We start from the raw sequence: 115343 nt of genomic DNA on the forward strand, positions 1-115343 counted from the left end.
TGAGTTTTTCCGCCGTTTTTGTGGTCAGACCCTGTCTGGCGTCGAGCTGCTCTACAAGGCGGTGCATACGACGGCCGATGGCCGTCAGTTCCTGGTGTGTCACGGAGATCAGTTTGATCAGGTGGTACGCTGCAGTCCCCTTCTGTTGCTGGTGGGAGACCGGGCCCACGGGGTTCTGCTCCGGCTGAACCGTTGGTTTAACGCGCTGCGCCGGTTGCAGGGGAAACCATACTGGTCGCTGGCGGCCTGGATCAAGAGTCGGATTGGCAAGGCCCGCACTTTTATACGCCGTTTCGAACTGGCCGCCCTGACGGCGGCAGAGAAGGGGCGTTACGATGGGTTTATCTGCGGCCATATCCACTCGGCGGGTTTTCTGCGCAGTGAAGACGGCTTGTACTGCAACGACGGCGACTGGGTGGAACATTGCACGGCGTTGGTTGAAAGGGATGATGGGCGCCTGGAGCTGTTGCACTGGTCCGAAGAGCCGGTCACGCTGAGTCGCGAGCCGGACGCCCCAAACCCGGAACTGGCCGGAGATGCGCGCCCGGTGATCGATGCCTTGCCGGCAGCGTTTCTGGAGCAGCTCAATGGGCCGGCCGGCTGAGCCTTAGTTTTCGGCCCGGTACCGTTCCAGAACGGCGCTCATGTCTTGCCCGAGCTGCTCGAGCTCGGTCGCGGACAAGTTTCGCTCAGCCATGGAGCGCAGGCCCATCAGCTGTCCCTGCAGCAGCCGGGCGAGCCGCCGGCAGTCGGTTCTGGGAGTGAGCTCCCCCTGACGTTGTGCTTTTTCCAGTAACGCGGTGAAAGCATCCTCAATGGCGCTCAGAACACTGTTGGCCTGAGCATACAACGCACCGTGGGTGTTATTGGCTTCGAGCAGGGTTTTGACAATCATGCAAGCCCGGGCTGGTGCTTGCTCTGAGGCCGAGCAGTCCCGGGCAATTTTCTGAAGAAAGGACTGCAGGCCCTCAATGACGCTGGCGTAGCCGGCCATATGACTGGCCAGATCCTCTCCCGCTTCCTTCGTGTATCGTGCAAGTGCCTCTGAAAACAGTTCGTCCTTGCTGCCAAACGCAGCATAGATGCTGCCTGGTCGCATATCCAGAGCCTGCTCGACCTGTTTCATGGAGCTGCCATGGTACCCCTTGTGCCAGAACAGCCCGACCGCTTTTTCGAGGGCTGTTTCCCGGTCATAACTTGGAGGTCTGGACATTTTGTGATCACCTGAGCCGTCGTGAAGCGACACCTGATTGTAGCTTCTGGCGTTGTCGGAACATAGGTCTTCACCATTGGCATATTTCCAGGGTTTTGATTCGGCAAGCTTTTTCCGGGCGCGGTGCAACGGTAGTCGCAGGGGCCTTCAGACAGTCATTGAGAGTGCCACCTTCCATCACGACGTCGGCGAAAGTCGGGAACCTGCCTCCCGGGGGCTGGTCTACTCGGTATAGTGTGTCGAATCCGGCCGGAGTTTCTTTTTATGGCGGCCACTCAAAAAAAACAAAGCGGGATAACAATCGCCAAGTGGTCGTATCTTGAATACACAGCGTATTGATGGATGACCCGGGCAGGCGCGGATATGAACCACAATAAGCTTTTTCTTGTTCTTTTCATTGCAGCCCTTGTTGGCGTTTTTCTGGGGTTCGACGGGCATCAGTTGTTGACGCTGGAAAACCTTCAGGCTCACCAAGAGAGTCTGAGGCAATGGATTGATCAGAACCGGGTGCTGGCGGTTGCCGGTTATGCCGGAATTTACGTTGCTGTGACTGCGCTCTCACTCCCCGGAGCCGCCATCATGACGTTGGCTGGCGGGGCTTTTTTCGGCAATCTTTATGGGTTGGTGACGGTCTCGATTGCATCGACGGCAGGGGCGTCGCTGGCGTTTCTTGTGGCGCGTTTTCTGATGCGGGACACGCTGCGGGAGCGGTATGCCGACACGGTGGCCAGAATGGATCGTGGTATCGGGAAGGATGGAGCCTACTATCTGGCGACGCTGCGACTGGTGCCGGTCTTTCCCTTTTTCCTGATTAACCTGGCAATGGGACTGACGTCGATGAAGCTGCGGACCTACGTGCTGGTGAGCTGGCTCGCCATGCTGCCCGGCACGTTTGTGTACGTGAATGCCGGCACCCAGCTTGGTCAGATTCAGTCCACCAGTGACATTGTTTCCGCTGACTTGTTGCTGTCCTTTGCCCTGTTGGGGGCGTTTCCTCTGCTGGCGAAATTCCTGGTGGGTTTTATTCGGCGCCGAAAGGTGTACGCGGGCTGGCGCAAGCCCGTGCATTTTGATTACAACCTGTTGGTGATTGGCGGGGGGGCTGCGGGCCTGGTGTCCGCATACATTGGTGCTGCTGTAAAAGCCCGGGTGGCACTGATTGAGAAGGACCGGATGGGGGGCGACTGCCTCAATACCGGTTGCGTCCCCTCCAAAGCCCTGATCCGAAGTGCCAGGGCGGCCGATACGTTGCGTCATGCCCATCGGTACGGACTGGAGTCGGTGCCGGTAGCCGGTTCGTTCAGATCGGTCATGCGCCGGGTTAAAGCTGTTATTGCCAGGGTTGAGCCCCACGATTCTCCGGAGCGTTACCGGAAACTTGGTGTGGAGTGTATTAGCGCAGAGGCGAGCTTTGTCTCGCCGTGGACGGTGGCGATCCGGCATAACGATGGTCGCACTGAGCACCTGACGGCCCGGAGCATCATTGTGGCCACCGGAGGAAAACCGTTACTGCCAGCCATTCCTGGCCTGGTGGAGATGCAGCCGCTGACTTCTGACAATCTGTGGAAACTGGAGGAGCAGCCGCAACGGCTATTGATTCTGGGTGGTGGCCCGATTGGGTCGGAGCTGGCTCAGGCATTTGCCCGGCTGGGAAGCCAGGTTACCCAGGTGGAAAAAGGAGACCGCCTGCTTCCCAGAGAGGATGTTGAGGTTTCGGAGCTGATCCTGAATCAGTTCCGGGCGGACGGCGTCGATGTCCGGTTGGGACATTCTGCGGTGTCGTTCTGTAGGGAAAACGGAGAAAAGGTTGCCTGGTGCGAGTACGAGGGAGTGCGAGTACGCATACCTTTCGACGAGGTGCTGGTGGCGGTGGGTCGCCGGGCCAATACGCAGGGGCTGAACCTTGAAGGTATGGGTATTGAGCCTCTGGCCAATGGGGCGGTGCCCGTTGAGGAAGACATGAGTTTGCGCTATCCCAACGTGTTTGCCTGTGGTGATGTCGCCGGGCCCTACCAGTTTACTCATGCGGCGGCCCATCAGGCCTGGTATGCCGCGGTGAATGGACTGTTCGGGCAGTTTAGGCGCTTCCGGGTGGATTATCGGGTGATGCCCTGGGTGACCTTTACCTCGCCGGAAGTGGCACGTGTGGGGCTGAGTGAAGCGGAGGCCCGGGCCCGCGGGGTCGCCTACGAGGTGACGCGTTATGGCCTGGATGATCTGGACCGGGCCATTGCGGATAGTGATGCTTTCGGTTTCATCAAGGTGCTGACACCGCCGGGCAAAGACCGGATTCTTGGGGTGGTGGTGGTGGGTGCGCGCGCCGGAGAGATTCTGGCCGAGTTCACTCTGGCTATGAAGCATGGCCTCGGACTGAACAAGATCCTGGGCACCATTCACCCCTACCCAACCTGGAACGAGTCTGCCAAGTACGTGGCTGGTGAATGGAAAAGGGCCCATGCGCCCGATGGTGTTCTGGCGTTGCTGGAGAAGTTTCACCGGTGGCGTCTGGGCAAAAACAAAAACAGCGTAAGGAGCAAGAATTCTCATGCCCCTGACCAAGGCCCGAAGTAACAGAATTCCGGTGGTTGAAGTGATTGAACCCCGGGCTGTTGATAGCTGGACTCACACCCGTAGCGGAGCGCCGAGGGGGTACATCGACGCAGACAAGCTTAAAGAACTGTGGGTTCATACTGGCACCGCCTGCAACCTGGCCTGTCCATTCTGTCTGGAGGGTTCGCACCCGGGCGACGGCCGGATTCCCGGAATGATGCTCAGTGACGTGAAGCCCTATTTTCACGAAGCTCTGGATATGGGCGTGGAGCAGTTCTCGTTTACCGGCGGCGAACCGTTTGTCATCCGGGATTTTGTCAACATTCTGGATTATGCCAGCCGGCACCGGCCTTGTTTTGTGCTGACCAATGCGACGGAGCCGCTATGGAAGCGGCGCCATCAGGTGATGCCGCTCAAGAACAACCCCTACCCGGTCCATTTCCGGATCAGTCTGGATTTTCCCGATCGTGCCCGGCACGACCGGGACCGGGGGGAAGGCAGTTTCGACAGGGCCCTTGAGGGGATTCGATGGCTGATCGGGCAAGGGTTCAGGGTGTCGATTGCCCGGCAGACAGACCTGAATGAGGTGCCGGGGGATGTGGAAGCGCGGTTCCGGGTTCTGTTTCGCGAGAAGGCTATTCCGGAGAACCTGGCGTTTACAGCGTTCCCGGATCTTGGGACGCCGGGTTCGGAAGACGGTAGCCCCGAGATTACGGAAGACTGCATGGCAAAGTATCCGACTCCGGCGTCCAGGGCGCACTTCATGTGCACGCATACTCGTATGCTGGTGAAGAAGGGGGAGCGGGTGCGCGTGTACGCCTGCACGCTGGTTGATGACGATCCTCAATACGACCTCGGAGGCACCCTGGCTGAAAGCATGAAAGAGCGGATTATGCTGAGGCATCACCGGTGTTTCGCCTGCTACCGGTTCGGGGCCAGTTGTTCGGCGCCGGGAGATTGATCAATGCATCTTTAAGGGTGTCGGGGCCCTACAGGCGGTTTCAACAGAGTAAGGTGGTCCAATATTTGGAGGCCTAAACAATAACGAATGGTGAGTAACCCGTAATTCGTTTCCGGCGGTCGTTTTGTGGGGCTGGCCTTTAGTGCTGCAAACAGTTTTGGTGCGTTTTGGGGCTTTCGGTTTTTTGCCCGAAGTGCGCTTAGACCTTGTGAGAAGAGAGCGATTCCTTCTCCTGAGCGATGCTTCTTTGGCTCTTTTCAGAGTTAACCTCTCCTTTTTCCTTCCGGAATTTAATCAGCTTGTCACTGTCAGGTGCTTCAATCCGAGATATTCTCTGTGGGTGCCCGTTGGTCCGCTGGAGGTTTGGCGCTCAGGGGCAACTTGAAATATATTTTGTGGTCTATATAATTCAGCACTAACTTTTGGAACCGAATTGATCACGTTATGACATCAGAAGGATCGACTACCACCGCCATCGCCCTGCGTAAACCCACAAAGGATGATGGCTTCAGGCTTCACCAGCTGGTTGCGGAATGTCCGCCGCTGGACCCCAACTCGATTTACTGCAATCTGTTGCAGTGCAGTCACTTTGCTGAGACCGGCGTGGCTGCGGAGAAGGACGGCGATCTGGTCGGCTTTATCTCCGGATATATCCCCCCCCAACAGCCCGAAACAGTGTTTGTCTGGCAGGTGGCCGTTCACGAGAAAGGTCGTGGGCAAGGCCTTGCGAAGCGGATGCTCAAAGACATTGTCAGCCGGGACGCGTGCCGGAATGTCACGCACCTGGAAACCACCATTACCGAAGACAACGAAGCCTCCTGGGCGCTGTTCCGTTCTTTTGCCCGCGATCTGGGCGCCGAGCTCAGCTATCACGAGCATTTCGAACAAGAGACCCATTTTGGCGGCCAGCACGATTCGGAGTTTCTGCTGCGCATCGGGCCTTTCACCAAGCCTGCCTGAAAGTCCGGAGCCTGCGCCTGAAGGGGGCGAGCCACCGACGAATTTGTAGTAGCCGGCGGCCACCCGGGGTGGGTCTGCGGCTTAAATCAACGCTCGGCGGGCCTGTTGCGACCGACACGTTTTACCGACAGGCCCCCGCGCATTTACCTCGAACCTGACATGCTAAGAGGCAAGACAATGGAAATTTTTAAATCGACTGAATCTGAAGTTCGCGTGTATTCCCGTGCTTTTCCGGTGATTTTCAACCGCGCCAAGAATGCGCATCTTTACACCGAAGACGGCAAGGAATACCTGGACTTTCTGGCTGGCGCGGGCTCTCTGAACTACGGCCACAACAACGATATCCTGAAGAAGGCTCTGCTTGAGTACATTGAAGCGGATGGGGTAAGCCAGGGGCTTGACCTGTTCACCAAGGCCAAGCACGACTTCATGGAGTCGTACAAGAAATACATCCTGGATCCCCGGGGGCTGGATTACAAAATGCAGTTCACCGGCCCGACCGGCACCAACTGTGTGGAAGCGGCCATGAAACTGGCCCGTAAGGTCAAAGGCCGTACCAACATCATTTCCTTCACCAACGGGTTTCATGGTGTGACCACCGGTGCCGTGGCGGCGACCGGAAATGAGCATCACCGTGGTGGTGTCGGCATCCCTCTGGGCCACGTCGATTTCATGTTCTACGACGGATACCTGGGTGAGGACGTTGATACCCTGAAAATCATGGATAAAGTGCTGTCAGACAGCTCTTCCGGCGTTGAACTGCCGGCGGCTGTGATTGTTGAGGCGGTTCAGGGTGAAGGAGGGTTGAATGCTGCCCGTGCTGAGTGGCTGAAGGGGCTGTCTGAGCTGTGTGCGAAGCACGACATTCTGCTGATTGTCGACGATATTCAGGCGGGCAACGGCCGTACTGGTGAGTTTTTCAGCTTTGAGTTTGCCGGAATCAAGCCGGACATTGTAACGGTCTCCAAATCCCTCAGTGGCTATGGCCTGCCGATGGCTCTGGTGTTGTTCAAGCCGGAACTGGACGTGTGGGCATCCGGTGAACACAACGGGACGTTCCGGGGCAATAACATGGCCTTTGTCACCGCCCGGGCTGCCATCGAAACCTACTGGAAGGACGATGCTTTTGCCAACGAAGTAAAAGCCAAGACCAAAGTGCTGGGGGATGCGCTGCAAGCCATCTGTGACCAGTATCCGGGTGAGTTCCGGATGAAAGGCCGGGGCCTGATGCGGGGCATTGAAGCCAAACACGCCGACCGGACCGGGCCAATTACCAAGCGGGCCTTTGAGAAGGGCCTGATCATTGAGACCAGCGGTCCGAACGATGAAGTGATTAAATGTCTGATGCCGCTGACCACCAGTGAAGATGATCTGCGCCTGGGCGTGAAAATCCTGTCTGAAAGTGTTGATGAAATCATGCAGGTAGGTGTCAGCGAGGCGTCGTAAGGCGCCTTTGACCCGACAACACACACTGCAGGATACAAAGGCAACGACATGACAACGGCACAACATACCGTCGAGAAAGTTGGCGGTACTTCCATGAGTAATTACGAGGCCGTGCGCGACAATATCATTATTGGCAAGCGCAAGAAGAGCGACCTCTACCAGCGGATTTTCGTGGTGTCTGCCTACGGCGGCGTGACCAACGAGTTGCTGGAACACAAGAAAACCGGTGAGCCGGGAGTTTATGCCCTGTTTGCGGATGCTGAATCTGACTGGGCCTGGGGGGACGATCTCACCAAACTGATCCAGTTGCTGACCGATATCAACGGTGAACTGTTCACCGATCCGATGCTAAAACAGCAGGCGGATCAGTTCATCACGGATCGAATTGAAGGGGTTCGTGGGTGCCTGATTGACCTTCAGCGCCTGTGTTCCTATGGCCAGTTCCAGCTGGAGGAGCACCTGTTGACCGTCCGCGAAATGCTGGCGGGTATCGGTGAGGCTCACAGTGCGTTCAACACCGCACTGAAACTTCAGCAGGAAGGCATCAATGCACGGTTCGTGGACCTGACCGGATGGCGAGACAGCGAGCTGCTGCCGCTGGATGAGAAGCTCCGACAGGCGTTTGATGCCATTGACCTGAGTCGTGAACTCCCCATTGTGACCGGGTATGCCCAATGCAAGGAAGGCCTGATGCGGACCTTCGACCGGGGCTACAGCGAGATGACCTTCAGCCGGGTTGCGGTGATCACTAACGCCCGCGAAGCCATCATTCACAAGGAATACCATTTGAGCTCCGCCGACCCTAAGGTGGTCGGCGAGGACAAGGTGGTTCCTCTGGGGCGCACCAACTACGATGTCGCCGATCAGCTGGCCAATCTCGGGATGGAAGCCATCCACCCGCGTGCGGGCAAAGGGCTTCGGCAGAATGAGATTCCGCTGCGGGTCATGAATACCTTTGAGCCGGAACACACCGGGACTCTCATTACCGGGGATTACATCAGCGAAAAGCCTCAGGTGGAGATCATTGCCGGTGCCAAAGGCGTTTTTGCCATTGAGGTATTTGATCAGGATATGCAGGGGGAGCCGGGCTCAGACCGGAAAATCCTGGACGTGATGACCCGTTTCAAAGTGCGTTTCATGTCCAAGGACACCAACGCCAATACCATCACTCACTATGTGGACACTACGCTCAAGCACGTGAAGCGGGTGGTGAAGGCGCTGGAAGAAGTGTTTCCCAATGCCGAGGTCAGTACCCGTAAAGTAGCCCTGGTGTCGGCCTGCGGCAGCGATATGAAGGTGCCAGGCATCCTGGCCCGGTCTGTGAAGGCGCTGGCGGACAAAGACATCAGTGTTCTGGCGATTCATCAGTGTATGCGACAGGTGGATATCCAGTTCGTGATTGATGAGGATCATTACGATCAGGCGATCGTGGGATTGCATGGGGCGTTGATTGAACCTCATAACCACGAGTATGCCATTGTGGCGGCCTCAACCAGCGCCTGCTAGGCGTTAGCCACAGGCGGGATTGGTCGCTTGCCAGCCGACTTACGTCTGTGAGTCAGCTGGCGGTCGTATCTGCCTCTCCCTCCCTGCCCCTTCAGCCCTTGTTCGCGAACTGTCTGCACGGAGCCTGAGTCAGGCTCCGTGCAGCAGGAAGAACCAGCCGGCCACCGTGAGCTGGCAGGCGACGACGACGGTGGTCAAACAGAGCCTCAGTTTCAGATACCAGCCAGGCCAGTAGGCTCTCATCCAGCGGACATCGACCAGATAAAGCAACAGGAAGGCGAGACTGTACAGGAGAATCTTGTGCGGCGTTTGCAGCAGGAGCCCAAGGCCGGCGGCCACAAAGAACAGCTGGCTCAGTAGCATGGTTACCAGTGGTGACTGGGGGTACGTACGATGCTCCAGCTGCATGGCAATCGGCCAGTAAATACCCGCCATAAACGCCAGAATGCCAGCGCTGTACAGATAGAACCAGGCCAGAATGGACACACTGCTGGCGGGCATCAGAAACAGCCCTGCGGCTCCGAGCACAAACGGAACCAGACCGGCCAGGCCAACAAACACCGCCAGGCGAGCCACGGAGATCACGAGCGCCGCCTCTGTATCTGTATGCGCAGGGGCTCCACATCGGTCTCGGTCATGCCGATCATTTCATGATAAGCCGAAGGATGAACGACCTCGGTTTGCAAGACCGTAAAGGCCGAGAGCAACGCCTGAACCTGCGCGGTACTGCGAAACAGGCAGGCCTGGCCGTGACGATCCGACAAGACTTTCAGCCCTTCAGGGCCATGCAGTCGGGCGATGTACTGTTGGCCTTCCAGGGAGAGAATCTCCAGCCGGTCAATCACCAGGCTGTGCTGTTCGTTGAGTTGATCGAGGGTAATACGCACCGTAAAACTCCCAAAGTCGCGTGTCTGGGAGTTTTACGCGAGACTGGACCGGTAGGATCAGTTGGCCAGGTGCCGGCACTCTGCGTGGGCCTGGCAGGACACCAGGTGGTCGTTGACCATGCCGGTTGCCTGCATGAAGGCGTAGACGATGGTTGGGCCGACAAAATTGAACCCGGCTTTTTTCAGCGCCCGGGACATAGCATCGGACTCTGGTGTGGTGACGGGCACTTGGGATAGCGTTTGCCAATGGTTCTGAATGGGTTGGCCATCCACGAATTGCCACAGAAAGCCCGAAAACGACTGCCCGGCCTCCCGCAGCGCCAGGTAACTTCGGGCATTGCGAATCATGGAGTGCACTTTGAGGCGGTTCCGGATAATGCCCGGGTCTTGCAGCAGCCGTTCGATGTCCTGATCGGTGAAGCGGGCAATACGCTCCGGGTCGAATCCGGCGTAGGCCTGGCGGTAGCTTTCCTGTTTACGAAGAATGGTAATCCAGCTTAAACCGGCCTGCTGGCCATCCAGGCATAATTTTTCAAACAGGGCCTGGTCGTCGTACTCAGGGCGCCCCCAGACGGTATCGTGATAGTGCACGTAGAGTGGATCGGTACCACACCAGGGGCAGCGACCGGTGTTTTTTGTCATGCGGGCCTCGTGGTTACCTGGCTCGGATCAGCCGATGAAACAGGGGCTCCCAGTGGGCGTTCAGACTTGGAGCTGGTCTCAGAGTGTAGTCATCCGGCGGTGGTTCGAGCAAGGTGATTTTCGGCAGCGGGGTGCCGGTTTCTGACTCGGAGGACTGCGGATAAACCAGCGTGACGATAAACCCCTCTGCGTACAGGCAGGTTGCTTGCCAGTGCCGGTCGGGCTGGTCTCCGTACAGTTCGAAGCCCTTGCGCACTTCCAGAGTTTGCAGGTTTCCGGCAATGCCTCTTCCGGTGGCTTTTAGCCAGGCCTCTTTGAGCGTCCAGGTTTTCAGAAAACTGAAGGGATCATCTGCCGGCAGCAACCATGCTTGCTCGACCGGTGTGAACCAGCGTTTCGTTACCCGGACCCAGTCCGGGGTGCGCTGACTGGGTTCCAGGTCTATCCCCAGGGCACTGTTCCCGGTCGCGCAGGCTGCCAGCCCCTGGCTGTGACTTAGCGACAGGGCCCAGCCCGAGGGATTGGCCGAGGCGGTCGGTCGGCCGGGTATCGGCCGGCAGGCGTTGGGGGCTTCCCCGCTGACTCTGGCCAACGCCTGACGAATGAGCCAGCGACTGGTTACGTATTCCTGACGTCGGGTTCCTTCCAGGCGGTCGAACGTGCGGCTTTCGTCCTCCGTCATCCAGTCGGGGGCCTCCGGCGGGGTCCGGCTGATCTGGTGGCAGAGCCAGATCGCGGGTGATTCAGGGTTGGAGTCGCTGGACATTCCAGGCTTCGCCTTCGCGCACGTACTCGAATCGATCGTGAAGCCGGCTGGGCCGGCCCTGCCAGAATTCAATCCGTTCCGGAACCACGCGATATCCCCCCCAGAAACCAGGCAGGGGGATCTCACCGGAACTGAACTTGCGTTTCATCTCGGCGACTTTCTGTTCCAGTAGCCCGCGGGAGGTAATCACTTTGCTCTGTTCCGACACCCAGGCGCCAATCTGGCTGCCCCGTGGCCGGGACGAAAAATACCTTAGGGATTCGGCCTTGCTGACCTTCTCTACCGGACCCTGAATCCGCACCTGCCGATTCAGACCAATCCAGGGAAACAGCAGGGCTGCCCTGGGGTTTTCCTCAAGCTCCTGAGCCTTACGGCTGCCATAGTTGGTGTAGAAGACAAACCCCTGATGATCGAAGTATTTCAGGAGCACGGTCCTGAGGTCTGGCATGCCATCGGCGCCGGTGGTCGCCAGCGACATGGCATTGGGCTCCAGAATGCCGGCCGTTCGGGCATCCTCAAACCAGGTCTGGAACTGTGTCACCGGGTTGTCGCTCAGATGTTCCCGGTCCAGCCCTTCGCTTTCGAAATCCCGACGCATATCGCCGATATCCATGGTGCTTGTCTCCGTTGATTGCTACAGGGAGTCATACGTCAGCCGAGCATATCGGGTTCGATGGCCGCTGTCAGGTCTGGCTGACAAACACGGCGCGTGGGCGGTATGCTTGCGCTATAGAGTCGGGTACAGCCCAGTGGTCATAAGGGGAATGATTTGTGGCGAAGAAAAAGGCAGTGAGTCACCGGATGAGGAACCTGCTCATCGGGTTAGGGGGGCTACTCGGGCTTTATACGCTCGCCGGGTTCCTTGTGCTGCCCTGGTGGCTGGCACGCACACTGCCCGATCAGCTGGAGCAGCGGATGGGCTGGCACGCGGAGGTTGAGAGCATTCGCTTCAACCCTTTCGCCTTCAGCCTGGAAGCCGATACCTTCGCCGCCCGGGATGCCGACGGCGAGCCGGTGACGTCGTTTGATCATTTGCGGGTGAATCTCAGTTTTCTGCATCTGTTTCGCGGCATTATCGGGTTTGAGGAAATCCGTCTGGTGGAGCCAGATGTGCGTGTGGACCTACTGAACGACGGCGGGATTAACTATGTGCGGGACTGGCGTGCTGCCAACCCTGAGAGCGAAGATGCGGCGGCGGAGGATGCCAGTGAGCCGGGGGATCCGCTCAAACTGTATTTTCAGCAGGTAAGCCTTGAGGGGGGCGAGCTGTTGTTCCGGGATTTCTCTCAGGAGCAGGCCGCCGAGTTCCGGGTTGCCCCACTGGATCTGACTCTCAATGATCTGGCCACCTGGCCACGGGAAGGCAGCGATAGCCAGTACTCCGTCATGGCGGCATTGGGAGACCAGGTCATTGAATGGGAGGGGGATTTAAGCATCACGCCTCTGTACTCTGCTGGCCGGCTGAAGCTGTCCGGGCTCCGCTATGACACGGCCGCCCATTTTCTTGGGCCCTACCTGCCCTGGCAGCTGCGAGAGGGCACCGTCACTCTTGAATCGCGTTACGAACTGGCCGGGGGCGACTCGTTCGAGCTGATTACCTCTGAGGGTCAGCTCACCGTTCAGCAACTGGCCCTGGCGTTGTCGGCACAGGATCAGGAACCGGCATTGAGCATTGATTCGGTTTCGGTTGAAGGGATTGGGTTTGATCTGACAGGTCGTGAAGCTTCCATTGGTATGGTTGCGATTGAGCAACCCTCGGTGACGGCAGTCCGCAAGGCCAACGGTGAGATTGACTGGCAAGCCTCCCTGGGCAATCGCGATGCTGTCAGTGATGAGTCGGCGCCTGAACCACAAGCCTCGGCCCCGTTCCGTTGGTCTGTTCAAGGCGTTGAGCTGACGGGTGGCCAGGTTCGCTGGCGCGACCAGGTGCCAGATACCGAGGCTGACATAGCCCTCAATAATCTCACGGTGACGCTGGGTGGCCTGTCACACCATCTGGAGGAACCCATTTCCTACCGGGTGTCTTCCGGGTTGGCGGCGGGCGGCCGATTCTCCATGGCCGGCCAGCTGACCCCGACGCCGTTCACCTTCGAGGGTGGGTTGTCGGGCAGCGATATCCCGTTGTCTCTGGTGCAACCTTATGTTCGTGAGCAGGCCAATCTGGAACTGGTGAGCGGTCGGTTGGCACTGGATGGGAATCTGGACCTGGACGGCCAGGACGATCCACTGACCGGGACATTCAGTGGCAGTGCTGAGATTACTGGTCTGGATACCCGGCTGTCTGGTGGTGGCGGAGAGCTGGTGTCCTGGGAACTGCTGAGACTGGCCCCTGTAGAGTTCAATCTGAACCCCGCCAGGCTGGAAATCGGCACGGTCACCCTGAACAGCCCGGTGGTGAACGTCATCCGCGCGGCTGATGGCCTTCACAACCTGCAACAGATCGTCAACGCCAGTGGCTCATCGGTGGAATCGGAGCAAAACGCTGAACCGCCTGAGGGGGCAGACCCTGGCTTTATCTTCCGGATTGGTGAGCTGGTACTGGAGAAGGGGTCCATGGCCTATGCTGACCGGACACTGGAACCGCCGTTCAGCACGGCGTTCAATAATCTGGCCGGGACGGTGACCGGCATCAGTAATGTCCCGCCGCAGCAGGGGCAGGTGGCCATTGCCGGCCAGCTTGCGGGCGTGGCTCCGGTGCGCTTTGACGGCACCCTCGGGGCTCTTGGCACTGAGGAACCCAGCAACCTTCACCTGACAATGGAGGATCTGGCGTTGCCCGTATTGTCGCCTTACTTTGGTCGCTACCTGGGGTATTCGGTCGATAGCGGGAAGCTGGGGCTGGCCCTTGAGTATGAGATAACCGGCACCCGACTCAAAGCGTCCAATGAAGTGATTCTGGACCGCATGGAACTGGGGGCAGCCGTCGCCAGTGATCAGGCCATCAACGCGCCTGTCAAACTGGGCCTGGCTCTGCTGACGGACCGCAATGGTGTCATCGATGTGAATTTGCCGATTCAGGGCGACCTGTCTGATCCCCAGTTCAGTGTCGGCCAGATTGTCATGCGGGCGTTTGTAAACCTGCTGATGAAGGCCGCAGCGTCCCCGTTCAGCATGCTGGGGTCGCTGGCGGAATTTGCCGGCTTTAGCAGTGAAGAGCTGGGGTATGTCAGCTTTGTGCCAGGTACGGTGCAGCTGGGGCAGGACGAAGTTGAAAAACTGTCGGCACTGGCAGCAGCGCTCCGGGACCGGCCGGAACTGTTGCTGAACATTCGCGGTGGTGTTGCTTCTGAGGCGGACGCCCTGGCTTTACTGAAAAAGCAGATGGAAGCGCGAGGCGAGGACGTGACAGGAGACGCCTGGGCGCAGGCGCAGCAGGCCTGGCGCGACGGCGAGCGGAGTCTGCCCCCTGAAGCCCTTGGCCGATTGGCCTCGGATCGTGGTGTCGCGATCCGCCGGCTGCTGGAAGAAACCCATGATGTATCTGACAAACAGCTCTTTCTGCTGGACCCTGCCCGCGATGCGCCGGTGGATGACCAGGGGAACGTGACGGTTCAGTTCACGCTGGATGTTCGCTGAACCGTGTAAAAAGAGGCCTTGCCTGAATGACTGAGACGCCACGCCGAAAAGCGAGCCATTTTTTTGCCTATGTGTCCCGGCTTCGCTGGATCAAGCGCTGGGGACTGATGCGCAATGCAATTGAAGAGAATGTGGCGACCCACTCGTGGGAAGTGGCCACCGTGGCTCATGCCCTGGCTTTGATCCGTAACCGGCACTTTTCCGGGCAGGTCAACGCCGACCGGATTGCGGCAGCGGCCCTGTACCACGATGCCACGGAGGTGATCACCGGGGATATGCCCACCCCGGTAAAATACCACTCTCAGGTGATGCGTGAAGCCTTCGGTGATATCGAGCATAAGGCGGAAGCCGAACTTCTCGCGCTGCTTCCGGAGGATCTGAGGGATGACTTTTCGGGGTATGTGCAGGCATCCCGTCTGGCCCCGGAAGAAAAGGCGCTGATCAAGGCCGCCGACCGATTGTCCGCCTGGTTCAAGTGTCGGGCGGAGCTGCGTGCGGGTAACCCGGAGTTTGGCCCGGCGGAGCAGCAGATTCGTGAACAGCTGGAGGCCGGGGCTTTGCCTGAAGTCCGTTATTTTCTGGAGGTTTTTGCCCCAGGGTACGATCAGCCTCTGGACAACCTGCTGGGCTGAGGACCGAACTGGCTCTGGTGCCGGGCGGCCCAGGGGTCCAGTGCCATAGGTTTGCCTTGGGTGGGATTCTAAAGTAGCGGTGATCAAACGTGCTGCTTAACGGAAAACCACAACAAGAGGTTCTCGCCATGAAAGATCTCAAGAACAAGGTGGCTGTGGTCACGGGTGCTGGCTCTGGCATCGGTCGGGCCCTGGCCAACTCCCTGGCGGCCCGGGGGTGTCGACTGGCCCTGTCTGATGTGAATGACACCGCCCTTGCAGAAACCGCTGCGGGCCTGCCTGAGGTGGATGTCAGAACCTATAGCCTGGATGTTTCGGATCGCGAGGCGATCTACGCCCATGCGGCGCAGGTTCGCAAGGATTTCGGCCAGGTGAATCTGGTTATCAACAATGCCGGTGTGGCCCTGTCGGCCTCGGTTCGAGAGATGACCGACGAGGACTTTCAGTGGGTGATGGATATTGACTTCTGGGGCGTTGCCCATGGAACTAGAGCCTTTTTGCCACACCTGATTGAATCCGGAGACGGTCATGTTGTGAATGTCTCGAGCGTTTTTGGCCTGATCGGTGTGCCGAAGCAAAGTGCCTACAACGCCGCAAAGTTTGCGGTCAGAGGGTTTACCGAATCCCTGCGCCAGGAAATGAAACTGGAAAACCTGCCTGTTCAGGTGAGTTGTGTGCACCCGGGGGGGATTCGTACCAACATCGCCAACGCGGCCCGGATGGGCAAGTCAGAGAATGGCGAGGCCCAGCGTAAGGGCTTTGACAAGCTGGCTATGACCACGCCAGACAAAGCGGCGGACATTATTGTGAAGGGCATTTTAAAAAACGAATCCCGGATTCTCGTGGGCCCGGACGCCTGGGGCATCGACGCCATCAACCGGCTGCTGGGGTCTGCCTATCAGCCGCTGGTTGAACGTTTTTCCCGGAAGAACCTCTACGTCTGAGGACTCTGCCCGTGTGAGGTTTCGCTGGCTGGTTATTTTATCGCCAGCGAAGACCGACTATACTCTGCGGCCGATCCAGGGAAGAGTCCGCATGAATACGTCCAAACACCCGGATCTGGGCGCGACGCTGGAGCAGAGTCGCTCAGGTCTCCGGGACAATCACCGCCGTTCACTGACCAGACTGATGTTTCTCGTGTCTGGCTGCTCACTGGCAGTCTTTGCCCTTCTTCAGGTCTTTAACGGCTACCCCTGGCTCGCGTTGCTGGAATTGTGCGCCAGTGCCCTGCTGTTCTACGGTGTGGTCACACTGAAAACCACCCGGCATCTTCAGCAGTGGATTTACACCTATCTGGTGGCCATGTTTTCGTTTTTTATCGTCATCATGCTGTTGCCTGAGGCTTCCATTTCCGCCTTTGTCTGGGTGCTGATGATGCCTGTGCTGGCCTACCTGCTTCTGGGAAAACGTGAAGGGATGATCCTCAGCGTGCCTTTCATGCTGGTGGGTGGGGCGGTTTACTATGTCTTTCTTGGCCACGTTGGCTCTGCGCACGTCATGATTGATCTGCTGAATATGACGCTGTGTGGGGCGTTAATGCAGGTTTTCATGCACATGTACGAAATGCGCCGGGAGGAAGCCGAACAGCGGCTGGTGGACGTGGCCCAGACCGATGCCCTGACCGGGCTGGCCAATCGCGCCAGTTTTCAGGCCACCATGGCAAGGACCATCGCTGAGTGTGAGCGCAGCGGTGCGGGGTTTGCCCTGGTGCTGATGGACATTGACCATTTCAAACTGGTGAACGATACCCTGGGGCACGATGCCGGTGACCATGTGCTGAGGAACATCGGGCTCTGCCTGACCGAGCGTCTGCGTACCACGGATTTCGTCGGGCGCCTCGGCGGGGAGGAATTCGGGCTCATACTGCGTGATGTCAAACCAGCGGATGCCTTCGAGCTGATGGAGGAACTGCGGGAACGGATTGCCCGCCGGGAACTGCAGTACGGTGAAGCCGGGATCCGCGTGACAGCATCATTTGGTATTGCCCACTGGCCCGAGCATGGGCGTGAGGCAGAAATCCTGTATCGTGTAGCGGATCGCTGTCTGTACAGTGGCAAACGCGCGGGCCGGAACCGGGTTGCTCCTGCCGCCATGGTGAATGGCGGGGAAAGCGCCGGATCTGTTGCTGGCAGTCTCGGGTGATTGCGGTATCCTGACGGAAGACACCGGAACCCTGGCTGAGGATCCTGCCAACCATGTGTGAATTGCTGGCCATGAGTGCCAACACCCCGACCGACCTGTGCTTCAGTTTTACCGGCCTCACGCGACGAGGCGGGGACACCGGGCCGCACAAAGATGGCTGGGGGGTCGCCTTTTATGAAGGTAAAGGGGTGCGCTGTTTTCACGACGCCGATGCCAGCGCCTCATCCCGCATTGCTGAAGTGGTGCAGACCCACCCCATCAAGAGTGAAGTGGCCCTCTGCCATATCCGGCAGGCCAACGTCGGTGACATCTGCCTCGCGAATACCCATCCTTTCATTAGAGAACTCTGGGGGCGCTACTGGGTGTTTGCTCACAACGGCCAGCTCTCAGACTTTGAGGCTCCTCCGGGGTTCTACGAGGCGGTAGGCAGTACCGACAGCGAAGCGCTGTTCTGTGACATCCTTAATCACTTGCGCTGCCATTGCGACCGGGACACGCCCGAAGAAGAGGTGATTAAACGGCTGGTTGCTCTGGCCAACGCCTATGCCGGTCAGGGGGTGTTCAATCTGTTGCTCAGCAATGGCGACTGGCTGTTCACCTACTGCACGACCAAGATGGCCTGCATCACCCGTCGGGCCCCGTTTGGCCCTGCCCGTCTGAGAGACGCGGATGTGACGATCGACTTCGAACCGGAAACCACGCCAAACGATATTGTCAGTGTCATTGTGACTGAACCACTGACCAGTGACGAAACCTGGGATATCTACCAGCCTGGTGAGTGGCGCCTCTGGCGCAAAGGGGAAGTAGTCATGAGGGGCTGCCGCTGACGCGCAGCCCCGGCGGGGATCAGGCAGAGACGTAGTAGAGCCTGGTCACGTCTTCCTCTTCGAGCGCCAGCACCTCGGTTTCCAGCCTCTCAAGGTGAGCCAGGATGATCGTTGAGGTGTGCTCCAGCTCCTTGAACAGGCTTCGTGCCGTGTTCAGATCGGCTTCCTGGTTTTTCTTTCGCCCCAGTAGCTTGGCGAAAAAACCGGCCTTCGCATCATCCTCATTCTTGAACAGCAGTTTGAAGATCTGCATGTAGGTGTCGTGTAAATCCAGGTGAGGTTGTTCGATCTTCTGATAGGACGGCAGTGATTTCAGCCCTTGTCCCGGGCCGTAGTACCATTTCCCGAATTTACAGTCGGTACCCAGTACCGGGACATGCTCCTTGAGCATGTCCATGCCTTCGATCAGGGCGCTGGCGTACCGCACCCAACGAACGTGGCCCTGTTTGGCGGAGCGTAGCTCCTGAACGATTACCGCTTTTTGAGTCATCTTGTTATTCCGGATCATTTCCTTTGAAGCCCCGTGAGGCACATAAGCAGACGCTGGTCCTTAAAGCTCTCAGCATCAGGACGATAGCCAGAGAAAGAGCGAGGCTCAAGAGGACGTTACGTTTGCTTACGAATTGACCGGATGGAATGACATCGTTCCGGGCACAACGCGTCCTGAACCAGAAAACAGGTCGGTTGGTGCCCGGGCCCGGAAACCTTACTGCAGGGTGCGGCGATTTCCGTTCTTATATTGGGGCGCGATGTAATCCTGGATCTGTTCCTTGAAGCGGCCGATCAGTTCGCTGTTGTCTTTATCCCAGGGATGGAAGCCCGGTTTGAAATACTCGAACCAGGTTGGAATCAGGCTGGAAAAGGCACCGTTCTTCCCCCAGAAATACCAAAGCCCCCTGGCGCTTTCCCTGAGGGAGAAATGGCGGCGGTCTTTCAGCGCCATGCGGCCGGTGTACCAGGTGCTGACAATACCCAGTACCGCAGTGCTCAAGACCTGATAAACGGCGCGTTCTGTGTAGGTGCCGCCGGCCTGAAGGAAGACGTCGTAGGCAACGGCTTTGTGTTCCGTTTCCTCAATGGCGTGCCAGACCCAGAGTGGACGCATGCTTTCATGCATGTCATCCCGGACGTCGTCCCGCTCCAACAACATGTCAGCCATCATCGCGGTGATGTGTTCCAGAGCGCAGGTGATGGCCAGTTGGTGGCGCTTGGGCAGTTTGCGGGCGACATCCAGAAGGACTTTCAGGTCCCGCTCCATTTCCTCGACCGGCATACCCTGATCCCGCACGTGCTGGTTCATGGCAATGTGTTCCAGCGAGTGCATGGCTTCCTGACCGATGAAACCACGGACTTCGTCTTTCAGCTTCTTGTCCTGAATCTGGTCGCGGAAGGCCCGGACCGAGTCCACGAAAAACTGTTCGCCCTCCGGGAACAGTACCGACAGAGCGTTCATGGTATGGCTGACCAGGTAGTTGTTATTGAGCCAGTATCTGGGGACCTGTTCTCCAAACTCGAAGCCCATACGCTGTGGCTTGATGGAGACATTGTCCGGGGTGTGGGAGGCCTTGGACGATTTGTTGGGTTGTGTGTTCGTCAGCATGCTAATACTCCTCTGCGATGGAACGCTTTGGCTGATGTCATGGAGCTAGTGTGAGGAAGTCAAACCGAACCCGGAAGGCGCGAACGGGACGGCCATCGTCCACAATGGGCCAGAGGATTGGCCGGGGCGACAGTCGGGCCAGGGTGAGCAGTCCCACTGTTGCTGGGGCTGGCTTCTGATAGAGTCAGAGAGTCGATAAATCTCAAACAGGGACACTCTATGGTTGCAACCGGCGGCACAGGCAATGAGCGGCAGATGCTGGGCCTGTTTCTTGTACCCGGTGTGTACATGCGGGTGCTGGCTGAAACCGTGCGGCAGCTGGGGCACAACGACCGGCTGCTTTATCAGGGGCTGGACTTCTCACCGGACGACCTCAAGGCCAATGACAGCCGGATTTTCGTGACCGATGCCATTGTCATGGCTCAGCGGGCTCTGGAGTTGGCAGGCAAAGACGGCCTTAGCTTTCTGCTGGCCCGGGAGCTAAGGCTTACCATCCATGGCACGCTGGGGTTTGCCGCGCTCACCAGTCCTACATTTGAAGGCGCACTGGATTCTGTCCGTCGGTACATGCAGCTTCGGGCACCGTTCCTGAGTATGAAGCAGTCCCTCGCGGGAGACCGGGTTCTGGTCCAGCTGTGTACCGAATTCGATGTGCCCCGGCTATACGAGTTTCTTGCAGAGACGGTGAGTGCCACGTTGATTTTACTGACCGAGCAGTTGCTGGACCGGGCTGATGCGGAGCAAAACGGCTTTGCGCTTGAGGGCGGTAAGCTCCCCGGAGTGTCGGTGTGTCTTCGAGGCCCTGAACCTTCATACTATCGCCGATTCGCGGCCCAGTTGCCGGTGCGCTTTGAGTACGGCCAGGCGGAGGAGATGCTGATCTTTCCCCGCAAGCTGCTGGATGTCCGCATGCGTCTGGCGGATGCCGAGGCCTCCCGGATGGCCCGGGATCAGTGTGAGTTTGAGTTGCAGAAAGCGCTCAGGGAGCAGGGTGATATTGCGCTGGCGATTCGTAACATGCTGAGGATGATGCCGGGTCCTCTACCCTCTCTGGAAGTGATGGCCGAGCGCTTCTGTGTTTCCTCCCGGACACTCAAACGTCGGCTGGCAGACCGGGGCACCAGTTATCGTGAGATCGTTGAGGCGGTCCTGAAGGACCGTGCAATTCAGTTGCTGCGCTATACCAATCAGTCGGTCAGCGAGATTGCCTATGAACTGGGTTACGCAGACCTGTCCAATTTCAGCCGGGCGTTCCGCAAGTGGACAGGAAAGTCAGCCAGTGAGTTTCGTGAGGGTGGCCCAGATCCGGCACCTGAGGTGGGGCCCTGACTGCCCGGATTGTGATTTTCAGCAGCGCCCCCATAGTGTCCCTATCAAAGGCGCGTCCCGGAGTGGGCTGCCCGGAACATCTCCATTGTCTAACCTGACGGGAATCGCTATGACGCAAAGACCTGACACCCACAGTAAACTGCTTGGTTATCTGCTCTGGATCTTCGGGTTTCTTGGCTCCCATCGTTTTTATTACGGCAAACCCGTCACCGGCACCCTCTGGTTTTTCACGCTGGGTCTGTTGTTCGTGGGCTGGATTATTGATCTGTTCCTGATTCCGGCCATGGACAGGGAAGCCGACTACCGGTTTCAGGATGGCGTTGTCAGCTATAACGTAAGCTGGATCCTGCTGACGTTCCTTGGTGTTTTTGGGGTCCACCGGATGTATATGGGCAAGTGGATAACGGGTATTTTGTATCTGTTTACCGGCGGTTTGTTTCTGATTGGGTTGCTGTACGATTTCTGGACACTGAACAGCCAGATCTCGGAGCGAAACCATGCCAGCCAACTGGGCTGATCAAAGGCCCGCGTCGCTCTCCAGGTCTTCCAGCCCCTGCTCCAGATAATCCAGCATCCGCTGAAGACTGGGCAGGGTCCGGCGGCAGCCGATCAGCCCGAATTCCACCTGATCGTTGTAGCTGGTCAGGGTCACATTCAGGGCCAGCCGGTCCATGGCGATGGAGGCCGGATACATGCCTTCCAACCGGGCCCCATTCCAGTACAGAGGTTTTGATGGCCCGGGAACATTGGAAATCACTACATTGAAGGTCTGCCATTTCGGTGCCAGCCCGGTCAACAGGTGGAAGGCTGCCGGCGCGAGGGTCAGGGCAGTGTAGTTAACGATTTCTTCCGGGCTCATATGACGGTAACGCGCCTTGGCTGCTTCCATGCTGTGGTGAATGTTTAACAGTCGTTCTCCGCCCTGATGTACATCGGTGTGAAGGTTGGCCAGGATGACGCCAACCTGGTTGCCTCCTGAGCTTTCGTCCTGGCGTAACGAAACCGGTACAAAAGCTACGAGAGGCTTATCTGGCAAGGCATCCTGGTTCATAAGGTAGGTGCGCAGAGCGGCCGCGCACATGGCGGTCACCACATCGTTGACCGTAGTCCCATAGGCCTCACACACGGCCCGGATCCGTTTCAGGCACCAGGACTGGGCGGCGAAGCGACGAGAACCGGTGATTTTCTGGTTCAGAACGCAGCGTGGGGCATGGAAGATGGAGTCGTAGGTTGGGTCCCTCCTGGCCTGATGGATGGTTTTCAGCAGTTCCTTTGCCACACTTGGAATGGTGCCGAGCTGGCGGCCAGACAGGTCCAGCACATGGGCGACACTGCGCCAGAGTGAAAGCCCGCCGGGCTCTCGGTCGTCCCTGGGGCGACACGGCAGATCCCAGATTGGCGGCATACCCTGCTCGTTCGGGTTATCGCTCAGCATGCGGGTGGCCATGCGCATGGCAGAGACTCCGTCTACCAGCGAATGATGGATCTTGGTGTAGAGCGCAAACTGGCGGTCTTCCAGCCCTTCAATCAGATGCACCTCCCACATGGGGCGTTCTCGATCCATCGGGTGTGAATGCTCGGCAGACACGAACGACAAGAGTTCACGAATACGCCCGGGGGTGGGCAGTGCCTCGAAACGGAAGTGATGTTCCAGGTCCAGGTGCCCGTCGTCTACCCAGACTGGCTGCCCCAGTCGGTGGCTCAGGCGCTGGTTGAATGGGTGGGTTACCTCACATTGCCGGCGGAGTTGTTCGGCCAGTTGTGACACGTAGTTGTCTGGTGCACCGTCCGGAAATGAAAAGAGCTGAAGGCCGCCAACATGCATGGGCTGCTGGCGCTTTTCCAGCCACAGGAACAGCTGATCGGTGGGAGTCAGGGGCGTCACGGGGCGATCCTTGTTCTTGGTTTATACCCCGATACTACCCCACTCTGCCGAAGGGTAAATTGGCTTTGGCAACACCCGAGGCGATCAGCTTGGTGAACGGTTTACTGGTGTTCGCCGCGCAGAGCCTTGACCTTCTGTTCCAGACGCTCAGCCTTGGCTTCCTGAGGGTCCACCGGGAGCCCGGCCAGAAGGTGAATCCGCGACCAGAAACGCCGGGGCCAATGGCTGAGTGCTGGCCCGCCACAATGGCTGAAGAAGCTGCCCCAAAGCCCCTGAAGCGCCATGGGCACAACCGGTACCGGGCGCCGGGCCAGGATCATGTCGACACCGGGTTTAAAGGTATCCACCTCGCCGTCTTTGGTGAGTTTGCCTTCCGGAAAAATACACACCACGTGGCCCGCCGCCAGTTCCTCGTCGATGCGATTGAAGGCGGATTCATAGATCTCCGGTACTTTTGATTTCGGGCCGATGGGAATGGCTTTGGCAAGGCGGAAGAAGCTTCCCATCACGGGCGTGGCGAAGATGTTGTGATCCATCACAAACCTCACGGGGCGGCGCACCGCACCGGCGATCACCAGAGCGTCCATGTAGGAAACGTGGTTACACACCAGCAGCACCGGGCCTTCCTCGGGGATTCTGTCCAGATTGTGGTGGGTAACCCGGTAGATGGTGTGGGAGAGTACCCAGATCACGAAACGCAGGGCAAAGTCCGGCACTTGCTGGTACACATAAGCAGCCACGATCAGGTTCATGATCGACAGTACCAGAAAGAATTCGGGAATTGAGAGCCCGAACAGTCCCAGCATGAGCATGCCCAGCAGAGCGCTGACGACCATAAACAGGGCGTTGAAGACATTCAGTGCGGCGATGACACGGGCTCGGGTCTCGGGCGGGGTTTCCCTCTGGACATAAGCATACAGGGGAACGATGAATAGCCCGCCAAAGATACCGATGGCCAGAAGGTCGATGGCGACCTGACGGTAATGGGCATCGGTGAGAATCATCCACCAATCTGACGGAATCGGTTGCTCGGGCATGTTGAAGAACAGATCAATGCCAAAAAAGCTCAGGCCGATGGAGCCAATAGGGACGATGCCCAGTTCAATCTTATGCCCTGACAGGCGTTCACAGGCAATGGAACCCGCCGCGATACCAATGGTGAAAATGGCCAGCAGGATGGTGACCACGGTTTCGTCGCCCATCAGGTTGGTCTTGGCAAAGTTGGGGAACTGGGTCAGGTAGGCGGCCCCCAGGAACCAGAACCAGGAAATGGCCATGATGCTGAGGAACACGTTGTGATTGTCCCGGGCAATGGCCATCAGCTTCCAGGTTTCCTGCAATGGCCGGAACCGGATACGGAGGTCTGGTGCGGCGGCTTCCGCCTTCGGAATCCGGAACGCAGCCACCAGCCCAAGGCCTGCCAGTATGGCGACCGCCACAGCAATGACCGGGCCGGGAACGGGTGTTTTCATCATCACGCCTGCCATGAGTGTTCCCACCAGAATGGCGACAAAGGTGCCCATCTCTACCAAGGCGTTGCCACCCACCAGTTCTGACTCTTTCAGGGCTTGCGGCAGAATGGCGTACTTCACCGGGCCGAAGAATGCGGATTGAACCCCGGTCAGGAACAGCAGCAGGAACAGGACCTCGTACCAGCCGAACCAGAGGCCAACGGCAGCGATGCCCATGATGACCACCTCCGCAAACTTGATCCAGCGGATAACGGCCGATTTCTCATACCGGTCTGCAACCTGCCCGGCGATGGCGGAAAACAGAAAAAATGGCAGGATGAAGAGCATGGCCGCCAGGTTGACCACCACATCTGCTGACAGGCCGAACAAACTGCCGGCGCTGTAGGTGACCAGCAACAGCAAGGCATTCTTGAACAGGTTGTCGTTAAACGCGCCGGCAAACTGGGTAACAAAGAATGGCAGAAACCGTCGCTGCGACAGCAGACGAAACTGACTGTGATCGTCCATAACCTGAGGTTCTCCCTTTGGGGTTGGCCGCAGACTAACCGGCGCCCGGGAGATGGTCAAGCCTGGCACTTGCGTTCAGAGCACGTGCCAATGCCTTCTTTCTCCAACAAAAAAGCCGGGGCAACATGCTCTCTTCAGAGCGTCGGTGCCCCGGCATTAATGCCAACAACAATGATCTGATGGTCCGGCCTGATTCCCTGGCCGGTAGCGTCGTCCCTAAGGTTCCATAAGCGAGTTCTGTGCCAGCCTGATCATGCGTTTAAAACAATGAGTTGAGGGAAAACGTTCTGGCATGGCGCCGGGCTGGTGTGATTATTGCGCCTCGGTGGTGCGAGGCGCACAAAAATGGTTCAGGCTGTATTGGCGCACCGAAGAAGGTGCAATGGCACCCGGTAGCGCAGAATCTGGCCGTGGCTATGAACGGCAACCGTGCAGGTTTTCCGGTTCACTCGGATGATCTGTCCACGCTTTTCGTGCTTGCTCTCGCCGAAAAGAACCAGGTCGCCGGCCTGCCAGGGGCTGCACTCCTCGCCCGGATGAGGGAATCTGAAGGGCGCGGACGGAAGAAGAAGGCCAAGCGCGAGGGCACCGTCTTTCAGAAAGGTTCGGGTGGCGTCTGCGGCCCCTGTTCTGTGCAGTTTGTCCAGGCACACGTAGAAATGCTGGTTGTGGACAGAACCGTAGCGCCGTTGGCCTGCGCTGTGCTGCAGCAGGTGGGCAAACTCATGGCAGCAGGTATGAGCGAGCAGATTCACCACGCTCACCTCGCCCCCGAAATAGTCCCGCCTCTGGATTTCCCGGGTGGACAGCCACCCCTGGGCCGTTTCTGGCTGATGTTTGGCCGCAATCATCTTCGCGCCATAGGTAATCAGGTGGTGTTTCCGGTGTGGATCAAAGCGGTGGTAGGTGGCCTGTCCGGCACCTGTTCGTAAGGCCAGTGCGACACCGGGATTCTGTTTGAGCACGGCGCCCCTGGCGGATGCCCAGAGAATTTCACGGGTGGCTTCACACATGAGCGCACCGAGTTGTTTGATGGCGTCTGGTTGCGGTGATGTCACAGCGTTTACCGGTGCAGATGAGCGGGCGTGGGTTCGCTGTATTGTCCGGTAAAAAGAAGGGGAAAACAAAAACGGCCGACCCGAAGGTCAGCCGTTTTTTTAGGATCGAACCTGAGGGATCAGGCTTCGACCGGGGAACGCCAGTCGTCAGCACCAGAGGTACCGGCAACCGCGTGCTCCCAGGTGACCTTGCGGTAGGCCAGGGATACTTCTACCAGTTGGGTGAACTCGGCCTTGGCCGGGTCCTGGCAGTGGGGCATGTTGCAATCGATGTTGATGATGGTGGCGTCTTCCAGGATGGTGGAGAAGAAGTGCTCCTGCTTGCCTTCTACGGAAGTGCGGTACCACTTCAGCTCTACCTTCGGCAGCATTTCGCCGGAAGCCAGGGCATTGTACATCAGCGGGGTGGCTTTGTTCAGGGCTGCCGTGAACTTGAACGGCTTGTGAACGCGCTGACCGGAAGGCTGACCGGACTGGGGATCGGTCGGAACGGTAACAACGTGGCTGAATTCCTGAACCAGCACTTCGTCTTCGTGACCTTCAACGTAGATGTTGCCTACGGAATCGGAAGTGAACGCGCCAGCGGTGATGTTACCCTGGGTTTGGCCTTCGATGCTGATATAACAAGGAGTTGGCATAGTCTGCTCCATGACAATGTTGTGAATGAGTGTCCCAAGGATGTTCCCTGGACGGGCTACACATATACAAGTGCCGCGCCAGAATTAAAAAAACAAATAAAATCAACTGGTTAGTGTTTTTTTGAGGCTGGGCAGGTTGTGTTCAGGCAAGGCTTTGCTTGGTTGGTAGGCGAGGTTCTGCTTGCCGGGCAAAAAATTGCTCGGGCGTATTCTGATCATCAACGCAGGTTAAACCTGACAGGCAGTGCGTATGTAAAGGAGGCCCCGTGCATGGCGTCGGGCACCGCTGGTAGCGGTGCGGCCTGTTCAAGCATCTCCTGCGCTGCGTTGTCCAGCAGGGTGTGTCCTGAGGAATCCCTCAAGGAATGGCTGATCAGGGTGCCGTCGCGCCGGAACTCAAAGACGATCACCGGAGTGCCTTCCTGTCCCAGACGACGTGCCCGGCGAGGATACTCGTAGTAGCGGGCAAGATGACGGCTGAGTTGGCTCAGGTAGCTGTCGACTTCAGCCGATTGCCCGGCGTTCTGTAGTGGCACGGCATTCTGGCTGGCGTCGCTGTCAGCTTCCTCTCCCAAGGCCTGTTCTGCCGCCGCCGGAGCCTGTTGAGTATCGGTCTCTGAGTTGGACGCAGGCTCAGGTTCGGGTTCGGGTTTGGGCTCAGGCTCAGGCTCAGGTTCAGGTTCGGGTTCAGGTTCGGGTTCAGGTTCGGGTTCGGGTTCGGGTTCGGGTTCGGGTTCGGGTTCCGGGGTTGGTTCTGGCTTTGCCTCAGGCTCTGGTTGAGGTGTGGACTGGGCTTGCGGCTTTGGTTCCGCAGCCTTTTCGCCGGCCAGGCTGATTCGGATGGCCGGAGCTGTGTTCACCGCGCTGTCGCCCAGAACAGGCATTTCCAATGGTTTGTCTGGTGTTGCCAGAACGGCTGCGGCGGCCGTGGCCACAATCGCGATGGCCAGAAACAGTGTTTTAGGGAAGCGTCCTGCCGGTGTCATGCCTGTGGCTCCGTTAAAAGCAGAACGTCGGAGTACCCGCCGCGTTCAAGGACTCGAAGCAGTTCTTCGAGGTCTGCCATGGTCAGGCTTTGGTCTGCTGCGATTTTCAGAGGTTGGGTGGCGTCCGGTGCTGGCAAGACGGAGAGCAGGCGATCCCGGTTCTGAGGGCTGCCCTCTACCAGCCACTGACCGTCTGCACGGACCATCAGGTCTGCTTCCGGTGATTGCTGTTCCCGGGTTGTTTCTGTCCCCGGCAGCTCTGGCAAGGGTTCATTGGTGAGCTGTCCTGCCACAATAAAGAACATCAGCAACAGAAACACCAGGTTGATCAGGGGCAGCAGAGCGTCTTCGACGCGTTCCAGCAGGCCCTTGCCAGAAGTTGATGGGGGGGGAACCAGGTCTGTCATGAGTCGGGGGCGTCTGTTCGCTTCCAGTGCGGTTCAATGCCGGCATTATCCAGCGCGCTGAGTGTCCGTGTGAAATGAGCCAGGCTGGTTTCGGGAGTGGTCGCCAGGTTCACTTTGGTCAGGCCCTGGGCCTTCAGGGTTGGCAGGAGTTCTGATAACCCGTAGTCATTGTCTTGCCAGCGAATGGTGCCGTTCGCAGCTACCCGGAGCTCCGGAAGAGGGTCGCCCTCGGTGCTGCTCCGTTGGCTGGTTTCGTTTGCCAGCTCCAGGTAGTCGAGAGGCAACAGCCGGGTGGTCAGCATGAAAAACACCAGCAGAATGAACACCACGTCGATCAGTGGTGTTATCCGGATGGGGATTGGACGGCTTGGCCGGGGGTCAACCAGTTGCATGGGCCAACCGTGGGTTACCGCCAACAGAGTAGGCCGGTTCAGGTTCGTTCTGATTTTCGCGGCTGGGTTCCGAGGGCGCTGTGACCGGATCGGCCTGCTCGGTGGCGGGCAGTACGTTAAAAACGCTGACCAGAGTGCTGTTGATGGTCTTGTGGATGCGACGCAGTCGGAACTCAATCCAGGCCGCAAGAGCGGCGAACGGAATGGCGACCACCAGACCGGCGGCTGTGGTGGTCAGGGCTTCATAAATGCCGCCGGAAAGCTGGCTGGCATTGGCGCGGCCTTCGGTGGCAGCCATGGCACTGAAGGCTTCCATCATCCCCATCACTGTCCCCAGTAGTCCAAGCAGGGGGGCCAGGGCCGCAATAACCTCGATGATTTTCAGGGGAGCTTCAAACGGTTCCAGTGCAGCCTGAGCATCTCGAACCGCGGTTTCCCGAATGGCGCTGATGTTGGGGTTGGTCTGGCTGGCCGACATGCTGTTGACCAGCAGGTGCATCAGGGGATTGTTGCGCCCGAAAAAGCTGGCTTCAGACCGAACCTTCTCCGGTGATGCTTTTGCCGGAGAGGCCTGCCACTGATGCACCAGATCTTTGAGTTTCCGGGTGAGTCGGGGGGCGTAAAAGGCGCCAAACAGCATCAGGTAAAAGAACGTGATCACGCCAATGGCTGCAATGGCGATCAGAACGATCATCACGGGGCCGCCCATGTCGACGAGTTGGGCAAGTGGGCCGTTATCCACAAAAGGCGTGGCGGCGGTGATGGTATCCATGCAGATACTCCCGATAAACGAAAACAGAACTAAATAATAACGATTATCAGTAGATTTACAAGGGGTGTCTCAGCCCAGCCAGCCTGCGGAGCCGGCGGCTTGCCAGAGCAGACGAATGGCCAGCAAGGTCAGGACCAGGTTGAATGCCCGATGGAACCATTGGTTGTTGATGGATCTGAGCAGATGCAGCCCCAGCCAGGTGCCGGCAAACCCGCAGGCAATCATGGCCAGGATGAACGCCAGCCAGTCGGAGAACACAAAGCCCGCAACCCCGAACACCAGAGCCTTGGGGGCGTGCTGCAAGGTCATTGCGGTGCCAAAGGTAGCAACAGTGCGAAAGCGGTCGGTGTGGATCTGTTTGATAAAGGCGGCGACAAGGGGGCCTGTCGCGCCGACAAACAGGCTGATGAAGCTGGTTGTGGCGGATGCGAAAAAGATGCCCGTCGGGCCGAAAGAGGCTTTCGGGAGCCCGGGGCCCCAACACAGGTACAGGACAAACAAGGCGATGCTCAGCTGCCACAAGTGGGCTGGGAGGTCCACCAGCAACCAGGCGCCCAGACCGGCCCCTGCCAGCACCCCCGGTGCAAAGGCTGCAATCACCTTCCAGTCTATATGATGTCGGGTCAGCACGGCCCGGCCGCTGTTGGAACCCAGCTGGATCATGCCATGAACAGGAATAATGGCGGCCGGGGGCAGCCAGGAAGCCATCAGTACCAGGAGCAGCACGCCACCCCCTGCTCCCAGGGTCGCGGTAATCATTGATGTCACCATGGAGGCCATTAGCAAAAAGGCAATGACGCTGGTGCTCAGGACATCCGGAAACAGGCTCATGGAACTCACTCGGGTATTGGCGTAAGCTCCTGAGTTTCCGGTTTATAGCGGGAATGTCCAGAGGACGTTAACCAGACAATAATAAGCAGGGTTGCCAATGAAACCGTCCGAGTACCTGAGATACGATGCCACTGCCCTGGCCGATCTGATTCGTCGGCGTGAAGTCTCCGGCCGGGAAGTTATTGAAGCCGCGATTGATCGTGCCGGCCAGGTCAATCCCCATCTTAACGCCATCTGTCATGCTCAGTTTGCAGATGCCATGGATCAGGATTTCCCTGAGGACGGTCTGTTCGCGGGGGTTCCGATGCTGCTTAAGGATCTTGCGCAGGAGCAGGCCGGGCATCCATGTACCAGTGGCAGCCGGTCCCTGCGAGACAACGTGGCCACCCGCGATTCGCAGTTTGTGAGCCGGGCCAGGGAGGCCGGCCTGGTGTTTCTTGGCCGCACCGCTACGCCGGAATTCGGCTTGAAGGCGGTGACCGAATCAACTCTCTGGGGCCCCAGCCGAAATCCCTGGGATACCGAACGCACGCCGGGAGGTTCCAGTGGTGGTTCTGGTGCGGCGGTCGCCGCGGGAATTGTACCGATGGCGGGGGCCAACGATGGTGGTGGGTCTATCCGGATACCGGCCGCTTATAACGGCCTGTTCGGGTTGAAACCCTCACGGGGGCGGATTTCTGCCGGCCCCCAAGTGGGAGAAGCCTGGACCGGCGCGTCCACAGATCATGTGGTTTCCCGAACGGTCCGAGACAGTGCTGCCATGCTGGACGTTCTGTCAGGCCCCGCCAGTGGTGATCCTTTCATGATCCCCGGTCCGTCTATGCCGTGGCGCGATCTGATGCAACGGGCGCCCGGGCAGCTCCGGATTGGTGTGTTCACGTCGTCGCCCTATGAGACAGAGGTCGCCCCTGAGTGCGTGGCGGCGGTGGAAGAGACCGCAAGGCTGCTGGAGTCTCTGGGGCATCAGGTGGAATATGCTCGCCCGGACTTTGATGGTCCGGCGCTGGCCCGCTGTTATCTGGCCCTGTATTTCGGTGAGGTTTCTGCGCTGATGGATCGCGCGAAGTCGCAGTTTGGCGCCACAGACCGGGACTTTGAACTCGAAACCCGCCTGCTGGGAATGCTGGGGCAAGCCATGCCGTTGCCGGATTACGTGCGTCTCCGGCAGCAATGGAATGATTTTGCCCGGGCGCTTGGTGCTTATTTTGAGCGTTTTGATCTCTACCTGAGCCCTTCCACCGGGCAATTGCCTGCGCGAATTGGTGAAATGGAGACCCCCGCGCACCTGAAACTGGTGGCGCGGCTGATGCTGGGGCTGAAAGCGGGGAAGCTGGTGCATAAAAGCGGGCAGGTTGACCAAATGGCCCTGGAAAGCCTGGCCAGAACCCCGTTTACTCAATTGGCTAACCTGACGGGCACTCCAGCGATGTCGGTTCCTCTGCACTGGAGTCGTGACGGACTGCCCGTCGGTGTGCAGTTTGGAGCGCCTCACGGGGGGGAAGAGCGCTTGTTGCAACTGGCAGCGCAACTGGAAGAGGCCAACCCATGGTTCAGTCATTATGAACGGCTGGAACAGGCGTTCTGATAGAAAGAAAAAGAGCGCGCCCTGGGGGTTGTGATTCACCGGTACGAACACCACGTTTATCTTTGCAACCGGAACAGGCTATGCTGTTAGACAGGGACATGAGTCCCGGACGAACCTGATGGCATCGAAGAGGCGAGCATCTTATGAACCAATCGATGGCAATCGACGATCTGGTATCCGTAGCGCAGGCGGAAGCCATGGGGGAGCTGGATGCCCCGATGATGGCGATCGTCCTGTCCAGTGATCAGAGCTACGACCTTCCCATCAACTCTTTGGAGACCGATGCCGATAAGGCACGCTGGGGGCTTATTCTGAGGGCGGCCAGAGAGCATGTAGAGGCCGATGCGGTGGCGGTGCTCTACCCTGCCTGGACGACGATTCGCCGAAAGCCGGCTGAGGACGAGACCGTGTCGGAACAGAGTGCGTCGGAGGACGACGCTCAGGATGACGACAATGGCCCCATCGACACCCTGTTTGTGCAGTTGCATACCCGTGATCGTATTTACTGGCGGGGCTTCGAGCAGATCCGTGATCCACGTCATCAGCGCATCATCGGTTTCCGGAGGATCAAAGCGTTGTCGACCGATTACGACCGGGACAATGCGCCGTCGGTTGCGGCCTGGTTAAGCACACTGTTCGAACCGCTTCCGGATGAAGGTGAGGAAACTGCCGTTGACCGGGAGCTCGCCGACCTGCTGGAAGAGCCGGAAGTCAGCGCAGCACTCTACCCCCGGCAGATGCGCTCACTGCACTGAGAGCCATGCGGGTTTCCCCGCCACTAGCGATGGTGGCGGAGAAATTCTAAAAACTCGCCGGCAGGGAGCGGCTTGCAGAATAGGTAGCCCTGTATCTCGTCACAACCATTCTCTTTCAGAAACGCCAACTGAGCCTGTGTTTCCACCCCTTCAGCCACAACGGTCATGTTGAGGCTGTGCGCGAGTGTGATGATGGTGCGGACAATTGCGCCGCTCTCGGTGTCGTGCGCGATGTCGGCCACGAAGCTGCGATCTATCTTCAGCACGTCAATGGGAAAGTGTTTGAGGTAGGTCAGGCTGGAATAGCCGGTGCCGAAATCATCCAGTGCCACGCAGACACCGATGTCTCGAAGTGCCTGTAACTGGCGCACTGCCGCCTCCATGTGCGTCATGAGGGCTGTTTCCGTTACCTCCAGGGTCAGGAGCCTGGGCGGCAATTGCAGGCTCTCCAGAGCCTGAATGATCTGCTCGGACAGGCGTTGGTGACCAAACTGATGGGCCGAGATGTTGATGGCGACCCGGATGTTCTGATCTTCCTTGTCACGCCACTCGGAGATCTGCCGGGTTGCGTCCTCAATGATCCAGGCTCCGATCGGCAGGATTAATCCGGTGTCCTCTGCGATAGGAATGAAGTCTGTGGGAGAAATCATCCCGAGCTGGGGGTGGCGCCACCGAATCAGTGCTTCGGTGCTTCGGATCGTGTTGCTGCTGAGATCGAGTTTCGGCTGATACCAAAGAGACAGTTCGTGCCGGCTTATGGCGTTTCGCAAGGATTGTTCCAGATAGAGCCGCTCCCGCATCCGGTTATTCATATCGGCTGAGTAGAACTGAAAGCCGTTACGTCCCAGGTCTTTGGCCCGGTACATGGCGGTATCAGCGTTTCGGAAGAGCTCATCTCCAGACTCGCCGTCTTTGGGATAGATGGCGATACCGATGCTGGCGGACGCCACGATTTCGTGACCTTTGATGACAATCTTCCTTTCAAACTGGCGAAGCAGCTTCTGCGCCAGGGCAACAGCGGAGTGTTCGTTCCGGACGTTTGTGCTCAGGATCATGAACTCGTCGCCTCCCAGCCGCGCCACGGTGTCGCTTTCTCGTACGCACTGAATCATTCGGGCGGCGACCCGTTGAATCAGCCGGTCACCGATGGCGTGTCCCAAACCATCGTTCACCCGTTTAAACTGATCGAGATCCAGCAATAGAACGGCCAGATTGGTTTTTTCCCGGTTGGCCTGGGCGATGGCGTGGTCGAGCCTGTCCCGGAGCAGGTTGCGGTTGGGCAGGCCGGTCAGGTCGTCATGATTCGCCTGATACTCCAGGGCGGCCTCATAGCGCTTTCGATCCGTCACGTCGTTGAAGACACTGATGAAGTGGGCAACGTCACCCTGATCGTTGTGGACGGCGGCCAGAGCCACCTCGTTCCAGAACAGGCTGCCGTCCTTCCGGTAGTTTCTGAGTATCGCCCGGGCGGAGCCCCCATGGCGCATGCAGTTCCGTAGCCGGTCCAGGCCGGGTTGCTCGTGATCATTGGCCAGCAGAAAGCGAGGGCTCATGCCCAGAATTTCGTCGTGGGTGTAGCCGGTCATGAGACTGAAAGCCCGGTTGGCGTAGATCACCGGGTTGTCCCTGGTTTTATCCGCCAGGCAGATCACAATGCCGTTGCTGCTTTCTTCAATGGCTCGATCGTACAACTGAAGCTTGCGGGCCCGGCTCTCCAGCTGCAGGTACAGGCTGCGGTTTTCATAGACCCTTCCGGCCATGGCTGCGTGGGAGCTGCACAACCACTCGTCCTCTTCGGTAAATGGCTGGTCGTCCAGGCGGTTGACCAGGCAAACCCAGCCGTAGACTTCGGTCGCGGACATGATGGGTGAGATGACGCAGGCTCGGACAGGGGGGTAGCCTTCGGGCAAGCCAATCCGCAGGTTGTGTTGTCCGGCGGCGTGGAGCCTTTTGGTGGTCTTATCCCGCAGAACCACCCCGGGCAGGCCGCCGTCGAAATCCGGGCAGGCTAGCCCTTGTTTGCTGTCGGGCGAAAAACCACTCAGGAACAGGCGAATCTGCTGGCCGCCATTGTGGTTCTCGTTGACGCACAGAATGCCATAGCAGGCGCCCACCAATGCCCGGGCATCGCGACAGATGGTTTCCAGCATACGTCCGGCGTCCCGCATTCCGGATAGCTGTAGGTTGATCTCGGTCAGGGCGGCAAGGCGCCGGTTCGCCTTTTCCAGTTCGTCACTTTTACGGGACAAAGTGTCGGTGAGAATGCGTGTGTGCTCTGCCTCGAACCGGTTTTCGTCCACCGGAGGTGCGGGAGCGGTTTCTTCCGGGCGCAGTGCGCTCCCAATGGCTTCCAGGACATCTTCGGGGACACAGGGTTTGAAAATGATCCGTTTAACGCCCAACTGGTTGGCCAGGGTACGCGCCTCGTCTTCGCGATAGTTGGCCGTATAGAACATGATCTCTGTTTCTGCGATATCGGGGGTCTGACGCACCTGGCGCACAAAATCATATCCGTCCATTACAGGCATCAGAAGATCGCAGATCACCAGGTCAGGTCTGTGCTTTCGCACGACGGCCAGGGCCTGCTCTCCGTCCGGGGCTTCCAGAATGTTGTGCCCCAGATAGCCGGCCAGGGAAGCGACCAGTTCCCGGTTTGGTTCGTGATCATCAACAATGAGTATTGTTGCCATGGTGTCGCTCTCCCTGAATCGACAGGCCGGGGCTAGGGGTTATCGGATGGCAGCCATTCGCGCACCTGATCGACAAAGCGCTCGGGGTCTATTGGCTTGGAGATGTAGCCATTAAATCCCGCCTGAAGAATTTCCTGTTCGTCGCCTTCCATGGAGAACGCCGTGATTGCGACCACGGGGAGGCAGGCCAGCAGAGGATCTGCGCGCAGGGCCCGGAGCAGCTGATAGCCGTCCATCTCGGGCATCTGGATATCGCTCAGGATCAGATCCAGATGAGCACCAAGGCCAAGTGCTGTATTCAAGCCCTGAAGGCCATCCTCTGCCCGAAAGACCTGGAAACCATAATGTTCCAGAAGGTATGCCGCGAGCTCGAGGCTTGCCTGATCATCTTCGACTAGCAGGATCGCGGCATTCATCATCACGTCCCCGGTAAGCGCAATAGGAATTCAGAGCCCTCAGCGCCAGAGCTCCTGAGACTGATATCGCCGCCCAGCTGTGTTGCCAGTTTCTGGCTCAGATAAAGCCCCAGCCCCGTGCCTTCTGTGCGGCGGGACGAAAGCACCCCCCGGGAGAATGGCTGGAACAGGTTCTGTTGCGCGGCGGGATCAATTCCGGGACCGGTATCACGTACCGACACCGCAGGCTGGCCCTGATCGTCACGGACCAATGTGACTTGCACCCCGCCCTCACTGGTGAACTTCAGGCCGTTGCTGATCAGGTTCATCAGGATCTGGCTCAGCGCGCGCCGGTCGGTGTTCAGGTTGATGGGCTGGTCCGGGAGGTGCAAGGTCAGTTGCAGGCTTTTTTCCCGGGCTTGCAGGCTGAAGGTGCCGTGCAGCTCCTCCAGTAACTGGTTCAGGTTGACCGGCTCAGGATTCAGCTCCAGCTTTCCGGCATCAATCTTGGCCACGTCGAGTAAGTCATTGATGAGTGAGAGCAGGTGTTGTGCGCTGGACCGAACGGTGCCGAGCTGCTTTTCCTGATCATCGTTCAGGGGGCCGGGAAGCCGCATTAACAGGGTGCCAGTGAATCCGATGATGGCATTGAGGGGGGTGCGGAGTTCATGGCTCATGCTCGCCAGAAACTGGTCTTTGGCTTTGTTGGCCATGGCGAGTTCCTGATTTTTTTCCTGGAGCGCGCGCTCAAAGCGCTTGCGCTCTGTGATGTCCCGGATCGCACTGGAGACCAGCAGGCCCTCTTCGGTTTCCAGTGGGCTGAGGCTGATTTCGATGGGAAATTCAATCCCGCCCTGGCGGAGCCCGAAAAGCTCCAGTCCCATGCCCATCGGGCGTACACGCGGGTCGGCAAAAAAGCCGGAGCGATGGCCAACGTGGTTGCCCCGGTACCGCTGGGGCATGAGAATTTCGACGTTCTCACCAATCAGGTCATCCCGATGGTAGCCAAACAGCAATTCGGCCTGGGAGTTGACCAGTACGATCTGGCCATCCTGCTTTACGATCACAATGGCATCCGGCGCCGATTCGAGAAGTCCGCGGAATTTTTGCTCGGCCCGCCTCAGTTCGGAGACATCCCGAATGACGGTGACGGTCAAGGGGGTGCCGTGAATCAGGACCGGGCTCTGGATGAGTTCGACCGGGAAGGAAAAACCGTTGCCTGAACGGCAAAGCCCCTGGCTGGAACGGCTGTGATCCTGGTCATGGGAGTCAAGGCTGAGTGCCCGGTTGTCACTGTCGGTCAGCTCGATGAGATCTGCCAGTGACTGGCCCATGGCTTCTGCCCTGGGATATCCCAGTAAGGCTTCTGCTCCAGGATTCCAGTCCTGAACGATGCCGGCAGGTGACAGCAGGACAACGGCATCTGCTGAGGGAGGTCTGAAAGTGGTGCTCTCCGTTTTCACAACGATGCGCTCCCTGCTGTCTGAAAAGTGTACGTACTCCCCACGGAAACAAGTATGGTCAATATGCCCGGATTTGCCAGTGGAAGGCATCATAGGTGATAAGGGCAACTACCCACGGTTCCTGGCCGCGTCGGATTCGGGTTTGGCGGCCGAATAGGCTATAATCGCCGGTTTTAACGACGCATCTGCAAGGCACTGATCGTGATTGTATTTGACCAGGTAGAAAAGTCGTACCAGGTGGCGGGCCGGGCGATCCCCGCGCTTCATCCCACCAGTATGACCATCGAAACCGGTGAGGTGTTCGGCATCGTCGGCCACTCCGGTGCAGGCAAGTCCACGCTTGTCCGGCTGATCAACAGGCTGGAGCCCTCCACTGGCGGTCGCATTCTCATCGACGATGAGGATATTACCCGTTACAGCGCCGCCGAGTTGCGGGCGTTCCGGCGCAAGGTCGGCATGATTTTCCAGCACTTCAATCTGCTGGCATCCAAGACCGTGGCGGACAATATTGCATTCCCTATGAAGCTGGCGGGCATTTACTCGAAGGCTGACATTCGCAGCCGCGTTGACGAATTGCTGGCCCGGGTCAGCCTCAGTGATCATGCCAGTAAATACCCGTCTCAGTTGTCCGGGGGACAAAAGCAGCGTGTTGGTATTGCCCGGGCGCTGGCCTGTCGGCCTACAATCCTGTTGTGCGATGAGGCCACCAGCGCGCTGGACCCGCAAACCACTCAGTCGGTGTTAAAACTGCTGGCGGACCTTAACCGGGAACTGGGTTTGACCATTGTTCTGATTACCCACGAAATGGACGTGGTTCGCCGGGTCTGTGACCGGGTCGCGGTGATGGATGCCGGGCGTGTAGTGGAGATGGGGCCGGTCAGTGAGGTGTTCCTGCACCCGCAACATCCGACCACCCGGGATTTTGTGTTTGAAAGTGAGAACGTAGACCACGATGAGCTGCAGGAAGACCTGCAAAAGGCGGAAGGTCGTATTCTGCGCCTGACCTTCAAGGGTGAATCTACCTACCGGCCCCTGCTGGGCAGTGTCGCCCGGGAATCGGGGGTTGATTTCAGTATCCTGTCTGGTCGCATTGATCACATCAAGGATACGCCCTACGGTCAGCTCACCCTGTCGCTGGTTGGTGGCGATCTCGAGGTCGCCATGAAGGCCCTGGAAGCGGCTGAGGTTCATGTGGAGGTGGTGCGCTGATGGAAGCCTTGATGGAAACCCTGATGGGGAACGTGGACTGGGCCGAAATCGGCTGGGCCAGCTGGGATACTCTGGTGATGGTGGGCATGTCGCTGCTGTTCAGTGTCCTGATTGGCCTGCCGATCGGTGTGCTGCTGTTCCTCACCGGCAAGCGCCAGTTGCTGGAGCAACCTGTGGCCTATGCTGTCCTGTCCTTCATTGTGAACGTGTTGCGCTCGGTGCCTTTCATCATTCTGCTGATTGTGATGATTCCGTTCACCGTCATGCTGATTGGTACGTCTCTGGGGGTCGCGGGAGCGATACCACCGTTGGTGGCCGGTGGTGCGCCCTTCTTTGCCCGGCTTGTGGAAACCTCTCTGAGGGAGGTGGACCGGGGAATCATTGAGGCAACCCAGGCCATGGGGGCGAATGTGCGCCAGATCATCTTCGGTGCCTTGCTGCCGGAAGCGCTTCCCGGCATTATCGCGGGTATTACCGTAACGGCGATTACCCTGGTGTCCTACGCGGCTATGTCTGGTGTGATTGGCGGTGGTGGCTTGGGGGATCTGGCGATTCGTTTCGGGTATCAGCGCTTCCAGACCGACGTGATGGTAATCACGGTGGCCTTGCTGGTGATCTTTGTGCAGGTGTTGCAGATGGCAGGTGATCGCCTGGTTCTGCATTTCAGCCGAAAATAATTAACGCAGGAGATTTGTGATGAACCTGAAGAAAACCCTGGTGGCTCTGGCCGCTGTTGCAACCTTTTCCTCAGCCACCAGCGCAGAGACGCTGTCTGTTGCTGCTACACCGGTACCCCATGCGGAGCTGCTGGAATTTGTGAAGCCGGCACTGGCAGAGCAGGGTGTGGAACTGGACGTAAAGGTCTTTACAGACTACGTGCAGCCCAATATTCAGGTCGATCAGAAGCGGATGGACGCTAACTTCTTCCAGCACCAGCCATACCTCGATGAATTCAATGCCGGTCGTGGCACCAGTCTGGTGACCGTTACTGGTGTTCACATCGAGCCATTTGGTGCTTACTCCAACAAGATCAAGTCTCTGGATGAGCTGGAAGAAGGCGCTGTCGTGGCGATTCCCAACGATCCCACCAACGGTGGCCGCGCTCTGCTACTGCTTCAGAAAGCCGGGCTTATCACTCTGAAAGATGAAAGCAAGATCACCGCAACACCGCGGGACATCGCTGACAACCCCAAAGATCTGGACTTCAAGGAACTCGAAGCCGCTACCCTGCCTCGTATCCTGAATCAGGTTGATGTGGCGCTGATCAACACCAACTATGCTCTGGAAGCGGGTTTGAATCCGTCGGAAGATGCCATGGTCATTGAGGGCTCTGAGTCTCCCTACGTGAACATTCTGGTTGCCCGTCCGGACAACAAGGACAGCGCTGCCATGAAGAAACTGTCGGATGCCCTGACATCAGACGCCGTAAAAGACTTCATCAAGAAAAAGTATGAAGGTGCGGTTGTTCCGGCATTCTGAGATGCTAAGTCTTTGATCTCCAGTGTATCTGGGGAAATAAAAGGGCAGCCCACGGGCTGCCCTTTTTGCAGCTTGCCAGGGTGTTAATCGCCACTCCAGTTGGTGCGGGGGTCCGGCGTCATTCTCAGGTAAGATTTCACGGCCTTGTAGCCTTTCGGGAAGCGCTTCCGGATCTCCTCTTCGTCCTGCAGTGACGGAACAATCACCACATCGCTGCCGCTTTCCCAGTTTCCTGGTGTCGCTACACGATGCTCATCGGTCAGTTGCAGGGAATCAATGACTCGCAACACCTCGTTGAAATTGCGGCCGGTCGAGGCAGGGTAAGTAATGATCAGCCGCACTTTCTTGTTTGGATCGATGATGAAGAGTGAACGAACCGTCAGGCTGTCACTGGCGTTTGGGTGGATCATGTCGTAAAGCTCAGACACCTTGCGATCATGGTCTGCAATGATCGGGAAGTTAACCGTACAACCCTGGGTTTCGTTGATGTCTCTGATCCAGTCGTGATGCGAATCGACCGGGTCGACACTCAAGGCAATCGCTTTGACGTTGCGCCTGCTGAACTCGTCTCTCAGCTTGGCTGTCAGGCCCAGTTCGGTGGTACAGACCGGTGTAAAATCGGCCGGGTGGGAAAACAATACGCCCCAGCCATCGCCGAGCCATTCGTGGAAGCGAATCCGCCCTTCTGTGGAATCCTGTTCAAAATCCGGTGCAGTATCTCCAAGACGTAGACTCATAATAACTCTCCTTCGACATGGGGGTTGGCAAACGAGTGCCGCGCGCCAGCGTTCTCAGTCGTTGTTATCTGATCAGTGTATACGAGTATTGGTGGTGATGGATGAGCCAGTTTCAAGGGGGCCTTGATCTGGCTCATCCTGCGTCTTGCTCACCTCCTTATGAACAAGACGACGGCGGGGGGCTATTCCACGCCGAGGGTCTTCTGCTTGTCGAAATGTTCCCGGGTGAGTTTGAACACAACGGGGCTCAGCAACAGCAGTCCGATCAGGTTGGGCAGGGCCATCATCGCATTGAGCGTGTCCGCCACCAGCCATATGAAGTCCAGGCTGATAGTGGCACCGATGGGAATGGCGACGATCCACAGCACCCGGTAAGGAAGAATGGCTTTTATGCCAAACAGGAACTCGATGCAGCGTTCGCCATAGAAGGACCAGCCCAGAATGGTGGTGAAGGCAAAGATAGCCAGCGCAATGGCCACCACATAGTTGCCAAAGCCTGGCAATCCGGCTTCAAACGCCAGGGAAGTCAGGGCCGCGCCAGTTTCGCCGGAGGTCCAGACCCCGGAGGTAATGATGACCAGGCCGGTAATGGAACAGACGATGATGGTGTCAATGAAGGTGCCGAGCATGGCCACCATGCCTTGCTTGACCGGATTGCGAGTCTGGGCGGCCGCATGGGCAATGGGAGCGGAGCCCAGCCCGGCTTCGTTTGAGAAAACCCCACGGGCGACACCAAAGCGGATGGCAGCCCACACCGCTGCGCCGGCAAAGCCGCCTTCGGCCGCCGCCGGGCTGAAGGCATAGCTGAACACCATGCTGATGGCGTCGGGAATCTGATTGGCATTGATGGCCAGAACGATCAGACCAATCATGACATAAGAGACCGCCATGAACGGCACCAGGGCGCTGGCTACCTGGCCGATACGCTTGATGCCTCCGATCAGCACCATCCCCACCAGAAACATCAGAACGACGCCGGTGACCCAGTGCGGCAGGTCGAAGTTGGATTCCAGGACATCCGCTACGGAGTTCGCCTGCACGGTATTGCCAATCCCGAAGGCGGCAATGGCGGCGAAAACGGCGAACAGAACGCCCAGCCACGCCCACTTGCCGCCCAGACCGTTGCGGATGTAGTACATCGGGCCACCAACGTGGTTGCCTCGCTCGTCCACTTCCCGGAAACGGACTGCCAGAACGGCCTCCGAGTACTTGGTCGCCATGCCGACCAGCGCGGTAAGCCACATCCAGAACAGGGCGCCGGGACCGCCCAGGAACACGGCCGTTGCAACGCCGGCAATATTGCCTGTTCCGACCGTGGCCGACAGTGCTGTCATCAGGGCCTGGAAAGGTGGAATGTCGCCATCGTCGTCATCCCCTCGTGCCCGGCCACTCCACATCAGCCGGAAGCCGGCACGCAGTTTCATGATTGGCATCAATTTCAGGCCAATACTCAGAAACAGGCCAACACCCAGAATCATCACCAGCATGGGAGGACCCCATACCAGTCCATTGATTTCACTTATAAAATTGGAAATGGCTTCCATGGGTTCTCCCACTGTTTACCACGGATGAATCAGGATAAATGAGCCCTTTGGGGGCATAACCTATTGAGTTTAGTCGACAAATCCTGTGTGTAAACCGTTTTCAGACCAGTGGTTTTTCATTTTTCTTTCTTTTGCCTATGTTTAAGAGAGGGATGCAGGGTCTGACTGACTGTGAGGTAAATGTTGATGCGCTCATTGAAAATATCCGAAGTGATGTGGAACCACATTGAACCGATCCGCTGCGGTACGCCGGTTACCCGGGTGGTGAAGAGCCTTCTGGATAATCATGTTACCGGCTTGCCGGTGGTGGATGACCAGCGGCACGTGCTCGGGTTTGTCTCAGAGCAGGACTGTATTCATTCCCTGCTGGTCAGCAACTACCACCACGAGGGGGATCCCATCGTGGATGATGTGATGTTCCGGCAGCCACTGACGGTGTCGCCCGCGATGTCTGTGGTGGACCTTGCCCAGAACCTGGGAGCGGGAAAGCCCAAGGTATACCCTGTGGTGGATCATGGAAAACTGGTCGGGATTGTGACCCGGACAGCGATTCTGGCGGAGTTGGCCAAGTCAGGTTTCAGCGTGGGGAACGCCCGTTTTGCGGGCGCCGAAGAGTGACCGGACTCAGGTGCGGAAGCCCCAGAGCAGGCTAACGTCGATGGATGGCAGGATCTCGGGCTCTTCGGGGCTGCGCACGTTGTATTCCAGCATGCTGGTATCACGTTCCAGGGTTCCGTTGTATCGGTTGCCATGTGTGTCGAAAATGGCCTGGACGAAGGGGCCTCGGGCGAGTACGGCCCGGCGGGTGACTACGCCGACCTCGTTATTGACCAACCGCACCAGCATGCCCGGCGGATGATCACCCAGCACCTGTAAGAGTGCGCGGGGAATGGCGGGTCGGAACTTGCCATCGGCCAGAGTGGCAATCAGCTTGCGGGCTTCGGCAATGTTCATCCGCTTACGGTATGCCCGCCGGGTAATCATGGCCACGTAACGTTCTGACAGGGCCAGAATCTCAGCTTCGGGCAGAATGTCAGCACCGCTAAGCCCGTTGGGGTACCCGGACCCATCAGCCTGTTCATGATGCTGGGCGATGATCCGCAGCAGCAGCGGGTTGGTAATCCCTGCGGCTTTAAGCGCCTCGATGCTTCGCGTTGGGTGTCTGCGGATCACCGCCCTCTGTTCATCGGTAAGGACTTTGTTGGAGGCATTCAGTTGATCGGCAACGGGCACGAGGGCCAGGTTGGCGGTCAGCGCAGCAGCGCCCAGCACGCTGGCCCGCTTGTTGTCGAGCCCGAATTGCCTGGCAACGAGGTGGCAAAGTATGCCGTAAAACAGGATCTGCTCGTGGATCGTTGGGCTGATGGAATAAAGGTGGATCAGGGCCAGAGTGGCGTCGGGCGCTTCCTGGCAGGCATTGTCCAGCCTCTGGCTTAACTCCAGCAAGCGTTTCTGGGCAGTGGGATCTCCCGAAGTGATGGCTTCCAGGGTGGATTCCAGTGCATTAAGCAGGGCACCATAGTCGGCAAACGGGTTGCAGTTACCGGCGGCTTCGACAACCTCTTCCCCGGGTTTCGCGATGTTGCGCGGTTTGAAGCGGCCACGTTCGAATAACTGCTCAAGCTGGCTGTTGGTCTGGATGACATACCCCTGACGCAAGAGGATATTGCCATCGCCGTCAAACACATCCCAGGGTAAGGGTTTGCCAATGGTGAGCGCCCCGGGGGCAATGCGTATCAGATCCGCCAAAGTCCTGTTTCCCCGATGACTGGTTCAGACAGAAAGTCTAATCGCAAGTCGAAAACGTTACCAGTTGCTGACAGGGCCCGATTCAGGTGGCGTAGCTATCGTCGGCGTCTTTGGATGAGGGAGTTGCGGTAGCCGCCAGGAGCGCTGCGGAGTCTGTGCTGCGTTTTTGCAGAAGATGTGCGAACTCCAGAAGTAAATCGCGGTCTTCCTGAAGTAGTGAAATAAAAATCGTATTCAGGGCCACCTGTTGGGAGTCGTGGTGGCCTGTGCCGGATTCAGAGACCGAGAAGATATCGGACATTGAGAAATTGAGCGCGTGGGAGATGCGGTAAAGAAGATCCAGGCTGGGTTTGGCAATATCACGCTCAATCCTTGACAGGTTTCCCACGTAAGAATCGGTTTGTTCTGCAAGCTCAGCCAGCGTAAGACCTTTCTGCTGCCTCAGTTGCCTTAGTGCGTGACCTAAACTCATAAATGCCCTGTCCCGATAGAGGCACAATGATAGCGATGCCTTAAAACTTTAACAAAGGTGTTAAAAGCAAATACTATATTACCAATATGCCTTATATGCATTTCTCTATGGATATGTAGTATATATTGTCAGTATAGTTCCAATATTCTCATGGCGAGGCGAAAACGAAGCTTGAGAGACCTCTCCCGATGACTTTGAATGAATCTGAGAGTGGAGCCCGATTATCGTGTCGGAAGATACTGGTTTTGAGTTTTTTCCGGTCTGTGATGTTGCCACAGGCACATTGCACTGGGTCGATGTGGTGGACTCGGGGCTGTCAGGGCTGGCTGTTGCCGAGGATGCCCTGGTCCATGATTTGGGATGGCTTGAACAGATGGCGGCTGACAGCACCCTGTCGTTTGCACTTCGGGGACTGACAAAGCCGGGCAACACAGCGGACCGGCTACTGGAGTTGCTCCGGTCTCACCGTCTGGACCCGGGCCGTATTCAGCTGGAGCTGAGTTCGTCAGAGTTGCAAGGAGACCCGGCCGCCTGCGCTTCCGTGTCTGAACTGTATAGCCGGGGTTTCCGGCTGTCTGTAGGGGCTTTCCTGACCGATGACGCCGGATTCTGGACGCTCTCGAACCCTCATATCCATGCGATCAAATGCGACTGGAATCATCTCATGAGACTCGAATCGTCTGAACTCCGCCAACGTTTTCTGAAAGGCCTGATCGGGTTGTGCGAGGCCCTGCGCAAGCAATTGGTGGTTGCCGGTGTGGATTGTGACACCGTGTTACAGCAGCTGGTCGCGCTGGGCGTCAAACTGGTACAAGGCCGGGCCGTCGCTGGTCCATACAAAGACGCGGGATTTCTCACTGACTTGCCTTCTCTGGCTTGAAATTATGCTTTTAAGGCATAAATAGTGAGAGCTTAAAGTTTAGGGGCATTTTGGGTGGATACAAAACACAGGCCGGTCGAGGCTTTGTCAACGGAAGCCCGGTTGCAGGCCATTCTGCGTGCAACCAAAGCCGGTACCTGGGAATGGAATCCGGATTCCGGTGAGATTCTGGTTAATGACCAGTGGTGGCATATGCTGGGCTACTACGGGCGATCAGGGGGGGCGATTTCCTTTCACGAGTGGGAGCGGCTGTGTCATCCGGATGACCTGAAACTGGCCCACCATGAGCTGGCGGAGCATCTGGCCAGACGATCGCCGGATTACAACGTCACATTGCGTATGGAGCATGCGCAGGGCCATTGGTGCTGGATCCACAGCCGTGGCATGCGAATTCCCGAGTCTGAACTGTTGAGTAAAGATATCTGGGTGATGGGTACCCATCAGGACATCAGTCATCAGATGGGGTTGAAGCACAAGCTTGAAAAACTCGCCGATTCCGTCCCCGGAGTCGTTTACACGTTCACCTCCAGCCCGGAAAAACCCTGCCGTTTTACCTACATCAGCCCCACCTCGGAACAGTTTCTGGGTGTGGCGCCCGCAGACGCCATAGAAAACCCGGAAAATGTGGTGAAGGTGGTTCATCCGGGGGATCAGGACCGGGTCAGAAGGGCGGTTGTTGAGGGTGTACAGGCGTTGAAAAGCTGGCAATGCGATTACCGGATCTGTCTGCGGGGGCAATCTCGCTGGATGAGGGCCATGGCCTGTCCGGAGGTGGAAAACAGCGAGGCAGTGGCCTGGCACGGAATGGTTGTGGACATTGACGACCAGAAACAGCTGGAGAGGGAACTTGAACACCTGTCTGTCACGGATGAGCTGACCGGTTTGTACAATCGCCGGTATTTTATGCAGCGCCTCGATGAAGCGTTGGCTGAGAGTACCCGTTATCAGACGCCCTACGCGTTGCTGAGCCTGGACGTTGACCGTTTTAAGGTGATCAACGATACACTGGGCCACCTGGCCGGCGACGCGGCACTGCGGCTACTGGCGCAGGTGCTGGGTCGTCGGGCCCGGCGAACGGACCTGGTGGCCCGGGTCGGGGGGGAGGAGTTCGTGTTGCTGATGCCGCAGACCGGATTGCAGGACGCAGAAGCACTGGCGGAGCAGGTTCGTCAACTTGTGGAACAAACCCCGTTTGAACTTCAGGATGGGCAGCGTATCCGGCTTACCCTGAGTGGCGGCGTGGTTTCCTGGCAAGGTGCGGTGGCAGACACGTCGAAGATTCTGGGGTTGTGCGACCGTCTGTTATACCAGGCCAAAAGTCAGGGGCGGAATCAAGTCCTTGTGGCCCGGATCTGATGCCAGAGGCGTGTCCCCTTGCCTCTGGTGGCTGAACACCAGAGCGCACACCGGTTTACCGGAAACGGACCACCAGTTCATGCAGTTCGCTGGCAATCTCGCGCAGGCGCAGGTTGGCTGAGGTGGTCTGAGAGCCCGCGCTGAGGTTCTGATCGGCGAGTTGGGAGATACGGTCGACCTGGGCGCTGATTTCGTCGGACACCTGGCTTTGTTGTTCTACGGCCGCTGACATCTGGATGGAACGGTCTGCGATCTCACCAATGACATCGACAACCTGATCCAGATACGACTCGGTCTGTTGCATGTGACGCAGGCTTTCACCGGCCACGCGATCGCCCTGCTCCGCCACCAGAACAGAGGCGTCGCTCTGTTTGATCAGGTCGGTGAGGATGCCGTGGATTTCATGGGTGGATTCACTGGTTTTCGCGGCCAGCTTCCGGACTTCGTCGGCAACCACCGAGAACCCCCGTCCATGCTCCCCGGCTCTGGCCGCCTCAATGGCGGCATTGAGCGCCAGCAGATTGGTCTGCCCGGCAATCTGCTCAATGAGCTCAGCCGCCGTGGCAATCTCCCGGGTCTTGCTGGCCTGTTTTTCAACCTGGGTGTTGATGGCGGTTACGGTTTCCCGGAGGTTCTCGATAGAACCTCGGGTGCTCGACACGGTTTCTTTGCCGGCCAGGGTGGTTTGTCGTGCGGACTCCGCGCTTTGCGACGTCTCCTGCACGTTGGCAGATACCTCGGCAATGGTGGTCGACATCTCATGGGCAGCTGTCGCGACCTGAGCGCTTTCTTCCTGTTGCTCCCGGAGAGCCGTTTCACAACGCTCTGACAACGCCAGCGTATCGGAGGTTGTCTCTGAGACTTGCCGGGCGGCATCCTCAAGCCGGGTTAGCACGGCATCAAGGTGTGCCCTCTGGCTGAGGGCGGCGACTTTCAGTCGGCCCCATCGCTGAGGGTCGTCGGTGTAGGTCTGGCTGGCCAGCGCATCGGAAAAGGCGTTGCCGAGAGAGGCTTCAACTTCATGCAGCCGTTGTTTCTCCAGAACATGATCCCACCCGGCCAGGGTGAGAACACCGGCCAGGAGACTCAGGGCCGACAATGAGGGTAAGTCCAGAGCGTACAATGAAGCTGACACAACCAACAGGGCGCCCAGGCCAGCCACGCGCCAGGGAATCCGTTTCCAGAGTGAGTGCGGGGGCCGCCCCTTTCGCAGGCGATGGTAAAGAGCTGCGGCACGCTCCACATCTGCTTTCTCAGGGCAGGAGCGTACCGACTCGTAGCCGATAATCTCACCGTTGTCCGTGACCGGCGTAACGTAGGCGCTGACCCAGTAGTAATCCCCGTTTTTGCACCGGTTCTTGACCAGACCCATCCAGGGCTTGCCGGCTTTGAGGTAAGACCACATGTTGGCGTAAGCCTCTGGCGGCATATCCGGATGACGAACGATGTTGTGAGGTTGTCCGATCAGCTCTTCCCGTGAGAACCCACTTACCTCTACAAACGCCTTGTTGCAGTGGCGAATGTGTCCCTTTAGGTCGGTAGACGAGATCAGTTTGGTGTCACGAGAGAACGTGCGCTCAGTGTCGGTAACTGGCAGGTTTCTCTTCATCCTGGGTGCCACTTCTTACGAGTGTTGTTTAATGAGAATATGCGAACAATTGCAGAAGTAAAGTAAGTGCCGGGCTGTCGTCGACACAAACACGAGGCTGATGTCAGGTGGGTGTAGTTAAAAAGTGCCAAATATGCATAAAATAGACGGCTTTTTAACTAAGCGGCATCATCTGATCGGGAGGGGTGGCGCCAGCAGATTTGTAAAAAAACGTAGTGAGTCAGGGAACCTCTGACCTCATTCGTCTATTCTGAAATCGTCTTCGTTGGCCACTACTGTCAGAATCAACATGTTCTATCGCCTCAGGACGGACTTTCGTCTGTCAATCATTACCTTGCTTGGCGCAAGTGCGGTCCTTGGCATTACGCCGTTTGCGGTCATGCGATTTCTGCAGAATGATCTGCTGGCCGGGCTGGTCGATCTGTTTATCCTGCTGGGTATTGTCTCGGGCGTACTCTACGCCTGGGCAACGGGAGATACCCGTCGCAGTGGTCTGGTGCTGGCGGTCATCGCTTCAGGTGGCTCGGTTGCCGTGGGTTCGGTGGTTGGCGAGGCGGGTTTGTTCTGGCTCTATCCCTGTCTGGTCACGACCTTCTTTCTGGTACACCCCAGGGTGGCCATTGGCCTGAGTGTAGCCTCGGTACTGGCCTTAATGATGATCGAAACGGCGTTCAGCTCCCAGATACAGATGTGGTCGTTTGCGACCACCGCCGTGGTGGTCAGTGCCAGTGCCTACGTGTTTGCTCACCGGAATCACAGCCAGCGCCGGCGCCTGGAGCATCTGGCGACTATTGATCCCCTGACGGGCGTCAAGAACCGGCGTTCAATGGATGAGGAACTGGACCTGGCGGCCGCCAATGCAGAGCGTTCAGGGCTGCCCTACGCGTTGGTGTTGCTGGATATCGACCATTTCAAAAAGATCAACGACCTCTATGGCCATGGTGTCGGTGACGACGTGCTGAACGATCTGGTTGCGCTGTTAGAAAGCCATACCCGCTGGTCTGATCAGTTGTTCCGGTATGGGGGGGAAGAGTTTGTGTTGTTGTTGCCGGGCGTGGATGGCGTTAACCTGCGGGCGGTGATGAATAATCTGCAGCAGGTTCTGCGAAAGCACCTGAAGCATCCCGGGGGCCCGGTGACCGCCTCGTTTGGTGTTGCGCTTCTTGGTCATGGTGAAGGGGTGGGGCATTGGCTGGACCGGGCCGACCATGCGCTATACCGCGCCAAGGAATGTGGCCGGGACCGGATTGTCTATGCCGAGGAGGCCGATTCGCCGGAGCCCGACCTTGCCTCGTCCGACCCTAGTTGTGCACCGGGTTAAAGCGAAACAGCCGCCAACCCAGAAGCAGGCTGGCGGACGTCAGCCCTGCAGTCAGCCCCACCCAGAAGCCGGCGGCCCCCATTGCGGGCCAAAGGGTGTCGGTAAAAGTCAGGGCATAACCCAGCGGAAGACCCACGCCCCAGAATGAAAACAGCATGATGAACATGGGAATGCGGGTGTCTTTGTAGCCGCGCAACGCGCTGATACAGGTGACCTGAATGACATCCGCGATCTGGAACATGGCAGCAAACGTCAGCAGCCGAATGGTCACGGCCTGAACCTCAGGGTCGCCCGAATACAAGCGGGCAATGGCGCCGGAGAACACAAACAGCAGTGTGGCAAACAGTAACGCAACGGTGGAAGCCAGTATCAGCGAACTGCGGGAGATCAGCCGGGCGGAATCCGGTGAGCGGGCACCCACCAGAAAACTGACCCGCAGAGTCAGCGCCATGCCAATGCTGAGCGGCAGCATGAACAACAGGGAGGTTACGTTGAGGGCGATCTGGTGACCGGCGACCACGATCGGACCCAACGGAGCCAGGAACAGGGCAATAACCGAGAACATGCTGGCTTCGACGAAAATGGTGAAACCAATGGGTACACCCACCTTCAGAATGTAGAGAATCCCGGGCCAATGTGGTTTTACCCAATCGGCAATCAGGTGAAACTGCCGGAAGGTGCGGCTGCGATTCAGGTACGTCAGCATGCCGATGGCCGCGACGCCGTTCGAGATCGCGGTTGCCCATCCACACCCCACACCGCCCATGGCAGGCAACCCGAATTTGCCGTAGATGAGCACGTAGTTCAGGGGGAGGTTAATCAGCGTGCCTAGCACAGAAAAGGCCATGATAACGCGGGTGTGCCCCAGGCCGTCGGTCAGGCCCCGGAGCGCGTTGATCAACAGCAGTGCAGGGATGCCCCAGGCAAAGGCGTCCAGATAGCCCTGGGTGATGCCGGCCGTCTGAGGGTCCAGTTTCAGCAGGGCGAGCACCGGGTGAACGTTGGTGAGCAACAGGGCCATGACCACGGTGCCAGCCGCGGCGATGTAAATCCCCTGCCATGTGGCCGGCATGATCTTCCCGGGTGTGCGCGCTCCGTTGTAGCCGGAGATGATGGGCTGCAGTGCGCCGAGCATACCCATGAAAAACAGGAACAAGGGCATCCAGAGGCTGCTGCCGATACCGACGCCAGCCAGGTCTTCCGCACTGGCGTGCCCGGCCATGACGGTGTCGATCACACCATTGGCCATCTGGGCGAGTTGGGCGATCAGGATAGGGCCACCCAGAACGGCCAGGGTTTTCCACTCGGCGAGCGTGCGCTGAATCAGGGGCTGGCGGACTTCGGGGAGGGGTTGATGGGTTTCATCCATGGCGTTTTTGTAATCCTGAAAAGTCTCTTGGCTCATCCAGCGGGACTGCGCATCTTACCTCAGCAGGGCCGTTTGGGCTTATAAGGATTTCCCCCGTTTTCGGCCCGCTGAAATATCCGGCAGAAAGCAGTAAAGTATGGCGCCGATTTCTGACAGGACTGATCATGCTCACATTGATTCTGGTTACCGTGCTCTGGGCATTTTCATTCAGCCTGATTGGAGAGTTTCTGGCCGGGCAGGTCGACAGTGACTTTGCGGTGCTCAGCCGGGTCCTGCTCGCGGCGGCGTTGTTTCTCCCGTTTACCCGCTGGCGGGGTGTACCCGGGGGAATGCGGCTGGGCATTCTGGTTACCGGGATGCTCCAGTTCGGCGTTACGTATCTGTGCCTGTACCGTTCATTCAGTTACCTGACGGTGCCGGAAGTCCTGCTGTTTACCATTTTTACGCCCCTGTACATCACCCTGATTGACGATGCCCTGGCTCGTCGATTTTCACCCGTTGCCCTGTTGGCCGCTGCGATTGCCACGGTGGGGGCGGGGATTATCCGGTACGACGGCCTGAGTGATGAATTTGTGACCGGTTTTCTCCTGCTTCAGGTGGCCAACTTCACCTTTGCGGCCGGGCAGGTGGGGTATAAGCACGTGATGCAGCGTTATTCCCTCGCGCTGCCGGGGTACCGTACCTTTGGGTACTTCTTCTTTGGGGCTTTGCTGGTTGCCCTCCCCTCGTTCCTGATTTTTGGTGATCCGGATAAGTTACCGGCCACGCCACTGCAGTGGGGCATTCTTGGCTGGTTGGGGTTGGCCGCTTCTGGTGTTGGTATGTATTTCTGGAATCGCAGTGCATGCCGTGTGGATGCCGGAACCCTTGCGATCATGAACAATGCACTGGTTCCCGCTGGGCTACTGGTCAATCTGTTGATCTGGAATCGAGATGCCGATTTGCTCCGGCTGGCGGTGGGTGGCTGCGTGATCGGGTTTTCACTATGGGTGAATGCTCGCTATCACCCGCGGGCAAGACTGGCGGTCACCCGTTGAGCACATGCCTTTCTGAACGTTGTTGTATCTCCTTGGACCGGTTACATGATTACGACATGACGTAACGGACTGGCCATTTCCTTGATATGTATCTATAACTACCCTGTAGCGGCTTTTTCTCCTGGCCACGGATCCGATAGCGACTATGCGCAAGAACCTCCCTGTCACCCAGCGTGAGATACCGATCCCCGACGGTATGCGGCTGATCAGTACGACTAACCTCAAAGGTGTCATCACCTATTGTGACGATGACTTTGTCTCCATCAGCGGGTTCAACCGGGATGAACTGATTGGCCAGGCCCACAACCTGATTCGACACCCGGATATGCCGCCCGCGGTTTTTGCCGATATGTGGGCCTACCTCAAGGCCGGCAAGGCCTGGATGGGGGTAGTCAAAAACCGTGCAAAGTCGGGAGATCATTATTGGGTCAGTGCCTACGTCACTCCCATTCGTGAAGGCGACGACATCGTGGGGTATGAGTCGGTCCGTGTGGCTGCAAGCCGGGACCAGGTGGCCCGGGCCGAGCGACTGTACCGGAAGTTGTCGCAGGGGCGTCTGGCTCCTTCCTGGTGCAGCAAAGGTCTTTCGATCCTTCGTTCCGGGTGGCCGATGGCGCTGCCTCTGGCCGCCAGTCTGGTGGCACTGGCGCTCGATTCTCCCGTGCTGGCCGTATTGCTGGTTGTGATTGGTCACGCCCTGGGATTCTCGATGATTTTTCGCTCGTTCTCCCGCCGCATTGAGCGGCTTCTGGCCTTGCGCCAGGACGCCTTTCAGGATCCGCTTGTGGCGCGTACTTACAGCGATGAGCGTGGTTTGATGTCGCGGCTGGCCCTGGTGTTGTTGAGCGAGGATGCCCGCATACGGACAGCACTGGCGCGCATTGATGATCAGGCTGAGCAATTGCTGGAACAGGCCAGGGCATCTCACCGCTACATCAGCGAAGGTGCTGCCGCGATCGCCCGCCAACGTGCGGAGACCGACCAGACCGCGTCTGCCATCCACGAGATGACGGTGTCTATCCAGGAAGTGGTCGAGGCCCTCAACCATAACGCACAGGAAACCGAGCAGGCGCGTTGCCAGGCCCACGAAGGAGCCGAAAGAAGCGGCGAAGCGCTGGGTGCCATTGAACAGTTGGTGACGCAGGTGCAGGGTATTGGTGAGTCGGTGGGCAAGCTGGGGCAATCAACCCAGAGTATCGGCGAAGCCGCCGATTTGATCAGTGCCATTGCCGACCAGACGAACCTGCTGGCTCTGAACGCGGCGATTGAAGCCGCAAGAGCCGGGGAGCAGGGGCGTGGATTTGCTGTGGTGGCGGATGAAGTCCGCTCTCTGGCACAACGAACCCGGGAATCGACCCTGCGAATCAATGAGGTGGTTGAGGTGTTTCGGGCGCAGGTCGGTGAGACCGTCGAGGCCACGGAAGCCGGCGAAAAAATTGCGGTTGAAGGCCTGAGCCGGGTGCAGGGTGCCGTAGGCTCGCTGAATGCGATTGTGGGGTCCGTCGACCGGATTTCAGAGAGCTTCATTACCATGTCGGCTGCCTTTGAAGAGCAAAGCCAGGTTTCGGAAGAGATCAATCAGCAGGTGGTGAACATTGCGACGCTGGCGGATCAGAGTGATGAACAGGCCGGTTCGGCGCGTGAGAGCAGCGACATGCTGAGCCGGATGGCGCTCGGCCTGAAAGAACTTGTTGCCCGATTTGTCAATAAAACCGGTTGATTAGCGGTTTTTCCCTGGGGCATCAGCCATTGAGTGCCCCCGCCCCTTGCCCGCCAGCACTGGCATCATGCCGCCAGTGCTGGCAGAATCCCGCACCAATAGCCCGCTCCCTGAGCCGGGCAATCTGACAATCCGTAATTTCCTCAGCCAAAAGCACAGGAAGCAATCACATGACACAGTCCAACTCCGCAGCCGACAGCGGTAACGGCGCTCGCGGACTCTGGTCTTCCAAGCTCGCGTTTATTCTGGCGGCTACCGGGTCTGCCGTAGGCCTGGGTAACGTCTGGAAGTTCCCGTACGTAACCGGTGAGAACGGCGGTGGTGCCTTCGTTCTGGTTTATCTGCTCTGCATCGCCATCATTGGTATCCCGATCATGATGGCCGAAGTCTTTATCGGCCGGAACGGACGCCACAACCCGATCACCAGTTTCCGTCTGGTGGCCGAGCGCAACCTGGCGTCTCCCGCCTGGCGTATTTCTGCCATTGTCGGCATGCTGGCCGCATTTATCATTTTGTCGTTCTATTCGGTCATTGGTGGCTGGGCAGCCTCCTACATCGGCCATGCGGCGGCGGGTGATTTCACCGGTGGCACTGCAGAATCGGTGGGTGAACTGTTTGGCGGCCTTCTGGGCAGCCCGGTCCAGCTTCTGGGATGGCACACGCTGTTCATGGCTCTGGTGGTTCTGGTGGTATCCCGTGGGCTGAAAAGTGGCCTGGAACGGGCGGTTACCATTCTGATGCCGGCACTGTTCTTCCTGCTTCTTCTGGTTGTTGGTTACGCAACCACCACGGGGCATTTTGGTGAGGCGGTCAGCTTCCTGTTCAATCCCAACTTTGAGGCCCTGACGGTCAAAGGTGTCCTGGTTGCTCTGGGGCATGCGTTCTTTACCCTGAGTCTGGGGATGGCCATCATGATGGCCTATGGTTCCTATCTGGGCCGTGATATCTCCATTGGCCGCACGGCAGTCAGCGTTGCTCTTATGGATACCGTGGTTGCGCTGATGGCGGGGCTGGCGATTTTCCCGGTGGTGTTTGCCAATGGTCTTGAGGCCAGTGCCGGCCCCGGCCTGATCTTCCAGACCCTGCCGCTGGCCTTCGGTAACATGCCTATGGGCAGTTTCTTTGGCACTCTGTTTTTCGTGCTGCTGCTCTTTGCCGCGTGGACCTCTGGTATTTCGCTGCTGGAGCCGGTGGTTGAATGGGTTGAGGAGAGGTCCCGTCTGGGCCGCACCGGCAGTGCCATTCTTGTTGGCGTGCTCTGCTGGGCGCTGGGCATCGTGTCCATCCTGTCGCTGAATATCTGGTCGGATGTCACGCCGCTGGGCATGTTTGCGGCGTTTGAAGGCAAAACGATGTTTGATCTGCTGGATTATTTCACGGCGAATTTCATGCTGCCGCTGTCCGGGCTGCTGACCGCGCTGTTTGTCGGCTGGTTCGTGGCTAAGGAATCGCTGCAGGGCGATCTGGCCCTGAGTGGCGGTGCGTTTAGCCTCTGGTATAACCTGCTCCGCTTTGTGACGCCCGTTGCGGTTGTGATTGTGTTTATCTACAACCTGACGGCGTGAGGCGTTCGCCAATAAAACAAAACCCCCGTCCCGGTCTGTGACCTTGGGCGGGGGTATTTTTTTAACCTTCAGTACTCATCTTCTTCATTCTCACTGCCCTGATCCATCGTTTCCCGCAATTGCTCAAGGTAAGGCCGAACCACCTGTTTGTCGTGTTCTGAGGCATTCCTTCGGATAGACTGGGCGTTCTCAAACATGGCCGCGCTTTGCTCCGCAGCCTCTCGCATTTGGGATTTTACCGACTCAGGCAGGTTGGGGTCATTCTCCATTTCGGCAAAGGCACGCTCCATTTCCGCTCGATCCGGTGTCATATCCTCCTGCCCCTCCATTTCGAGGGCCATCCAGGTGTTGAGGATTTGGTCACCTGTCCGGGCCCAGGCTTCAGGCGTCGAGAAGCCGAAGTCTTCAACCAGATCGTCCAGGTCGTCATACATTTCATGCCCTTTCACCATCTCGACCATGGAAGCCATAATACGGTTATTGACCTGATGGTCGTCGTCCTCAGACTCTTCCAGGGAGTCAATGAACGCCTGATGTTTATCGCCCAGCGGTTGCACGGCTTTCATGCTTGCGATGAAGGAGGTCACGTCTTTTTCGGTCAGATCCTGACTGTAAGCGCCCGGCGCAAGTGCGAGGCATAACAAACACAGCGTGGCTGTCACCAGGCGGCGCTGAAGGTGGGAAAAAAGATGAGTCATGGTGCACTCCTTGCGAATGAGTTCCTGTAAGTGTCCGCAAAGAGTAATCTCAGGCCCTGAAAGTTTCCAGCCCCGTCAGACTTTTCCGCCCAGCAGAATCCGGACGGCGGTGCAGGCGTCCTCAAGTTCGTCATCCCGCGGCTCGCGGCCACCAATGATGTCGCTGTACAGGCAGGATTCAGCTATGCGCACCATAAAGTAGGACAAGCTCTGGATGTTCATGGGCGGGCTCAGGTGGCCGGCCCGCACTTCGTCTTTGAGCAAGCGGGTGTTCACCTCCACCGTACGCGCGTGCAAGGTGGAGTGGGAAGACGTGAGCATCTTCAGGGCGTATTCCGGGTCCTGATGCAGGAACTTTCTCAGGGGGGAGAAGTGCAGGATGGTGGTATTGATGTGACGGAAGACGCCTACCACATAGTCAACGCCATGGCCGGGTGTGATTTCCCGGGCCTCTTTGTAGAGAGGCTCATACAGCGACCAGAGGATTTCGCCAATCAGCAGATCCCGGTTCCCCACCCAGCGGAAGAGCGTGGCACGCCCGATGTGCAGGTCGTCCGCCAGGGCGGCGAGGCTGATTTTCTCCCCTTTGAGCCACATGCGGCGTGCACGTCTGAAGGCGTCCAGGGGGGTGGTTTTGGCGATTGGTGTGGTCACTTCGGTCCCTTTAGCTGGTTTGGAACCATTCTATCGGTTGCGGGGGCCCGGGGCTATGGCCGGGGCAGCTCAGACCCAAAGGTCGCTAACCGGTGTGTCCGGGCTGAAATGGTGCAGTATTTGCGCCTGCAACAGCTCGGCCGTGGCGATGGCATCGATCAGGGCGTTGTGGGAGGCATAGTGCGGCAGGCCATAGCGAAGCCGGCTGTCGGCCAGGCGGATGGACACCGGCTTTTTTCCCAGAAGCTGTTGCCAGCGGCTGGGGTTTCGTTTGGGGTGTAACTGGGCTTCGATCTCCATGGTATCGATCACCGGAAAGCTCAGGCGTTCGCTCACCCGGTTTTGCAGGGCCACATTGAGAAACGGGCGTTCTATGTTGCGGTAGTGCACTACCGGTATACGGCCGGTGAGGTGCTCAAACAGTGGGCCGAGCACCTCTTCCAGATCCGGGGCGTTCTCAATTTCACTGTGGGTGATGCCGTGGATGGTGATGGAGGTTTTGTGCAGGGGCAACCGGGGGCGGACTACCTGGTGCCAGCATTGCCCAAGCTGGATGCCGCTGAGTGTGAATGGCACCAGACCGATACTGACAATGGAGTGCTGGGCGGCTTCGAGGCCGGTGGTTTCAAAGTCCAGTGCAAGTAACGGAACGTCCCCTATGGGGGTTTCCGGAGCGGGGCAGCCAGCCTCGTAGAACGCGCGGATTCGCTGGTCTTCTGCCTGTTCGGCGCCTTTCTGGTACGTCTCGGGCCAGTTCTGTTTGCGTTTGCCGACTCTGAGGATGCTAGACATTCCGGGTAGCTCCGCCGGCGTTGTAACGGAAGCGCAGGAATTTCTGGGCGTTGCTGACGATCTGGAAAGCGTCTTTCAGATGACTGCGTTCAAAGGGCGACAGGTCTTCGGGACGGACGTTGTTGTCGGGTTCCCGGCCTTCTTCGATGGCCAGTGCCTGGTGGCGGATACGGACAATGGAGATGAATTCCAGTGCGTCACGCAGGTTGCCGGTGTCGTCATCGAGCATCAGTTTGGTTTTGCCAATGTCCCGGAGCCGCTCAAAGGAGTTCTGGGAGCGGGAACCGCAGGCCAGTGCATGCACCCGGATCAGATCTGAGACGGGCGCCGTGCCGCGGCGTTTGAGATTGAAGGTTTTCTGGTGCTTGCCGTCTTCTTCCAGTACGAACGTCCGGAAGAAGCCCAGCGGCGGGGTTCGGTTCAGGGCGTTTCTGGCCAGGAAGGTGAGAAAGCGCTGGCTGCTGCTGGCTTTGTCCACAATCAGGGTTTTCAGTTGCTCCGCGAAATCGGTTTCACCGTGGATGCCGTCCAGATCGAAGAAAATGTTGCTGTTGAGCAGAGCTTCCGCCTTGGGGTTTTCGATCCAGTCGGTGAAATAGTTTTTCCAGACGCACAAGGGCTGTCGCCATTTGGGGTTGGTGGCCATGATGTCGCCGGTGCAATAGGTGTAGCCACACTCGGCCAGGCCATCGGAGACAAATTTCGCCAGTGCCAGGAAATACTCGTCGTGTTCTTCAGGAATGAAACTGTCGTCCAGAACCAGAGCATTGTCCTGGTCGGTGACCACCAGTTGTTCATCCCGGGCCATGGAGCCCAGCGCCATAAAGCAATAGGGCACCGGTGGCGGCCCCAGTTTTTCTTCACCCAGTTCCAGCAGTCGCTGGCTGAAACTGCGCCCGATTCCGGCGATGGCGCTGCCAATCATGTGGGAGTTGGCATCTTCGTTCACCATGCGCACGAAGCTGTCCCGGACTTCCCGGCTGATTTTCCGGAGACCTTTGATGTCGTTCTGGTGGAAGATGTTGCTGACCAGATACAGGCTGCTCTGGCTTTCGTACTTCACAATGTCGGAGAGCGCGATTACGCCCCGCACTTCATGGCCTTCCATCACGGGCAGATGGTGGACGTTGTTGTGCAGCATGGTGAGCATGGCTTCGAAAATATAGCTGCGGGCACTGATGGTGATCAGGCCTTCCGACATGATCTCGCTGATCGGCGTTTCCGATGGCAGGGCATTGGTGACCGCCCGGGTGCGGAGGTCCCGGTCGGTGATGATGCCCTTGAGGCGGGGTGAGTCGCCGGTTTCATCCATCAGCAGCAACGCCGAGACACCGTTGTCGGTCATAATCCGGGCAGCTTCCTGCAGGCGCACGGTGGTTGGGGCAGACACGGGCGCTCTGGCAATCAGTCGGGTGACTTTCGCCGACATGAGTTCGTTGGATTTGTGCTTTCGGGAGACTGCCGTGCGTAGACGACTGTGGTCCTCGATTTCAACAAAATCGGCGAAATTCTCGTCGTTTTCCCACAACAACTGGAACGTTTCGTAGGGGATCTTGTAGATCAGACAGTCTTCGATGGCCTTGGCCGGGAAGCGGACTTTCTGGTTGCGCAACAGGCCGAACTGGCCAAAAATTTCGCCCTCACCGATACGGTTGTACAGCTCCCCGGAACGCCGGAAAATCTCAACGGCGCCGCTGCGGATGTAGTGCAGCCAGTGGTTTTGCTGGCCAAGTTCCAGCACCTGGGTGCCGGCCCGGTAGTAAACCACTTCGATGCCCGTAACAATCCGGTCGAGCAGCTCTTCTGGCATTTCGTCAAAGGGAGCGTGTTGGACGATGTGGTTGCGGATGTCGAGCAGCTCGGCCTGCATGGGGTCTCCAAGGTTGGTCACTCGTATACTGAAGTCAGTGTCTGAACCGTCAGTGTCGTCGGAGTCTGGCCAAACTATAGCAGTTGTCTGACCCCTTGGTGTACCTTGGCGGCGGAATGGGTTCCGGGGGGAGAGTGTTTTATGGTCAACAAGTTACTGGTGACCGGGGGAATCCGGTCGGGTAAGACCGGGCTGGCCGAAGCGCGGGCGGATCAAGCCAGTGCGGAGGTGGTCTGTGTGGCGACCGCGACGGCAGGGGACGACGAGATGGCCAGTCGCATTCGGCGGCACCAGCAACAGAGACCGGATCATTGGGGGCTGATTGAGGAGCCCCTTCACCTCGGCCGGGTTCTGTCGGACGCTGCCTGCCCCGGCGCAAGGGCGCCGCTGCTGTTGGTGGATTGCATGAGCCTGTGGCTCAGCAATTTATTGTTTGCGGAGCCGGGGCTGTTTCAGCCCGAACGGGCGGCGTTTCTGGAAGCCGTTGAGGCGTACCCCGGGCCTCTGGTGATCGTAACCAATGAGGTGGGGCTGGGCACCATCGGGATGGACCCTCTGACCCGCCGGTTTGCCGATGAGCTGGGCTGGCTGAATCAGGCGCTGGCCCAGCGTTGCGATGAGGTGGTCATGGCCGTAGCGGGTTTGCCGCTGACGCTTAAGGCTGGTGGCTGATCAGGCAGCGGAAGGTCCCGAATTCCGAGTGGTCCACCTGAATCCGGCTCCGGCAGGCATAAGGCACGGCAAATCCGCTGAACGACTTGTCCAGCGGGATGCCCAGCACGTGTGCCAGCACCATGCGAATGACACCACCATGACAGACGATCAGTACCCGTTTGCCGGCGAGTTGTCGCTGCCATCGTTCGTACCCGGAAACGACCCGTTGATAAAAGTCTACCACGGCTTCAGCGCCGGGAGGCTGGCCGCTCACCGGGTCCTGCCAGAACTGGCTGAGCTGTTCTCCGTATCGGGCCTGAACTTGCTCGGAGGTTAGCCCCTCCCACTCGCCAAAGCCAATTTCCCGCAATTCGTCCTCAACATGAATGGGAATCCGGAGCTGCCCGGCCAGCTCACCGGCAAAGTGCCGACACCGGGCCATGGGCGAGGTCACGATGGCATCCCACCGGTCGTTATCGGCAATGGCTCCCCGCATTTGTTGCCAGCCCAGTTCGCTGAGAGGGTCGTCTTTGCTGCCGCGGAACATCTGACCGCCTTCCGGCTCGCCATGGCGTATCAGATCAAGGGTCGTGGTTTTCATATCTGGTCTCCGGATTGGTCGCTGACGCCAGCATCGGTAAAGCTGGCCATCTGATTGTGCAGGGTGCAGGCTGCGCGCAGCAGCGGAACCGCAACGGCCGCGCCGCTGCCCTCACCCAGGCGCATGCCCAGGTCCAGAAGCGGCTCTGCCTGCATGGCATTCAGTACGGCCTGGTGGCCAGGTTCGGCGGAACGGTGGGCGAACAGAAGCCAGTCTCGTATGGCGGGTTGTTGCCGAACGGCAATCAGCGCCGCCACTGACACGATAAATCCGTCGATCAGCACCGGGATGCCCCGAGCGGCACTGCCCATGATGGCTCCCGACAAAGCGGCGATCTCAAACCCGCCCAGCGATGCCAATACAGCCAGTGGGGTCTGGTCTTCACCGTGGCGGGCCAGGGCCTTTTCCACGACCCGGGTTTTACGACGCAGACCCTCGGAGGTAAGCCCGGTGCCGGGCCCCGTCAGATTCTGCGGAGGCAGGCCCAGCAGAGCGCTGGCGATGGCCGCCGCACTGGTGGTGTTGCCAATGCCCATGTCGCCGCCAATAAACAGATGACAGCCTGCCTGGTGGGCTCTCTGGGCTGCGTTATCGCCGCTGGTCAGCGCTGCTTCAATCTGCCCGGCATCCATTGCCGGTGTTTCTGCCAGGTTGGCCGTGCTGGGTGCAATCAACTCTGCGCGCACGCCCGGCAGCTCGGGTACTTCGCCGACGGTGCCCAGGTTGACCACCTCCAGGCTGGTATTGAGCGCTTGTGCCATGACGCTGATGGCGGCCCCTCCGCTGGCAAAGTTGGCAATCATCTGGGCGGTGACTTCTTGTGGAAACGCCGAAATTCCCTCTGAACAGACGCCATGATCGCCGGCAAAAATCACCATGCGAACCGGGTCGATGGTTGGTTTTTCGCTGCCTGTCAGCCCTGCGAGAGTAATGGCCAGTTGCTCCAGCCGGCCCAGAGACCCTGGTGGCTTGGTCAAAACTTGTTGTCTCTCGGTGGCCAGTTGGATGGCTTGAGTGGAAGGGCCTGGAGGGGGCGTAAGCCAGCTGTCGGGCAAGGCCATGATGAGGTTCCTTGTGGGCGGAAAACCGAGGATGGTCTATTCGACTGTTAACGGTGTCAAGTTGTGGTGGGGGTCGGTTAGACTGGCCGGCTCGAGATTCAGGGAGCCCGGATTTGGACACGTTACTGGTTATGGCAGGGATTTGTTGGGCCGCCGTTCTGGTGGACGGACTGCTGGGCGAACCACGGCGCTGGCATCCGCTGGTTGGGTTTGGAGCGTGGGTTTCGGCTATCGAACGTAGGCTTAACCGTGCTCCGCACCATAAACCCGAGAGCCTGATGCGTGGGGCGATGGGCGTGTTGATCGCCATAGGGCCGATCCTTCTGCTGGCTTTTGTCCTCCAGCACTGGCTCAGTGGCTGGGCATGGTTTTTTGCTCAGGTGTTGGGCTTGTGGTTGAGTCTTTCACTCCGGGGCCTGACCGAACATGGCAAGGCCGTGTCCGATGCGCTGAATGCCGGGGACGGTGATGGCGCCAGGTTGGCAGTGGGGAAAATCGTCAGCCGTGATGCGAAGTCATTGTCTGATGAGGGTGTGGCCGCAGCGGCTACAGAATCGGTGCTGGAAAATGGCGCTGATGCGGTATTTTCCAGCCTGTTCTGGTATCTGGTGGGCGGCTTGCCTGGTGTGGTTTTGCATCGGTTGATCAATACGCTGGACGCCATGTGGGGTTACCGGAGTGCCCGTTTTCTTTATTTCGGGCGCACGGCGGCCCGGGCCGACGATGTTCTGAACTGGTTGCCGGCCCGTCTTACTGCTCTGACATACGCGTTGCTCGGACATACTCGTCTGGCCCTGCGCTGCTGGCAAAGGCAGGCCAAAACCTGGGACAGTCCGAATGCCGGGCCGGTGATGGCGGCGGGTGCCGGAGCGCTGGCAGTTCGGCTGGGCGGCCCGGCTCCCTACCCGGCGGGTATCCGGATGCGTCCGGTGCTGGGGTGTGGGTCTGAGGCATCGGGGCAAACCGTTAACCAGGCAATTGCACTGGTTCAGCGCGGGGTGGGCCTCTGGTTGCTGGGTGTCGGGGTATTTGTACTGGTGTTGCGCTATGGCTGGGTGGGAGCGGCAGTATGACGCGTTTTGACTTTTCCGCCACCCCAGAGCATGGGGGGCAGCTGCAGGCTGCGGTTCGGCGCTGGAACATTCCGAGGGCGCATTGGCTGGATTTATCCACAGGCATTAATCCGGTTCCCTGGCCGGTGCCTGATATCCCGCCGGAGGTGTGGCACCGGCTACCAGAACAGGATGATGGGCTTGAAGAGATCATTCGTGCCTGGGCGGGCGCTCCTGACAGCGCTTGCTGTCTACCGGTGGCGGGCAGTCAGGCTGCCATTATGGCCTTGCCCGCCGTGCGTGCCCGATTGCATGGTCGCGGGCGAGTGGCGGTGCCGGTGCCAGGCTATCGGGAACACGGGCACGCATGGAGCCGCGCTGGTTTTGAGGTTATTGGCATTCCGCAGGACGTGCTGGAGCAGGAGGACCTGTCCTGGCTGGATTCGGTTGATGTGGTGGTCTGGATACAGCCCAACAACCCGACTGGCCAGATACTTGCCCCGGCACTGTTGCGGGCGTGGCATCAGCGCTTGCAGGCCCGGGCTGGGTGGCTGATTGTGGATGAGGCCTTTATTGAAGGAGCTCCGGGTTTTGGTCTGGAGCCTTGGGCTGGTGGACGCGGATTGATTTTGTTGCGTTCACTTGGCAAGTTTTTTGGGCTTGCCGGCATACGGGCCGGAGCGGTTTTGGCGGAGGCCGGACTGGCTAATCAGTTAGCTTGTGAACTTGGAGCCTGGTCAGTCAGTGGCCCGACACGCTACTTGATGGGCAAAGCGTTGGCTGATACAGGCTGGCAGGTGGACGCGCGTGCCAGACTGCAGACCGAACGGTTGAGAATGGAAGGTTTGCTAAAATGCGCAGGTCTACCCTCGGCGGGGGGAACGCTTCTCTTCCAAACGGTTTTGCATGAGCGAGCGGTTGACATTGAGGTGGGTCTGGCCCGACGTGGAATCCTGGTTCGGAGTTTTGATCACCCCTCGGCGTTGCGTTTTGGGTTGCCTCCAGATGAACTGGGTTGGCAAAGGTTATCGGCAGCATTGTCTGAGTTACAAAGGCTTAACATATCTCATTGACCACCCCTACCCCGGTTGTTAGTCTTGCCCGCGATTTCAGGTGCTCCTGACATGACATTGTGGCTGGCGATAGCTGGGTGAATGGCAGGAGTGAAACGGGAAGCCGGTGAGAACCCGGCGCTGCCCCCGCAACGGTAATCAGGTGAATGGCAATCCAATACGCCACTGTACCAAGGGTATGGGAAGGTGATTGCCCCGGAGCTTTGCTCCACCTGTAAGCCCGGAGACCGGCCTGAAAGACGGAACCAGTGGTTCCGGACACCAGACGTTGCGGAGGGCAGCGGCGGTGGGTGAATCCGGCTCATAAGCACCGTTATGCCCTCCACCCCCCGTCCTGCCATCAGTCTTCCTCCGCAGTAAACTATATCGACCGTACGGGTGCGTGCGGTGAACTGTGAGTGAAGCCATGAGTTGTGCCAAAGCCTTACCTGCCTTGATTCTGCTACCGTTGGCGCTGCCTGCACTGGCGGTGGACCAACAGACCGAAAAGCGTCTGGATCCGATTGTTGTCACTGCGACTCTGGGGCCTTTGACTGCGGGGGAAAGCCTGTCCTCCGTTACGGTTATCGATGAAGAACGTATTAGAGAGCAAAGTCCCTCTGAGTTCACAGAGCTGCTGCGTGGACAGCCAGGGATTAACGTGACGGGTAATGGCTCTTTCGGCAAAACCACCAGTGTCTATACCCGAGGTACTGCGAACGATTCCACGTTGTTGTTGGTTGACGGAGTGCGTTTGAGGTCTGCAACGGCAGGAGGGCCGTCCTGGCAGTATTTCCCGGTTGAGCTGGTTGAGCGAGTTGAGATTGTCCGTGGCGCCCGAAGTTCTCTCTATGGTGCCGATGCGGTTGGAGGGGTTGTGCAGGCGTTTACTCTTGATCCGGAGGAAACCCCCACGGGCTGGATTGAGGCAGGTGCCGGAAACTTTAATACCCAGAAAGGGAGCGCCGGTATTGCGGCGAGTGCTGGCAACACCCGGTTTAGCCTGAGTGGACTGCACAAGGAAACTGATGGCACGGCGGTGATTACTGATGGTAAAGACCGGGGCTTCCGGAATACTGCGGGTATTGGGCGGATCGTACATGAGCTGGAATCCGGGGGAGAAGCCAGCCTTGTCGTTGTTCAAAGCGAAGGCAACACCGAGTATGAAGGTGGCGAGATTGATTTTATGATCCGTACCCTTGGTATTGGGCTGGAAACGCCAGTGAGTGAGTATTGGCGGCACTCGCTGCAGTTTTCCGAGTCAAGGGATGAAACGGACAACGTGACGCCAACTTACAGTAGTACCTTCGATACCCGATCCCGGGCCGCACGTTGGGACAATACGTTTACCTGGAATGTCCATGAGTTGGTTGTCGGGGCTGAACTCATGAGCGATGAGGTGGGCGGCACGACCGATTATGAGGAAGACAGTCGCACCAATTCCGCACTATACAGCCAGCTTCGTCTTAGCTTTGGTCCGACCGATCTGCAGTTGAGCCTGCGAGGGGATGACAACGAAGCCTACGGCAAAAACGAGACGGGTGGGATCGCCCTTGGGCATGAACTGGACAGGTCTCACCGTGTTCGTCTCAGTTACGGGACGGCTTTTCGTGCCCCCACGTTTAATGATCTGTATTTCCCCGGTGCAAACCCTGATCTGGAAGCGGAAGAATCGAGCACCGTTGAACTGGGCGCCAGCGGCCATTATCAGAGCTGGTTCTGGGACGCGGCATTGTTCCAGCTAGATGTCGATAACCTGATTGCCTGGAGCCCTACGCCCAGTGGGTTGTGGACCCCGATGAACGTGAATGAAGCCCGTATCCGTGGTGCAGAACTGAGTGCCGGGTTTGATCATGAGGGCTGGCGTGGTGATGCTTCACTGACATTGCTTGATCCTGAAGACCGGGACACGGGCAACCGCCTTCAGAGAAGAAGTGGTAAAACCCTGCGTCTGGATTTGAGTAAGCGCGTCGGCACCTGGGATTTCGGTGGCACCCTGGTGGCTGAAGGCTATCGCTATGATGATCGCGGCAACGATGATCGGCTGCCCGGCTTCGCGACACTGGATCTGCGAGCAGGGTGGCGTTTTGCTCCGGACTGGTCAACGCGTTTGACGGTGGCAAATGTGTTGGATAAAGAGTACAGCACCGCTCGCTACTCCAGTAGTGGAAACCTGGACTACATTGCTGCCGGCCGAACCGCCATGCTGACGGTACGGTACGATATCCGATAACGGTTCCCAGGACAGGCCGGGGAGGCACGCTTGATGAAGTGGATGCATTGGTTTGCAGTGGTGATGGGGGGGCTGTTGGCAGCCCCGGTGTTGGCATCGCCAGTTTGTGCAACGGATGACCTGAATCAGCGTGTTTGCCTGGAGTCTCCTGCCAGGCGCATTGCAGCCTTGTCGCCAGGAGCCACTGAATTGGCCTGGGCGGCTGGTGCCGGGGGGCAGGTTGTGGCAGTGGTGGCTTTCAGTGATTACCCTCCAGCGGCCAGAAACGTTACCTCGGTTGGCAGTCATACCCGCATGGACATGGAGCGTTTGCTGGTCCTGCAGCCGGATCTTGTGATTGGCTGGGTAACCGGAAACCCCACGGAGCAGCTGGCCACTCTCAGGGAAGTAGGGATACCGGTTTTCTCAATCGAACCGAGAAGTTTTGAAGCCGTCTCTCAGACGATTGAAAGGCTCGCTGTGCTTGCCGGCACTGAAACGGAAGGGGTCGCAGAGGCCGAGCGGTTTCGCCAGGGCATAGCTGAATTAAGAGAAACGTATAGGAACGCCGCTCCGGTGTCCGTTTTCTATCAGGTGTGGGACGAGCCTTTGATGACGGTAAACGGCGAACATCTGATTGGTGAGATGGTCGAGCTGTGCGGGGGTGAGAATGTGTTCAGTAACCTTGAGCGGCTGGTTCCGAGAATCAGTGCTGAGGCGGTTGTTGCGGCTGACCCCGAAGCGATTCTGGCTGGAGGGATGGGTGAAGAAAACCGGCACTGGCTGACCCGCTGGAGGAAATTTCCAAGCCTGACTGCGGTGGCTCGCAACAATCTGTTCTTTATCCCACCGTCTCTTGTGCAACGACCAACGCCCAGAATGCTGGAAGGAACACGCTTGTTCTGTGAAAAACTGGAGCTTGCCCGCAGCCGAAGGTCGGGCGAGGTCCGGTTGTGATCAGGCCATTGGCGCTGCCGTTGGCCACTCTGGTATTTGCCAGCGTCTGTGCAACGGTAGTGTCAATAGGAGTTGGCAGCGTCTCGATGACACCGCAAGAGGTGATGGCGGTTTTTCTTGGGCAGGGTGGCGCTTTGCAGGAGACCCTGGTGCTGGAACTTCGATTGCCTCGAACCTTGTCGGCGTTTGCTACAGGAGGACTCCTGGCGGTTGCCGGAGCGCTGATGCAGGTGCTGTTGCGTAACCCTCTCGCTGATCCTTATGTGTTGGGGTTGTCTGGTGGGGCGGCTGTCGGTGCATTGCTGGCGATGTTGGCCGGGCTCGGAGGCGCTGTTATTTCAGGTTCTGCTTTTGCCGGGGCCATGCTGGCCACGTTTCTGGTCTTCGGGCTTGCCCATGGGACTGGGAGTTGGACGCCCTCGCGTTTGCTGCTCACGGGGGTCGTGGTTGCTGCGGGTTGGGGAGCGGTCATTACGCTGATGTTGGCAATCAGCCCGGCCCGGGAGCTTCCCGGCATGCTGTATTGGCTGATGGGTGATGTGTCATATGCCCGAACCCCCTGGCCTGGGGTGGGCCTGCTGCTGGTTGTCTGTTTTCTGGTGATCCCCTTAGGGCGTAGCCTGAATGTGTTGGCTCGAGGGCCGCTGCAGGCGGCTGCTTTGGGTATATCTGTACGACCACTGGAGTGGATGATTTATATTTTGGCCAGCCTGTTAACCGCGACTGCTGTCACCATGGCGGGCAGCATTGGTTTCGTGGGTTTGGTTGTGCCACATATGCTGCGGTTGATCTTGGGTAATGATCAGCGCCTGATTCTGCCTGCCTGTGCGTTGGCTGGTGGAACACTCCTGGTACTGGCCGATACTTTGGCTCGGGTTGTCATTGCGCCGGAGCAGTTGCCAGTCGGTGTTATTACGGCCCTGCTGGGCGTTCCCACCTTTCTGTATCTGTTGTACCGGAGTCGCTGATGGTAAGTATACCGCGTCCTGCTATGCAGACTCTGAATACGTGTCAGTTGGTGATGGATATTCCTGGTCGCCCGAATGGCTATCCTTTGGATCTGACGATCAGGGCGGGCCAGGTATGGGGGGTGCTTGGTCCAAACGGGGCAGGAAAAACGACTCTGGTACACACGCTGGCTGGCCTCAGAGCGCCGCGCTCCGGCAGTCTGTGTTTTGACGACCGGTCGGCCTTCGGGCTCAAAAGGCGGGCATTTTCCCAGCAGTTAGGGTTGGTGTTTCAGGACCGGCAGGATGGCTTTCCGGCAACGGTTCTGGAAACAGCCCTGATTGGCCGCCATCCTTGGTTGTCGCCATGGCAAATGGAGGGGGCATCAGATGTGGCTTTGGCGGAAAACGCATTGGAAGCTCTGGATGTTCTCCACCTGAAAAAACGGTTGGTTCACACTCTCTCTGGCGGTGAGCGCCAGCGGGTGGCGATTGCCACGCTGATGACCCAGTCACCACACACGTGGCTTCTGGATGAGCCCACGAATCATCTGGATTTGCACCATCAGGTTGCGGTGATGAGTTTGCTGACGGCCCAGGCAAAAGCCGGCAGTGCGATTTTCATGTGCCTGCATGACCTGAACCTGGCAGCACGATGGTGTGATCATATTCTGCTCCTCTACCCTGGTGGTGAAGCTTGCTGGGGGCCGGCAAATAGGATGCTGGTGCCCGAGGCTCTGGAGCGTTTGTATAACCAGACATTGGTCACGGTTGAGGTTGATGGAGCTCCTTTTTTTGTCCCGAAACGAACTTGAGCTGAGCAAGACCGTGGTTGTGTTGATGTGATGTTTGAAGGTGGCTTTTTTGGGGTTGAGAGAGAACTCGGCGATAAGCGGCCTGAGACTCGGACTCCGCCACCCGTAGAGAAACCCATGGAGTAACTGGAATGATGGAATACAAGGTCCCGGCAGCCCTGATAACTGCGCCTGGTTCCGGCCATGGGAAATCCATGGTCACCGCTGCTCTGGCCCGCTTGCACCGAAACGCTGGCCTGAATGTCAGGGTATTCAAACATGGTCCGGATTATCTTGATCCCATGGTGTTGGAAGTGGCTTCTGGTAATCCGGTTTATCAGTTGCATCCTTGGATGACGGGGGAAGATGAATGCCGCTGGCGCCTGGCTGAAGCGGCCCAGACGGCTGACGTGATTCTGGTGGAAGGCTCGATGGGGCTGTTTGACGGTAACCCCAGCAGTGGAGATCTCGCCAAACTCGTTGGTATTCCAGCTTTACCCGTTATTGATGCCAAGGGCATGGCGCAGACATTTGGAGCGATTGCACTGGGATTGGCCAGTTTTGATCCTGAATTGCCAGTTTACCAAGTGATTGCCAACAAGACGGGAAGCGCCTACCACGGTGACTTGCTCCGCGTGAGCCTGCCCGAGGGAGTCCGATTTTTGGGCGCCATTCCTCGTAATGACGCCATGAATATTCCGGACCGGCACCTTGGGCTGATTCAGGCTGCAGAAATGAACGATCTTGGTGAAAAATTAGATCAGGCAGCCGCCGTGTTGGCATCTGCCGGGCTGGATGTGTTGCCCCAGCCCGTATCTTTTCACTTTGCCCCACCCAAGGCTCCGGAGCAGCACCTGCTGGGCCGGCGTATCGCGGTTGCCCGGGATGCCGCCTTTGGCTTTATATACCGGGCGAACCTGGACCTGCTATCCGCAATGGGGGCAGAACTCCGGTATTTCTCCCCCCTTCAGGATGTGGAAATGCCGGAAGCAGATGCTCTCTGGCTACCAGGTGGTTACCCGGAGTTGCATGCGCAGAGACTGTCTGAAAACCGGTCTATGTTGGCGTCGATCCGGGCATTCCATGGTGCAGGCAAGCCGATTCTTGCCGAGTGCGGTGGGCTGATGGCCTGTGCCGAAGTGCTGACTGACCCGGACGGGAAAGAGCATTCATTGCTGGGCCTGCTACCGGGCCGGGCCACCATGGCCAAGCGTTTGACGGCGCTGGGGCTGCAAAGTCTGGAAACGAACCTTGGCAGTTTACGAGGCCATACCTATCACCATTCTACCCTTGAGACACCTTGGCAACCGGTTGCTAAGGCGAGGAAACAGGCTGGCTCTGAAGGTGAGGCGGTGTATTGCGCCCGTAAGCTGGTGGCTAGCTATTTTCACGCTTATTTTCCGTCGGCTCCTGCTTTTGTTGCCGCGATTTTTAGGGGAGAGACCGTTGGTTTTTCCTGATTAATCCGAATTTAACGAATCCGAGGAGAGTCATCATGCGCGATCGCGCCAAAGACCCAGAACGCCATGCCAGACGGATGGCCGCGAAACAGAAAATCATGCAGGACCGCATTGCCCGCGCCCAGAAGGAACAGGGTGTTCTGCTGGTGCTGACCGGGCCCGGAAAAGGCAAGAGCAGTTCTGGGTTTGGCATGGTGGCCCGGGCTCTGGGCCATGGCATGAAGGTGGGGATCGTCCAGTTTATCAAAGGTGCGTTTAGCACGGGCGAGGAAGCCTTCTTCCGGAGCCTGCCGAATGTGACCTATCACGTGATGGGACAAGGGTATACCTGGGATACTCAGAACCGCGAACAGGATGTGAAGAGCGCGACCGAAGCGTGGGAGGTGGCCGCCGCCATGCTGAAGGATGACCGTTACGACCTGATTTTGCTGGATGAGCTCAATATTGCCCTGAAATACGACTACATCGATCTGGACCGTGTCCTGGATGATCTGCAGGCCCGCCCGGAGATGCAACATGTCGTGGTGACAGGCCGCGGAGCGCCTCAGGAGCTGATTGATCTGGCCGATACGGTCACCGAGATGGGCGTGGTGAAACACGCTTTCAAAGATCAGGGCATCAAAGCCCAGAAGGGGGTGGAATTGTAAATGCCCACCCTGATGGTGCAGGGCACCACCTCTGATGCCGGCAAAACCACGGTGGTGGCGGCTCTGTGCCGATGGCTGGCCCGGCAGGGTGTCTCGGTGGCCCCTTTCAAACCCCAGAACATGGCGCTGAACAGCGCGGTGACGGTTGATGGTGGTGAGATCGGGCGCTCCACAGCCCTGCAGGCTCTGGCCTGCGGGCTGGCCCCTCACAGCGATATGAATCCGGTCCTGCTGAAGCCTCAGAGTGATTGTGGCGCCCAGGTGATTCTGCGGGGCCAGGTTTACGGCAACATGGATGCGCTGGACTACCATGCCTACAAGGCCGAAGCCATGCATTCAGTGATGGCGGGTTGGCAAGCGCTGTCGGCCCGTTATGACGTGATCATTGCAGAGGGGGCGGGCAGCCCGGCGGAAATTAACCTGCGAGCCAATGATATCGCCAATATGGGATTTGCCGAGGCGGCGGACTGCCCGGTGCTGCTGGTGGGGGATATCGACAAGGGCGGTGTTTTTGCCCAATTGGTCGGGACGCTGGCGTTGATTTCGGACAGCGAGCGGTCGCGGACGGCCGGTTTCATCGTGAACCGGTTTCGGGGTGATCTCACACTGTTGGAGCCTGGTCTGGAGTGGTTATCGGTGCACACCGGTAAGCCCGTGTATGGCGTTCTGCCTTATCTGCATGGGCTGGTTGTGGATTCTGAGGACAGTGTTGGCACGTCGGGGTCCAGTGATGCCGGTGCCCTCAACGTTGTGGTGCCGGTGTTGCCGAGGATCAGCAATCACAATGATTTTGACCCGCTTCGTCTTCATCCGGGGGTGAATCTGATCTTCGTTGGCCCGGACGAAGCGATTCCGCCAGCCGACCTGATCATTCTGCCGGGCAGCAAAAGTACGCGACAGGATCTTCGGTGGCTGAAGCAGCAGGGGTGGCCGGAGGCGATAAGCCGGCACCTGCGTTATGGCGGCAAGTTGCTGGGTATCTGTGGTGGCTTTCAGATGTTGGGACAAAGGGTAGACGATCCCCTGGGGCTTGAAGGGGGCGTCGGCTGCACCGGGGGGTTGGGGTTATTGGACATGGCAACACGTATGGTGCCTGGCAAGCAACTCCGGACCGTGAGTGGCACCTTGTCGCCCCGGATCGCTGAAAGCATGCCGGTTATGCAAGGGTATGAAATGCATAACGGAGTCAGCGAGGGCGCTGCGCTGGCCCGGCCGTTTGCCACGCTGGGCGAGCGTTCGGATGGCGCTGTCAGTGCCGATGGCCAGATTGCCGGCACCTACGTGCATGGCCTGTTCGATGAACCTGCCGCCTGCGATGCCATCCTGCGCTGGGCTGGCCTTGAGGGGCAGGAAAAACGCGCCGTAGATTATCAGAGTCACCGGCAGCATCAGCTTGACCGGCTGGCTGATCAGGTGGAGCAGTGCCTGGATACCGACCGGTTAAGGAGGCTGTTACAGCTATGAGTAATCACAATGACCCATTCACCGCCGCCCAGCGCGAGGGCTTGTACCGAGCCATCTTCGAGCGACGGGACGTCCGCTCCCAGTTCCTGCCGGAGCCGATTCCGGACGATGTGCTGGGCCGCATTCTCAAGGCCGCTCACCATGCGCCATCGGTAGGGTTTATGCAGCCGTGGGATTTCATCGTGATCGACAGTCTGGCAGTCCGTAAGCGGGTCCTGGCAAGCTTCAACGAAGAGAATGAGAAAGCCGCTGACCAGTATACCGGGCGTCGTAAAGACACCTACCGAAGCCTGAAACTGCAAGGGATCCTGGAAAGCCCGATGAACCTTTGCATCACCTGCGACCGGACCCGCGGAGGCCCTCACGTGCTGGGGCGCAATTCGATTGTCGAGATGGACCTGTTCAGTACTTGTCTGGCGGTTCAGAACCTGTGGCTGGCGGCCCGGGCGGAGGGCATCGGCGTCGGTTGGGTGAGCATCCTTGACCAGCAGGTGCTTTCGGACATTCTGCAACTGCCTGAACACGTCTATCCCCTCGCCTACCTGTGTCTGGGCTACGTCAGCGAGTTTCTGGGACAGCCGGAATTACAGACCCGCGGCTGGCGCTCCCGCCTGCCACTGGAAGAGCTGGTGCATGGGAATGGCTGGGGCGGAAGCCTTGAACAGGAGACTCTGCTGGCGCAGCTGAAACAGCGCTGAGGGGGCTCAGGCGCCGATGGGAGGGAGCTCCCTGACCAGCGTCCGCAATTCTCTGGTAATCACCATCAGCTCTTTTAACAGCTGTGGGTTGACGTCCATATGGCCTTCATATTCTGCAAGGTTCCGGGCTGCATGGCACTTGTCCAGCACCCGCCATTTTGCGTTGGGCAGGCCGAGAGTGTGTTGAAGGCATTGGAAGACAATGTAGCGGCTTTCAGACCGGTAGCCATGCCACCTCAGTGCTGCCAGTGAAAGAGCGTGGGCGGCGCCGTAGGCCAGGGAAAACTGGCTGTCCTCGGATAAACCCTCGATGCCGGCATCCCGGAGTTTGGTGTCGGCAGCGCGCAGCATGCCCTCAAACTCCCGGGCATCGGGCGGCTCCGGTTTGAGCCGTCGGATTTTGACCAGATTGTCGAGAGCTTCCATGCGGAGGGCCTGAATCAGTGGTTGAAACGGAGTTCGATACGGGGCTGTTCCAGTACCCGGGTGACAAAGCTCTGGTTGTCTTTGATACGCTGCTCGAACTCAGAGGGAGAGTATAGCGTGGGGTTGATGGTTCTTTGAAGCTGTTGTTCGGCGGGTGCGAGCCTGGTCATCACGTCGCTGTAGCTCAGGTCGTGGCCGATCAGCATCAGATCAATATCACTGCCGGCGTGGGCATCCCCTTTGGCGATGGAACCGTAGATAAAGGCTTGTTCCAGTGTGTCTGCCATCGGGAGCAGCGCGTTCTGGATTACATCAGAAATCCCAAAAGTTTTCTGGACCAGTTGTCTGAGCTCCTGAAAAACGGGGTTTTCCGGGTTGGCCTGATAGTGTTTCTGGTTGCCATGCCAGGCCATGACCACCAGGCCAGCATCGGTCAGCTTGGCCAGTTCCCGAACCACCGTGCCCCGACCGATGTTTGCCAGCCGCACCAGCTCGTTCAGGTAATAACTCTGCTCTGGGTGGCCGTAGATAAGGGATAGCAGGCGTTGCTGGGTTTTGGTGAAGAGTGCATCACCGATAGAGGTTCCGGGCATAGTGAATGCGGGCCTTTTTAGGTCTCAATATGGGTACTTTAGTACCCAATGTAGGTATTTTCAATCCCAATGTGGGTCTTTAGAGTCCCATATTGGGGCTTCAGGAGGGCGATAATGAGCTTTAACACCTTTTACCAGCAGGCCCTCGCTCGCAAGGGTGGAGAGAAGGTTCTGGCGTCTATGCTTCCGACGGTGCCAGACAGGCATCGCCTGACAGAGATGGGAGATGATCGTTATCTGTCCGAAATCACCCGCTGCATTTTCAAAGCGGGGTTTGTCTGGCGGGTGATCGAGAATAAATGGCCGGAGTTTGAAGCCGCGTTTGAAGGTTTTGTCCCCGCCTACTGGCAGCAGGTTCCGCCAGAGGTGCTCGAGCAGCTTGCCACTGATGAGCGGATTGTCCGCAATATGCAGAAAATCCGGACGGTGCCGGAGAACGCCCGAATGATCATGGATGTGGTGAAAGACCATGGCAGCTTTGGTCAGTTCCTGGCGCAGTGGCCGTCTGAGGATCAGGTTGGGTTGTTGCTATACCTGAAACGGAATGGTGCGCGCTTGGGGGGAAACTCCGCCCAGTATTTTCTGCGGCGGGTAGGCTGGGATGGCTTTATTCTCTCCCATGATGTGGTGACAGCCTTGTCCAGAGCTGGACTTCTGGATGCCTCTCCGGCTAGCAAAAAAGGCCTGACCCAGGCCCAGGAGGCGTTTAATCGCTGGCATCAGGAAACCGGCATGCCCATTGCCCACCTGTCCCGGATTGTCTCGTTTACGGTGGATAACTGAAGGGAAACTCAGGTCTGGGCTACAGAAACAGCAGGAGCACCAGTTCACTGAACACCACCGAGGCACCCAGTGCGTCTCCGGTGTAGCCACCTAGCTGGCGGTGCAGATAGCGTCCCCACAGGAGAGCCACCAGCACCACCGCGGTAAAGGCGGCTGGCACCAGCAGTATTTGCCAGGCCGTCAGTGTTGCCGTCAGTAGCAGCACGAAGCCGGTGGCAGCCAGCAAGCGAGTGAGGGAGAACCCGTCAGCCACGGGTTTGGATTTGCTCTTGTCCGGGTCCGTTACGTATGGCAGCGAGGCCATCAGCAGCAATGGCGTCAGTCGGGAAACCGCCGGCGCCACCAGCAGCGCCAGCCAGACAAACCGGGCGTCGGCCAGGAGTGCAACTTTCAGCATCAACGCCATGACCAGCGCGACGGTGCCGTAGGTTCCGATGCGGCTGTCTTTCATGATCTCCAATCGTTTTTCGACAGAGTACCCCCCGCCAAGAGCATCCACACTGTCGGCCAGACCGTCCTCATGGAACGCGCCAGTAACAAAGAGGTGCAGGATGGTAACCAGAACAAGGGCCACGATGGGGCTGGCAATCCATAATGCCGCAGAGTAAGTGGCCGCATAGAGGGCGCCCAGCATCAGCCCCACGAGGGGAAAGTAGACGCTGCTCTGATTCATCAGGCGTTGGGAATAATCGATCCGGGCGAGCATCGGGATGCGGGTAAGGAAACCGATGGCCAGCCAGAAGGCCTGCCATTCCTGGGTAATGCTTGAGCGGGGTGACACGGGCGCCTCCGTCACGGAATAAAGGCGCCCATTGTACGCGAGAGTTGCGGGTTTTGTGGCGATCCTGCCGCCGGCTCAGTGCTGCCAGGCGCCCGGGGTTTCAGTGGTAAACCGCAGGACCCGTTCCGGTGTTTCACAACGCTCGGTCATCTGTTCATCGGTGAGCAGAACGTAGGCATCCCGATGTGCTGTACCCAGAGGATGGGCGCCTTCCATCACGAAACAGGACAGTTGCTTGTCATCTGCTACGATCAGGTAGCTGTCGGGGGTTTCCAGCATCCATTGCCAGGCATTTCGGTTTTCCTGTTCGGTGTCGCTGAAGTAGCTGAAGTGTGTAAAGTCCCGTTGGGAAAACAGGATGAACTGCTCCCGGAAATTGATCATCCCGATCTGTCCGCCAACGGGCACAACCTGTTCCGCAGCGAGCAGAACGTTTCTTGGGGTGCGCAACGGCTCGAGTATCCGGTAACCCCAGACGGTGAAGACCAGCCAGCTCAGCATCAGGGCAATAAACCACCTGCCCAGAGCGTGGGCACGCCAGAGAGCCCCCAGCGATACCAGCCAGATCAGCCCCAGGCAGAACACCAGGGAGCCCGCTTCGTGCAGTCGGGCGGGGTCCTGCGTGTAGTCTGATACCTTGTCGACGAGCTTGGGGTGGTCGTTCCATGCCAGGATGCCCACGGTGATCAGCGCCAGGGCCAGTAAGCCGTGAAGGCCGGTCATCAGCGGGGGAAACCAGGCCGCAGGCCGGTGGACCGTGATCACCGGGGCCAGTGCCAGAGCCAGCAATGGCAGGGCGGGAAGAACGTACACTCCCCGCTTCCCCGGGCTGATACTGAAGAACACCACCACCAGCGTGACCCATACCAAGGCTGTCAGTACCACAGGTTGACGGCGCAGGGACTCCAGCAGCGGGAGCAGAACGGCAAGCAGCAACAGGGGCAGCGGAAACCAGAGCGATGGAATGACGGAGGTCAGATAATAGTACCAGGGCTGGAGGTGTCCCCAGGAGTCGGCATAGCGCTCTCCCGTCTGCTTGAACAGGATGTTGTTGCGATAGGTCAGGGCTTCTTCCGTGCCAAGGTGATCGACGGCCAGCCACATCGGAACAAGCCATGCGGCTACCACTGCGAGCATGATCAGGGGGCCGAGTGCACATCGCCAGGTCAGGGCGCCTTGAAACCGTGTTCCGTCTCGCCACTTCAGTACAAGCACCGGCAAGAAGAGAAAGACGGGCAGAAAGCCAACCCCTTTGGTAATGATGCCCAGCCCCATGAAGGCCCAGGCCAGAAAGTACCAGCCCCAGGAGGCCTGCACGAAAAAATGCCGGATCAGGCCATAGCAGGCCACCATGATCCAGCTTGCGACCATGGCATCAATCTGGGCTTTCTGAGCCTGGATCAGAAACTGCGGTGCCAGCATCAGTAAAAGCGCCGCAATGGCACCGGTCTTCTGGTTCCACAGACGGCTGGCGAGATCGAAAACCAGGGCGACCGTCAGCAGGCTGCAGAGCGCATTGGGCAGCAAAAAGGCCAGTTTGAGGTTGCCGGTTAACCAGTAAAAAAAGGCGATGGCCCACATGAACACCGGAGGTTTGTCCGGGTACAACTCTCCGCCTCGCATGGGGAGCAGCCATTGGCCGGAGGCCACCATCTCCCGGGCGACCTCGGCAAACCGGGGCTCGTCCGCCGGCCAGGGCGAACGCAGGCCGATGCCAGACAGGATGATGAGGGCAGCCAGGGCCATCAACATCAGCAGCAGCCGGTTGCGGGGCAGGTTGAACAGGGTTTCGGGTAAATGACGAAGGTAGGGAGCAGCGGGCATAAATGTGACTCAGGAAGGATCAGAAACGCTATTGGCAAGCGACTGGTTGCGACGGTTGTGATAAAGCATGGCACCGATGGCGGACGCCAGCACGAACAGCAGAGCACTGAGCAGAAGCTGGTCAGTGCTGGCTTGCCCCAGGCCGGCACCGGCTAAGGCAAAAATCATCATCTGTGGCAGGTAGCCCAGCACGCTGGCCAGCAAGAACGGCAGGAAACGGATGCCGGAACAGCCTGCCAGAAGATTGGTCAGCAGGTTGCTGCCCACAGGCAGTAAGCGGATCATCAGGACCTTCAGGAAAGTCCCCTCCCGGAACAACTGGTCGAAACGCTGCATGCGGGGCTCAAAACGTTGCAGAAGTGGCGCCCTTAACAACCACCGGGCGGTGAAAAAACAGGCGCTTGCGCCCAGCGCAGTGGCGAGTGTCGACACAAGGGTGCCCTGCAGACTGCCAGCCGCGAAGCCGAGGACAAATGCCAACGCCTGCCGAGGAGCTCCGAAACCGGTAAACAGGGCGCCCAGCATGGTGATGACCACGAGGCCCCCGGGGCCGTGCCGATTCAGGAAACCAGCCACACGCGCCTGATCGGTGACGAAGCTCAGCCAACCGTCGCTGATGGCAAAGTAGCCGGTCAGCACCAGCGCGAGGAAAACAAACCAGCGTACTCCGGTGGCCATCTCAGGCCCGATCCGCCGCAGGATGGTCTGTACTGGGCTCTCCAGCGTTGACGATCCGCGGAACCCGGGTCCGGTGAAGCAGCCACATCACACCGATCATGTCCACGATCCCTGCCCAGCCCCGGTTCCAGGCCGTGTATTTGGAGAGGCCAGCGGTCCTCGGGCGATGGTTGACCTCGACAATGGCGATGTTGCCCCCCCGGCCTTTGACCAGCGCCGGGATGAAACGATGGGCATGATCAAACCAGGGCAATGACAGAAACGTGGCCCTGGGAAACAGCTTCAGTCCGCAACCGGTATCCGGAACGCCGTCATGCAGGAACGCGTTGCGCACCCGGTTGGCCAGCCGGGACTGAAACCGTTTCCAGGGGGTGTCCTTACGATGACGACGATAACCGGCAATGCAGAAATCGGAGACGTGCAGGCGGCTGGCTTTCTGAACAAGCGCGGGAATGTCGGCCGGGTCGTTCTGACCATCACCATCCATGGTGACAATCCATTGTCCCCTGGCCTGACGTACTCCCGTTGCCAGAGCGCCGCTTTGTCCGATGCTCTGGTCGTGTCGGATGGTGGTCAGGCAGCCTCCCAGGGCGGTTGCCGTTTGCCGCGCCGTCTCCAGAGTCTGGTCGCTGCTTCCGTCATCCACAAGCACCACCTCAAAGCCGGGGTGGTCGTGCATAACGGTAAACGCTTCGGTCAGCAGGTTGGCAATGTTTTCCTGTTCATCCTTCGCGGGGATAACCAGTGACAGGGTGGGTTGTGGTGCCATTCAGATGCTCTCCCCAGACAAATCATCCAAGAGCCATCAGGCTCTTACTGTGGGGAGCAAGTATCGCTGGCCAACCTTAATGCAACCTTAAGCCCTGGGGTGTTCTGAGCCGTATCTGGTCGGCAGCCAGACCTGGACACAGAGGCCGGCGCCGCCATCGGGACGGTCGGTCAGAATCAGGTTGCCACCGTGCAGTTCGGCGATCCGGCGGGCAATCGCAAGCCCGAGGCCCGCCCCGCCGCCCTGGCGCTGATCCAGCCTGACAAATCGACTGAGGGCGCGTTCCCGCTCGTCGGGGCTGATACCCGGCCCCTGATCGCAGACGGAAATGGTGTAGCCATCGCCATCCGGCCACAGGTGGGTGGTGATCGTGGTGTGTTCCGGGCTGTACTGGATGGCATTGGCCAGTAGCGAGCGCATCAGAGTGTTGATCAGCGCGCTATGGCATTGCACCAGGGCTTGCCCGGTCTCGTCTTCCAGTACCGGGTCTATGTGCTTTCTGAGCGCAAGGGGCGCAACGTCGGCAACGCTTTGTTCGAGAATGGCTGACAGGTTGTTGTGGCTGGGGGCAAAATCGATGCCTGCATCCACCCGATTGAGCAAGAGCATTTGCTCCACCAGGTGCACCATGCGATCAACCGACCGGATCAGGTCCTGAGAAAGGTCCGGGTTGTCGGAACAGGCCCGTTCCAGATTCAGCCGCAGTGCCGTTAATGGCGTGCGCAGCTCGTGGGCGGCATCGGCAGAGAACCGTCGTTCCCGCTCCAGAGCCAGATTGAGACGCCGGAGCAAGCCATTAACCGCTTGTACCAGCCCTGCGACTTCCTTTGGTGCCTGCCGGTCGTCCAGTGGGTGGATTCGTTCCGGCGCCATATGCCGAATGGGTTTCTCGAGCCTGGACAGAGGCCGGAAACCAACCTGAACGGCAACGATGACGGTAACCAGAAGCAGGGGAAGAGCGAGAATCAGCGGCAGAACGTTGCCCAGGGCCAGTTCCTGACTCAGCTCGCCCCGGATATCCTCTCGCTGGGCTGTCCGTATCCAGAATCCGGTTTCAGGGTCCTGCAGGGTGAAGGTGCGCCAGCGATGTCCCTGGGATTCAGCCCAGGAATAGCCGGGCGTCATTCCCTGGGTGTCATCGGATTTCAGGGTGTCCAGCAGCGGTGAACGGTTTGGGGTCCAGACTTCGAATGCCAGTTTTTTCTCGTATTTATGACCGATACCGCCGGGCAGTATTTCGTTGTCATCGGCCTCCAGGTCAATACCCATCCCCCGGCTGAGGGGCAGCGTGAGAGTTTCGCTTAACGTTGCCGGTAGCTGTTCCACGGCTTGGGTATCGGCCAGATGGCGTACCAGTCCCTGAACAATCCGGGTGCTTTGGGCAAGCTCGGCATCAAACAGTTCTTCCAGTTCGTGATTGCTCTCAATGTAGCTCCACAGGGCTGCAACTAATGCAATCAGCAGTACCGTTGATGTGACGAGAAGGGTCAGGGTCCGGGTCAGTGACATGGGGTATCTCCGGTGACGGCATCGGGGTCAAGAACGTAGCCCACGCCCCGGATGGTACGGATTGTTGCCTTTCCGACCCGCCGACGAAGATGGTGAATGTGGACTTCCAGAGCATTGCTTTCCGCCCCGGAGTCCCAGCCATAAAGTTGTTCTTCCAGCCGGCGGCGGGTGGCCACCTGGCCTGGGTGGCGCATCAGGTAGTGGAGGATCTGGAATTCACTGCGGGGCAGCACGGCGTGCTCGTCGCCCACCATCAGTTGGCCTGAACTGGTGTTAAGCCGGAGCTGCCCTACCCGGATTTCGGCGTCACCACTGGCGGAATGACCGCGCCTGGTCACCGCCCGTATTCTTGCTTTCAGTTCTGCCATGGCGAAGGGCTTGGTCAGGTAGTCGTCGGCACCGGCGTCCAGCCCTGTCAGCTTTTCATTCAGTTCGGCGCGGGCTGTCAGGATGATAACCGGGGTATGGTTGCCGGCCTGCCGGGCTCCCTGAAGCACATCAAGGCCGTCGAGCCGGGGCAGTGTCAGGTCCAGAATCACCAGGTCAAAATGTTCATTGTTCAGCGCCGTCAGGGCTTGCTGGCCATCGTCCAGCCAGTCCACGGTGTTCTGGTCCTGCCGCAGCATGTCCAGCATGGTGCGGGCAAGCAGGTGGTCGTCTTCTACCAACAGTATGCGCATAACCTGTCCCTGAAAGTGTTCTGAGCCGAGTGTGGCACAGAAAGCTTAAGGTGAACTTAAGAATTCTCCGGGCAGGCGTTAAGGCTGGCTTAAGACTCGTTGCCTAATCTGGCCACCGTAACCAGAAGGCCGGACTGGCCTTGGCTGTTGGAGAACCCTGATGACGGATCCCTTGACGATATCTGCCTGCTGTCCGCCGGAGGCACCCGAGGTGGCGCCGTTGCTGCGTTGCGCAGGCCGGTGGTTCAGTGCCATCGAGCCCGGTACCGCAATGGCGGACACGGTGGCCGGATTCATACGGCGCCGGTTTCTGCAGGCCTACGGCGCTGAGCCGAACCTTCGCATTCCTGCTTTGCTTGCCCTGACGACTGCCCAGGGCACCCTGATGGCGGCGGTGGGTGTTCGTTGTGCCCGCGATGAGCGCCTGTTCCTGGAAGATTACTTGGCTGTGGCCGTGGAAAACCTTCTGCCGGACCCCGGCGTTGAGCGAGATCAGATTGCTGAAATTGCTCATCTTGCGGGAATCGAAGCGGGTGTCAGTCGCTATCTGTTCGCCTCGCTGTCTGTCTGGCTGCACGCTGCCGGGTATGACTGGGTGGTGTGCACCGGCACCAACCAGCTTCGCAACAGTTTCCACCGACTGGGGATCGCGACGCAAGTGCTTGATCAGGCCGATCCCGCCCGGTTGCCCGACCGGGGAGCGGGCTGGGGACGATATTACGAGCATCACCCGGTGGTGATGGCGGTCCGGGTGCAGGATGGGGTTGAGGCATTGCGCCAGGCCGGGTTACTGAGGTTGGTGCATCCGGTGGCTCAGTGTGCCGGGGGGGCTGAGCTGCAATCAGGAGGTGTGTGTGGCCAACTTGCCTGAGCAGATTTTCACAGCCGCCGCCCGGTACCCGGAGCGAGTGGCGCTCCGCAGTCCCGGGAGCTGTCTGAGCTACCGGCAAATGGCCGAGGCTGTCCGTGTTCTGGCGGAGCAACTGCAGGCTCGGGGCGTTCAGCGGGTCGGCCTTTGTGGCGACAACTCGCCAGCCTGGGTGGTGGCCGACCTCGCGTGCCTGCTGGCCGGCGTGGTGTGTGTGCCGGTTCCGGTATTCTTCTCGCCCCGACAAACCGCCCATCTGATTGAGCGGGCGGGGTTGGAGTATTTGTTGTTCAGCGGCCCGGATGCCGGGGCAGAGCCTCTGGCTTATGGTGTCTGGGGCCAGTGTCTGCCGGTGACGCCCGCTCCTGCCCGAATGCCGGATCGGACCGCCAAAATTACCTTTACCTCCGGCAGTACCGGCGCTCCGAAGGGCGTATGCCTGTCGGCCGGTCAGATGGCGGCGACCGTTCAGGCACTGAAACATCGGCTTGAGGGCGTAGTACTGGAGCAACACCTTTGCGTTCTGCCCCTGGCCACCCTGCTGGAGAACATCGCCGGGGTTTACCTGCCTTTGCTGCTGGGGGCCACGGTGACCGTCGCTCCGTTGCAAACCCTGGGGATGACCGGCAGCAGCGGACTTGAACTGAACTCGCTGGTGGCCGGGCTGAACCAGTACCACCCTCACTCGCTGATTCTGGTACCGGAGTTGGCCATGGCGTTGGTTGCCGCGGCTGAGCAAGGCCGGCTTGAGACCGCCTCGTTCCGTTTTCTGGCGGTGGGTGGTGGCCGGGTTTCAACCGACCTCCTGGCCCGGGGCCGGGGGCTGGGACTGCCTTTGTACGAAGGTTATGGCTTGTCAGAGTGTGGTTCAGTGGTGGCCCTGAACGTGCCTGATCAAGAACGGGAAGGCACCGTCGGCCAGCCTTTGGATCATGTTCAGGTATCGGTGGCTGATGACCATCGGATTCTGGTGCGCGGTAACACCCATCTTGGTTATCTGGGGGATGACCCGGGTACCAGAACAGAAGCCGGCCACTGGCTGGATACCGGCGATCTGGGCGCGCTCGGCCCGGAGGGATTTCTTGCCGTAAACGGCCGGGCCAAGAACCTGATCATTACCAGTTTTGGCCGAAACATCAGCCCGGAGTGGCTGGAAAGTGAACTGATCCAGGCGGTGGGCGCCACCCAGGCGGTGGTCTTTGGCGAGGGCGATCCCCGGCCCAGTGCCTTGCTGACCGTGAGGGATGGCCGAAGCCCGGAAAGGCTGCGCGAATCGCTGGCCACGCTCAATGCCGGGTTGCCTGACTATGCGCGCTTGCAGGCAGTTTACCTTCGCCGACAGCCGCTGACCCAGGCCGAACATTACGTGACGGCCAATGGCCGCCCCGTACGACACAAGATTCAGGCCGATCTGCCGACCCTGCTCGCCAGCAGTTTTCCCCTGTTCATGAACCCCGGCGCTACTTCAGTCGCCAGGACCCAATACCCAACGCCAGGAGGCGCCAACATGACCTTTTTTGAAAGGCTGCAATCAGAAACTGCCCAGGCCCGTGCGCATGTCACGGGGGCTCCGGTGATTGAAGCGATCCGGGAGGGCCGTTTTGCTATTGACGGCTATACCTGGTTTCTGACGCAGGCCTATCACCACGTGAAACACACCGTTCCTCTGATGATGGCGTGTGGCGGCCGCCTGCCGGAACGCCTTGAATTTGTTCGTAAGGCGTTGGTTGAATACATTGACGAGGAATACGGCCACCACGAGTGGATTCTGAATGACCTTGAGGCCTGTGGTGCCGATAAGGAATCCATCCGGCATGGTCAGCCGGACACTGCGATTGAACTGATGGTGGCCTACCTGTACGACCGCATTCAGCGAGGAAACCCGATCGCGTTCTTTGGCATGGTTCAGGTACTCGAAGGCACTTCCATTGAGCTGGCCACGCCGCTGGGCGAAGCCATCCAGCAAAAACTGGACTTGCCCAATCAGGCATTCAGCTATTTGTATTCCCACGGGGCCCTGGATCAGGATCACTTTGAGTTTTTCCGTAACCTGATGAACGACATCACCGATCCGGACGACCAGCGGGCTATTATCGAAGCGGCCCGCATGGTCTATCGCCTCTATGGCGACATGCTGCACAGCATTCCGCTGCCATCTTGCAGCAAGGAGCCACGTCATGAGGCTGCATGACCGGACGTTCCTCCTGCTTGGGGGGACCGGTGGGATTGGCCAGGCTTTGATCGGGCCGCTGGTGGAACGGGGAGCACGGGTGATTGTGGCCACCCGGCACCCGGACCGGCTGGAAAAGCGCGTGGGTGTCTCGCCGGTGCATCTGGAGCTGGCAGGGTCTGAACTCGACCAGCAGCTTCAGCAGCTGAGTGAGGTGTATCCGGACATTGACGGTGTGATCCACTGCGCTGGTCAGAATCAATTTGCGGCTCTGGACGCTATGTCCGTCAGCGATCTGGACGCCCAGCTCACGGTAAACCTGCGGTCCGCCATGCTGGTGGCCCGCCATTTTGTGCCCCGTTTTCGTAAGGCCGGATTGGGTGCGCTGGTGTTTGTGGGTTCCACCTTCGGCAGCATCGGATTCCCCGGTTACACCGCCTACTGCGCGAGCAAGTTTGGCCTGCGCGGTTTTACCGAAGCTGTGCGCCGTGAACTGGCCGATACTCCGGTGCAGGTGATCTACGTGGCCCCGAGAGCAACATCAACGGCGATGAACCCTGAGCCGGTCAATGAACTGAACCGCGCTCTTGGTAACGCCATGGATGCACCGGAGCTGGTCGCGGTCAAAATTCTTCAGGCGATGGAGAAGGATGAGCGGCGCCGGTTTCTGGGGTGGCCGGAGAAGCTGTTTGTGGTCGTTAACGGCATTCTGCCCAAGATTGTCGACAAGGCCATGTTGAAACAACTGCCGGTGATCCGGCGTTTTCTGGATTCAGGAGCCGTCTCATGAAAAAAGTCATTATGCTGTTGGCCGGGCTGCTGGCCATGCCGTTGTCTGCACAGGAACTGTCGGCGGAACTGTCCCAGATTCAGCAACGCTGGGCTGAGATTCAGTATCAGTTACCGGCGCCGGAGCGCGAGAAAGCGTTCGAGGTTCTTGCCGCTGACACCGAGGCGTTTGTCGGGCGTCATCCGGATCAGGCGGAACCGCTGATCTGGCAGGGGATTGTGCTGAGCACCTACGCGGGAGCCAAGGGCGGGCTTGGGGCCCTGAGTCTGGTGAAGCGGGCCCGGGCATCACTGGAGGCCGCGCTTGAGGTCAACCCTCAGGCTCTGGAGGGGTCTGCCTATACTTCGTTGGGTAGCCTGTATTATCAGGTACCTGGCTGGCCGCTGGGTTTTGGGGATGATGATAAGGCCCGCAGGTATCTTCAGAAAGCGCTGGCGATCAATCCCGAGGGTATAGACGCCAATTATTTTTTCGGCGATTTCCTGGTTGAACAGGGGGAACCGGAGCGGGCCCGTATATACCTTGAGAAGGCTCTGGCCGCTCCGCCCCGCACCGGCCGCGAGGTGGCGGATGCAGGGCGTCGCCAGGATGCGAAAACCCGATTGAGTGACCTGTGAAAGCCGTTCGCGGCACCTGTCCGCCTGGGCTACACTCAGTGAGCGGCATGTTGTAATCAGAGGGGAGGCCGGCTGCTTATGAACCCGTCCGGCGATGATCAGCCCGGGGCTCTCCCGGCCCTTCTTTTCCAGAAACTGGCGTCTGGTGTTCCTGGCGTTCTGTTCTCCTATTGGCTGAGTGCGGACCAGCGCACGCACTACTACCCTTACGTCAGCGCTCAGGTTCAGACGCTGTTTGGAGTCGAGCCAGACCAGCTGCGACACAACGCCGATTCGATGTTTGAGGTAATTCACCCCGAAGACGGGACGGACATTGCCGATAGCATCCGGCATTCGGCGGAAACACTTCAGCCGTGGGTATACCGGGCCCGGCTACGAATGCGGAACGGCGAATACCAGTGGTACGAGGCCCATTCGGTGCCGGAACGGCAACCCGATGGCAGCACGCTCTGGTATGGCCAGTTCCACAATATTCACCATTACAAGGAACTGGAACAGCACCTCCGGGAAAGCGAAGCCGAGTTTTCGTTTCAGGCAGGCTTTCAGAAGCTGGTGGCCCGTCTGTCCGGGGAATTTATTCAGCTTGGGTTTGGCTCCATCGACGACTGCATCGATGAGCTGCTTCGTTCCATTGGTTTTTTCTTTGGCGTGGATCGGGCCTACCTTTACGCGTTTTCGGACGACCACCTCTCGATGACCAATACCCATGAATGGTGCGCGCCCGGGGTCCGGTCTCTGATCCGCGGCCAGCAACGCGTGGTCATTGAAGGTTTTCAGTGGTGGCAGCAAAAGATACGTCTGATGCATGATCAGAGCCAGGTCGTGTTTATTGAAGACGTTGATCAATTGCCACTGGAGGCCCGTTTAGAAAAAGAGGTGCTCGCCGAGATGGGGGTGAGTTCGATGTTTTGCGTACCGATCTGGATCCGGGGTCATCTGATGGGCTTCTTTGGTGTGGATTCCCTGTCGAAAAGGCGCTGGCGGCGGGATATGGCGGACCTTCTGATCATCATTTCCGGGTTGCTGTCCGGCGCGCTTGAGCGTAACCGGCTGGAAGAAGATCTGCTCAACCAGTCGATCCGGGACCCCCTGACCGGCCTTCATAATCGTCGTTACCTGATGCCCAGGCTGGAAGAGATTCTGGCGGTGTGCAACCGTCATGGTGACCGCTTCTGCCTGGCAATGTTCGACATCGACCACTTCAAGCGCATCAATGATAACCGGGGGCATCTGGTGGGGGATCAGGTGCTGATTCGTTTCACGGAGTTGTTGCTGAATCATACCCGGACGACGGACGTGGTCGCCCGGTTTGGCGGTGAAGAGTTCCTGGTGGTATTCACCGAGGTGACGGAGGCCGACATGGAGGCGCTGGTGATGCGAATCATGGCCGCGGTCCGGGCCGAGGAGTTTGTGGCAGACAACGATGTCTTCAACATCACCGTCAGTGTGGGCGCTATGTGCGTTTCCGAGATGACCGGTGCCCCGGCGACCCCGGAGGCCCTGATTGCCCTGGCCGATCATCGACTCTATCAGGCCAAGGATAGCGGGCGTGATTGCCTGGTTGATGCATCAGGATTATCGCGGCTATAAGAAAACAGAATTTCACCTTATATAGCGTTTCAGTATATCCTTAGATCAAATATTAGGATATTGGCGACCTTACAGGTGAAGACCATGACTCAGCCCCTCGTTCAGCATTTTTTTGATGAGCCCACCAACACGTTCAGTTATGTGGTTCGCGACCCTGGTAGTCAGGCCTGTGCCATTCTGGATTCGGTGCTGGATTTTGACTACGCCGCTGGCCGTACGGATGTGCGCTTGGCGGATGAAATCATCCGGTACGTTCAGGACAATGAGCTGCGTGTGGAGTGGATTCTGGAGACACACGTTCATGCTGATCACCTTTCTGCGGCGCCCTACCTGCATGAAAAACTCGGTGGTAAAACCGCGATTGGTGCGAACATCGTGCAGGTGCAGGACATCTTTGGCAAAGCCTTTAATGCTGGTACCGAGTTCGCCCGGGACGGCAGCCAGTTTGACCGGCTGTTCGAGGAAGGTGATACCTTCGCTATCGGTCACCTTGAAGGCCGGGTGCTCCACACTCCGGGGCATACGCCTGCCTGCCTGACTTACGTGATCGGGGATGCTGCCTTTGTGGGAGACACCCTGTTCATGCCTGATTACGGCACCGCCCGCTGCGATTTCCCCGGCGGGGATGCCCGGGTTTTGTATCAATCGATCCAGAAGGTTCTGGCCCTGCCGCCGGAAACCCGAATCTTCCTGTGTCACGACTACAAGGCGCCCGGCCGTGATGAGTACCAGCATGTCACCACGGTGGCGGAGCAGCGCCAGGCCAACGTGCATGTGCACGAAGGTGTGTCGGAAGAGGATTTTGTGAAAATGCGTACGGAGCGGGACGCGACTCTGGATATGCCCAGATTGATCCTGCCCTCGGTTCAGGTGAACATGCGGGCCGGGCAGATGCCGCCGCCGGAGGACAATGGTCAGGTGTACCTGAAGGTACCGGTAAACCGGTTCTGAGCTGCCCATGAACCTGAAACGCTATCTGCCCATTCTGCAGTGGGCACCCGCATACCGCCGAGACCAGGCCACCAGTGATCTGGTGGCTGCGCTGATCGTGACCGTGATGCTCATTCCCCAGTCTCTGGCGTATGCCCTGCTGGCGGGGCTTCCGGCGCAGGTGGGGTTGTATGCCAGTATCCTGCCACTGGTGATCTATGCCGTCTTTGGCACCAGCCGTACCTTGTCGGTCGGGCCGGTGGCGGTGGCGTCCCTGATGACGGCTGCAGCCCTGGCGCCGTTAGCGGAGGCTGGTTCCCCGGAGTATCTGGCCGGGGCGGTCCTGCTGGCGGTCATGTCGGGCCTGATGCTGACGGTCATGGGGATTATGCGGCTGGGTTTCCTCGCCAATTTCCTGAGTCATCCGGTGATTTCCGGATTTATCACCGCGTCTGGGATCGTGATTGCGGCCAGTCAGCTGAAGCATCTGTTTGGGGTGCAGGCCAGTGGTCACAATCTCCTGGAGATCGGCCGGTCACTGGTTATGTCGTTGCCGGACACCAACCTGCCGACGGTGCTGATCGGCCTCGGAGCGCTGGGTTTTCTGGTCTGGTCCCGTCGGTATCTCAAGCCCCTGCTGAAGCGGTTTGGTGTTCCGGCTCGTCCGGCGGATATTGTGACGAAAACCGCCCCCATTTTGGCGGTGGTGGTGACGACGCTGTTGGCCTGGCTGCTGCAGTTGGATGCTGCGGGCGTTCGGCTGGTGGGTGAGGTGCCGTCGGGTTTGCCCTCGCTGACGTTGCCTTCGCTGGATTCGGGCCTGTGGTCTCAGCTGGCGGTCAGTGCACTGCTGATCAGCGTGGTGGGATTTGTGGAATCGGTGTCGGTGGGCCAGACCCTGGCTGCGAAAAAACGCCAGCGTATTGATCCGGATCAGGAGCTGATTGGCCTGGGAACGGCAAATCTGGGGGCTGGTCTGTCCGGGGGAATGCCGGTCACCGGAGGCTTCTCCCGTTCCGTGGTTAATTTTGATGCCGGTGCGGAAACGCCGGCTGCCGGTGCTTATACTGCGGTTGGTATAGCCTTGGCGACCTTGTTCCTGACCCCGGCTATTGCCTGGTTGCCCCAGGCAACTCTGGCGGCCACCATCATTGTTGCGGTTGCCACGCTGATTGATTTACCGGCCCTGGCGCGCACGTTCCGCTATTCGCGCACCGACTTCGGCGCCATGCTGGCGACCATCCTCCTGACGTTAATGCACAGCGTGGAAGCGGGCATTATCGCGGGGGTTACCTTGTCGATCGGGCTGTTCCTCTATCGAACCAGCCGCCCGCACAGTGCCGTGGTTGGTAGGGTGCCCGGCACTGAGCACTTCCGTAATGTGCTGCGCCATAACGTGGAGCTGTGTCCGAAAGTTACGTTCCTGAGGGTGGATGAGAGCCTGTACTTTGCCAATGCCCGTTTTCTGGAGGAGACGGTGATGGATCTGGTGACGCGTCAGCCGGAGCTGACCGATCTGGTGTTGGTGTGCCCGGCGGTGAACCTGATCGATGCTTCTGCTCTGGAAAGCCTGGAAGCGATCAACGACCGGCTGCGTGACGCGGGGGTGAGCCTTCACTTCTCGGAGATCAAGGGCCCGGTGATGGATCGGCTCAAAGGAACCGAATTGCTGGCCCACCTGGATGGCCGCATTTTTCTGAGTACCTACGAAGCCTGGCAAGCGCTTACCGGGCGTGTCGCGGCCGCCGCTTGACCTGAATAGTGTGATCCCATTGACCGGGCATGGGGTATGTGTAGACACTGCCCCCATTCTTTCGTACTTGCACCGGTAATGCTGCCATGGGAATGACTGATAATCTGCTATCCACCAGTCAGTGGTTGATCACTGCAGGCCTGTTTGTCGTGATACTGCTGCTGGCTCTCAGGACGGTGGACTGGGCCGCATTTCGCAACGACAACGCTCTGCAGCATTCCTTTTTCGGGGCGGCGGTGGTGCTGGGCTTTGTCTGGCAGTTACGGGCGGGTATTTCGCCCGGGTTGGCTATCCATATTTTTGGCGTAACCGTCATTACCCTGATGCTGGGGTGGGCTCTGGCGGTGTTGTCCGGGCTGCTGGCTCTGGTTATTACCGTGATTACGGGGCGTGAGCCGGTTCTGATGTTTGCCGCCAACGGGCTGATTACCGTGATGGTGCCGGCCTTGGTCAGCCATGCCATTATGCGCTGGGAACGGCGGCGTAACTTCCGGAATTTCTTTGCCTACATTTTCTTTTGCGGTTTTTTCGGGGCCGGGCTGTCGGTGGCTGTGGCGGGCGTGATCATGTGCCTGATGCTCTGGATCAGTGGCACCTATGGGTTCGATGAGCTGGTTCATGAGTACCTGAGGTATCTGCCACTGTTCATGATCCCCGAAGGCTTTATTAACGGCACCTTCGTGACCGGTCTGATGGTGTTTCATCCGGACCGGCTTAAGACACTGGATCAGAGCCGTTACCGGTAACGTCAGTGATGGTCAGATGCCTTCGCCCTGCCCGTTTGCAGAGCGAAGCTCGTGGATGATGCTTTTGTGTCGGGCGTGGCTTTGCCAGTTCTCCAGCCAGCTCAGAACGTCGGCTGCGGGCATGGGGCGGGCAATACCGTAACCCTGAATCAGGTCGCACCCCATTTTTTTCAGCGCCATGGCGTGTTCCAGCGTTTCAACGCCCTCTGCCAGCACTCGATGACGAAACCGCTGGGCCATGAAAATGATCCCTTCAACGATGGCCCGGTCGTTGGCGTCGCTCAGCATGTTACGGATAAAACTCTGGTCGATCTTGATCATGTCCACAGGCAGGCTGCGCAGATAGGTCATAGACGAGAACCCTGTCCCGAAGTCATCCAGCGCGACCTGAACGCCCAGTTTCCTGCAGCGGGCGAGCATGTTTGCCGCACTTTTGGTGTCCTCCAGGGCCGTTGATTCCAGAACTTCCAGCGTAACCTGGCCCGGGTTGACTGAGGGATGGGCGAGCAGACAGTCCGATAACACATCCACAAACGCCGGGTCCATCATGTGCGCCGCGCTGATATTGATGCAAACCGGAATCTCCTGGCCGGCTTCCTGCCATTGCTGCATTTTTGCCAGAGCGTGGTTGATCACCCACTGGCCAAGCGCAGACTCCAGGTGGCTGTGCTCCACCGCCGGGAGGAACAGCCCGGGGGCGATCAGGCCTTTTTCCGGATGATGCCAGCGAATCAGGGCCTCAAAGCCGATGATTTCCGAATCGGCCATTCTCAGCTGGGGCTGGAAGTGCAGTTCAAACTCATCGTTCTCAATGGCCTGGGCAATCTCTATTAACTGAAAACGTCGTTCCCGTTGCCAGGCATGCTGGCCCGGATCGAACACCTGATACTGGTTGCGCCCTTTTTCTTTGGCGGAGTACATGGCGTGGTCAGCGTGCCGGATCAGGCCTTCGGCATCGGTGTTGTCCTCGGGATACCGGGTAATGCCGAGGCTGGCGGTTACCATGATCGGTGTGTCCTGAAGGGTGATCGGATCGCTGACCACCGACAGAATCCGCCGATAGTCGGCTTCTGACTGCTCACCTTCCAGAAGCAGAACGAATTCATCGCCTCCGATTCGGGCGATCACGGCATCTTCTTCCAGACGATTATTCAGACGCTCTCCGATAATGCGAAGGGCTTCATCGCCCACGTCTGTGCCCAGTTGATCATTGATCAGTTTGAAACCATCGATATCCAGATAACAGACGAACAGAGGGTTGTTGTTGCGGTCGGCCGTCAGTTTGGCTGCGCGCAGCCGTTCTTCAATCCACTGCCGGTTAGGCAGCCCGGTGAGCGGGTCGTAGTTGGCCGCGCGGTCCAGTTCTTTGGCGTGGTTTTTGAGCGCTGTGATGTCGGAAAAAGTGGCAACGTGATAGTAGTTGGCCGGGCTATCAAGGTGTACCCGGCTGATCGACAGCAACTCTGCAAACTCTTCGCCGTTTTTACGACGATTCCAGATTTCCCCTCGCCAGTGGTCGGTTTCTTCAATGGATTGCCACATGGTGCGGTAGAACGCCAGAGAGTGGCGGCCGGAACTGAGGATCGACGGAGCCAGTCCCAGGACTTCCTCTCTGGCATAGCCGGTGATCCGGGTGAAGGAAGGGTTAACGTCTACAATCCGGTTTTTCTGGTCGGAGATGATGATGGCATCGTGGCTGCGGTCAAACACGCTGGCGGCAATACGCAGGCCACGTTCACCGTTTTTGCGGTCAGAGATGTCGCTTTGGATCAGGACAAAGCCGGGCGCGGTGCCGTCCGGGCCGCCAACGGGAGTGCCATAAGTGTGCACCCAGTACGGTTGCCCCTGAGCGTTGTACTGAAGCAGATCCATCTCGAACTCGGTGTTGCAGAACAGGTGCCTGCGAATCTTGGTGAGGCTGTCCTGATCGGTACAGGGGCCTGCCAGAAACTCGCTGGGCATGCGCCCTTTTATCGCTTCAAGCCGGTATCCGGAGTGCGCTTCAAAAGCCGGGTTTACCCATTCCACCGCTCCGTCTGCACCGAGAATCAGAATCATGTTGCGGGTCACCTCGGCAACCAGTGCCAGACGGTGTGGGACGATGATCTGATCGGGCGTATTCATGGGCAGCGGTTGTTACCAGGTTGGCTTGTGGGCGTTGCGTTCTCGACTCCCTGTGAGAATAAACAAAAGGGTATTCTTTAATAATATAGATGATGCTGTGATCTATTGAGGTCGGTGACTATCCGTTTTTTGCAAAGCGGCGGGTGAGGATAACGGATACCGGGAGCCTGGGATACTCATCATTCAGGTTGGATAATTGACGTCCATCAATTTTCTGGCAATTTCTTGCCTGCCAGGCTCAGTGACGCCACCGGGAATGTTTTTGTAGCTTCCGCTGGAGGGTCCTGCGGTGCATGTTCAGTGCTCTGGCCGTTGCAGAGATGTTGCCCTCGTGTTCATTCAGTACGCGCTGGATGTGCTCCCACTCCATTTCTTCCACCGACGGCGGTTCGGCCCGAAGTGCCGGGGCTCCATCCAGGGGCTCGAAGCCCTGAATCAGCTGGCTCACCGTCACCGGTTTGCACAGGTAGTTCACCGCGCCCCGGCGCATGGCTTCTACCGCGGTCGCAATGCTACCGTAGCCGGTCAGGACGAGAATCTCCAGAGAGTTGTTCTTCTGCAGAAGCTCCGGGAGCAGCTGCAGGCCACTTTCACCCGCCAGATTGAGATCCAGCACGCAGCGAGAGAAGGGTTCCGAAGCAAGAACCTGCAAGGCTTCAGAAGGCGTTCGTGTTGTCACACTCTCGATGCCCTGGCGGGTGAGAGAGCGGGCAAGAACCTGAAGAAAGGCTTCGTCGTCGTCCACCAGCAGCCAGCGTTCGCTATCTGTCATGCTCGGTGACTCCTGTGGCACGTTGATCCGAAACCGGGAGGTCGATCACCATGGTGGTGCCCTGATCGCCAACCCGGGCCCGGAGATGACCATCCAGGCGCTGTATCGTGGCGTTTGACAGAAAAAGTCCCACTCCCAGGCCGTTGCGGGAGTCGACGATGTCTTCGCCGGGTGCTCCTGCAAAGGCGCTCTGAAGGCCGTCGCCATGGTCTTCGACAATCACCTCCAGCCTGGTTTCACCAGACCGGCGGCATTGGACCCCTACCCATTGTGGACTGGCGGTGAGCGCATTGGCCAACAGGTTCAGTACGGCCTGATCCAGAGTGGCGTCCACCGCGACATGGGCGTCCGGCCAGTGGCCGGCCCAGCGAATCGGCCCGGCGGGCCAGAGCAGGGTTGCCGATTCCCGCAGGCGATCGAGCCATGCGCCCACGGGAAGGATCTCCAGCCTGGCCGTTCGGGCCTCAACGGCTGCCTGGGTCAGTTGCTGAAGATGGCCGCTGCATAGCGAGAGTTGTTGCTGCATCATCGTCAGGTCTTCCTGCAGATGCGGGTCTTTCTGCACGGAGGTGGTCGATTGCATTTCGTCCAGAAGCAGGGTCATGGTATTCAGCGGGGTGCCCAAACGGTGGGCCACGGAGGCGGCGGACAGGCCCAGGGCAATGATCTGTTCGTCACGCAGACGGGTCTCCCGGAACAGGCCAAGTTGCGATTGCTGGGCCCGTAGCTGTCGGGCCAGTGTGCCCACAACCAGCAGCAGAATAGCGGCCGTCAGAGCAAAGGTGACCCACATGCCGACCAGATGCAGCTGCGCAAGGTCACCGCCATGGTGTTCGTGTTCGATAGCCGGTGTGTGCCAGATCACCAGCGCGGTGTAGGCCAGAATGCCGGAGAGGGTCAGGACAATGCCCTGGCGGCCGGGAACCAGAATGATGGCGACTGCAATGGGCAGCAACAAAAGCGAAACCAGCGGGTTGGTGTAGCCACCCGTGAGATAAAGCCAGAACCCGATCAGGATCAGGTCTCCGGCCAGGGTCAGGCTGACCGTCAGGGCTGAGGCGGGAGGGCGACGGCTGAACCAGAGCCATCCCAGCGTTGCCAGTACGCCATAAAGCAGGCACAGCAGCAGCGACTCTGCACGATGGGCCAGGGAAACGGTGGTTTCGGCCACGGCCACGGCCACCAGTAAGGTAAGAATAATGGCCAGCCGCATGCCCAGAAGGTAACGTGCGGCTTGCCGAAAACCGGTTTGAGAGTGAGTCAGCCATTCCATGGAGGGCATTCTATCAGCCTGCTGCCGATGCCGGTGTGGAAAATGTGCAGCTATTGCCCCGGGTCAACCGGTCGATAACACACCAGACGCTGTTGCTCGATATCGGCACGGACCTGCAGGGGCCACTGAGGCATATGATACACCCGGATCGCCCGCTCGATCTCCGAATCCGGGTTGTCCGGGGGAGCTTCCCCTGGCAGGTGGTCTGGTTGATAGACACACTCCTCCGACTCTGGAAACACGGCCACGTAGGCGATGCCGGATTCCACAAGATCCTGGAAGAAATGGGAGCCGTAAGACAGGTCAGGCACCATATCACCGGCATTCTCCGAGACCTCGACCAGAATCCTGATCCCGGCAATGTCCGAAAAACGAACCGGGACACCCAGTTCCGGGCTGCTGGTACCCCATCGTCCTGGCCCCATCAAAAGGGTGCTGGCACCGGATTCACGGATTCGTTCGCCCAGGCGCCGGGCAACGTCGTATCGCTGGCTGGTGGTCAGGTTGGCGTAGACACTGGCATCGATACGGATGACCCGTTCGATGGACTGATTGATGTTGCCACCCATGAAATGCCCTTCGGTACAGAATATCTGGCGGTTCCGGGGCAGGTGTTGTGGCAGGGAAACCGGCCCGGAGTTTCCAATCGTGGCCAACGGGCGACACTGCACGAGGTTGAATGCGGGTTCTCCCTGCTCGTTCAGGTGCAGGGTAAATTCCACGTCAACGGGGTGCTGGTACCCGGCCTCAAGGGTGTTAAGCAGGGCCGATAGCCGTGTGATAAACGAGCTGCCCTGAACCAGTGGGCGGAAGGTCAGTCGCCAGACGGGCCCCTGCAGGCCGATCTCTTCGGCACGGGCGGTGGCGGCCCGGTCCACCTCGGCCAGCTGGGCAATGGGGATGTCCGTCGTGGTCTCGAGCACCTGGCTCAGGGGGCGGGTGTCCAGCCGGCCTTCCTGAAGGTCGAGCAGGTCTACCAGATGCTGGGAGAACCGGTAGCATTCGTCCGGGGACCGGAACGGTTGGCGGGTGGGCTGATCCAGGGCCATGACGGCCGCATGGTCTCCTTCAATCCGGTCGACAGCCCGGGTGCCCAGGCCCATCACCAGGCGGACCATGCCGGCTTTCGGGTCCATGGTGCGGTCCCAGGCGAAGGTATTCCGGGACACGCCGACTCCGGCTGCATCGGGCAGATAGTAGCGGCCATGAAAGCGCCCATTGACCCGCTGGATCAGCAGCGCCATGGGCTCTTCCCGCTGGTCCAGCCCGCGATGCTTACGATAAACCAGAGCATCTTCGTTCATGGACGAGGCATAGACCTGGCGGATGGCGTTTTCAAACTCCGCCAGGCGTTGTTCCGGCGGGCCCTGGTTGATCAGAAAAACGCTGTCGTACTTGCCGGCAAAGGCATTGCCAAAGCCGTCCTCCTGAAGGCTGGAGGAGCGGACCAGAATCGGGTACTGGCCATAATGATCCAGCAGGCGTTCCAGTTCCGACCGGATCTCGGCAGGGAACTGTCCGGTCAGGATGGCCTGCCTTAACGCCGGTGCTTCGTTGAGGTAGCCCGCCTCAGAACGCTGTCTCATGATGGCGGGCCAGAGGCCGTTGTGAACCAGAAAAGCGTAGTAGGCATCGGTACCCAGATAGCTGGAATCGTGGGGTTCCAGGTTGGCCTGCCAGAGGTCTCCGGCGTCGTTCAGAAGAATGTTCCGGGCAATCAGCATACCGCTGGCCTTGCCGCCAATGTAACCGCTACCGACCAGCCGGCTGCGTATGGTTAACAGGTCTTCCAGGCTCAGATACCGTCGGGCCAGGCCAAGAATCTGTGGGTCCCGGCTGATCATGACCTGAAGTACCTGTTCCTGCAGATCCTCCATGCCGGCCTGATCCTGCTCGAACACCGCTCGACTGGCCTCCTGGAACAGCCGGTCCCAGTAATCCAGCAGGGGTTGGCGGTGCAGACGTTCTGATTCAAGGGTTGCCTGCAGCCGGGTAGCATCACTGCTGTCGGTGATGGGGCGAAACCGGCCGCCTTGTTCCCGGTGGGGCAGGAACATGGTGGGCGATTGCCGGCGCCAGGCTTTGATTGGGTGAATCTGGACGTCCTCGCCATGTCGATGCACGTCAATCATCACCTGGGTGGTTTGCCGGATACGATCCAGCGTCATCCGGGAATGCCGGTCGGGATGCAGCGCAAACCAGGCGACCGTGTCGAGCTCAAACAGGAACGGGCACACTACCCGGAAAAAATTCCCGACCATGGCGTCGGTGGCCCAGGCGTTCAGCAGCTCGCTGAGACTGTCGCAAACATAGAAAGCCCCCCGCCCATGCTGCTCAATCAGGCGCCAGACCCGGCTGGTGAAGCTTTCGAAGCCGCCCAGAGCGTCGATGGTGATGGTGCGCACCGCAGGGTGCTGGTCAATGATCGGGGGGTGTTCGCCAAAGCGGAGGTAGATGATGTGCCGGCCTGTATCGGCGGCGGAATCGAGGAACGGAATCACGAACCGGCGGTAGTCGTCCAGGTCAGACACTCGCCAGACGACATTGTCGCCGATTCGCAAACCATCCAGTACCTCATCCAGACCGGTCAGCCCGGTAGAAACCCGGTCTGTGGCCTGGAGAGGCAACTGGTGGCTCATGGCCGGATCAGATGACGCCCATGGCCGTCATGGCTTTGGCAACACGAAGGAAGCCAGTGATGTTGGCGCCCAGCACATAGTTACCTTCGGCACCGAACTCGGCGGCCGTTTCGTAACAATTCTTGTGGATATCGATCATGATTTCCTCAAGGCGCTTCTGGGTGTAATCAAAGGTCCAGGAATCACGGCTGGCATTCTGTTGCATCTCCAGCGCTGAGGTTGCAACACCACCGGCGTTGGCGGCTTTGCCCGGACCGTATGCGATCTTGGCCTCCTGGAAGATGATGATGCCTTCCGGTGTGGTTGGCATGTTGGCACCTTCTGCCACCGCGATACAGCCATTTTCCACCAGAGCTTTGGCGTCTTTGCCATTGAGCTCATTCTGGGTGGCGCATGGCAGGGCCACATCGCAGGGCACGGACCAGATGTTGCCGTCTTCTACGTATTTGGCGTCTTTGTGGAATTCAGTGTAGGCACTGATGCGACGACGCTCCACTTCCTTGATGCGTTTCAGAGTCTGCAGATCAATGCCTTTCTCGTGCACGATTATACCCTGAGAGTCCGAGCATGCGATCACCTTGGCGCCCAGTTCATGGCACTTTTCAATGGCGTAGATCGCCACATTGCCTGAGCCGGAGACCACCACGGTCTTGCCTTCAAGAGAGTCGCCACGGGCCTTGAGCATTTCATGGGTGAAGAACACGGTGCCGTAGCCGGTGGCTTCCGTACGGGCACGGCTGCCGCCCCAGTCGAGGCCTTTGCCAGTGAATACGCCGGACTCGTAGCGGTTGGTGATGCGCTTGTACTGGCCGAACAGGTAGCCGATCTCACGACCACCAACGCCAATGTCGCCGGCCGGAACGTCGGTGTACTCACCCAGGTGGCGGTAGAGCTCTGTCATCATGCTTTGGCAGAAGCGCATGATCTCATCATCGGACTTGCCCTTGGGGTCGAAGTCACTGCCGCCTTTCCCGCCGCCAATGGGCAGGCCGGTCAGGGCATTTTTGAAAATCTGCTCAAAGCCCAGGAATTTGATGATGCCCAGGTAAACGGAGGGGTGAAAACGCATCCCGCCTTTATAGGGCCCCAGTGCACTGTTGAATTCAACGCGGAAGGCCCGGTTGATGTGAATCTCGCCTTTGTCATCCTGCCAGGGCACCCGGAAAATGATCTGGCGCTCTGGCTCACAGATGCGCTGAATGATTTTCTTGTCGGCGAATTCCGGGTATTTCACGAGTACGGGCCCCAGGGTCTCCAGAACCTCGTGAACCGCTTGATGAAACTCCTTTTCACCTGGGTTGCGATGAAGTACATCCTGGAAGATCGGTTCCAGCTTTTCGTCGAGTTTTGCAGTCATGTTGGTGCCCTCGGAATACGCGTATTGAAAGTCGCAAAAAAAGCGACCACCCAAAAAAAGGGCACTGATTGCACCACACCGGTGCGCCATTTTGCAAGCTAATCCCGCTTAAACCGGTGTGTCTGTGCTGCGGAGATACCTCCAATGGGGTGCGGCATTGTGTCTCAAGCCAGCGTAAACGAAGGGCTTTACAATTCCGGATCATGAGTGACCTAACTGATGGCCTTGCCTCAAGGAACCCCCTGACAATGTTGAAAAAACATCATCTGGCTCGTTGTATCAGCCTTGCGATGGCCGGCACTGTGGCCGCCCCTCTTGCACTGGCCCAAACGGATTCTGCAAGCCCGGTACTGATCCGGGTTACGGAAGGACAGTCCTCCGAAGCGGCTCGTCTTTCCGCGGCGGCGGTTCAGTCAGAACCGGTGCAGCGCCTGTCTGGCAGCCCCTCGGTTTCCTTGTCCCGGATGGGGGGGCGAGGCCTTGATCCGGTGATTCATGGCCAGAGTGAGGAGCGTGTGGAAGTGCTGATTGACGGCATGCGCGTTGAGGGGGCCTGCCCGAGCCGGATGGACCCGCCAGCCAGCCGGTTGAGTACCTCCCTGGCGCCGGTGCTGGAGGTGCGCACCAGTAACCGCACTCTGCGTTGGGGGCCGATTGCCGGTGGTCAGGTGGTGGCAACCACCGCCGCCCCGGAATTTGAAGATGACCACCTTACCTCTGGCCATCTGACGATTGGCGCTTCCGATAATGGCGACGGGAGGCTGGTAAACGGCAGTGTCGCCGCGGGTCGGAAAGATGCCTTTATTCGCCTGGCGGGCGGTTACGACGAAGCCGATGACTATGAAGATGGCGACGGGAACGACGTTCGCAGTGCCTATGAAAATACGGAAGGCCGGGTGGACGGGGCCTGGACCTCCGAGCAGGGCTTTTTCGTCAAGGGGATGGCCAGTCGTCAGGAAGAGCGGGATGTGAAATTCCCGGGCCGAGGGATGGATGCGCCAAAAACGGATACAGATCTGTACCGTCTTGAGGTGGGAGCACCCGTGGCGAACGGTGCCTGGAGCCTGATGACCTGGCAGGCTGATGTAGATCACGTCATGGATAACTTCAGTCTTCGTGACTCGCCGATGAAAATGCAGACCAATTCCGAAACCCGCACCCGGGGCGCCAGACTGGTACTGGATCAGACCATCAACTACACCCGTGACATCGCCATTGGCATTGATGTCGAAAGCAACGAGTGGGACGCCACCATGTACAACGGTATGGGGCTGACTAACGAGGCATCGTTGATGTGGCCGGGTGTGGAGCGCGACCGGGTGGGGGTGTTTCTGGAAGGGTTTCATCAGATTCGGATGAACACCCGTTTGGGTGCCGGTATCCGGTATGACCGTGTGGAAATGGATGCGACCCGGGCGGACCAGACCTTCCGGCCGATGCCTGGGGGCATGATGGTGTTTTCTCCCGCCACCCTCTACGCCTCGGCTTATGGCGTAACGGACATCAAGGCCAATGACGACAATGTGAGCGGGTTCCTGACCGGAGAATGGCGGTTCTCGCCCGCCCAGTCTCTGGAGCTGACCGCGAGTCACAGCGTGCGATCACCGAGTGTGAATGAGAGATACGTTGCCCAGAAAACCATGAAAGGCAGCTGGGTGGGTAACCCGGAACTTGAGACCGAAAAACACTACAAGCTGGAACTCAGTCTGCCGGGGCGGCAAGGCCAGTGGAGCTGGCGTCCGGCGATGTGGGTGGATCAGGTTGACGACTACGTTTACCGCTTTGAAACCCGCACCCCGAACAACACCACCGACACCCGTTATCGCAATATTGATGCTCGTCTGCTGGGGGTTGAGGGAGAGCTCGGCTGGAGCAACGGAACCTGGAGCAGCAGCAGCAAGCTGGCGTCTGTCCGGGGCGAAAACCGGGATGAAAACCAGTCATTGCCCCGCATCCCTCCGATCCAGTTTATCCAGACTGTGGGTTGGCAGTATCAGGGGCACACTCTGGAAGCGGAGTGGCAACTGGCGCGCCGGCAGGATCGGGTCGATACGGACTCCGGCCTGGATCCCAGTACCTCTCCGGGCTATGGCGTGTTCAACCTTTCTGGTACGCACCCCCTCATGACCAATCTGAGCCTGACCTGGGCGCTGGATAATGTCTTTGACAAGGCCTGGGCGTACCATGTAAGCAAAGACAACCTGTCGGACAGCGGTGTGTTTCGGGTGAATGAACCGGGACGCACGCTTCGGGCAGCACTGACTGCCCGTTGGTAAGTCCTGAAGATGGCGGTTACCCGCTTCTCATAGCCGGCGGGTGACATTGATACCCCGGGTGGAGTTGCCTTCATCCGGGGTCTTTTTTTGCGGTTGGTCAAACTGTGTTCCGGTCAGAAGTGACTACAATAACTCAGGGTTGGCAACGCTTGCTGCATTCTGAGTGTCGCGGCGTCTGGCCTGTCGATGAGGTCGCTGTGGTTACCGGGTTGGCCAGTAACGCTGCATCTCCAGGAACAGGAACGAGGCGCTCCAGGTGATCATGAGCAGGCCGGTCAGGGCTTCAATGCCGGTAAGATAGCGCAGTTGCCCCATGGGTTCGATATCGCCGTAGCCCAGGGTGGTAAAGGTGGTGAAAGAAAAATAGGCCGCGTCCAGCATGGTGCCACTGAAGTTGCCCAGCAACTGGCCCCAGCCCTCGGCGTGGTGCATGAAGTAGAACGCCGTGGCAAAAACCCAGACTTCCAGGGCGTGGGCCGCCAGGCAGCCCAGCACCGCAATCGTTAACCGGAAGTGGTGGCTTTGACGCAGCTTGGTCAACACCCTGCTCAGGCGAATCAGAGCTTCGTTATGAATGACCACCACCACGCACACGAGCAGTGTGTTGAGCAGGGTGGCGTTGATCAGGGTGTCATGGCTTCCGTCCACGTTGGCCGGTCCTGAGTTTGGGATGGGTCGGTCGGAGTAATCCGGAATCTTTTGAAAATTGTATAGTAAATTTTCTGCCTTCGCGCACCTTCATTTGATCAGAGCACTGGCGACCTATGTTCAGAAAACTGCTGCCCCTGTTGATTATCGTGGTCGGTATTGCCGGCTTCCTGCTGCTTAAGGCCACCCGACCCGAGCCGGCGGAAGTAGTGGCCACCGAGCGTAGCTGGCTGGTTCAGGTGCAGGAGGTGCGACCGGCCACTGCAACGCCGGTGTTGCCCCTGTATGGCGAAGTGGTGGCGCCGGATTTGCAAACCGTGACCGCTACCCTGTCCGGGCGGATTGGCCAGTTGCCGGTGCGCGAAGGCGTTCGGGTAACCGCGGGGGATGTTCTGGTTTCTCTGGATGAGGAGGACGTGGCGCCGGTGCTGGCACAGGCGAAGGCTCAGGTGGCAGATCTGGAGGCCCAGATACAGTCTGAGCAGGTCCGTTACCGTAATGATCGTCGGTCACTGGAGAGTGAAATGGCGATTCTGGACAACGCCCGGCGCCAGTTTCAGCGCATTGACGCTCTGGTGGCAAGAAACCTGGCTTCCCAGGAAAACCGGGAGGCTGCGACCGATGCCCTCGCCCGGGCGGAACTGACGGTGCGTACTCGTGAAAAATCCGTTGCTGAGCACCCTGCCCGACTCCTCAGCCTGGAAGCCCGGCTCGCACAGGCCAGGGCCAGCCTGGCGGCTACCGAACTGGACAGTGAGCGGGCGACCGCAACCGCGCCTTTTGACGGTATCGTTACCAACCTTCAGGTAGCGGCGGGAGATCAGGTGTCCCCTGGGCAGGCGCTGCTGAGCGTTTATCCGAGCCGGGGGCTGGAGGTTCGGGCGCGGGTGCCCCAGATGTACCTGCGGGAACTGACCCGTGCCCTGGCCGCCGGGCACCTCCTGGAGGCTCAGGCTGACAGCTCCGGGCACCGCTTTGAGCTGATCCGGTTTGCCGGACTGTCGGACCCGGCTGGCACGGAGGCGGTGCTGAGGGTGGTTGGAGACGCCGGCGAACTGCGGCCCGGGGCTCTGCAGCCGCTGACGCTGAGCAGGCTGCCCCGCGACCAGGTGGTGGCCATTCCATTCAGTGCGTTGTATGGGGCCGACAGCGTGTACGTTCTGGATGATGACAACCGCATGCAACGACTGTCCGTAGAGCGGGTTGGCGAAGCGCACCGCGACGACGGGGGGCGCCGGCTGCTGATTGCCAGTGACGATCTCAAGGCCGGTATGAAGCTGATCACGACTCACTTACCCAATGCGGTTACCGGTCTGAAAGTCCGGGTGGCCGATGAGGCTGGAGTGTCGGGCTCATGAAGCGCAAGCCGGGGGTCATTGGCTTTTTTGTTCATCACCGGGTCGCCGGAAATCTGGTTATGCTGGTGATGCTGCTTGGGGGCGTGCTGGCCCTGACCCGCATGAACATCCAGTTTTTCCCGACCTTTGCCCTGGATGTGGTGAGTGTGCGGGTGGTGTGGAGCGGGGCGTCCGCCGAAGACGTGGAGCTGGGCATTACAGATCCTCTGGAGCAACGCCTGCGGAGTGTGGATGGCCTGAAGAAAATGACCTCGACCTCGGCTCAGGGGATCGCGTCGATCACGCTGGAGTTCCACGAGGGAACCGATCCGATACAGGCTGTGGATGACGTACGCCAGCAGGTTGATGAATTCAATAACCTGCCGGCGGATGCCGAGGAACCCCAGGTTGCCCGTGTCGAGCGGTACGAACCTGTGGCCCGATTGCTGGTTTATGGTGATGTGGATCGCGCCGAATTGCGGCAACTGGTCTATCGCTTTGAAGATGAACTGCTGGCCCGCGGCATCGACCGGGTCACGATCCGGGGCCTGCCCGAGCAGCAGATCAGCATTGATGTGCCTGTGGAGCGGATGGAAGCTCTGGGCTTGTCTCTCGAGCAGATTGCCGACCGGGTGGCGGCGCTGTCCCGTGACCTGCCCGCTGGCATGATGGCCCAGCAGGACGCCACCCGAGAACTGAGGGCGGTGGAGCAACGTCGGAGCCCCCAGGCTTTTGAAACGCTACCGGTGCTCAGTGGTGATCGTATCCGGATGCAGTTGGGTGACATTGCGGTGATCCGTCAGGAAGCCCGGGATAACCAGACGGTGATGGAGAATAGCGGCATGCCCGCCGTTGAATTGCAGCTTCAGCGATCCGAGAACGGCAACTCTCTGGCGGCCGCACGGGTCTTTGAGCGCTGGCTGGAGGATACCCGGCCGGTGCTGCCGCCAACCATTAAACTGAAAGTGTACGATGAGACCTGGCAGTTGATTGAGGACCGGATTTCCCTGTTGGTGAACAACGGCCTCGGTGGCCTGGTGCTCGTGGTGGGTCTGCTTTACCTGTTTTTGCCCGGCCGGGTGGCGGCCTGGGTTGCCATCGGGATTCCCACGGCCTTCCTGGCGGCGCTGGGCGTGCTGTGGCTGATAGGCGGCTCCATCAACATGATCTCCCTGTTTGCGCTGATTATGGCGCTCGGGGTGATAGTGGATGACGCCATTGTGGTGGGTGAGGATGCCGATGCCCACGCCCGAATGGGAGAGGCCTCCATGCACGCCGCCGAGGGTGCCGCCAAACGTATGGTCTGGCCGGTGCTGGCTTCATCGCTGACAACGGTCGCAGCGTTCATGCCCTTGTTGGTGGTGGGCGGTGTCATTGGCAACATCCTCGGCGATATCCCGATTGTCATGATCTGTGTTCTGGTGGCGTCATTGCTGGAATGCTTTGTGGTTCTCCCCGCGCATCTGCGCCATGCGTTTAAACGGGCCTCACTCGCAGCGACGAAGACGATACCTGAGCGTCCGGTCACCCGGATACGTCATCGCTTCGAACGCCGGTTTGAGGCATTTCGGGATGGTCCGTTCCGCCGTTTTTCCCGATACAGCCTGCAGCACCGGGGAGTGACGGTGGCTTCTGCTCTGGCCCTGGCACTGGTGACGCTAGGGCTGCTTGCGGGGGGGCGCCTGGGGTTCAACTTCTTCCCCACCCCGGAACCCTCGGTACTCTATGCTAACGCTCATTTTGTGTCGGGAACCGACAAGCGGACGGTTGCCGGCTTTATCCGGGACATGCAGCGTGCCCTGAACGACACCGAGGCGGCGCTTGGGGGTGACCTGGTCCTTCATGCGGTGACCAGCTACGGGGCGACGCTGGGGGCAGAAGGCAGTTCCCGGAACGACGATGAACTCGGGTCGATACTGGTGGAGTTGGTGCCGTCGGACCGTCGGGCAGTGCGCAACGCCGAATTCATCCGGGAATGGCGCAGCCGGATGACACTGCCGGCAGGTCTGGACAGTCTGAATATAAACGAACGTCAGGCCGGTCCTCCCGGGCGTGACGTGAATATCCGGCTGACTGGAGACAGCGCGGAAGCCCTGAAGCGGGCGGCGGATGAGGTGGCTCAGGTTCTGGCGGCCCTGCCCGGCGTGCTGGATGTGGAAGATGACATGCCCTGGGGTCGTGAGCAGTTGCTCTACCAGGTGAGTCCGTTCGGTGAGGCTCTCGGCCTGACCACCGTGGATCTGGGCCGGCAGTTGCGGGCGGCGTTCGATGGCCGGATTGCTCAGATCTATCAGGACGGCCGGGACGAAGTAGAAGTCCGTGTCCAGTTGCCCCGGCGGCAACGCGAGCAGTATTCAACACTGGAGCGAATGACCATACGGCTTGCGGATGGCCGATTCGTCCCTCTCACTCAGGTGATGACTCTGGACCACCGTCAGGGATTCCAGGCGCTACGCCACGCCGATGGCAAACTGGCTGTGGAAGTGACCTCGGCGCTGAATACCCGGGTGGCCACCACCGATCAGGTCCTGGAAAGCCTGACCTCGGGGCCGTTGCCGGACATTGCCAGCCGTCACGGTGTGCGCTTCAGTTTTGAGGGGCGTTCGGCGGACCAGAGGGAAACCATGGAAGACATGCAAACCGGGCTGCTGATTGGTCTGGCGTTGATGTATGTGGTGCTTGCCTGGGTGTTTGCCTCGTGGAGCCTGCCCCTGATTGTCATGGCCATTATTCCGTTTGCTCTGGTCGGTGCGCTGCTGGGGCATTGGGTCATGGGGCTTCAGCTCACCATTCTGTCGTTGTTTGGTTTGTTCGGTCTGTCGGGCATTGTGGTGAATAACGCGATCATTCTGGTGGCCTTTTATAATCAGCAGCGGCAGAAAGGGCTGGACATTACGGAGGCTCTGAACGAGGCAGCGGTTCAGCGGGTCCGGGCTGTATTGCTTACCTCTCTGACCACCATCGGGGGGCTGATGCCTCTGCTGTTTGAAACCTCCCTGCAAGCCCAGTTTCTGATTCCGATGGCAACGTCCATCGCTTTCGGGCTCGGTCTGTCTACCTTTCTGGTTCTGTTGGTGATACCGGCGTTGTTATCCTGGCTGGAACAGTTCAGGGAATGGCGCGCGCAGCGCCGTAACGCTGCGGCGGAGCCTCTGGGGGCTCCTGACTGAGGCCGTGAATCGCCGGAATGGCCGCGGCAAAGGTCATCTTCGAGGAAGGCAAAACCGGCGTGCATGGCCAGCACCATGATGGCACCAATCTGGGATCGGTTACCAGGTGATCTGGCCGGCGCCGGTGTTTTCGGATTCAATGCCTATGATGGCTTCCTGCTCCTGGCTTTCCCGTTTGATCATTTCGCGCAGACGTAGCTCCTGTTCTTCCATGGGGCCGGACAGGTCAATCACGATTTCGACACGCCGGTTTCTGGCCCGGTTGTCGGCGGAGGTGTTGGGCACTCTGGGCTCAGTATCGGCCAGCCCCGTTACCCTGAGGCGGTCCGGGCGGACCTGATCCCGCGCCAGCAGAACGTTCGCGACGGCCGCCGCACGGGCGGCCGACAGATCCCAGTTGCTGTAGAAACGATCGGTGCGGATCGGGACATCATCGGTATGGCCTTCGATGGCGAGGTCGCCGGGCATATCCGCCAGCACCTCGGCCATGTCCAGCAGCAGGCCTTCAAACTCCCAGGTCAGTTGGGCTGAACCGGAAGGAAAGGAGCCCTTTTCCTCAATGCGGATGACAATGCGGCGTTGGTCTTCCGACACATTGATGCGCCCATCCACGATGGCAGGTTCCAGAACCTCAAGAATCCTGGCCATGTTTTTGTCCATCTCTTCCCGAATGGCGTCCTGGACCGCCGTGTCAGCGGGGCTTTTCAGGGTCTGCAGTTCTGGTTGCTGGTCGGTGGTGGTCTGTCTGACCTCATTGACGACGGTTGGCTCCGGTGGGGCCGGCGAAAAGGTATCGAAAATCGGGCTGGTGCCCTGCGGGATTTCCAGAGCCGGGACGTCTCTCTGCACGCCGAATGCCTTGGACAGCTCCCCGGCGATCTGTTTGAACTTCTGAGCATCAATTTCTGAGAAGGACAACAGCAGCACGAAAAAACACATCAGCAAGGACATCAGGTCTGCAAAGGTGACAACCCACGCCGGAATCCCGGGTTTTTCCTCTTCGGGTAAATCGTCCATGGCTAGCCGCCTGCCGTTTCCGGATCGCCGTTTTTGGCGCGTTCTTTGGGGGAGAGGTAGCTGGAGAGCATCTGTTCGATGATGCGTGGGTTTGTGCCTTCCTGAATGGCCACGAGGGCGTCAATGTACAGGGATTGCATGCGGGCTTCCTCGGTCATCCGTAGGGAAAGCTTGTCGGCAATCGGTGTGGCAATCATGGTGGCAATCATGGCGCCGTAGAGCGTGGTGAGCAGGGCCACGGCCATCGCCGGGCCGATGGATTTGGGATCTTCCATGTTCGAGAGCATTTGCACCAGGCCTATCAGGGTGCCGATCATGCCCATAGCCGGGGCAACATCCGCCAGGGCAGTGAAGACCTTGGCGCCGGAGCGGTTGTGTTCGAGCGTCATCAGGCGTTCTTTGTTGAGCAGTTGCTTGATGGTGTTGCCGTCCTGGCCGTCCACCAGCATCTGTATACCCTGGGCCAGAAACGGACTGCCAACTTCGCGCCCTTCTATGCCCAGCACGCCCTCTTTCCGCGCGACATTGGCGATGTCTACCAGTTCTTCAATACTGGCCTGGGTTTCCGGCAGCTTGAACTTGAAGGCTCTTATGGCCACTTTGAACGCGTCGAAAAACTGGGCAAGGCTGAATTTGGCGAGTACCACCAGGAGGCTGCCACCGACCACGATCAATAACGAGGGTGGGTTGATAAAAACGTCCGGTGAGACGCCGAGGATGATGGCCGACGCGATGAGGAGGATGGCGCCGACGAGGCCAATGAGAGTGGCAAAATCCACAGTAACTCCAGAACTGTGAGTAAGTGTTCAGGAGGCGAGAGAATACCCCCTGGTTGTTTGTTAATCAATCGGTCTTCGTGGCCTGTTGCAGCTCTTTCCAGGCCGCGTAGCGATGAAGGTCGGATTCCACCAGTTTAAGGCAAAGGGCCACCACGCCGGCATCATCCAACAGTCCGAAACCGAAGATCAGGTCTGGGATCAGGTCCAGCGGGTTCAGCACATAGAGCAGGGCTCCGGCAATCGCGGCGATGGCTTTCCAGGGAATGGCCCGGTAGTGGCCGTGCCAGTAATCGCGAATCAGGGAAAACATCAGCCTGATGTCGGTTGAGAAGCGGCGCAGCCGACCACTGTCCCTGACCTTCTCCTCAATGGCCTTTTGCCGTTCCAGAAGGTCTTCGAGGTCGGTTCTCCGGACCTTGTCACTTTGCTCTTTTAACTGACTCGCCGCTGCTTTATCCGAGATCCATGCCATGGGCCAATACCATTCTGAAAAATGACCGGTTCAACATAACGAAATTGTGCCGGTGCGTCACCTGACTTTGTCTTTGTCTGGATAGGCTCACGACACGTGGACGCGAGCCTGTTATGGACCGTTCAGCCGACAAAAATCCGCTTTGCCAGCCCGGCGCCTTTCAGCCCCCGGATCGACAGGGTGGTGATCAGACCGCCGATCATGGCGCCGACAACGCCACAGGTCAGGATGTCCTGACCGGTCAGGTACAGGCCCGGAATATCGGTTTTGGGTTTCAGCCAGCGCTGTTCGAAACGTTCCGGTGTGTGGTCCAGGCCGTATAGTTCGCCCTGTTCATAACGGCAGAACCAGGCGGTTGACAGCGGTGTGGACGTCTCGACGTAGTCCACTTTGCCCCGGAGTTGAGGCAGTTTTTCATACAGGATCTCCAGCAACTGGTCGGTAATGCGGGCTTTCAGGGCTTCATAATCCTCACCACGCTTGCCCCACGTGGAGCCCTGCCAGGGCTCGAACAGATCCCAGGTGGTGGGGGCAACGATCTCGATGGTGGAGGTGCCGGGCCACCGGTTCTGGTAATCCGGATCTTTGGCGGCCGGGAAGGACGCGTACACCACCGGGAAGGGTTCCGTTTCGGGGCTGGCGAGAAACCGTTGGACATTGCCGTCGTGGTCAGCGCTGGGATAGATCCAGTAGTTGGTTCGGGGCAGCCCCAGTTGGTCTGGCGTGCCTTTAAGGCCGATATACAGTCCGATGTGTGGCAGGGAGGGCTGGATGTGTTCCCGGTTGCGGGGGTAGCCGATCCGGTCTGCGTCCTGGGCGGGCAACAGCCGTTCAAAGGTGTTGATAACTCCGGCGTTACTGATCACCAGAGGGGCCCGGATCTCATGGTTGTCGGCCATACGCACGCCCACAGCCTTGCCCTTTTCTATCAGGATTTCCTTGACGTCGGCGTAGGTAAGCACGTCACCACCTCCGGCCTGGATCACCGGAATGATGGTCCTGGCTATTTCAGAGGCGCCACCCACCGGGTAGAAACCACCGTACAGATAGTGTTTGGCTATCAGCGCATGCACCATAAAACTGGATTGTTTGGGGGTGACACCACAGTCCCCCCACTGCCCGGTAATCGCCCCAATCAGTTCCTCGTTGTCCGTCAGTTCCCGCAGGACGTCATAGGTGGTCCGGTTAAAACAGTCTGGCAGCACCGATTTCAGGCCGGTCGCGATCAGGGGCGCGGCCAGGGCCGGAGACAGTTTGGACAGGGTGTACCACTGCATGCCATCGGCGACCTTGCCAAGAAGCGCCAGGTAGCGGTCGATGGCCTCGCCGTCGTCCGGGAAGGACGCCACCAGCGAATGCCGTAAACCCTCTTTTCCGGCCCGGAGGTTGACGACTTTGTTACCCAGAAAGAACCGGTCATAGTTTTCATCCATGGGCGCCCACGTGAGTTTGCCGTCCGTGATGTAATCGAACAGCCGGCGTCCCAGTGTATGGCTTGCCCCCATATCGCCGATGTAGTGCACGCCCACGTCCCACTCGTAACCGTTGCGGGCGTAACTGTGGGTGTAGCCTCCTGCGGTGTAGTGCTGCTCCAGTACCAGGACCTTGTAGCCGGCCTTCGACAGGCACGCTGCCGTGGTCAGGCCGCCAATGCCAGACCCAATGACCAGAGCGTCATACGGGCCGTGGAGCCGGTTGGCCCGGTAGCGGGTGCCGATCCGGATGGAGCTTGGTTGCAGTGTTTTTGAGGTTGTTGTTACCACCATGCTTTTCCTGCCTCTCTGGATGGGCCCAGTTACCAGGATTGTTCCAGGCCGGTTTGTGACTGTCAGTATCCAGATTGTAGGCGGAGAGCGCGAGTGCGCGGTTCTCGCTTTTGTTATCTGCGTGGGGTTGGAACCTCAGGACTATGAAGTGTCAGGATCTTACTGCTGTGCCGACTTGTCCAGATTGAAAGTGTGCAGGCCAAGCCTGGCAAAGGAGTATGGCAGTGGTAATGCGGATAACCTGCGGCCCGGGATGTGGCGGTTACCTCATCCCGGGCCTGTTCAGATGTCAGAAGAGGAGTCAATCAGACCCGTTCGATAAGTGTGGCAATACCCTGGCCGACACCGACGCACATGGTACACAGAGCATAGCGGCCACCAGTGCGCTGCAGTTGGTGAGCGGCTGTCATCAGCAAGCGGGCGCCAGACATGCCCAGAGGGTGGCCGAGCGCGATGGCACCGCCGTTGGGGTTTACCCGGGGGTCGTCATCCGCAATCCCCAGCTCACGCAGGACCGCCAGGCCCTGGGCTGCAAATGCTTCATTCAGTTCGATAACGTCGATGTCGTCAAGACGGATGGCCAGTTTTGCCAGCAGCTTCTGAACCGCCGGTACCGGCCCGATGCCCATGATGCGGGGTTCGACACCGGCGGTGGCCATGCCGAGGATTCTGGCCATGGGTTTCAGCCCATGTTCCCTGACGGCGGCATCGCTGGCGACCAGCATGGCCGCAGCTCCGTCATTGACGCCTGAGGCATTACCCGCCGTGACACGGCCGTTTTCCCGGAATGGCGCAGGCAATGCCGCGAGCTTGTCCAGGGTGCTGCTGCGAGGATGTTCGTCGGTATCGAAAATCAGTGGGTCCTGCTTCCGGCGAGGAATCGAAACCGGAACGATCTCTTCCGCGAACACGCCCTCCTGCTGAGCCCGGGCGGTCTTTTCCTGAGAGCGGAAGGCGAACAGGTCCTGGTCTTCCCGGGAAATACCGAACTGCTCCGCAACGTTCTCCGCGGTTTCCGGCATGGAGTCGACGCCATATTGCTTCTTCATCAGCGGATTCACAAAACGCCAGCCAATGGTGGTGTCTTCGATTTTCTGACCCCGGGAGAAGGCGCTGTCGGACTTGCCCATCACGTATGGTGCGCGGGACATGGATTCGACGCCGCCGGCCAGCACCAGATCCAGCTCACCTGCGCGAATGGCCCGGAACGCCGTTCCTACGGCGTCCATACCGGAGCCGCACAGCCGGTTGAGGGTGGTGCCGGGGACTGAAGGGGGCAATCCGGCCAGTAAGGCCGACATGCGTGCCACGTTGCGATTGTCCTCGCCTGCCTGGTTGGCGCTGCCCATCATGACTTCGTCGATGGCGGCCGGGTCAAGCTCCGGTGCCTGCTCCAGAACCGCTTTGAAAATATGGGCGGCCAGGTCGTCCGGGCGTACGCTGGCGAGAGTGCCGCCGAAGCGGCCGATGGCGGAACGGCGGGGGTGGCAGAGAAATACGTCAGTCATGGTGGGTCTCACTGTTGGCCGGAATGGTGGGCGTGGGTGCGTTCTTTGAGGCTGCGGAGAACTGCCAGCTCCTCGTGGGTGGGCGCGGGGGTGATCTCCAGTTCGTCGGCAAAGCGGATGTCCCAGCCGGTTGCTTCAATAACGTCTTCCCGGGTGACATTCGGGTGCAGGGAGGTCACTACCAGTTCCCGGGTGTCCGGGTCTGGTTTGAGAATGCACAGGTCGGTGATGACGAGGGTCGGGCCCCGGCCGATATTAGGCACGTTGTCCCGGGCTTTGCCGTCTCGACCGAACCCGACGGTGGTCACAAAATCCACGTCTTTGACAAAGGTGCGCCGTGAGTGCTTCACAGTAATGAAAACTTCCTGCGCGCTGGTGGCAATCTCCGGAGCACCACCGCCACCGGGCAATCGGACTTTGGGTTCGCGGTAATCACCAATCAGCGTGGTGTTCAGGTTGGCAAAACGGTCGATCTGGGCGGTCCCCAGAAATCCAACGCTGATGTGCCCACCCTGAAGCCAGTAACGGAACATTTCCGGCACCGAGACGGTGGTCAGCGCAGACTGGCACAATTCGCCGTCGCCGATGGACAGAGGCAGAACATCCGGGCGGGTTTGCAAGGTGCCGGATTCGTAGATCAGTGTGATGTCTGGTGCGTGCGTCAGCCGGGCCAGGTTGGCGGCTTCGCTGGGCAGCCCAATGCCAACGAAGCAGATCAGATCGTTGCTCAGCGCGCGGGCGGCGGTGATGCTCATCATTTCGGACGAAGTAAACTCCAGACTCATGACGCAGCTCCTTTCTCGATAACGTTGTGTTTCAGCCAGGCCAGGAAGGTGTCGCGATCACGGGCAATGGCATCCCAGTCCTTATAGAAGGCGTTGTCGCGGTCGTAGTAGCCCAGGGTGTAAGAGGGCCTGGCGCCTCCCGGGACTTCAGCAATCGCGGAGACCACCCAGGAGGGGAGGACGCACGCGTTTACTGATGCACCGAGGTCGTCGACGATTTCTTCGACGGTTACAATGCTGCGTTTGGCGGCCAGAACGGCTTCTTTCTGGATGCCAATGATGCCTTCAATCAGCACGTTGCCCTGACGGTCTGCCCGCTGGGCATGAATGACCGCCACGTCCGGCCGGATCGACGGAATGGCGGCGAGGCGTTCGCCGGTAAATGGGCACTCAATGAAACGAATCTGGGGGTTGACCTTGGGCAGATCGCTGCCAACGTAACCGCGCAGAACCGCCAGGGGCAGGCCAGCGGCGCCGGCTTCATAGGCGTTGGCCATGGCTGCGTGGCTGTGTTCCAGAATCTCCAGTTTGTTTGGCCAGCTTTTTTCAACCGCATCCCGCAGACGATGGAGCGAGCCTACGCCGGGGTTGCCTCCCCAGGAGAAAATCAGCTTTTTGGCGCAACCGGCACCGATCATCTGGTCGTACACCAGGTCCGGTGTCATCCGGATGAGGGTCAGGTCGCGTTTTTCCTGACGGATGACTTCGTGGCCTGCAGCGACCGGGATCAGGTGGGTGAAGCCTTCCATGGCTACGGTGTCGCCATCATGGATGTATTTGCTCACCGCTTCCTTGAGCGAGAGGAATTCAGCCATCTCAATGTCTCCATCGTCTTCTGATTGTTGGTTCGATATACGAACATATGTTTTATATGCGAACATAATGGCGCGATTGCTTTTCGGTCGTCAAGTCTGAGTTTTCAGCAAAGGTGGCGGGTGCACGGATGTTCGTACTGCGAACCAGCTGTTACCATGCGCAGTCAGTGAATGCCGAGGGTGTATAAGGAACCGGAATGGACGAACCGATACTCAAGCCGGGTGACCGGGATTATGTAGGGGCCCTGGCCTCGGGATTGGAGGTGTTGCAGGCGTTTGATGGCCAGCATCCGCGAATGACTCTGAGCGAAGTGGCGGCCCGCACGGGTATGGACCGGGCCAAGGCGCGACGCTTTCTGCTGACCCTGCACGCTCTGGGGTTTGTTAAGCGTCGTGGTCGTCAGTTTGAGTTGACCCCACGGGTGCTGCAGCTGGGCTATGCCTATCAGGCCTCCAATCAGTACCGGACGGTCATTCAGCAGTATCTGGAAGACATTACTGCGGAACTGGGTGAGTCGTCGTCACTGGCGGTTCTGGACGGTGATGAGGTGGTGTACGTTGTCCGGTCTGCTGCCCGGCACCGGTTGATGGCGATCACCCTGTCGGTGGGTACCCGATTGCCGGCGGCCTACACGTCGATGGGGCGTGTGTTGCTGGCGCAGTTGCCTGAGGAAGAATTCTCGGCGTTTCTGGAGCGGGTGCCGCTTGAGCGGTATACGGAAACTTCGCTGACGGATCGGGATGCCTTGCGCGGGGAAATCGAGAAGGTTCGGCGGCAGGGATATGCCATTGTCGACCAGGAGCTGGACCTTGGTCTCCGGTCAGTTGCGGTCCCGGTCTTTTCCGGTATTGGTGAACTGCTCGGTGCGCTCAACATCAGCACCAATGCGGCACGGGTAGACATGGAGACCTTGCTGACCACGTACCTGCCCCGTTTACAGGCAGTTGCCGACAAGGTGCGCCAGAACGCCCGATGAGTGGGGCTCGGGCCGCGCCTTCCGACGAAGTCGGGTTCTGACCCTTTCAACCCCGATGGGTTTGGCCTGGCGGATGCACATTAGCCGGGAACCTGAGAGGATAAGCGCAACATCGGCCAGTCAGGGATCAGGGCAGAATTATGAGGGGGATAACCGTTAACGCGTGGCTTTTCGGGGCATTGTGGTTGTTGTGTGCCCCCTGGGCGATGTCGCAGCAGGGCACCGAAACGGTGGAGCCGCTGACCATTGTCGTCGGCGTGGATCATGCTCCCCCGCTCCGGATCCTCAAGCCCTCCGGGCAGAGCGGCCTGCACCTGGAGGTGTTTGAGGCCATTGCAGACCGACTGGGATGGTCGGTTGAATATCGGGAGGCTCCGTTCCGGCAAACGCTGAAGTGGCTGCGTCAGGGAGCCGTTGATGTGGTGCTGGGAGTCGTTCGCACGGAGGAGCGAGAGGAATTTATGGCGTTTACCGCCCCGGCGTTTCCGCCAGAACGACGCCTGTTTTTCTACACCCACGAGGCAAGCCGGATTGATCGATACCGAGACCTGAACGGCAAAGCCGTTGGTGTCCTTGAGGAAGCCCGTTATTTTACCCGGTTTGACGGGGATCCGGCGCTGATGAAAATGTCCGCTGAGCGTTATGAAAGCCTGATGCAGATGCTGAAGCATGGACAGGTTGATGTGGTGGTGGCACCGGAAATGTCTGGTGTACATGCTGCCCGTGAATCCGGTGGTGAGGTTCGGGCCTCTCCCTTCTTTGTACCGGGGGACCGGACCTGGATTGCCGTTTCCAGAGAGTCCCCGGCACTCCGGTATGCCGAAGACATACGCGCCGCGCTGAAGCTGATCGATCGGGAGGGTGTCTGGGAAAATCTGGTGCTGAAATACATGGAACAACCGCTCAACTGAACAGGTTCGTGGGTTCCTTGGCTCTGCAGGCGTGGGAACTTCGGGGGCCTGAGCTTGTCTGTCATCGCTCGATTAAGGGTATTGCTAAGGATCTGATATGAACACAATCCGGTTGTGGGACCTTCCCACGCGCCTGTTTCACTGGCTTCTGGTGCTGGCTGCGGTGGGGGCGGTTGTCACCATCAAACTGGGTAACAGTTGGATGGCGTGGCATGAGCGCTTTGGGCTGGCCGTCATCGCGTTGCTGTCTTTTCGGCTGGTGTGGGGGCTGGTCGGTTCCACCTATGCCCGTTTCAGTCAGTTTGTTCGGGGGCCGGGGGCCATTGCAAGTTATCTCAGGGGGCAATGGCAGGGGGTTGGCCACAACCCGCTGGGCGCATTGTCTGTGCTCGCCCTGCTGGCACTGTTTGGGTTTCAGGCGGTGACGGGCTTATTTGCCAATGATGAGATTGCCTTCAACGGCCCGCTGTATCCGGTCGTTTCCTCTGATTGGAGTAACACCCTGAGCAGCTGGCATCGGCTGGCGGAATGGGCTCTGTACGGTGTGGTTGCGCTTCATGTCCTAGCGGTGGTGTTTTATACCCGGGTGCGTAAGGACAATCTTCTGAAGCCCATGATTACCGGCCGCAAAGCGGTGCCCTTGCCCGACGCACATGACGCCCGCGGGGGTGGATTTG

The 115343-nt window shown here is 58.8% G+C and carries 104 protein-coding genes and 1 riboswitch (2 of these 105 cut by a window edge); of the genes, 51 read left to right on the forward strand and 53 right to left on the reverse strand.

The window, feature by feature from the left end:
• Positions 1-604, forward strand: partial view of a UDP-2,3-diacylglucosamine diphosphatase gene (locus tag K325_RS0110110; RefSeq protein WP_029654146.1) — the 3' portion only. The gene continues 248 nt to the left of window position 1, outside the view; 604 of the gene's 852 nt are visible here — the last part of the coding sequence; its start codon lies beyond the left edge, outside the window; its stop codon occupies positions 602-604.
• 3 nt (positions 605-607) lie between these two features.
• On the opposite strand, the gene K325_RS0110115 is transcribed toward K325_RS0110110, so the two are convergent.
• A complete protein-coding gene (locus K325_RS0110115; protein ID WP_029654147.1) occupies positions 608-1213 on the reverse strand; it encodes a TetR/AcrR family transcriptional regulator in 606 nt (201 codons plus the stop codon).
• 363 nt (positions 1214-1576) lie between these two features.
• Here K325_RS0110115 and K325_RS0110120 point away from each other — a divergent pair, with 363 nt between their 5' ends.
• From K325_RS0110120 to K325_RS0110140, 5 genes are all read left to right on the forward strand, one after another.
• On the forward strand, positions 1577-3784 hold the full coding sequence (locus K325_RS0110120; RefSeq protein ID WP_029654148.1) for an FAD-dependent oxidoreductase: 2208 nt from the start codon (positions 1577-1579) through the stop codon (positions 3782-3784).
• On the forward strand, positions 3759-4724 hold the full coding sequence (locus K325_RS0110125) for a radical SAM protein (RefSeq protein WP_029654511.1): 966 nt from the start codon (positions 3759-3761) through the stop codon (positions 4722-4724). Before K325_RS0110120 ends, K325_RS0110125 begins: the two co-directional genes overlap by 26 nt.
• A 444-nt stretch (positions 4725-5168) precedes the next feature.
• Entirely contained in the window at positions 5169-5684 is a 516-nt protein-coding gene (gene ectA / locus K325_RS0110130; RefSeq protein WP_029654149.1) for a diaminobutyrate acetyltransferase, read from the forward strand.
• Positions 5685-5861: 177 nt separating this feature from the next.
• On the forward strand, positions 5862-7130 hold the full coding sequence (gene ectB / locus K325_RS0110135; protein ID WP_029654150.1) for a diaminobutyrate--2-oxoglutarate transaminase: 1269 nt from the start codon (positions 5862-5864) through the stop codon (positions 7128-7130).
• Positions 7131-7178: 48 nt separating this feature from the next.
• Positions 7179-8636: an aspartate kinase gene (locus K325_RS0110140; RefSeq protein ID WP_029654151.1), complete on the forward strand. Its 1458-nt coding sequence runs from the start codon at positions 7179-7181 to the stop codon at positions 8634-8636.
• A gap of 129 nt (positions 8637-8765) precedes the next feature.
• On the opposite strand, the gene K325_RS0110145 is transcribed toward K325_RS0110140, so the two are convergent.
• From K325_RS0110145 to pdxH, 5 genes are read right to left on the reverse strand one after another with little or no spacing between them, the layout of a single operon-like run.
• The gene (locus K325_RS0110145) at positions 8766-9221 is read right to left on the reverse strand and encodes a DUF3429 domain-containing protein (RefSeq protein ID WP_029654152.1); all 456 of its coding nucleotides are present in this window, start codon (positions 9219-9221) and stop codon (positions 8766-8768) included.
• Positions 9218-9523 carry a DUF6482 family protein gene (locus tag K325_RS0110150; protein ID WP_029654153.1) on the reverse strand — a complete coding sequence of 102 codons (306 nt, stop codon included), beginning with the start codon at positions 9521-9523 and terminating at the stop codon, positions 9218-9220. The genes K325_RS0110145 and K325_RS0110150 overlap by 4 nt, the downstream gene beginning before the upstream one ends.
• 57 nt (positions 9524-9580) lie before the next feature.
• The gene (locus tag K325_RS0110155) at positions 9581-10165 is read right to left on the reverse strand and encodes a DNA-3-methyladenine glycosylase I (RefSeq protein ID WP_029654154.1); all 585 of its coding nucleotides are present in this window, start codon (positions 10163-10165) and stop codon (positions 9581-9583) included.
• A 13-nt stretch (positions 10166-10178) separates the two neighbouring features.
• Positions 10179-10931 carry a 4'-phosphopantetheinyl transferase family protein gene (locus K325_RS18035; protein WP_036193388.1) on the reverse strand — a complete coding sequence of 251 codons (753 nt, stop codon included), beginning with the start codon at positions 10929-10931 and terminating at the stop codon, positions 10179-10181.
• Complete coding sequence (gene pdxH / locus K325_RS0110165) at positions 10909-11544, reverse strand: pyridoxamine 5'-phosphate oxidase (protein WP_029654156.1); 636 nt, start codon at positions 11542-11544, stop codon at positions 10909-10911. The genes K325_RS18035 and pdxH overlap by 23 nt, the downstream gene beginning before the upstream one ends.
• Positions 11545-11702: 158 nt before the next feature.
• Between pdxH and K325_RS0110170 the strand changes: the two genes are divergently transcribed.
• The 5 genes from K325_RS0110170 to K325_RS0110190 all read left to right on the forward strand — a co-directional run bounded on the left by K325_RS0110170 (position 11703) and on the right by K325_RS0110190 (position 18108).
• A complete protein-coding gene (locus K325_RS0110170) occupies positions 11703-14507 on the forward strand; it encodes a DUF748 domain-containing protein (protein WP_029654157.1) in 2805 nt (934 codons plus the stop codon).
• Between the two features lie 26 nt (positions 14508-14533).
• The gene (yfbR, locus tag K325_RS0110175; RefSeq protein ID WP_029654158.1) at positions 14534-15139 is read left to right on the forward strand and encodes a 5'-deoxynucleotidase; all 606 of its coding nucleotides are present in this window, start codon (positions 14534-14536) and stop codon (positions 15137-15139) included.
• 128 nt (positions 15140-15267) lie between these two features.
• The gene (locus K325_RS0110180; protein WP_029654159.1) at positions 15268-16083 is read left to right on the forward strand and encodes an SDR family NAD(P)-dependent oxidoreductase; all 816 of its coding nucleotides are present in this window, start codon (positions 15268-15270) and stop codon (positions 16081-16083) included.
• Between the two features lie 91 nt (positions 16084-16174).
• Positions 16175-17281: a GGDEF domain-containing protein gene (locus tag K325_RS0110185; protein WP_029654160.1), complete on the forward strand. Its 1107-nt coding sequence runs from the start codon at positions 16175-16177 to the stop codon at positions 17279-17281.
• A gap of 53 nt (positions 17282-17334) precedes the next feature.
• Positions 17335-18108, forward strand: coding sequence for a class II glutamine amidotransferase (locus tag K325_RS0110190; protein WP_029654161.1), 774 nt, complete (start codon positions 17335-17337; stop codon positions 18106-18108).
• 19 nt (positions 18109-18127) lie between these two features.
• Here the strand turns inward: K325_RS0110190 and K325_RS0110195 are convergent, their stop codons facing one another.
• Positions 18128-18598, reverse strand: a complete 471-nt coding sequence (locus tag K325_RS0110195) for a CZB domain-containing protein (RefSeq protein WP_051146619.1) — start codon at positions 18596-18598, stop codon at positions 18128-18130.
• Positions 18599-18814: 216 nt separating this feature from the next.
• On the reverse strand, positions 18815-19708 hold the full coding sequence (locus tag K325_RS0110200) for a metal-dependent hydrolase (protein WP_029654163.1): 894 nt from the start codon (positions 19706-19708) through the stop codon (positions 18815-18817).
• A gap of 219 nt (positions 19709-19927) precedes the next feature.
• On the opposite strand from K325_RS0110200, the gene K325_RS0110205 reads away from it, so the two are divergent.
• Positions 19928-21037, forward strand: coding sequence for a helix-turn-helix transcriptional regulator (locus tag K325_RS0110205; protein WP_029654164.1), 1110 nt, complete (start codon positions 19928-19930; stop codon positions 21035-21037).
• Between the two features lie 109 nt (positions 21038-21146).
• Positions 21147-21554, forward strand: a complete 408-nt coding sequence (locus K325_RS0110210; RefSeq protein ID WP_029654165.1) for an NINE protein — start codon at positions 21147-21149, stop codon at positions 21552-21554.
• On the opposite strand, the gene K325_RS0110215 is transcribed toward K325_RS0110210, so the two are convergent.
• From K325_RS0110215 to K325_RS0110255, 9 genes are all read right to left on the reverse strand, one after another.
• On the reverse strand, positions 21555-22922 hold the full coding sequence (locus K325_RS0110215) for a WS/DGAT/MGAT family O-acyltransferase (RefSeq protein ID WP_029654166.1): 1368 nt from the start codon (positions 22920-22922) through the stop codon (positions 21555-21557).
• Between the two features lie 101 nt (positions 22923-23023).
• Complete coding sequence (locus K325_RS0110220; protein WP_029654167.1) at positions 23024-24901, reverse strand: MFS transporter; 1878 nt, start codon at positions 24899-24901, stop codon at positions 23024-23026.
• A 350-nt stretch (positions 24902-25251) separates the two neighbouring features.
• Entirely contained in the window at positions 25252-25959 is a 708-nt protein-coding gene (locus K325_RS0110225) for a hypothetical protein (RefSeq protein ID WP_029654168.1), read from the reverse strand.
• A 119-nt stretch (positions 25960-26078) separates the two neighbouring features.
• Entirely contained in the window at positions 26079-26597 is a 519-nt protein-coding gene (locus K325_RS0110230) for an Hcp family type VI secretion system effector (RefSeq protein WP_011783759.1), read from the reverse strand.
• Between the two features lie 218 nt (positions 26598-26815).
• Positions 26816-27583: an energy transducer TonB gene (locus tag K325_RS0110235; RefSeq protein ID WP_029654170.1), complete on the reverse strand. Its 768-nt coding sequence runs from the start codon at positions 27581-27583 to the stop codon at positions 26816-26818.
• Positions 27580-27990, reverse strand: coding sequence for an ExbD/TolR family protein (locus K325_RS0110240; protein WP_029654171.1), 411 nt, complete (start codon positions 27988-27990; stop codon positions 27580-27582). The genes K325_RS0110235 and K325_RS0110240 overlap by 4 nt, the downstream gene beginning before the upstream one ends.
• A complete protein-coding gene (locus tag K325_RS0110245) occupies positions 27987-28382 on the reverse strand; it encodes an ExbD/TolR family protein (protein ID WP_029654172.1) in 396 nt (131 codons plus the stop codon). Before K325_RS0110245 ends, K325_RS0110240 begins: the two co-directional genes overlap by 4 nt.
• Positions 28369-29154 carry a MotA/TolQ/ExbB proton channel family protein gene (locus K325_RS0110250; protein ID WP_029654173.1) on the reverse strand — a complete coding sequence of 262 codons (786 nt, stop codon included), beginning with the start codon at positions 29152-29154 and terminating at the stop codon, positions 28369-28371. The genes K325_RS0110245 and K325_RS0110250 overlap by 14 nt, the downstream gene beginning before the upstream one ends.
• A gap of 69 nt (positions 29155-29223) precedes the next feature.
• Positions 29224-29985 carry a sulfite exporter TauE/SafE family protein gene (locus K325_RS0110255; RefSeq protein WP_029654174.1) on the reverse strand — a complete coding sequence of 254 codons (762 nt, stop codon included), beginning with the start codon at positions 29983-29985 and terminating at the stop codon, positions 29224-29226.
• Between the two features lie 97 nt (positions 29986-30082).
• Here K325_RS0110255 and K325_RS0110260 point away from each other — a divergent pair, with 97 nt between their 5' ends.
• Both K325_RS0110260 and K325_RS0110265 read left to right on the forward strand, forming a co-directional pair.
• Positions 30083-31570, forward strand: coding sequence for an amidase (locus tag K325_RS0110260; protein WP_029654175.1), 1488 nt, complete (start codon positions 30083-30085; stop codon positions 31568-31570).
• Positions 31571-31713: 143 nt separating this feature from the next.
• A complete protein-coding gene (locus K325_RS0110265) occupies positions 31714-32325 on the forward strand; it encodes a hypothetical protein (protein ID WP_029654176.1) in 612 nt (203 codons plus the stop codon).
• 23 nt (positions 32326-32348) lie between these two features.
• Here K325_RS0110265 and K325_RS0110270 read toward each other — a convergent pair whose 3' ends face one another.
• From K325_RS0110270 to K325_RS0110280, 3 genes are read right to left on the reverse strand one after another with little or no spacing between them, the layout of a single operon-like run.
• Complete coding sequence (locus K325_RS0110270) at positions 32349-35015, reverse strand: EAL domain-containing protein (RefSeq protein WP_029654177.1); 2667 nt, start codon at positions 35013-35015, stop codon at positions 32349-32351.
• Between the two features lie 32 nt (positions 35016-35047).
• A complete protein-coding gene (locus K325_RS0110275; RefSeq protein ID WP_228128436.1) occupies positions 35048-35434 on the reverse strand; it encodes a response regulator in 387 nt (128 codons plus the stop codon).
• Positions 35434-36873 (reverse strand): PAS domain-containing sensor histidine kinase, encoded by a 1440-nt coding sequence (locus K325_RS0110280; protein WP_228128437.1) that lies wholly within the window; start codon positions 36871-36873, stop codon positions 35434-35436. The genes K325_RS0110275 and K325_RS0110280 overlap by 1 nt, the downstream gene beginning before the upstream one ends.
• 201 nt (positions 36874-37074) lie before the next feature.
• Between K325_RS0110280 and K325_RS0110285 the strand changes: the two genes are divergently transcribed.
• From K325_RS0110285 to K325_RS0110295, 3 genes are read left to right on the forward strand one after another with little or no spacing between them, the layout of a single operon-like run.
• Entirely contained in the window at positions 37075-38082 is a 1008-nt protein-coding gene (locus K325_RS0110285) for a methionine ABC transporter ATP-binding protein (RefSeq protein ID WP_029654180.1), read from the forward strand.
• On the forward strand, positions 38082-38759 hold the full coding sequence (locus K325_RS0110290) for a methionine ABC transporter permease (RefSeq protein WP_029654181.1): 678 nt from the start codon (positions 38082-38084) through the stop codon (positions 38757-38759). The genes K325_RS0110285 and K325_RS0110290 overlap by 1 nt, the downstream gene beginning before the upstream one ends.
• Positions 38760-38778: 19 nt before the next feature.
• Entirely contained in the window at positions 38779-39561 is a 783-nt protein-coding gene (locus K325_RS0110295) for a MetQ/NlpA family ABC transporter substrate-binding protein (RefSeq protein WP_029654182.1), read from the forward strand.
• Between the two features lie 83 nt (positions 39562-39644).
• On the opposite strand, the gene K325_RS0110300 is transcribed toward K325_RS0110295, so the two are convergent.
• Together K325_RS0110300 and K325_RS0110305 are read right to left on the reverse strand one after the other, a co-directional pair.
• Complete coding sequence (locus K325_RS0110300) at positions 39645-40298, reverse strand: peroxiredoxin (protein ID WP_029654183.1); 654 nt, start codon at positions 40296-40298, stop codon at positions 39645-39647.
• 182 nt (positions 40299-40480) lie between these two features.
• Entirely contained in the window at positions 40481-41842 is a 1362-nt protein-coding gene (locus K325_RS0110305; RefSeq protein ID WP_029654184.1) for an alanine/glycine:cation symporter family protein, read from the reverse strand.
• Between the two features lie 186 nt (positions 41843-42028).
• On the opposite strand from K325_RS0110305, the gene K325_RS0110310 reads away from it, so the two are divergent.
• The gene (locus tag K325_RS0110310) at positions 42029-42460 is read left to right on the forward strand and encodes a CBS domain-containing protein (protein ID WP_029654185.1); all 432 of its coding nucleotides are present in this window, start codon (positions 42029-42031) and stop codon (positions 42458-42460) included.
• A 6-nt stretch (positions 42461-42466) separates the two neighbouring features.
• Here K325_RS0110310 and K325_RS0110315 read toward each other — a convergent pair whose 3' ends face one another.
• Together K325_RS0110315 and K325_RS0110320 are read right to left on the reverse strand one after the other, a co-directional pair.
• Positions 42467-43591, reverse strand: a complete 1125-nt coding sequence (locus K325_RS0110315) for an HD-GYP domain-containing protein (protein ID WP_029654186.1) — start codon at positions 43589-43591, stop codon at positions 42467-42469.
• An 82-nt stretch (positions 43592-43673) separates the two neighbouring features.
• Positions 43674-44063 (reverse strand): helix-turn-helix domain-containing protein, encoded by a 390-nt coding sequence (locus K325_RS0110320; protein WP_084694212.1) that lies wholly within the window; start codon positions 44061-44063, stop codon positions 43674-43676.
• Between the two features lie 226 nt (positions 44064-44289).
• On the opposite strand from K325_RS0110320, the gene K325_RS0110325 reads away from it, so the two are divergent.
• Together K325_RS0110325 and K325_RS0110330 are read left to right on the forward strand one after the other, a co-directional pair.
• Positions 44290-44943 (forward strand): EAL domain-containing protein, encoded by a 654-nt coding sequence (locus K325_RS0110325; RefSeq protein ID WP_029654188.1) that lies wholly within the window; start codon positions 44290-44292, stop codon positions 44941-44943.
• A 54-nt stretch (positions 44944-44997) separates the two neighbouring features.
• Positions 44998-46299 carry a sensor domain-containing diguanylate cyclase gene (locus K325_RS0110330; RefSeq protein ID WP_156836587.1) on the forward strand — a complete coding sequence of 434 codons (1302 nt, stop codon included), beginning with the start codon at positions 44998-45000 and terminating at the stop codon, positions 46297-46299.
• A 55-nt stretch (positions 46300-46354) separates the two neighbouring features.
• On the opposite strand, the gene K325_RS0110335 is transcribed toward K325_RS0110330, so the two are convergent.
• Positions 46355-47908, reverse strand: coding sequence for a methyl-accepting chemotaxis protein (locus K325_RS0110335; protein WP_029654190.1), 1554 nt, complete (start codon positions 47906-47908; stop codon positions 46355-46357).
• 289 nt (positions 47909-48197) lie between these two features.
• Here K325_RS0110335 and K325_RS0110340 point away from each other — a divergent pair, with 289 nt between their 5' ends.
• Positions 48198-49229: a GGDEF domain-containing protein gene (locus K325_RS0110340; RefSeq protein ID WP_036193391.1), complete on the forward strand. Its 1032-nt coding sequence runs from the start codon at positions 48198-48200 to the stop codon at positions 49227-49229.
• On the opposite strand, the gene K325_RS0110345 is transcribed toward K325_RS0110340, so the two are convergent.
• Complete coding sequence (locus K325_RS0110345) at positions 49210-50598, reverse strand: MATE family efflux transporter (RefSeq protein ID WP_029654192.1); 1389 nt, start codon at positions 50596-50598, stop codon at positions 49210-49212. The two genes, K325_RS0110340 and K325_RS0110345, sit on opposite strands and share 20 nt — an antisense overlap.
• Positions 50599-50762: 164 nt before the next feature.
• On the opposite strand from K325_RS0110345, the gene K325_RS0110350 reads away from it, so the two are divergent.
• The 3 genes from K325_RS0110350 (at position 50763) to K325_RS0110360 (ending at position 54920) form a co-directional block, all read left to right on the forward strand.
• Complete coding sequence (locus K325_RS0110350) at positions 50763-51635, forward strand: DMT family transporter (RefSeq protein WP_029654193.1); 873 nt, start codon at positions 50763-50765, stop codon at positions 51633-51635.
• Positions 51636-51780: 145 nt separating this feature from the next.
• Complete coding sequence (locus K325_RS0110355; RefSeq protein ID WP_029654194.1) at positions 51781-53355, forward strand: methyl-accepting chemotaxis protein; 1575 nt, start codon at positions 51781-51783, stop codon at positions 53353-53355.
• Positions 53356-53525: 170 nt separating this feature from the next.
• On the forward strand, positions 53526-54920 hold the full coding sequence (locus K325_RS0110360; protein ID WP_029654195.1) for a sodium-dependent transporter: 1395 nt from the start codon (positions 53526-53528) through the stop codon (positions 54918-54920).
• 68 nt (positions 54921-54988) lie between these two features.
• Here the strand turns inward: K325_RS0110360 and K325_RS0110365 are convergent, their stop codons facing one another.
• From K325_RS0110365 to K325_RS0110380, 4 genes are all read right to left on the reverse strand, one after another.
• Positions 54989-55618 (reverse strand): hypothetical protein, encoded by a 630-nt coding sequence (locus K325_RS0110365; RefSeq protein ID WP_029654196.1) that lies wholly within the window; start codon positions 55616-55618, stop codon positions 54989-54991.
• Positions 55619-55693: 75 nt separating this feature from the next.
• Entirely contained in the window at positions 55694-56272 is a 579-nt protein-coding gene (locus K325_RS0110370) for a QsdR family transcriptional regulator (protein WP_029654197.1), read from the reverse strand.
• 69 nt (positions 56273-56341) lie between these two features.
• Entirely contained in the window at positions 56342-57064 is a 723-nt protein-coding gene (locus K325_RS0110375) for a 3'-5' exonuclease (protein WP_029654198.1), read from the reverse strand.
• Positions 57057-58934: a putative nucleotidyltransferase substrate binding domain-containing protein gene (locus K325_RS0110380; RefSeq protein ID WP_029654199.1), complete on the reverse strand. Its 1878-nt coding sequence runs from the start codon at positions 58932-58934 to the stop codon at positions 57057-57059. The genes K325_RS0110375 and K325_RS0110380 overlap by 8 nt, the downstream gene beginning before the upstream one ends.
• A gap of 141 nt (positions 58935-59075) precedes the next feature.
• Between K325_RS0110380 and cobU the strand changes: the two genes are divergently transcribed.
• On the forward strand, positions 59076-59606 hold the full coding sequence (gene cobU, locus K325_RS0110385) for a bifunctional adenosylcobinamide kinase/adenosylcobinamide-phosphate guanylyltransferase (RefSeq protein ID WP_029654200.1): 531 nt from the start codon (positions 59076-59078) through the stop codon (positions 59604-59606).
• Here the strand turns inward: cobU and K325_RS0110390 are convergent.
• Both K325_RS0110390 and cobT read right to left on the reverse strand, forming a co-directional pair.
• On the reverse strand, positions 59590-60189 hold the full coding sequence (locus K325_RS0110390) for a histidine phosphatase family protein (RefSeq protein WP_029654201.1): 600 nt from the start codon (positions 60187-60189) through the stop codon (positions 59590-59592). The two genes, cobU and K325_RS0110390, sit on opposite strands and share 17 nt — an antisense overlap.
• Complete coding sequence (gene cobT, locus K325_RS0110395) at positions 60186-61250, reverse strand: nicotinate-nucleotide--dimethylbenzimidazole phosphoribosyltransferase (RefSeq protein ID WP_029654202.1); 1065 nt, start codon at positions 61248-61250, stop codon at positions 60186-60188. Before cobT ends, K325_RS0110390 begins: the two co-directional genes overlap by 4 nt.
• A gap of 125 nt (positions 61251-61375) precedes the next feature.
• On the opposite strand from cobT, the gene cbiB reads away from it, so the two are divergent.
• From cbiB to bluB, 10 genes are all read left to right on the forward strand, one after another.
• Positions 61376-62323 carry an adenosylcobinamide-phosphate synthase CbiB gene (cbiB, locus tag K325_RS0110400; protein WP_228128443.1) on the forward strand — a complete coding sequence of 316 codons (948 nt, stop codon included), beginning with the start codon at positions 61376-61378 and terminating at the stop codon, positions 62321-62323.
• Positions 62320-63375 carry a threonine-phosphate decarboxylase CobD gene (gene cobD, locus K325_RS0110405; protein WP_029654204.1) on the forward strand — a complete coding sequence of 352 codons (1056 nt, stop codon included), beginning with the start codon at positions 62320-62322 and terminating at the stop codon, positions 63373-63375. Before cbiB ends, cobD begins: the two co-directional genes overlap by 4 nt.
• A 47-nt stretch (positions 63376-63422) precedes the next feature.
• Positions 63423-63625: riboswitch (cobalamin riboswitch) on the forward strand.
• A 156-nt stretch (positions 63626-63781) separates the two neighbouring features.
• Positions 63782-65587 (forward strand): TonB-dependent receptor domain-containing protein, encoded by a 1806-nt coding sequence (locus K325_RS0110410; RefSeq protein ID WP_029654205.1) that lies wholly within the window; start codon positions 63782-63784, stop codon positions 65585-65587.
• Positions 65588-65620: 33 nt separating this feature from the next.
• Positions 65621-66523 (forward strand): cobalamin-binding protein, encoded by a 903-nt coding sequence (locus tag K325_RS0110415; protein ID WP_029654206.1) that lies wholly within the window; start codon positions 65621-65623, stop codon positions 66521-66523.
• Positions 66520-67491: an iron chelate uptake ABC transporter family permease subunit gene (locus K325_RS0110420; RefSeq protein WP_029654207.1), complete on the forward strand. Its 972-nt coding sequence runs from the start codon at positions 66520-66522 to the stop codon at positions 67489-67491. Before K325_RS0110415 ends, K325_RS0110420 begins: the two co-directional genes overlap by 4 nt.
• A 23-nt stretch (positions 67492-67514) precedes the next feature.
• Positions 67515-68285, forward strand: a complete 771-nt coding sequence (locus K325_RS0110425) for an ABC transporter ATP-binding protein (protein WP_029654208.1) — start codon at positions 67515-67517, stop codon at positions 68283-68285.
• A gap of 131 nt (positions 68286-68416) precedes the next feature.
• Positions 68417-69724, forward strand: a complete 1308-nt coding sequence (locus K325_RS0110430) for a cobyrinic acid a,c-diamide synthase CobB (protein ID WP_029654209.1) — start codon at positions 68417-68419, stop codon at positions 69722-69724.
• A gap of 35 nt (positions 69725-69759) precedes the next feature.
• Positions 69760-70371: a cob(I)yrinic acid a,c-diamide adenosyltransferase gene (cobO, locus tag K325_RS0110435; protein ID WP_029654210.1), complete on the forward strand. Its 612-nt coding sequence runs from the start codon at positions 69760-69762 to the stop codon at positions 70369-70371.
• Positions 70372-71835, forward strand: coding sequence for a cobyric acid synthase (locus K325_RS0110440; protein ID WP_029654211.1), 1464 nt, complete (start codon positions 70372-70374; stop codon positions 71833-71835).
• Positions 71832-72533 carry a 5,6-dimethylbenzimidazole synthase gene (gene bluB, locus K325_RS0110445; protein ID WP_029654212.1) on the forward strand — a complete coding sequence of 234 codons (702 nt, stop codon included), beginning with the start codon at positions 71832-71834 and terminating at the stop codon, positions 72531-72533. Before K325_RS0110440 ends, bluB begins: the two co-directional genes overlap by 4 nt.
• Before the next feature lie 6 nt (positions 72534-72539).
• On the opposite strand, the gene K325_RS0110450 is transcribed toward bluB, so the two are convergent.
• Together K325_RS0110450 and K325_RS0110455 are read right to left on the reverse strand one after the other, a co-directional pair.
• A complete protein-coding gene (locus K325_RS0110450) occupies positions 72540-72959 on the reverse strand; it encodes a hypothetical protein (RefSeq protein ID WP_029654213.1) in 420 nt (139 codons plus the stop codon).
• A 14-nt stretch (positions 72960-72973) separates the two neighbouring features.
• Complete coding sequence (locus K325_RS0110455; protein ID WP_029654214.1) at positions 72974-73552, reverse strand: nucleotidyltransferase domain-containing protein; 579 nt, start codon at positions 73550-73552, stop codon at positions 72974-72976.
• Between the two features lie 114 nt (positions 73553-73666).
• On the opposite strand from K325_RS0110455, the gene K325_RS0110460 reads away from it, so the two are divergent.
• Positions 73667-74335 carry a DNA-3-methyladenine glycosylase I gene (locus tag K325_RS0110460; RefSeq protein ID WP_029654215.1) on the forward strand — a complete coding sequence of 223 codons (669 nt, stop codon included), beginning with the start codon at positions 73667-73669 and terminating at the stop codon, positions 74333-74335.
• 19 nt (positions 74336-74354) lie between these two features.
• Here the strand turns inward: K325_RS0110460 and cobS are convergent, their stop codons facing one another.
• The 6 genes from cobS to K325_RS0110490 form a co-directional block, all read right to left on the reverse strand.
• Positions 74355-75116, reverse strand: a complete 762-nt coding sequence (gene cobS / locus K325_RS0110465; RefSeq protein WP_029654216.1) for an adenosylcobinamide-GDP ribazoletransferase — start codon at positions 75114-75116, stop codon at positions 74355-74357.
• A 75-nt stretch (positions 75117-75191) separates the two neighbouring features.
• Positions 75192-76940, reverse strand: a complete 1749-nt coding sequence (locus tag K325_RS0110470) for an ArnT family glycosyltransferase (RefSeq protein ID WP_029654217.1) — start codon at positions 76938-76940, stop codon at positions 75192-75194.
• 9 nt (positions 76941-76949) lie between these two features.
• Positions 76950-77618 (reverse strand): TVP38/TMEM64 family protein, encoded by a 669-nt coding sequence (locus K325_RS0110475; protein ID WP_029654218.1) that lies wholly within the window; start codon positions 77616-77618, stop codon positions 76950-76952.
• Position 77619: 1 nt separating this feature from the next.
• Positions 77620-78387 (reverse strand): glycosyltransferase family 2 protein, encoded by a 768-nt coding sequence (locus tag K325_RS0110480; RefSeq protein WP_029654219.1) that lies wholly within the window; start codon positions 78385-78387, stop codon positions 77620-77622.
• A gap of 87 nt (positions 78388-78474) precedes the next feature.
• On the reverse strand, positions 78475-79896 hold the full coding sequence (locus tag K325_RS0110485; RefSeq protein WP_029654220.1) for an ATP-binding protein: 1422 nt from the start codon (positions 79894-79896) through the stop codon (positions 78475-78477).
• The gene (locus K325_RS0110490; protein ID WP_029654221.1) at positions 79887-80576 is read right to left on the reverse strand and encodes a response regulator; all 690 of its coding nucleotides are present in this window, start codon (positions 80574-80576) and stop codon (positions 79887-79889) included. Before K325_RS0110490 ends, K325_RS0110485 begins: the two co-directional genes overlap by 10 nt.
• Before the next feature lie 160 nt (positions 80577-80736).
• Here K325_RS0110490 and K325_RS0110495 point away from each other — a divergent pair, with 160 nt between their 5' ends.
• The 8 genes from K325_RS0110495 (at position 80737) to K325_RS0110530 (ending at position 90040) form a co-directional block, all read left to right on the forward strand.
• A complete protein-coding gene (locus tag K325_RS0110495) occupies positions 80737-81447 on the forward strand; it encodes a thermostable hemolysin (RefSeq protein WP_029654222.1) in 711 nt (236 codons plus the stop codon).
• Positions 81431-83635: an AMP-binding protein gene (locus K325_RS0110500; RefSeq protein ID WP_029654223.1), complete on the forward strand. Its 2205-nt coding sequence runs from the start codon at positions 81431-81433 to the stop codon at positions 83633-83635. Before K325_RS0110495 ends, K325_RS0110500 begins: the two co-directional genes overlap by 17 nt.
• Positions 83622-84404, forward strand: coding sequence for an SDR family oxidoreductase (locus K325_RS0110505; RefSeq protein WP_029654224.1), 783 nt, complete (start codon positions 83622-83624; stop codon positions 84402-84404). The genes K325_RS0110500 and K325_RS0110505 overlap by 14 nt, the downstream gene beginning before the upstream one ends.
• Entirely contained in the window at positions 84401-85021 is a 621-nt protein-coding gene (locus tag K325_RS0110510; protein ID WP_029654225.1) for a tetratricopeptide repeat protein, read from the forward strand. The genes K325_RS0110505 and K325_RS0110510 overlap by 4 nt, the downstream gene beginning before the upstream one ends.
• 78 nt (positions 85022-85099) lie before the next feature.
• Entirely contained in the window at positions 85100-86611 is a 1512-nt protein-coding gene (locus tag K325_RS0110515) for a diguanylate cyclase (RefSeq protein WP_029654226.1), read from the forward strand.
• 84 nt (positions 86612-86695) lie between these two features.
• On the forward strand, positions 86696-87562 hold the full coding sequence (locus K325_RS0110520; protein WP_029654227.1) for an MBL fold metallo-hydrolase: 867 nt from the start codon (positions 86696-86698) through the stop codon (positions 87560-87562).
• A gap of 7 nt (positions 87563-87569) precedes the next feature.
• Complete coding sequence (locus K325_RS0110525) at positions 87570-89294, forward strand: SulP family inorganic anion transporter (RefSeq protein WP_029654228.1); 1725 nt, start codon at positions 87570-87572, stop codon at positions 89292-89294.
• An 86-nt stretch (positions 89295-89380) separates the two neighbouring features.
• Positions 89381-90040: an energy-coupling factor ABC transporter permease gene (locus K325_RS0110530; protein ID WP_029654229.1), complete on the forward strand. Its 660-nt coding sequence runs from the start codon at positions 89381-89383 to the stop codon at positions 90038-90040.
• Between the two features lie 12 nt (positions 90041-90052).
• Here K325_RS0110530 and K325_RS0110535 read toward each other — a convergent pair whose 3' ends face one another.
• The 5 genes from K325_RS0110535 to gdhA form a co-directional block, all read right to left on the reverse strand.
• Positions 90053-92164, reverse strand: a complete 2112-nt coding sequence (locus tag K325_RS0110535) for a sensor domain-containing protein (protein ID WP_156836588.1) — start codon at positions 92162-92164, stop codon at positions 90053-90055.
• Between the two features lie 238 nt (positions 92165-92402).
• Entirely contained in the window at positions 92403-92936 is a 534-nt protein-coding gene (locus tag K325_RS0110540; protein WP_029654231.1) for a response regulator transcription factor, read from the reverse strand.
• Positions 92926-94209, reverse strand: coding sequence for a sensor histidine kinase (locus K325_RS0110545; protein WP_029654232.1), 1284 nt, complete (start codon positions 94207-94209; stop codon positions 92926-92928). Before K325_RS0110545 ends, K325_RS0110540 begins: the two co-directional genes overlap by 11 nt.
• A 50-nt stretch (positions 94210-94259) precedes the next feature.
• Complete coding sequence (locus tag K325_RS0110550) at positions 94260-96848, reverse strand: PEP/pyruvate-binding domain-containing protein (RefSeq protein WP_029654233.1); 2589 nt, start codon at positions 96846-96848, stop codon at positions 94260-94262.
• Between the two features lie 7 nt (positions 96849-96855).
• The gene (gene gdhA / locus K325_RS0110555; protein WP_029654234.1) at positions 96856-98205 is read right to left on the reverse strand and encodes an NADP-specific glutamate dehydrogenase; all 1350 of its coding nucleotides are present in this window, start codon (positions 98203-98205) and stop codon (positions 96856-96858) included.
• Positions 98206-98453: 248 nt separating this feature from the next.
• On the opposite strand from gdhA, the gene K325_RS0110560 reads away from it, so the two are divergent.
• The gene (locus tag K325_RS0110560; RefSeq protein WP_029654235.1) at positions 98454-100481 is read left to right on the forward strand and encodes a TonB-dependent receptor domain-containing protein; all 2028 of its coding nucleotides are present in this window, start codon (positions 98454-98456) and stop codon (positions 100479-100481) included.
• Between the two features lie 201 nt (positions 100482-100682).
• Here the strand turns inward: K325_RS0110560 and K325_RS0110565 are convergent, their stop codons facing one another.
• A complete protein-coding gene (locus tag K325_RS0110565; protein ID WP_029654236.1) occupies positions 100683-101108 on the reverse strand; it encodes a potassium channel family protein in 426 nt (141 codons plus the stop codon).
• Between the two features lie 137 nt (positions 101109-101245).
• On the opposite strand from K325_RS0110565, the gene K325_RS0110570 reads away from it, so the two are divergent.
• Both K325_RS0110570 and K325_RS0110575 read left to right on the forward strand, forming a co-directional pair.
• Positions 101246-102487 (forward strand): efflux RND transporter periplasmic adaptor subunit, encoded by a 1242-nt coding sequence (locus K325_RS0110570; protein ID WP_029654237.1) that lies wholly within the window; start codon positions 101246-101248, stop codon positions 102485-102487.
• Entirely contained in the window at positions 102484-105636 is a 3153-nt protein-coding gene (locus K325_RS0110575; RefSeq protein WP_029654238.1) for an efflux RND transporter permease subunit, read from the forward strand. The genes K325_RS0110570 and K325_RS0110575 overlap by 4 nt, the downstream gene beginning before the upstream one ends.
• Positions 105637-105735: 99 nt before the next feature.
• Here K325_RS0110575 and K325_RS0110585 read toward each other — a convergent pair whose 3' ends face one another.
• The 7 genes from K325_RS0110585 to K325_RS0110615 form a co-directional block, all read right to left on the reverse strand.
• Entirely contained in the window at positions 105736-106653 is a 918-nt protein-coding gene (locus K325_RS0110585) for a flagellar motor protein MotB (protein WP_029654239.1), read from the reverse strand.
• 2 nt (positions 106654-106655) lie between these two features.
• Positions 106656-107432 (reverse strand): flagellar motor protein PomA, encoded by a 777-nt coding sequence (pomA, locus tag K325_RS0110590; protein ID WP_029654240.1) that lies wholly within the window; start codon positions 107430-107432, stop codon positions 106656-106658.
• Between the two features lie 64 nt (positions 107433-107496).
• Positions 107497-107904, reverse strand: coding sequence for a YkvA family protein (locus tag K325_RS0110595; RefSeq protein ID WP_029654241.1), 408 nt, complete (start codon positions 107902-107904; stop codon positions 107497-107499).
• A 122-nt stretch (positions 107905-108026) separates the two neighbouring features.
• Positions 108027-109670: a phytoene desaturase family protein gene (locus K325_RS0110600; protein ID WP_029654242.1), complete on the reverse strand. Its 1644-nt coding sequence runs from the start codon at positions 109668-109670 to the stop codon at positions 108027-108029.
• Between the two features lie 305 nt (positions 109671-109975).
• Positions 109976-111178 carry a 3-oxoadipyl-CoA thiolase gene (gene pcaF, locus K325_RS0110605; RefSeq protein WP_029654243.1) on the reverse strand — a complete coding sequence of 401 codons (1203 nt, stop codon included), beginning with the start codon at positions 111176-111178 and terminating at the stop codon, positions 109976-109978.
• 8 nt (positions 111179-111186) lie between these two features.
• Positions 111187-111963, reverse strand: coding sequence for a CoA-transferase subunit beta (locus K325_RS0110610; protein ID WP_029654244.1), 777 nt, complete (start codon positions 111961-111963; stop codon positions 111187-111189).
• On the reverse strand, positions 111960-112778 hold the full coding sequence (locus K325_RS0110615) for a CoA transferase subunit A (protein WP_029654245.1): 819 nt from the start codon (positions 112776-112778) through the stop codon (positions 111960-111962). The genes K325_RS0110610 and K325_RS0110615 overlap by 4 nt, the downstream gene beginning before the upstream one ends.
• 197 nt (positions 112779-112975) lie before the next feature.
• Here K325_RS0110615 and K325_RS0110620 point away from each other — a divergent pair, with 197 nt between their 5' ends.
• From K325_RS0110620 to K325_RS0110630, 3 genes are all read left to right on the forward strand, one after another.
• Positions 112976-113755: an IclR family transcriptional regulator domain-containing protein gene (locus K325_RS0110620; protein ID WP_029654246.1), complete on the forward strand. Its 780-nt coding sequence runs from the start codon at positions 112976-112978 to the stop codon at positions 113753-113755.
• 140 nt (positions 113756-113895) lie between these two features.
• Positions 113896-114666, forward strand: coding sequence for a substrate-binding periplasmic protein (locus K325_RS0110625; RefSeq protein ID WP_029654247.1), 771 nt, complete (start codon positions 113896-113898; stop codon positions 114664-114666).
• Positions 114667-114763: 97 nt separating this feature from the next.
• Positions 114764-115343: the 5' portion of a cytochrome b/b6 domain-containing protein gene (locus K325_RS0110630; protein WP_029654248.1), read on the forward strand. It continues 104 nt past the right edge of the window; 580 of the gene's 684 nt are visible here — the first part of the coding sequence; its start codon is at positions 114764-114766; its stop codon lies beyond the right edge, outside the window.

Origin of the sequence: Marinobacter daepoensis DSM 16072, assembly GCF_000421165.1 — a bacterium.
Classification (GTDB): domain Bacteria; phylum Pseudomonadota; class Gammaproteobacteria; order Pseudomonadales; family Oleiphilaceae; genus Marinobacter; species Marinobacter daepoensis.

What these genes read in the sequence shown, in the direction of transcription:
- K325_RS0110115 (WP_029654147.1), bottom strand. Translation starts at nt 1,213, where the DNA reads ATGTCCAGACCTCCAAGTTATGACCGGGAAACAGCCCTCGAAAAAGCG.
- K325_RS0110120 (WP_029654148.1), top strand. Translation starts at nt 1,577, where the DNA reads ATGAACCACAATAAGCTTTTTCTTGTTCTTTTCATTGCAGCCCTTGTT.
- K325_RS0110125 (WP_029654511.1), top strand. Translation starts at nt 3,759, where the DNA reads ATGCCCCTGACCAAGGCCCGAAGTAACAGAATTCCGGTGGTTGAAGTG.
- ectA (WP_029654149.1), top strand. Translation starts at nt 5,169, where the DNA reads ATGACATCAGAAGGATCGACTACCACCGCCATCGCCCTGCGTAAACCC.
- ectB (WP_029654150.1), top strand. Translation starts at nt 5,862, where the DNA reads ATGGAAATTTTTAAATCGACTGAATCTGAAGTTCGCGTGTATTCCCGT.
- K325_RS0110140 (WP_029654151.1), top strand. Translation starts at nt 7,179, where the DNA reads ATGACAACGGCACAACATACCGTCGAGAAAGTTGGCGGTACTTCCATG.
- K325_RS0110155 (WP_029654154.1), bottom strand. Translation starts at nt 10,165, where the DNA reads ATGACAAAAAACACCGGTCGCTGCCCCTGGTGTGGTACCGATCCACTC.
- K325_RS18035 (WP_036193388.1), bottom strand. Translation starts at nt 10,931, where the DNA reads ATGTCCAGCGACTCCAACCCTGAATCACCCGCGATCTGGCTCTGCCAC.
- pdxH (WP_029654156.1), bottom strand. Translation starts at nt 11,544, where the DNA reads ATGGATATCGGCGATATGCGTCGGGATTTCGAAAGCGAAGGGCTGGAC.
- yfbR (WP_029654158.1), top strand. Translation starts at nt 14,534, where the DNA reads ATGACTGAGACGCCACGCCGAAAAGCGAGCCATTTTTTTGCCTATGTG.
- K325_RS0110180 (WP_029654159.1), top strand. Translation starts at nt 15,268, where the DNA reads ATGAAAGATCTCAAGAACAAGGTGGCTGTGGTCACGGGTGCTGGCTCT.
- K325_RS0110185 (WP_029654160.1), top strand. Translation starts at nt 16,175, where the DNA reads ATGAATACGTCCAAACACCCGGATCTGGGCGCGACGCTGGAGCAGAGT.
- K325_RS0110190 (WP_029654161.1), top strand. Translation starts at nt 17,335, where the DNA reads ATGTGTGAATTGCTGGCCATGAGTGCCAACACCCCGACCGACCTGTGC.
- K325_RS0110195 (WP_051146619.1), bottom strand. Translation starts at nt 18,598, where the DNA reads ATGACTCAAAAAGCGGTAATCGTTCAGGAGCTACGCTCCGCCAAACAG.
- K325_RS0110200 (WP_029654163.1), bottom strand. Translation starts at nt 19,708, where the DNA reads ATGCTGACGAACACACAACCCAACAAATCGTCCAAGGCCTCCCACACC.
- K325_RS0110205 (WP_029654164.1), top strand. Translation starts at nt 19,928, where the DNA reads ATGGTTGCAACCGGCGGCACAGGCAATGAGCGGCAGATGCTGGGCCTG.
- K325_RS0110210 (WP_029654165.1), top strand. Translation starts at nt 21,147, where the DNA reads ATGACGCAAAGACCTGACACCCACAGTAAACTGCTTGGTTATCTGCTC.
- K325_RS0110220 (WP_029654167.1), bottom strand. Translation starts at nt 24,901, where the DNA reads ATGGACGATCACAGTCAGTTTCGTCTGCTGTCGCAGCGACGGTTTCTG.
- K325_RS0110230 (WP_011783759.1), bottom strand. Translation starts at nt 26,597, where the DNA reads ATGCCAACTCCTTGTTATATCAGCATCGAAGGCCAAACCCAGGGTAAC.
- K325_RS0110235 (WP_029654170.1), bottom strand. Translation starts at nt 27,583, where the DNA reads ATGACACCGGCAGGACGCTTCCCTAAAACACTGTTTCTGGCCATCGCG.
- K325_RS0110240 (WP_029654171.1), bottom strand. Translation starts at nt 27,990, where the DNA reads ATGACAGACCTGGTTCCCCCCCCATCAACTTCTGGCAAGGGCCTGCTG.
- K325_RS0110245 (WP_029654172.1), bottom strand. Translation starts at nt 28,382, where the DNA reads ATGCAACTGGTTGACCCCCGGCCAAGCCGTCCAATCCCCATCCGGATA.
- K325_RS0110250 (WP_029654173.1), bottom strand. Translation starts at nt 29,154, where the DNA reads ATGGATACCATCACCGCCGCCACGCCTTTTGTGGATAACGGCCCACTT.
- K325_RS0110255 (WP_029654174.1), bottom strand. Translation starts at nt 29,985, where the DNA reads ATGAGCCTGTTTCCGGATGTCCTGAGCACCAGCGTCATTGCCTTTTTG.
- K325_RS0110260 (WP_029654175.1), top strand. Translation starts at nt 30,083, where the DNA reads ATGAAACCGTCCGAGTACCTGAGATACGATGCCACTGCCCTGGCCGAT.
- K325_RS0110265 (WP_029654176.1), top strand. Translation starts at nt 31,714, where the DNA reads ATGAACCAATCGATGGCAATCGACGATCTGGTATCCGTAGCGCAGGCG.
- K325_RS0110270 (WP_029654177.1), bottom strand. Translation starts at nt 35,015, where the DNA reads ATGGCAACAATACTCATTGTTGATGATCACGAACCAAACCGGGAACTG.
- K325_RS0110275 (WP_228128436.1), bottom strand. Translation starts at nt 35,434, where the DNA reads ATGATGAATGCCGCGATCCTGCTAGTCGAAGATGATCAGGCAAGCCTC.
- K325_RS0110290 (WP_029654181.1), top strand. Translation starts at nt 38,082, where the DNA reads ATGGAAGCCTTGATGGAAACCCTGATGGGGAACGTGGACTGGGCCGAA.
- K325_RS0110295 (WP_029654182.1), top strand. Translation starts at nt 38,779, where the DNA reads ATGAACCTGAAGAAAACCCTGGTGGCTCTGGCCGCTGTTGCAACCTTT.
- K325_RS0110300 (WP_029654183.1), bottom strand. Translation starts at nt 40,298, where the DNA reads ATGAGTCTACGTCTTGGAGATACTGCACCGGATTTTGAACAGGATTCC.
- K325_RS0110305 (WP_029654184.1), bottom strand. Translation starts at nt 41,842, where the DNA reads ATGGAAGCCATTTCCAATTTTATAAGTGAAATCAATGGACTGGTATGG.
- K325_RS0110310 (WP_029654185.1), top strand. Translation starts at nt 42,029, where the DNA reads ATGCGCTCATTGAAAATATCCGAAGTGATGTGGAACCACATTGAACCG.
- K325_RS0110320 (WP_084694212.1), bottom strand. Translation starts at nt 44,063, where the DNA reads ATGAGTTTAGGTCACGCACTAAGGCAACTGAGGCAGCAGAAAGGTCTT.
- K325_RS0110335 (WP_029654190.1), bottom strand. Translation starts at nt 47,908, where the DNA reads ATGAAGAGAAACCTGCCAGTTACCGACACTGAGCGCACGTTCTCTCGT.
- K325_RS0110340 (WP_036193391.1), top strand. Translation starts at nt 48,198, where the DNA reads ATGTTCTATCGCCTCAGGACGGACTTTCGTCTGTCAATCATTACCTTG.
- K325_RS0110345 (WP_029654192.1), bottom strand. Translation starts at nt 50,598, where the DNA reads ATGGATGAAACCCATCAACCCCTCCCCGAAGTCCGCCAGCCCCTGATT.
- K325_RS0110350 (WP_029654193.1), top strand. Translation starts at nt 50,763, where the DNA reads ATGCTCACATTGATTCTGGTTACCGTGCTCTGGGCATTTTCATTCAGC.
- K325_RS0110355 (WP_029654194.1), top strand. Translation starts at nt 51,781, where the DNA reads ATGCGCAAGAACCTCCCTGTCACCCAGCGTGAGATACCGATCCCCGAC.
- K325_RS0110360 (WP_029654195.1), top strand. Translation starts at nt 53,526, where the DNA reads ATGACACAGTCCAACTCCGCAGCCGACAGCGGTAACGGCGCTCGCGGA.
- K325_RS0110365 (WP_029654196.1), bottom strand. Translation starts at nt 55,618, where the DNA reads ATGACTCATCTTTTTTCCCACCTTCAGCGCCGCCTGGTGACAGCCACG.
- K325_RS0110375 (WP_029654198.1), bottom strand. Translation starts at nt 57,064, where the DNA reads ATGTCTAGCATCCTCAGAGTCGGCAAACGCAAACAGAACTGGCCCGAG.
- K325_RS0110380 (WP_029654199.1), bottom strand. Translation starts at nt 58,934, where the DNA reads ATGCAGGCCGAGCTGCTCGACATCCGCAACCACATCGTCCAACACGCT.
- cobU (WP_029654200.1), top strand. Translation starts at nt 59,076, where the DNA reads ATGGTCAACAAGTTACTGGTGACCGGGGGAATCCGGTCGGGTAAGACC.
- K325_RS0110390 (WP_029654201.1), bottom strand. Translation starts at nt 60,189, where the DNA reads ATGAAAACCACGACCCTTGATCTGATACGCCATGGCGAGCCGGAAGGC.
- cobT (WP_029654202.1), bottom strand. Translation starts at nt 61,250, where the DNA reads ATGGCCTTGCCCGACAGCTGGCTTACGCCCCCTCCAGGCCCTTCCACT.
- cobD (WP_029654204.1), top strand. Translation starts at nt 62,320, where the DNA reads ATGACGCGTTTTGACTTTTCCGCCACCCCAGAGCATGGGGGGCAGCTG.
- K325_RS0110410 (WP_029654205.1), top strand. Translation starts at nt 63,782, where the DNA reads ATGAGTTGTGCCAAAGCCTTACCTGCCTTGATTCTGCTACCGTTGGCG.
- K325_RS0110415 (WP_029654206.1), top strand. Translation starts at nt 65,621, where the DNA reads ATGAAGTGGATGCATTGGTTTGCAGTGGTGATGGGGGGGCTGTTGGCA.
- K325_RS0110425 (WP_029654208.1), top strand. Translation starts at nt 67,515, where the DNA reads ATGCAGACTCTGAATACGTGTCAGTTGGTGATGGATATTCCTGGTCGC.
- K325_RS0110430 (WP_029654209.1), top strand. Translation starts at nt 68,417, where the DNA reads ATGATGGAATACAAGGTCCCGGCAGCCCTGATAACTGCGCCTGGTTCC.
- cobO (WP_029654210.1), top strand. Translation starts at nt 69,760, where the DNA reads ATGCGCGATCGCGCCAAAGACCCAGAACGCCATGCCAGACGGATGGCC.
- K325_RS0110440 (WP_029654211.1), top strand. Translation starts at nt 70,372, where the DNA reads ATGCCCACCCTGATGGTGCAGGGCACCACCTCTGATGCCGGCAAAACC.
- bluB (WP_029654212.1), top strand. Translation starts at nt 71,832, where the DNA reads ATGAGTAATCACAATGACCCATTCACCGCCGCCCAGCGCGAGGGCTTG.
- K325_RS0110450 (WP_029654213.1), bottom strand. Translation starts at nt 72,959, where the DNA reads ATGGAAGCTCTCGACAATCTGGTCAAAATCCGACGGCTCAAACCGGAG.
- K325_RS0110455 (WP_029654214.1), bottom strand. Translation starts at nt 73,552, where the DNA reads ATGCCCGGAACCTCTATCGGTGATGCACTCTTCACCAAAACCCAGCAA.
- K325_RS0110460 (WP_029654215.1), top strand. Translation starts at nt 73,667, where the DNA reads ATGAGCTTTAACACCTTTTACCAGCAGGCCCTCGCTCGCAAGGGTGGA.
- K325_RS0110470 (WP_029654217.1), bottom strand. Translation starts at nt 76,940, where the DNA reads ATGCCCGCTGCTCCCTACCTTCGTCATTTACCCGAAACCCTGTTCAAC.
- K325_RS0110475 (WP_029654218.1), bottom strand. Translation starts at nt 77,618, where the DNA reads ATGGCCACCGGAGTACGCTGGTTTGTTTTCCTCGCGCTGGTGCTGACC.
- K325_RS0110480 (WP_029654219.1), bottom strand. Translation starts at nt 78,387, where the DNA reads ATGGCACCACAACCCACCCTGTCACTGGTTATCCCCGCGAAGGATGAA.
- K325_RS0110485 (WP_029654220.1), bottom strand. Translation starts at nt 79,896, where the DNA reads ATGTCACTGACCCGGACCCTGACCCTTCTCGTCACATCAACGGTACTG.
- K325_RS0110490 (WP_029654221.1), bottom strand. Translation starts at nt 80,576, where the DNA reads ATGCGCATACTGTTGGTAGAAGACGACCACCTGCTTGCCCGCACCATG.
- K325_RS0110495 (WP_029654222.1), top strand. Translation starts at nt 80,737, where the DNA reads ATGACGGATCCCTTGACGATATCTGCCTGCTGTCCGCCGGAGGCACCC.
- K325_RS0110505 (WP_029654224.1), top strand. Translation starts at nt 83,622, where the DNA reads ATGAGGCTGCATGACCGGACGTTCCTCCTGCTTGGGGGGACCGGTGGG.
- K325_RS0110510 (WP_029654225.1), top strand. Translation starts at nt 84,401, where the DNA reads ATGAAAAAAGTCATTATGCTGTTGGCCGGGCTGCTGGCCATGCCGTTG.
- K325_RS0110515 (WP_029654226.1), top strand. Translation starts at nt 85,100, where the DNA reads ATGAACCCGTCCGGCGATGATCAGCCCGGGGCTCTCCCGGCCCTTCTT.
- K325_RS0110520 (WP_029654227.1), top strand. Translation starts at nt 86,696, where the DNA reads ATGACTCAGCCCCTCGTTCAGCATTTTTTTGATGAGCCCACCAACACG.
- K325_RS0110525 (WP_029654228.1), top strand. Translation starts at nt 87,570, where the DNA reads ATGAACCTGAAACGCTATCTGCCCATTCTGCAGTGGGCACCCGCATAC.
- K325_RS0110530 (WP_029654229.1), top strand. Translation starts at nt 89,381, where the DNA reads ATGGGAATGACTGATAATCTGCTATCCACCAGTCAGTGGTTGATCACT.
- K325_RS0110535 (WP_156836588.1), bottom strand. Translation starts at nt 92,164, where the DNA reads ATGAATACGCCCGATCAGATCATCGTCCCACACCGTCTGGCACTGGTT.
- K325_RS0110540 (WP_029654231.1), bottom strand. Translation starts at nt 92,936, where the DNA reads ATGACAGATAGCGAACGCTGGCTGCTGGTGGACGACGACGAAGCCTTT.
- K325_RS0110545 (WP_029654232.1), bottom strand. Translation starts at nt 94,209, where the DNA reads ATGGAATGGCTGACTCACTCTCAAACCGGTTTTCGGCAAGCCGCACGT.
- K325_RS0110550 (WP_029654233.1), bottom strand. Translation starts at nt 96,848, where the DNA reads ATGAGCCACCAGTTGCCTCTCCAGGCCACAGACCGGGTTTCTACCGGG.
- gdhA (WP_029654234.1), bottom strand. Translation starts at nt 98,205, where the DNA reads ATGACTGCAAAACTCGACGAAAAGCTGGAACCGATCTTCCAGGATGTA.
- K325_RS0110560 (WP_029654235.1), top strand. Translation starts at nt 98,454, where the DNA reads ATGTTGAAAAAACATCATCTGGCTCGTTGTATCAGCCTTGCGATGGCC.
- K325_RS0110570 (WP_029654237.1), top strand. Translation starts at nt 101,246, where the DNA reads ATGTTCAGAAAACTGCTGCCCCTGTTGATTATCGTGGTCGGTATTGCC.
- K325_RS0110575 (WP_029654238.1), top strand. Translation starts at nt 102,484, where the DNA reads ATGAAGCGCAAGCCGGGGGTCATTGGCTTTTTTGTTCATCACCGGGTC.
- K325_RS0110585 (WP_029654239.1), bottom strand. Translation starts at nt 106,653, where the DNA reads ATGGACGATTTACCCGAAGAGGAAAAACCCGGGATTCCGGCGTGGGTT.
- K325_RS0110595 (WP_029654241.1), bottom strand. Translation starts at nt 107,904, where the DNA reads ATGGCATGGATCTCGGATAAAGCAGCGGCGAGTCAGTTAAAAGAGCAA.
- K325_RS0110600 (WP_029654242.1), bottom strand. Translation starts at nt 109,670, where the DNA reads ATGGTGGTAACAACAACCTCAAAAACACTGCAACCAAGCTCCATCCGG.
- pcaF (WP_029654243.1), bottom strand. Translation starts at nt 111,178, where the DNA reads ATGACTGACGTATTTCTCTGCCACCCCCGCCGTTCCGCCATCGGCCGC.
- K325_RS0110610 (WP_029654244.1), bottom strand. Translation starts at nt 111,963, where the DNA reads ATGAGTCTGGAGTTTACTTCGTCCGAAATGATGAGCATCACCGCCGCC.
- K325_RS0110615 (WP_029654245.1), bottom strand. Translation starts at nt 112,778, where the DNA reads ATGGCTGAATTCCTCTCGCTCAAGGAAGCGGTGAGCAAATACATCCAT.
- K325_RS0110620 (WP_029654246.1), top strand. Translation starts at nt 112,976, where the DNA reads ATGGACGAACCGATACTCAAGCCGGGTGACCGGGATTATGTAGGGGCC.
- K325_RS0110625 (WP_029654247.1), top strand. Translation starts at nt 113,896, where the DNA reads ATGAGGGGGATAACCGTTAACGCGTGGCTTTTCGGGGCATTGTGGTTG.